Genomic DNA, 115,343 nt, shown 5'->3' with positions numbered 1-115,343 from the left:
AAAGTTATTCAAAAGTATCAGAAAATAGATGTATTGTGTAATCTAGCTGCAATCAGACCTATTGGAAATATATTGGAAACGGATCAAGATACTTGGGAGAATGTTTTTGATGTTAATGTCAAAGGTGTCTATTTGTTTTGCCGAGGAGTAATACCATATATGAAACAAAACAAGGGTGGAGCTATCATTAACTTTGGTTCCACATCCGGTTACGGTGGTACTGATCATATTGCCTACTGTGCAACAAAAGGAGCCATTATTAGCTTTACAAAAAGCTTAGCTTTAGATCATATCAGGGATCACATACGTGTAAATGGTATTATTCCAGGTTCTACCCGATCTGGTATGAATGAAGATCGTCCTGAAGAAATTACTAGAAAAATTGCAGAGGGAAATGTTGCAGGTAGAATTAATGAGCCAGAAGATATTGCAAATGCGGTAAGCTTTCTAGTCTCAGATGAAGCTGCTACAATTTCTGGTACTTTTTTAGATATCGGCTCAGTACAAGGTAAAATGGCAATTATTCAAAGATGGTAGTGATCGATCGCGGAAAACAATAGGAGGGATCTAAATGAATAGAATATCTGAGAACCCTGTTTTGGAGGAAATGAGCAGTAAGTTAAAAGAGGGTTTGGTTTCGAATATGATATATCATGATCAGGATATATTTGAATTGGAACAAGAAAAGATTTTTTCGAAAACCTGGGTTTTTGTAGCACATGATACTGAAATACCGAATAAAGGTGACTTTGTAGTGCGCTACGTCGTACAGGACAGTTTCATAGTTGTCAGAGGGAAAGATAATCAAATTGGTGTCTATTTTAATTATTGTACCCATCGTGGTATGCATGTGTGTAGAGCAGAAGATGGCAACACATCTTCCTTTCGCTGCCACTATCATGGCTGGAATTTCAATACAAGTGGTGAACTGATTGGTGTCCCTTTTGAAGAACCCATTTATGGAGAATCAATGGATCGGAAAGACTTTGGTCTTATTGCCCCTAGATTTGGAGTTTATAAGGGTATGATTTTTGTTTGCTTAGATGATAAAGCGCCTTCATTGGAAGAGTATTTAGGTGACTTTAAATGGTATTTAGATTTAGTTTTGAACTGGTCTCCGAATGGTATGGAGGTTACGGGTCCTCCACAACGCTGGATAGTTGAAACGAATTGGAAAATTCCATCAGAAAATATAGTCGGGGATTCCTACCATACCCCAATAAGTCATAAAAGTGCAATGGAAGTAGGGCTTGCAAACATTCAGAAAGCAAAAGATGCTTTGCCTGGTAGTCAAAAAGATGGTGCTGAAATATGTGCTGGCTCTGGAAATGTAGGTTTTCGAATGGTTCCATCAGGTAGTTTTTGGGGATATCCTAAAGAGTTAATTGATTCCTTGAAAATGAATGTAACACCCGAACAATTTAAATTAATAGAAGATGGATATTTTCCGTTCAGAGGTCATATTTTTCCTAATTTAAGTTTTTTGAATACGGCAACCTATGTTAGAGAAGATCAGGTCATTTCGAACTTTTTGACATTTAGAGTTTGGCAGCCGCTGGGGCCGGACAAAATTGAAATTATTTCATGGTCCTTTGTTCCTAAAGGTGCACCTAATGAATTCAAAGATTATTCAAAGAAGGCATATATAGCCACTTTTGGTACCTCAGGTATGTACGAGGTGGATGATGCTGAAAACTGGTTGAGCATTACAAGAAATACAAGAGGTAAAAATGTTAGAAACTTCTATCAAAATATTAAAATGGGGATGGATACAGATAAGATCCTTCCAGATTGGCCAGGGCCGGGCATACCTTATTCCTCCGTTTATACCGAAGCCGGCCAAAGATATTTCTTAAACAAGTGGTTGGGATATATGACTAGTAAATAACCTAATGATTTAAATTCTTATCTTTACAGTGAATATTGATTAGATTGTATCCAAATTATTAAGGTGAAGATATTGTAAGCGTTTACCTAGTTGGTTGTTTCTAGTTATAATGTCTTATGCATATCTGTATGTAGCATATTAAAAAGAAGATCCAATTGCCAACTAACTTAGATATATAGTTTAATCTATTAGCCAAAACAATAGGTTAATAATGTTAGAAGAGGTGGAATTTATATATGAATATTCTCGACTCAACTGCGAACGATTTAATGATGTTTTATGAGATATATAATTTTATAACTTATGAAGCTGAATTGCTAGACGATGCAAGATATCAAGAGTGGTTTCAACTTTTTACAGAAGATATTAAATATCAGATTCCTGTAAGAACAACAAGGTACAAAAAAGACGGTGACGGGATTTCAAATAAAATGTTTCATGTTGATGATGATTATCATATTTTGGATAAAAGAGTCAGAAGAATACAATCAAAGTCAGCATGGTCTGAAAATCCCCCATCAAGAACACGGCATGTTATTTCAAATATAAGATTTATTAGTAGCGAGAAGGATAATGAGTATCTTGTAAAGTCTAATTTTATTCTTTATAGAAACCGTGGGGATATTCCTGCATATGACATAATCTCTGGAGAAAGGCAGGATGTCTTAAGAAAGCTAGATGGTAATTTAAAAATAGCATACAGGAAGGTTTTAATCGACCAAAGCAACTTGTCCATGCATAACTTGGGAGTATTTCTATAGCAATTTGGTATCTATATTCATAATTATTAAGACTATTAAAGGGGGTATTCCATATGAGGAAAGTTTATATCTTATTACTATTAATATTTGCTATATTTGCTAGTGCCTGTTCTACCCAAGTATCAGAAGACAACCAATCATCAAACAGTAACAATAGTAACAGCAATAATACTGAAAATTATCAGGTTGGTGTTGTGTTCCCTCTATCTGGAAATGCAGCAGAACATGGAATTGATATGTTAAATGGACTTGAATATGCAGTTGATGAAGTTAATAGCAGCGGAGGAATTAATGGTATACCAGTAGAATTGGTCGTAGAAGACGGAAAAGCTTCGCCAAAGGATACTGTTAATGCATCGCAAAAATTGATTACAGTGGATAAGGTTCCCGCTATATTTACAGGTTTTAGTAGCCCTGTATTAGCGACAGCTCCAATTGCTGACCAAAATAAAGTTGTTTTAATTAATTCTGCCGCAGCTACCCCTGCACTAGCGGAAGCAGGAGATTATCTAATAAATACTCTAGTTCTGCAGAGTGTTGAATTAGATTATATCGCTAAGTATGCAACTGAAGAACTCGGTCTTAAAACAATGGGAATTATCTATCAGAATAATGATTTAGGTCTAGGAACAAAAGATGCGCTTGAAATATACATGAAGAACTATGGTGGAGAGGTAGTTGCAGCAGAGAGTTTTGAAGTTGGAGCACTAGATTTCCGTACTCAGTTAAGTAAAATCCGTAGTGCAAAACCAGACGCTTTATATCTTGCAACAGCCGGGAAAGATTCTCCTTTAATTATAAAACAAGCACGAGAATTAGGAATTACTTCTCAATTTTTCGGGTATCACGCCCTAGAAATGCCACCGGAATATATGGAGATCGCTGGTGACTTTGCAAATGGAACCATTTATACAAGCTCTGCAACTGAATATGATGTGGAATTTGCAAAAAAATGGGCAGAAGATCATGATGGCAAAGAAATAGTTTTTACAAACGCGATGTATTATGATGCTGCAAAAATGCTTTTTAAAGGGATGGAACATGTAATTAATAATGGGGATGACTTATCAGGCGAAACTCTTCGCAGTGCTATTTTTGAAATAAACACATTTGATGGAATAGCAGGAAATATGAGAATTCCGGATAATGGAAATGCAATTAAAGAAGTAAGTATTAAGCAAATAAAAGACGGGGAATTTACAACTCTTAAAGTAATAGAACCATAATTTAGGGATGTGTCAGTGCAAGGTTACTCAACCTACCTTGTATTGACACAGACTATTGAAGGGGAGGCGAGAATACAAATGGAATTATTCATGCAGTTGCTGCTTAATGGAGTATTTATCGGGAGTATTTATCTCCTGTTAGCAGTTGGATTTACAATGCTGTGGGGTACCACAAAGATATTTGATGTTGGGTATGGTGCGTATTTCGTTGTTTCTGGATATTTAATGTACTTATTCTATCATCAATTGTCGATTCCGCTATTTGTATCTATTATTCTAGTTTGTATTTCCATTGTTTTATTGGCTACATTTATTTATTTTACATTCTATTATCCAATGCAAAGAAAGGGAACTAGCGAATTTATTATTATAGCGATAAGCATAGGGATTTTGATGTTTTTGGAAAACCTTATTAGTCTTGCATTTGGCCATGAAGCGAAGTTTCTTTCAACAAGCCTAGGTACTATAGAGTGGCATGGAATTTACTTAACAATCTTAGATATCTTAACTACTGTTCTGGCTATTATTATTGTGTTGCTATTAACTTACTTCTTAAAGATTAATAAATTCGGTATTCTTATGCGTGCAGTAGCAAATAATGATGAGGTAGCTAAAATAACAGGAATCGAAACCAAGAAGATCAACGCTCTTGCTTATAATTTAGGGGCCTTATTTACAGTTGTTCCGGCAGTTTTAGTAGCTTTTAACCAAGGTGTTTATCCGCAAATGGGTATGGAATATCTAGTCATGATTGTTATCGCTGTGGTGATAGGGAGTGTGGGAAGTATTGGCGGAGCAGTTGCGGGCGCTTATTTATTGGCCATTGTACAGAGTTTTTCAGTTTGGCAAATTTCAAGCAACTGGCAATCTACTATTTCTTTTATAGTATTAATTATGTTTTTACTGTTTAAACCGAATGGGTTATTTGGTGCAAAAACTAGAAAAGGAGGTGTCTAGGTTGGAATATATACTACATTTGCTAATCATAGTTATGATCTATATCATCTTGACATTTTCATATAACTTAATTTTAGGATATGGCGGTATCTTATCTATTGCACATGCCGCATTTTATGGTGTGGGTGCGTATACGTCTGCATTGCTATCCGTAAAATTAGGTATGCCGGTAATACTGTCTATAGTTTCTGCTGGTTTGGTCGCTGCTATATTTAGTTTATTAATTGCTGCCCCTTCTTTGAGAATAAAAGGTCATTATTTAATAATCACCTCTTTTGGTTTCCAGCTCATCGTATCAAATATTCTTAATAACTGGACATCAATAACCCGCGGTCCTTCTGGTTTAAGTGGAATACCTCCTTTGAGTATATTTGGTTTTGAACTTGTAAATAAATGGACCGCTTTTATATTTGTAATGTGTATTACTGTAATCTGTCTGTTAGTATTGACCAAAGTTGTACACTCGCCTTTTGGAAGAATAATAGTGGCGATGAGAGAAGACGAGATTGGGAGTCAGTCTCTTGGTAAATCTATTCTAAAAATTAAAATTTCGATTTTTATGCTTGGAAGTGGGTTTGCAGGTGTAGCAGGGGCTTTATTTGCTCATTACACATCATTCATCAGCCCTGACTCTTTTACCTTAACTGAATCCTTTTTCATCATGACTATAGTACTGATAGGCGGAGCAGGGACGATATCAGGACCAATTATGGGTGCATGGATTATGATATTGCTTCCTGAGATATTACGATTTGTGGGTCTTACTTCTACTACTGGAGCTACTATGAAACAAATTGCTATTGCAGTAATCTTATTGTTAATTTTACGTTTTAATTCAGAAGGTGTTGCAGGTTGGATAAAAAAGATACGTCATGTTTCATAGTGCGGATATTCTGATAAATGGGTGGTGTGTGAATGAATATATTAAAGATTTCAAATGTAACAAAAAGTTTTGGAGGTAACAAAGTAATAAACAATCTTAACATGGCATTAAAGAAAGGAGTAATTACAACATTTATAGGACCTAATGGAGCAGGTAAGACGACTGCATTTAATTTAATAACTGGATATATTTCACCAGATAAAGGAGAAATATTTTATAATGAAGAAAAAATTTCCCACTTGCCACCATATAAAATTGCAAAGTCAGGCATTATGCGTTCTTTTCAAAATTTAAGATTATTTAACGGTCTTACAGTGTTAGAAAATGTATTATTAGCAGAGCAAAATCACCCTGGGGAAAAGCTTAGTAATTTATTTTTTTTTCCAAATAGGTCAAAAAAGGGTGAGTTAAGAACAATAGAAAAAGCTTATAACGTCTTAGAACAAGTTGATTTAATAAATAAAAAAGATATTCCAGTGAAAAATCTGTCTTATGGCGAAATGAAACTGTTGGCTCTAGCAAGAATTATTATGGCTGAATCAGAAGTTATCCTTTTAGATGAGGTACTGGCAGGATTAGATCGGCAGTCAATTGAAGATATAATAAATGTTATTTTTAAGTTGAAAGAAATGCAAAAAACAATTTGCATAATCGAACACAATGTTGAAGTGCTAAAAGAAGTATCTGATCATGTAATATTCCTTCATCAAGGTTCAGTAATAGCGGAAGGGAAAATTGATCAACTTTTGCAAAATAAAGAACTTACTGAATTATATTTTGGTAATCCCGTGAGTGAAAGAGGTGTATCGGCCAATGCTACTTAAGGTAGATAACATTCAAATCAACTATGATAATCATCTAGCCATAAAAGGGTGCTCAATTCAAATAAATGAAGGTGAGATTGTAGGATTGTTCGGCCATAATGGTGCTGGAAAAAGTTCGATATTAAAGAGTATTTTAGGTTACACACCAGTTAATGAAGGACAAATCTATTATAAAGGCAAGCCGATAACAGGACGTAATATTTCGGAAAACACGTCTGAAGGAATTACATTAATACCCCAAGGTTTTGGCGTTTTTAGTGATCTGACTGTTGAAGAAAATTTAAAGTTGGCCGTTCACAATAGCTGTCTTCCAAAGGCTAAGATAAATAGTCAATTAAATATTGTATATGATCTTTTTCCGATTCTTTATGAAAAAAGAAAGCAAAAAGCGAACTTTTTAAGTGGTGGACAGCAGCAGATGGTAAAAATGGGGATGGGTTTAATGAAAAATCCTACCTTGATGCTACTAGATGAACCTTCTTTAGGGCTGTCACCTGCACTAGCTGAAATGGTGCTAGAAAAAGTAGCTGAATTTAACAAAATGTTTAATATGGCCGTTCTCATAGTTGAACAAAACGTAAGCCAAACATTATTTTTAGTGGACCGCGTCTACTTTTTACGTATGGGCCAAATCATACATCAAGTTGAAAATGTAGAAGAAATAAAGAGTAGAGATAACTTCTGGGAATTTTTTTAGTTGTTATTTGAAGGAGTGATAATGTGAAAATTGCAAATGTTGAGGCTATACCGTTTACAATACCATATACACATGGTGCGATTACGTACGCGGCGGGTTCAGTATTAGCTGCTGAACATGTACTTATAATAATCACAACAAATGAAGGTGTAACTGGTTATGCTGAGGCTCCGGCAAGACCTTTTATATACGGTGAATCTCAAGAATCAATAGTTAAGGCTGTTAATGAATGGTTTAAACCCCAGCTATTAAATATGAATATATTTGAAACGGAAAACATTCGGAAAAAGCTAGATTTCGTAGCTGCAAATAACACTGCTAAAGCAGCTATTGATAATGCTGTGCATGACATAATCGGAAAATATTTAAACATTCCTTGCTATAAATTGTTAGGAAATGCTAGGACTGATGTAGATGTATCTTGGATGTTGGGTATAAGTGATAATGCTGTGAATGAGGCAGTTGAAATGATTGACACATACGGGTTTGGGTGCTTAATGGTAAAGGGCGGAGTTAATCCTATAGAGGACATTCAAAGGATAAAGGAAATACGTTCAGCAGTTGGGGATGACATAACTTTATATATTGATATTAATCAGGGTTATGATATACCTACCTCAATAAGAGTTTTAAAAGAAATGGAAAAATATAATGTGGCATGGGTTGAAGAGCCTTGTCCAATTTACGATAAAAGAGGTAGAAGAGATGTAGCCTTATCCACATCAATACCATTACTAGGTGATGATAGTTGCATGACACCGTATGAGGTTGCACAAGAGTTGCTCCATGGAGCACTTAGAGTAGTTGGGATTAAAGTAGCACGTACAGGAATTGTATGGTCTAAGAAAATTGCGGCGATATGCGAGGGTTATAACGTTCCAAATCTATTAGGTACTCAAGGTGATGGAGCAATTGGAACAATGTCAAATTTACATTTTGCAGCGGCAACTTCAAATGTTAGTTTACCTAGTGCTATCTCATATTATATGCATCTGGAAGATGATATTGTTGAATATATCCCAGAAATAAAAAATGGGAAAATAAAGCTAGGAAGCTTACCAGGAATGGGTATTGTAATTGATGAGAAAAAATTGAATAGATATCGTGTAGACAAAGCGGTTTGAAAATTCAATAAAGATAGACAGTATAAAAGAGATACTCAAAACATTATCAGTACGTATTAGGAACATATTCTTACTTTTGGTAAATTAAAGGAGATGAGAAAGTGATAAAAAAAATTTTTAGTATTATAGCCTTAGTAACAGCGTTGACGGTTGTTTTAGCTGGCTGCAGTGGATCTGGTGCTAAAAATAATTCAAGTGAAAAGAATAATGTAACTGAAATTACTTCTTTAACTTTTCCTGAAGGATCGATGGGGCAAGTATTATTTATTGGCATTAGTGATATTGTTAATAAAAATCATGAATCCATCCGGATCATACCTCAGGCAACCATTGGAGCAGAATCTCTAATCGAGTTTGATCAAAATCCAGAAAGAAGATCTAGTATTATGATAAGCGGCAGTCATTTGACACCTTATCAGGCCTTAAGTGGTTTTGAACCATTTTCAGGAAAAATTGAAAATCCTCCTCTTGGGCTTTTCACATACGGTCCTGGATCCTCAGTTGCACTCGCAACAACGGATCCAAATATTAAAAGTATAAAAGATTTGGCTGGAAAAAAGGTGAGCATTGGGCCACCGGGAAGTAATAGTTATGAGGTACTTTATCCATTGCTTGAAGCTGCAGATATTGTTGATGAAGTAAATTTAACCCCAGCTGAAAGTCTTGGAGCTGGCATTAATGCTTTACGTGATGGCACTATAGATGTCGCTTGGAACAGTATAGTTTTAACCGCTGGGGCAAGTGGTCCATTTAAGGAACTTCTTTTGCAGGAGGATGAAGTATATTGGGTAAGTTTTGAAAAAGAACTATTCGATAAGGTCAAAGAATATACTCCGTTACCTATTTTGCCTGTTTCTATAAATAAAGGACATTTTACAGAATTATTTGAAACAGACTATGAGTTTCCTCAAGAAGATACGATAACAAGTATGTATACACCTGGATATTTCGCTTCAGCTGATATACCAGAAGATATAATCTATGAAATAGTAAAAACAGTAATTGAACACAAAGAAGAATTGAAAAATTATCATAGTTCAGGTGCAACTATGGCTGATCATATGGGGGAATTTGTGCCAAAAGATATGATGCACCCAGGTGCAGTTAGAGCATACGAAGAAGCAGGTATGCTAGGTGGATTACCAGAATAATAATTATTGGTAAATCAAGCTTGTCCAAGAGGGAATATCTCAAGAGAAATTCTTTCTTGGAATTTATTTTAATAATTGTGAGGAGGGGTTAGATGATTAAACGACTCAATTTCTTTTTAACCTCAACCATGCTTATAATGGTTATATATCAACTTTTTCAAGTATGGTGGGTGCCTGGACCAAGAGGTGGGGCTATTATTCATATATTTTTTGCGCTTACAGTTGCAATTTTATTAGATTTGCAAAAGAATGTACAAAATAGAATGTATGTTTATTTTTCCCTTTGCGCATTACTCATAAATCTAATTTGTTCATACTATTTTTATATAAATCAGACAGAAATATTAACACGTGTTGGTATGATTACGTACAGTGATATGATTACAGGCTTATTAATGATATGTCTAATATTATATTACGTTACAAAAGTATTTGGTATAACATTTACTATAATAGGGTTAGTATTCATCTCTTATGTCTTTTTAGGCCCGTTTCTTCCTGATTTAATTTCGGGTCCTAAAATATCTTTTAATAGGATTATATCGCATTTAACTATACGGATGTATGGGGATGTTGTAGGTATTAGTGCTTCGTTTATGTTTTTATTTATTATTTTTGGAACGTTTCTTCAAATTTCAGGTGGTAGCAAATTTATCTTTGGAATTGCACAATTTCTTTCAAGTATTTTAAAAGGTGGCGTAGGGCTGGTCACGGTCGGGGCCAGTGCATTGGTTGCAATGTTTACCGGTGCTGGTGGGGCAAATTCAGGTATAACTGGCCCAATAACAATACCACTCATGAGGAAAAGTGGTTATTCTGCAAACACTGCTGCTGCAATTGAAGCTGTGGCATCTGTAGGCGGAGCGATCACTCCACCTGTTTTAGGAACAGCAGCATTTTTAATGTCGGAGTTTTTAAATATATCTTATCTAACAATTGTTATTTCGACTATAATACCTGCGATTATTTTTTACTTTTCAGTTTTTCTATATATTTGGTTGTATGCTAATAAGCATGGGCTAACAGGCTTTGATAAAGATGAAGATGAACCGACTGAAAAAGGACTTCTCATAAAGGGTGCCATTCTATTTATTGTTCCAATGACTATATTAATTTGTTTAATGCTAGAAGGGTTTTCTTTGTCATTCTGTGCCTTTTTTACTATACTTTCTTCTTTAGCTTTGTCGCTAATCTTTAAAACAGAAAAAAGAATGCATGTTTGGATTGATGGAATAAGTTCGGGTGTCAAGATTGGAGTAGGTATTGCATTGGCTTCAGTTATTCTTGATATTGTTATAGCTATTCTTTCTATTACTCAGTTAGGATATCGTTTTGGGGGGATTATATCAACTGTAAGTGGAGATAATATTTTTGCATTAATAATATTATGCATGTTCGTTTCTTATGTTTTAGGAATGGGAATGCCTTCTATTGCAGTTTATATACTTACTGCTACCCTAGTAGCTCCAACACTAATAAAATTTGGGATTGAACCTTTAATTGCACATATGATGGTTTATGTCGGTGCGATACTAGGAAATATAACTCCACCGATTGCAAGTGGTGTCTTAGTTGCATCACAAATTGCTGGTTCTGATTATTTGAAATCAGGAGTTGAAGCGGTCAAAATAGCAAGTTCAACGTTTTTACTCCCACTTTTTTTCTTCATTACACCCGAATTAATTAAAGTTAATCTTTCATTATATACAATTGGATTAGCTCTTTTAACATTGTGTGCAGTTGCATACTCTACAATTGGTTTAATTGGGTATTTCGGAAGAAACTTATATAAATTCGAAAGGGTTATGTGTTTCGGTATTACTATTCTAATTATGATTAGCATGTATATTAGGGATATGCAATTAATGATAGGAGTTTTAATAACCGTTTTATTATCTATTTTATACTATTACCTACTAATCAGAAAGTCAGGTCAGGTTTATCAGGAGAAAAAACAAATTATTGGGAAGTAAAAATTTTTTAGAAATTGAAGTTAGTAAATGAGGACAAAAGCATTTAATACAACTAGAGAAAGAATTGTAGAAACAGGGGGACAGCTCTTCTGTTTCTTTTTTGTGTGCCAGGCATGTTCATCAACTAGACAGTGAAAGTCTGTTATGGGTGTCGAGATATGTGAACCATGAGCTGAAAGCAAGGGTGTCCATGGTGACATAGAATCTGTACCTTAGGTATATCCTCGGTCTGAGTACACGAATCACATTTGAGGTTTTCACATCAGGAAGAGTTTGTCCAAAATATCCCCTGATGATGTAGGGATAAATGTGGCTGATATTTGAGGAGAAAGCGGATGAACTTAGCTAGGAAGATCTCTTAATACCTTGAGAAAGAACCTACTTAGTGATAATTATCTGTTGCGCAAAGGGATTTTGCCACGGGGTGTGAACGAGGAGTGGCGGTCTTCGTTTGATGAGTCTGTGCTTGTGGGTGTGGTGAAGAATGCTGTGAATTTTGCGGCGCATCTGAAGGGTGGCTTTTATCATATTCCGGCAAAGCGACTGGTTCCGGGCTGGCAGGAGGCGAAGTATGTGGCGTTGTATTTGCCGAAGTGGGTGTCGCAGGAGGAAAATGGGATTGTTTATTATGGCAAAATCGAGCGGGTTGAGATTAAGAAACGGCGGGAGATTGGTGAGATTCCTAAGAGTGGCGATGAGGAGTATGTGTATTTTAGGGTTCGCTATTGGGAGCGGTTAGATGATGTGATTCGTCCGGTTCAGTATGGTGTGCGCGTGTATATGATGACGACGCTGAATACGTTAAAGCAAGCAAAAGAGCTGCCTGAAATTTTTATGAAAAGTGGCGAAGAGGTCACGCTGTGGCGGATGCTGCGGCGGATTTCTAGAAGTGTGAAGGTGGAGCTGGATGCACGGGATGTGGATCAAGCGAGTCGGGTAGAACGGTATCGGTTGAAGGATTTGGTGGTTGAAGTGGATCATGAGAGCGAGGAATTGAGGATTAAGCGGAATGGTGTGGTGAAGGAGATTGAGATGAGGGAATTGGCGGAGAGACCTTCTGGGGTTTTTAGGAAGATAGTGGGGGTGATGGGAGATGGTAAGAATAATTAAATTATTGGTCTTTTCCTGCGAGTTTTTCTTTGATAAGGGCAGCGAACCTGCCCCAGCAGCCTGTAAAAAGATATAATGAAAGTATACTTAATGAAGAATTGAGGGATGTATTGTGATATACGATGTTCTTCAGGAAAAACGTGAAAAGATTTTGAAAATCGCAAGCGAACATGGAATTCAAAGTGTACGAGTTTTTGGTTCTGTTGCAAAATACGAAGATGGACCTACTAGTGATCTTGATTTACTTGTAGATTTTGATGAAGGAAGAAGTGTTAAGTGGAGCTATTCAACTATGACAAAAGATAAACTCTATTTAACTTAGAGTGTATAACAAATATTGAGTCATATATTCCAAACGGAGAAGAGGATTTTTTTAGTTCGAAGTTAATTCAGGACGCGGTCATTCTGAATCTTGAGATCGTTGGAGAAGCCACGAAACGTATTTCAAAAGAATTTAGAGACAACCACCCACATGTACCTTGGCGTGAAATGGCAGGACTCAGGGACGTGTTGATTCAGAATTATATTGGTGTAGATAATGGTATCGTTTGGAACGTGGTTGAAAAAGAGTTTCCTGCATTGAAAGAGAGAAGATTGTAGATTTGTTAGATCATGTATAGGTTGAAAAATGCTTTGGTCGATTAAATAGCGTATAGTGTATTTAAGAAAAATATGAACAATTCTATTGGATATTATTATGATAATGGCGGTGATTATTATATTATCGCAACATGAGATTCTGAAGGAACTTTCTAGAAACTTAAAAATATGGAAAGAAAAATACGGTGTGATTCGTATTGCTTTGTTTGGCTCATACTCAGGGGAGAACAAAAGGATTCAAGTGATATTGACCTGTTAGTAGAATTTGAAGATAAAGCTATGACTTTCGATAATTATATGGATTTGAAGTTTACTCTTGAAGATCTTTTTGAAAAGTCAGTTGATTTAGTTATTATCGATGATATTAAACCGGCACTTAAATCGAGTATTATAAGGAGTTCTAAGTATGCTTTGTAATTGGATAATAGATTTAATACCATAAGAAAGCATCTTTTATTTTGAGGTGCTTTCTTTTATTATTTAATTAAATAGAAATTGAACAATTGCGAAATGAAAGTTAAACATTGATCATTGTTGGAAGTATGGTAGGAGGTTATGATGAACTAATGCCGAATTATAAAGATAAATCCAGAAAGGTGGTTTGATCTATGTGAGTACTACAGATTATGATCAGTTATGGAAAGATGTTATAACAGAGCAGTTTGAAGAATTTCTTTTGTTTTTTTCACCAGATTTGTATGAACAAGTTGATTTTTCTATTCCCCACAATTTCCTCAAACAAGAACTACATACTATTCTTCCAGAATCAGAAAGTAATAAGCGTGTTGCTGACAAATTGGTAAGACTACATCTAAAAACGGGCAAAGAACAGTGGGTGTTTGTTCATGTAGAAGTCCAAGGAGGATACAAAGCATTGTTTCCGAAACGGATGTTTCAATATTTTTATCCCACGATTCACTGGCTGTAAGACCCAGTTTTGAATACATAATTCAAAAGTAAATTTATGAATCTATTAACTAAAAAGTACAAAAAATAGAAGCTTCTTTTAATCTTAAGAAAGTAATGTCGGGATTGATAATAAAGAGAGTCTTATAATCTTTGAAACACTTGATAAAATAGATTTAGAATGATCTATTATTTTAATTTGCAATAATGGATGAAGAAAGGGAGGGGATATATTGGAAGTCTTCATCATTATAGGTTTATGGTTTGTCTTTGCCCTATTGGCTTTGTATACCTTCTTATCCTGGAAGAATCCAGATATTGTAAAGGAAAGAGATACTATTCGGAAAACCTGGTATTTAATTTTTGTTTTGGGTTGTTTAATCTATTTATCAAACGAACCAAACAGCTTATTTACTGATTTGAAGAACTATTTGATTGTATTGGTAAGCTTTATCTCTGTAGATTCACTAGTTTTTTTTAATCTTTATTTTTCAAAATTAGGTGGACATGAACTAAAAATGACAGAAAAACAGATAGATGCAACACAGCGTTATTTGGATTTGACCAATAATAAAATTGGCAACATGCAAATTGTATTGAATACATATGAGTATCCAAGTTATACTAGAAGTAAGGAAGAATATGTCAGGAATTAGATAATTTTTTCAATAAGTATGCTGAGTTGGAACTTCTTCGTGTAGATGTCTTACCATACAGAACAGAAGAAGAAAAAGAATTTGTTTTAGAAGGATCATCAAAAGCTAAAGTAGAAAGACTTCTCAATTTGCGTGAGACTTACTATTCTTCTAAAGACAATTTAATGTTGATGCCATTATGGGTCTTGAATGAGGATTATGTAGCAAAAGTTACAACAATGAGAGAAGATTTGGAAATAAACGATGTAGATGCAAATGTCATAAACATGTTATTGATAGTTTATACATTAGCAGTAGAGATAAATATTAATAATGAAGGTGGTGCTTATGATGGCAATTGAAATGCCTAAAACTAAAGAGAAGAATAAATCAAAAATGAAATCGAATTCTCAACCGCCAAGAAGAAGTCTAAACCTTCCTCTAGCTCATGCAGGGGAAAGTAATGGTATCCGTAGATTAAGAGAGGAAAATCGAAGAGTTTTAGGAAGAAGCAAATACGGTCTTTGATAGCTAGTGTCCATTATGGACACTTTTTTTCATACTTTGCACTTTTACTACATAACTTATAAATAGTTAGGTGGTGAAAGAAATGAATGAGTTAAAGAAAAGGAGCCCTAATTTACCATTAGCTAATCCAGGGTACTCTAACGGACATAGAAAGCTTAGAAGAAATAACGAATTATTGTTGAGAAGGCTAGATCAGATTCAATCTGGCCCATTTGGGATCTGGTCATGGTTTAACAGAAAATGTCTGAATGAAAAATAATAGCAACTCATGTTTATTGTTTGTATTTCTTCACAATTCATATAAATAGAAAAGCAAACAGGTACAAAACAACTTACCTGCTTTTAATATTCAAATTTTAGTCATCCTTTGTTAAAAGTGAGCATCGAGAAATTCAAAGCTGTTTAAAGGAACAAATTAATTCGGGATTGATCTTTCTATTTGGGTAGACTAATTTTTGATCTTAGTAATAGTAATCCAATGAACTACAGATATAGCTTCTGTAGGGTTTTAGCATGTAGATAATTTTTTGAAGGTAATGAAGAAGGATTCGATTACCAATTCTCCAAAAGTGATAGTGGGCGAGACCAGGGGTTTGTAGTAAATGCTTATTTTATAGATTTTTTTAAAGGATAAACTATGATATACTGTTTATTAATATTACATGGGAAGGTGATGCTTAGTCTGTATTAATATTCCTAAGAGGAGTGGTTATTTTGCCCATAAAGTTTATTGATGTACCAACTCTCTCTTTTTCTAGTGAAGTAATAGAACAATTTGAAACCTTGAATCTAACGCAGTCTATGAAAGAAAAATTGTTTTCTTTCTTTAAGGATCTGGATCGTAATGGAGTACATAAGTTTGAATTAATGGAAGATGAAGTGTTTTTAGATTTAAATACCTTTCATAGTGGATTCAAATATATTAAGGTAAAACAGAAAATGGATCATATGCTTGTAAGCATAAAAGTTGAAGATGAATCCATACAAATTGTTCAATTACAACATATTAAAGAGCGTGAGTTATCAGTCTAACAGATTACAAGAGACCCTAGGAGTAAAAGGAGCTTTTGATATAATAGCATGTCTTTGGTGCCTGACCGGGGAACCTTTTTGAAGAGAATTATTTGGATACCTCCTTTTCCTAAAGGACAATATAAATTTAGGAAGAAGCTAATTTTTTTCCTGGATTATATCCGTCGTTGTCCCCCTTAGATCTTTATAATCGCACCGGCCAACCTTCTTTTAATTATTTTATCTATTCTTCAAATCAAATCCGTATCCTCGAAAGGAAGATTCACTTGACAACAGAATATCTTGATTTAAAACTCGATTTTATGTTTAAACAATTGTGTGGACAGGCCAACCGCAAGCATATTACAATTGCATTTTTAAATGACTTACTAGGAAGAAATGAAGATTCAAAGATTACGGATTTAACGTTTGAAAATACTGAAATTGTTAAGGACACGGAAGATGGAAAATCTATACGCCTTGATTTTCTAGTTTTGACAGCCGCCGGTGAGAGAATTAATGTTGAGGTTCAGGTAGTGAATCACCATGATATGCCAGAACGTATTCTCTATTATTGGGCTAAAACTTACACATCTTCCATCCACTCCGGACAGCCCTACACAATGTTAAAGCCTACCATTATGATCACCATCCTAAATTATCCGCTATTTCCTTCTGAAACAGACTTATTTCATACTGTATTTCATATAAAAGAAGAAACCGATCATTTTCAATGGTCTGATTATCTCGAATTCCATGTATTTGATCCCGGTTTAACAGGCTGTACTATCCCCACCTCAAGGACATTAATAAATAAAGAGAAAGGATAGGTGGGGATAAACAGCCTATAAAACCCCGATTGGTTCAAGGGCCTTTAGGTCATCCTTTTAGGGACTATCCATCAGTGGGATGAAAAAACCCACTGATGGAAGTTTCACTTTACCTAAGTACTTTCATGGTACAATGGAGAAAATATCGACGGCAAATGAAAAATCGTCAAGAAAAAAGTAACGAGTTACCATGGTTGATGATGCTTTCAGCGTCTGATTATCGAAAGAAAAAGACAAATGCTGAGCTACTATCTGAATTGGAGGAATGGGCGATGGACAAAGAACAGGTAAGAGAAGCGCTCATTGAATGGGAAACATTGAGTGCTAACAAGGAAAATCGTGTGCTTTACGAAGCAAGGGCAAAAGAACTACGGGACCTTTTAAGTAATCTGGAAGGAGAGAGGAGAGTAGGAAAAAATGAAGGGAAACTTGAAGAAAAACGTGACATTGCACTTACCATGCTTTATGAAGGTTTTGATATAGCGATTATTTCCAAAATGACAAAACTTAGTGAAAGAGAAATTGAAAACTTAAGAAATAAAAGTTAAGTTTATTTACGGGTGCAAAATATACACCGGCTGCGCACTTTTTGATTCAAGGGGAAATGGAATGTATGATGAATTGGGCTCTACAGGCAGGATTCGCCTTCATCATGTTGAGTGAGGAGCAATATTACATCCCATTTTTTTCGGAAACTCCATATTAGATACTACTGAATCGTCTAGTATAATATGAAACGCTTTATATAACTCATACGACTGATGATTATCGAAACTTTATTAATTAGTTAAACATCAGTGGAGGATTCTTTAGATTTTATATTAAAAGGAATTGGTTATCTCAGCATCTCTATTTAGAGGTGCTTTTTATTTTAAAGATACGTGTTTTTTCAAGGGATTAATAAGGGCTGTAGAACAATGTATTGCTAAACTTTCGGTCTTTCATTGTTTCGAATATTATGGTAGCAATTTCCCTATCTGGTAAGGGAAGAGCTTATTTAGAATTCCGGTTCTTGCCCCCAGTAGAGTATAGAATTGGCGCACTAAGAACCTATAACCTGAATGAATATAATTATAATTTGCTTAACACTAGGCTCACTTATCAATATGACACGTATCGAATTGCCTCTCAATCCGAATCGGATCTACTTCAATCAAACAATCCCTTTGCTTTGGCCGTATTAGCTGGTTTATATCTCATAAAAAGTAAAAAAGATGAAAATAGTGCGTTCCAATATAAGTTAAAATTGATGAGAATCCTCTTAGAAGGTAAAATAACAAATAAAAAGATGCAACGTGAATATATTCAAAGACTGTTAATATTTATAGATCAAATCCTGAAGTTACCGGAAGATAAAAATGTGGCATTGGTTCAACAGTTGAAACCCTTAATCGAAAAGGAGAATTTTAACCATGGGACTTTCATTAGATGATACATCGTTTGCAAAGTATTACAAAAAGTTAGGGCAAGAAGAAGGAAGAGCTGAAGGAAAAGCCGAGGGAAAAGCAGAAGGAGAAAAACAAAGAACTATAGAGATTGTTAGGAATTTATTGGAGTTAAATATTAGCATTGAGGCTATTTGTAAGGCAACGAACTTAACTGAAACTGAAGTAAATGCAATTAAAAAATCAATGTAGGACCTGGGTTTTTAGACCAGGTCAACGGACCTGTCCCTCTGGTCCACTTATTTCAGCGTGCCCAAAATCATGTTTTTTGATAGTTGAAATGATAAGGAGAACGTAAAAAAGACCGCTAATTAAACGGTCTTATCGTTATCTGTTCTCTCTTCGTATTGGATGTGATGTTTTGTATCCTGTATTGGTGCATCTTGATTTACATCATTTTTATTACTCATTGTTATTTCATCGAATGGTGTATATCTATTAGAAGGTATTGATTTTCTTTTAAACATTCTGTAACAAATATATCCGATTACAGCAATTATGAGTAAGGTAGAAACATAAGCCATTACACAAATCACTCCTTTGAATAGACTACTTAACATACTATTCTATCTGATGTCAATATATTCCTTTCTTCAAAAGCAACACTCTTTTAGAAAACAGCCTTTAATTATTTGTACACACATATTGCCATACTATCGCCCTGATACTGAAACCATAGTGCGGATGTTTCCGCAGCGGTTAAAGTGTTTGTTGTTTTTGTTTTCCTAAAAATCCCCAAAGGAAAATACCTCCGATTTTGTTATTTTTAGATTCTTTTTAGGTATTGGTGAAGTATATATAGAGAAGGTACTTTTGAATGCACTTTCGTTAAGGTTTTGAAACAAGAAAACAATCCTTCCTTTTGTTTTATGCTTTCCAAAACCCAAATAAGATATGTGAAATAGGCGGCAATGGCCGGATTGGACATAGCAAAAAAAGATTGTGAAAGATATTCTTAAAGGGAGAGTTAGTGGAAGAACAATTGAACGATTATCATCTGAGACCATATCTTAGTTATTTGTATGGCAACGAGCTTAACAGAAGACGAAGTAAATGCAATAAACAAAAGGAATGTAGGACTTGGCTTTTTAGACCAGGTCAACGGACCTGTCCCTATGGTCCACAGGATTATATTTTTTAAGTTGAGGGGGGAAAATGAAACAGAACTAGCAAACTTGCATTAATTTGTAGCTCTGAAATAATTTTAAAGAAATAGTATTTGCTATTATGAGTTTTATTTGTTATGATAAGAAAGAATTATTTTTGTTCGAGTCTGTAAGGAAAGAGTAAGTATTTAAACTTTTCGCCTTTGATATCTAATTGAGCAACTATAGTAATAAAATGTGGAATATATCCACCCAGGAGGAAACAAGCATGCAACAAGGTACAGTAAAATGGTTTAACGCAGAAAAAGGTTTCGGATTTATTGAAATTGAAGGTGGAGAAGATGTATTCGTACATTTCTCAGCTATCCAAGGCGAAGGATTTAAATCATTAGACGAAGGCCAAAAAGTTACTTTTGACACTGAACAAGGTCAACGTGGACTTCAAGCTACAAACGTAAATAAAGCATAAGTATTAAAAGGACTCTAGATTAGAGTCCTTTTTTTTGCACTTAAGAAAGTTTAACTTTGTTAAGGGATTAAAGTATAAGAAAATGTGTAAGTTTCCGGGTTGGATCCTTGTATTTAATAAACTAATTTTTTATCAACGATGATAGGAGGTTATGATTAACTAATGTCGAATTATAAAGATAAATGATAATGAAAAATCTAGAAAGGTGGTTTGATCTATGTGAGTACTGCAGATTATGATCAATTATGGAAAGATGTTATAACAGAGCTGTTTGAAGAATTTTTTTTGTTTTTTTCACCAGATTTGTATGAACAAGTTGATTTTTCTATTCCGCCACAATTCCTCGAGCAAGAACTACATACTATTCTTCCAGAATCAGAAAGTAATAAGCGTGTTGCTGACAAATTGGTAAAATTACATCTAAAAACGGGTAAAGAACAGTGGGTGTTTGTTCATGTAGAAGTCCAGGGAGGATACAAAGCATTATTTCCCAAACGGATGTTTCAATATTTTTATCGAATCATGGATATGTATGATCAGAAGATATATGCCCTTGCCTTGTTTACCGACAAGGATTCAAGCTATAATCTGAATGAATATAATTATAATTTTTTTAACACTAGGCTCACTTATCAATATGACACGTATCGAATTGCCTCTCAATCCGAATCGGATCTACTTCAATCAAACAATCCCTTTGCTTTGGCAGTATTAGCTGGTTTATATCTCATAAAATCCAAGAAAAATGAAAATATAGTATTTCAATATAAGCTAAAATTGATGAGAATCCTCTTAGAAGGTAAAATAACTGATAAGAAGAAAGAACGTTTATCTCTCCAGAAATTATTGATATTTATTGATCATATTATGAAATTACCAGAGGATAAAGATTTAGCCATAGTTCAACAACTGAAACCTTTAATTGAAAAGGAGGACTTAGCTGTGGGTTTATCATTTGATGATACGTCGTTTGCAAAGTATTACAAAAAGTTAGGGCAAGAAGAAGGAAGAGCCGAAGGAAAAGCTGAAGGAAAAGCAGAAGGAAAAGCCGAGGGAAAGGCTGAAGGAAAAGCAGAAGGAGAAAAACAAAGAACTATAGAGATTGTTAGGAATTTATTGAACTTAAATATTAGCATTGAAGCTATTTGTAAGGCAACGAACTTAACTGAAACTGAAGTAAATGCTATTAGAAAATCAATGTAGGACCTGGCTTTTTAGACCAGGTCAACGGACCTGTCCCTCTGGTCCTATGGTCGGGACTTTAGCTCAATTAAGTAAAGGGGATTACCTTCAGGATCACTAAAGTATGCGATTCTGGTAGCTTCTTCTTCCATGATAGGCTGGAATTCAACACTACGGGATTTGAGCAATTCGATTGCTTGCTCTATTTCTTGTACTTCCAATCCAATATGAACGTTTCCTGATTTTGCCGGATGAGATTCTTGTCCTTCACGAGGACGTACCAGCCCAATAGTCAGCCCCGGTGCTGCAATCTGAACCAAATGCCCTTCTACTTGAAATTGAACCTTTAATCCCAGAGTTTCCACGTAAAATTGTTCTTCCTTTTTTAAGTCATCTACTACAATTGTCACACTACCACTTTTAAACATGGTATAATCCTCCATTTTTTAAGTTTTTTTTAATTATATCACTTCAACAAAGCAGCATGGTAATGCAAAAGCTTACTAATTCTTAACATCTCATCAGCCAACCTTCTAACATTTATCTCATCTAATTTTCAAATTAATACCATATCCTCGAAAGGAAGATCTCCATTGACAAGAGAATATCTTGATTTAAAGCTTGATTTTATGTTTAAACAATTGTTTGGACAACCCAACCGGAAGCATATTACCATTGCATTTTTAAATGACTTACTAGGAAGAAACGATGATTCAAAGATTACGGATTTAACATTTGAAAATACTGGAATTGTTAAGGACACGGAAGATGGAAAATCTGTCCGACTTGATTTTTTAGTTTTAACTGCAGCGGGTGAAAGAATTAATGTTGAGGTTCAGGTTGTGAATCAGCATGACATGCCAGAACGTATTCTATATTACTGGGCTAAAACCTACTCTTCCTCTATCCACTCTGGACAGCCCTACACGATGTTAAAGCCTACCATCATGATCGCCATCCTAAATTATCCGCTTTTTCCTTCCGAAACAGACTTATTCCATACTACTTTTCATATAAAAGAAGATACAGACCACTTTCTATGGTCTGATTATCTTGAATTCCATGTATTTGATTTAAGTACATTCATGGTACAATGGAGAAAATATCGACGGCAAATCAAGAAACTAGAAGAAAAAAATAATGAATTACCATGGTTGATGATGCTATTAGCGTCTGACTATCGTAAGAAAAAGATAAATGAAGAGTTATTATCTGAATTGGAGGAATGGGCGATGGATAAGGAACAGGTACGAGAAGCGCTCATTGAATGGGAAACACTAAGTGCAAACAAGGAAAACCGTATACTTTACGAAACAAAGGCAAAAGAACTGCGGGATCTTTTGAGTAATCTTGAAGGTGAGAGAAGAGAAGGGAAAAAGGAAGGAATCAAAGAAGGATTGAAAGAAGGACAACGAAAAATAGCCCTTAAAATGCTTGAGGAAAGTTTAGATATTTCATTTATTGTGAAAATTACAGAGTTAAGTGAGGAAGAGATACGACAATTGCGAAGTTAAAGTTACTAATGGCTATCATCATGTGCTGGATGACAGGTACATTGATGATCTATAAATATTAACAGTCTCTGAATATATTCACGTTGCATCTTCTTATTTGTTATCTAAAAGAACTCTCATCAATTTTACCCTTATATTGGTGTGATACCAGTATACTAACAACGTACTACACGGAGAGAGGTTCGTTAGTCCGACAAACAGTAATATCCTGAAGTTACCGGAAGATAAAAATGTGGCATTGGTTCAACAGTTGAAACCTTTAATCGAAAAGGAGAATTTAACCATGGGACTTTCATTAGACGATACATCGTTTGCAAGGTATTACAAAAAGTTAGGGCAAGAAGAAGGAAGAGTTGAGGGAAAAGCGGAAGGAAAAGCAGAAGGTGAAAAACAAAGAACTATAGAGTTTGTTAAAAATCTATTGGAGTTAAATGCTAGTATCGAGATTATTTCTAAGGCAACGAACTTAACAGAAGACGAAATAAATACTATTAAAAAATCAATGTAGACCTGGCTTTTTAGACCAGGTCAACGGACCTGTCCCTATGGACCACTAATATACTCGATCTCCGTTAAAGATTGAATTTTTAACGATGACATAATCGACGTGACGGATTGCATCTAATTTGTTTCCGCCTGCATAAGAAATGGAGGATTGAAGATCTTGCTCCATTTCAATTAAAGTATCATTTAAGGAACCTTTGTGCTCCACTAACATTCTCTTGCCTTCTACATTTTTCTTTTCACCTTTTTGAAATTCTGAGGCTGATCCAAAATATTCTTTATAGCGTTTACCATCTTTCTCGCAAGTTTCTCCAGGAGATTCTTCATGTCCTGCAAATAGAGAACCTATCATTACCATCGTTGCACCAAATCGAATGGATTTTGCAATATCACCGTGAGTACGAATGCCTCCATCAGCAATAATCGGCTTACTTGCTGCTTTGGCACACCAACGTAATGCGGCTAATTGCCAGCCTCCAGTTCCAAATCCGGTCTTTATCTTCGTAATACATACTTTGCCGGGACCAATGCCTACTTTCGTTGCATCAGCACCAGCATTCTCGAGTTCTCTTACAGCTTCTGGAGTTCCAACATTTCCTGCAATCACAAAACTCTGCGGTATGTATTTCTTAATATGCTGAATCATCTCTATAACAGCATTTGAATGACCATGTGCGATATCAATCGTAATGTATTCTGGCGCAATCTGTTCATATGATAATTGTTGAATAAACTTATACTCTTCTTCTTTTACTCCTACACTAATGGATGCGTATAACCCACGTGATTGCATATCTTTAATAAAGTCTAGTCTTTTCTCAGGTTCAAAACGATGCATAATATAGAAATAACCATTTTCTGCTAAGAAAATGGCAATTTTCTCGTCTATAATGGTCTGCATATTTGCGGGTACCACAGGCAACTTAAAGGAATGGTTCCCAAAGGTGACAGTCGTATCACATTCAGATCGGCTTTTAACCACACTTTTAGCCGGAATCAATTGAATATCTTCATAATCAAATACATTTTCCATCATTACCTTCCTCCATAAACACCATAGTTAGTTGAATAAAAATAAAAACGATGCAAACATAGGTTTTTCGGTTTCTATAGCTCTTATACATGGATTGTAGTAATTGAGGTAGAGGTGAATCATTAGAGCATTGAGAGACATAGGGGAGAGTTGATTCCATTGGACAATGAATTACGTACCGTTTGTTATGTATAGCGCACGGATTCCAGAAGAATCCGCTTAAATTAGATTTGTTGAGCGTTTGATGGACTTGCCCCTTCGTTGAAGTCACTGAAGTCAGGGTCAACATATCTGTTAATTTGTTGATTAAACACAGGTGAAAAGTCTCCAATCGAGAATGCAATCCCTATATTTTTTTGGTCAATTCCATTACCGCTAAGATTAGCTTCACCAGAGTTAATAGACGCATTTCCCGATATATTGTTGATTTTTACACCTTGTGTATTAAAAAAGAAAGCGCCAGCCACGTTCCAACCTCCTTAATATGGCCTATCTGTGTTAGTATTTTTAGAACTCGGATTATCCTTATCAAATCCTAAAAATTTATTTTGAATAGAGGAAGTAGTTGGAGAGGAATCACCAATAGTTAAGTGGGAGCCTTGATCATTAGAATTAAATAAAAATCTTTCGTTACTAATTTGGCCAAAGTTAATCGAAGCATTTCCAGTGATGTAATTGATTTTAAAATTGTAAATATAAAAATTAGGGTTTCCAGTTTTCAAGTGATTCACCCTTTCATTACCAATACAGGATATTATATGTGAGGATTGATGTTTTGTTACTTTTGTATGCCGCGGGGACAGGTCCTGAGGCCCGTTAACAATGTGCCAGTGGACCTATCCACAATACAACCTCCTCACGTTTCTTAGGTTAAATCATACTCCTCTTACATCAACTCTAAGATAGCCGCATTCAATGTTAAAATACATAATCTGTGCCAGTGAACCTGTCCCTGTGGCACTTTATCATTTATAATGATTTATTGAGGGTAGGTGTATATATTGAGCAACACAGCAAATAAAGAATTAGAAAAAAGTTTGAAACGCGCTTTAGAAGGTTTAAAAGATTTTTCAAGAGAGCAAGAGGAAAAACGGAATAAAAAGTACTGGAGTGAAATAAAAGTTCCTTTTACGCTGCATGAAGGACTAAGTAAATTTACGAAATATGAACTGGATGAAATAAGAAAAAGTTTAAATATAAAAAATGCAAGTAGTTTGAAAAAAGCTGAGCTAATTGCATTGTTGCAAGAAAGAATACCAATGTACCTTGAGCAAATTTATCTTCTCTGGGATCAGGAACGTTTTACACTGCTAACCAATATAGCCGATAATGGCGGGATATTCGCTGCATCCAATGTTGAACCTGAGCAAATCGAATATTTTCGTGCTACTGGTTTAATTTATACAGGGACATATGAAGGAAAACAAATATTAGCTGTACCTGTAGAACTGATTGAGCCAATTATAGCTATGGAAAATAATGGAATAGAAAGGGCGACAGTAAAAAGAAATACAGAGTGGATCAAACTTACATGCGGCCTATTGTATTATTATGGAACACTAAGTGGATCGCAATTAGTTAATATGTTAGAAAAATATACAAAAGAAAAGATAGATTTCATAGAATGCGTTAATGTCATACAAGATGCCAATACTTATCGTAAGGAAATTTACATAGATGAAGATGGTTTCTCTAATAGAAGGGTATTTGATCCGAAAAGAGTGAAACAGGAACATAAAGTGAGAGGAAATGTACCATTCTATCCTTTTACAAAACAACAGCTTCTCACAGCGGGTGAACCAGGATTCGTTGAAAGGAATCAAAGCTATACACAATTAGTCAATTTCCTAACAAACCATTTTGAAATTAATATTATGGAAGCGGATAGTATTGTTGAAGAGTGCGTCTATGCTACTAGAATTGGTGAGAGTCCTAATCATGTTTTTCAGTTTTTAAGTAATAGATTTGAGTTTGAAAGTATGGAAACTGTCCAAGCTTTAATGGATAAAGCTATTCATCTAATGAATAACACTAGGGAATGGTTTCTCAAAGGTCATACATCAACAGAGTTAAGTGCACAGGGGAGAGAACATTTACTACCGTTGCCATCTAAGCTTAACAGTAATGAAACCCAAAAGGTTGTAAAGGTAGGAAGAAATGAGCCATGCCCTTGTGGAAGTGGGAAGAAGTATAAAAAATGTTGTGGGAGATAAGGGAACAGTTAAGTTAGTACCTTAAGAAAATAAGAACAACCCCAAAACTAAAGATTAATTGTATGAGACCCTCACAAGAGAAAAATTGTGAGGGTAAATTGTTTTTCGATAGTTCTTTTTTCGTTATTCAAGTGTTTTTCAGAAAAATATTTAAATAGCATTGATTTTCTAAAGGATAACAACTGTTTTTGTCGAAATATAAGGTTGTTAGGAAAAGATGATTAACTATTTTCCAGCATCATAAAAACTCATTACAGCTACACCTATCAATCTTCTTTAATAAATTCCTTCTATTTTTACTCTTCAAATCATTAATTAATTCCTCGAAAGGAAGATTCCCATGACAAAAGAGTATCTTGATTTAAAACTTGATTTTATGTTTAAGCAATTATTTGGTCAGCCAAGTCGGAAACATATTACAATTGCATTTTTAAATGATTTATTAGGAAGAACTAATGGATCCAAGATTACTGATTTAACTTTTGAGAATAATGAAATCATAAAAGATATGGTAGATGGTAAATCAGCACGCCTTGATTTTTTAGTTCTAACCGCAGTAGGTGAAAGAATTAATGTTGAGATTCAAGTTGTAAATCAACATGATATGCCAGAGCGTATTCTATATTATTGGGCTAAAACATACTCCTCTTCCATCCACTCGGGACAGCCCTATACAATGTTAAAACCCACAATCATGATCTCTATCCTAAATTATCCGCTTTTCCCATCAGAAACAGATCTATTCCACACAATATTTCATATTAAAGAAGATACAGACCATTTTCTGTGGTCGGAATATCTCGAATTCCATGTGTTTGATTTAAGCACTTTCATGGTACAATGGAAGAAATATCGTCGGCAAATGAAAAATCAGGAAAAAAATACTGAATTACCGTGGTTAATTATGCTTACAGCATCTGACTATCGAAAGAAAAAAACAAATAGTGATTTATTATTAGAACTGGAGGAATGGGCGATGGACAAGGAGCGGGTTAGGGAAGCGCTCATTGAATGGGAAACTTTAAGTGCAAATAAAGAAAATCGTACACTGTATGACGCGAAAGCAAAAGAGTTACGTGATCTATTGAGTAATCTTGAGGGTGAGAGAAGAAAAGGAAAAGAAGAAGGAATAATAGAGGGAATAAAAGAAGGCAAACAAAAGGGAAAACTTGAAGAAAAACAAGAAATTGCCTTAAAAATGCTTGAGGAAGGTTTGAATATAGCCTTAATTGCAAAAATTACCAAGCTTAGTGAAGTTGAAATCGAAAAATTACGATTTGATAGATGACGTTTGGGTAGTGTTTGACGTTCAACCATTATTCATTAACTTAACAGGGAAAATAGTGATTATTATTGGCTAAGTTGCCTGACCCCCGGTCAAGTAAAGCATTAATATTCTGTTGGCCAGGCAAATTTTTTCAACTAGATTACACCAAAGGAGTTGCTAAAAGATGCCTACTAGTAAGAGTTTACAAGATGCATTTAAAAAGGAAGAATTTAAAGGTCTGGTTATAGATACATATATATCTAATAAATATGAAGTGGCTAGACACTATGCTGACAAAGTATTCACAATAGGGTATAAAAAAATTAGAAATGATGGAAGTAATACAAATAAATTTGCTACATTGGCTGTGATTCGTGGAGTAGCGATGTTAATCTTGCACTTAGGAAAGAGGGAAGAAAAACTCGGGATCGAAATGCAAATAGATGTAGACCATATCTAGGGTGAAAAATATAGTAGAAATGAAAATCAAATGACAGAGAAAGTTCATGAGGTATTTATTCGATTAGATTGGGTAGATGATCTTGAAAAAATTACTTGTTTTATAGATAAAGCATATGAACTAAGAGACTAAGGGCTTCATAGGGATTATGCACATTGTCCTGTTGTTTTTTGCTACAATTGACCTATCCCTCTATCCTCTGTCCTCTGTCCCATGTGGTGCCTGTCACTTGTCGAATTCGACAAGTGACAGGCACCTAAATGCTACGTTTGTGAGGTGTTGGACATTCAACCATTATTCATTAACTTTTCAGGGAAAACAGTGATAATTGCTGGTGGTGGCAAGATTGCAGCAAGGAAGGCTAGGGCACTTGCTCAGGAACAAGCCCAAATCACCTTTATCGCACCAGAGTTCTGTGAAGAGGTCGAGGAGCTTTCACGAAATCTAGGGTTTCGTTTGATTGAACGCAAGGCGGAATGTGACGATTTTTTAGATGCTTTTTTGGTGATTTTAGCGACCAATGACCGGTCAACGAATCAAAGTTTAGCGGAAAATGTTCTTCCCAATCAACTTCTATGTGTGGTTGATGAACAAGAAGAAGGAAATGTTCTTTTTCCAGCAACACTTCGTCGTGGCCATCTTCAAGTTGCCATCTCAACAAATGGTGCTAGTCCCAAACTGACGAAAAAAATAAAAAAACAAATGGAATTACAATTTGATGAATCCTGGGAGGTATATACGGAGTTTTTAACGCGCTGCCGGAAAATAATTAAAAATCTTCCCATTCCAACTGATGAAAAACAAGAACGACTAGAAAATCTTTTAGATAATCGATTCAGACTAGATCCTCAAGCTCAAAACAATGAATTAGCAAATTTGAAAAAAATGTTGAATCTATCTAAATGACTATTCCCCTCCATTTTTAACGGGTTTACTTGTGAGGTGTAAAACGGTAAATCGCAGACTGAATCAAATAGCTAATCACATAAACTTCACAGTAAAAAGGCTTAGAGATGCAATATCTCTAAGCCCTTTTTAATTTTCATTTTTTCCCGAAACAACCCGTAAGTTGTCCAATTTCATTAGATGCCAAAGCGAGTTTGATATATAAGCGGAGAAATTTCGCTTAATTAGGAAATAGCACTGAAAATAGCTTAAATAGACGGAAAGATTCCGCCTATTTACTCGAAAAACGTAAAAATGGGTACCTTTGCTTTGCTTAATCGGAAAATCTCCGCTTATATACCCCAAACCAAGCTCTATCCTGCTGTTTAACCGAAAAATCTCCGCTTATTATTAATAACTCTGGTTACTCAATTATAATCTACATACTAAATCTCAAAATCAAGCACCCTCCAATATTTATTTCATACCCTGTGATTTACTATGTGAATTAGGAGACGATAAGTTATTAAAATTCGCCAACATGTTTATAAATCAATAAAAAACGCACTGTGAATTATAAAGTGAATTCAAGTGCGCTTTCCTATGTGTTTTACAATGTTTGCACCTCTGAAGTAAACCTGTTAGACGGTAGTCGGGGTTTTTTTATTTCTTCTTAAAATATTTTTCTTCTCATCTTCACATACTAACGGTGATATTCCTCAAAAGGAGTGTGCTTATGGCAAGGAGAAATAACAAAACGAAAAAGGTTCAAGGAAAAGACATGACAAATCTTGAGTTAGGAAATGAATTAGGTGGCGGTACGCATCAGGCAGCTACACAGATAAATCAACTAAAAAAAGCTAAAAAGACAAAGTAGGAGGGATAGCCATGGCTAGAACTAAAACATCGGCAGGTCATCATGAGGCACAACAAAAACAAGCTAGACATCTTAAAACCCCTGAAACTGAGATAGCCGAAGAATTTGTAACTGATGTTAAAGAAGAAGATCAAGTTGTTAAAAAGCAAAAAAAGCATGGGAGAAAGCGTAGCTCTGAACCTAAAAATGCTAAAAGTCATTTTGTCAAAGGACCACGTTAAGGGTTTAAGGGTGAAAGCGTCAAAATAGTGCAGACTCTGTCTGCACTATTTTCGCTTGTACAATGACCTCTTAAATGCAAATAAACCCTACTCTATTGAATAGGGTATTATTTTAATGTTCTTTATAAGTTAATGTTTATTGGAGCTCATCTATTTCATCTAAAAGCTGCCGAGTTCGTTTTGCATTACCTTCTGCAAAATTCCGCAAACGAAGCTTTAGTTCTTCATTTTCATGAATCCGTTCCGCTGCAATTAAATACGTACGCATTAACTCGTTTTCTATTTCATACGAACTTTCTAGCAGATCGAGAAGCTCATCAGTTCCGTCTACCTCACGTCTATCGTAATCTTTTTCGTGCCCCATAACAATTCACCCCTCAACAATGGATTCACTCTAAATTATGTACATTATCGATTAAAGTATGTATGACTTATATTGTAAAAAGCTAGTTTAGTCTTTCATTATTTTCACGAAATATGATCGAGATCTCGGACCATCGAACTCACAAAAATAGACACCTTGCCACGTTCCGAGAATTAAGTTGCCATTTTCGATCACGATTACTTGAGAAGAACCTATGGTAGATGCCTTCAGATGTGAGGCGGAGTTTCCTTCTGCGTGGAGATACTTTTTATGATTCCATGGATATACTTCATCTAAAACCATTAACATATCATGAACAACATCAGGGTCTGCATTTTCATTAATTGTAATGCCTGCGGTAGTATGAGGACAGTAAATATATACCACCCCATTCTTTACAGACTGACTATTTACTATATTCTTTATTTCATCTGTAATTTCTATCATATCATCTCTTTCGGTTGTCATTATGTTTCTTTTAAAGAGCATAATAGTTCCTCCTATGATAATCCATTGTTTTGGCTAAAAATATTTTCCAATACATGTAACTCCTTAATTTTCCCTACATATCCTATATTACATTTTAAGGTATATAACCTTTATTAGGAGGGAAGATGATGATTATTGAGTTAACAGCTCTTCATTGGATATACGTTGCCTTTATTTTATTAATAATCGGTTTTATGGTCATGCGCAGAGATACTACTCTTATTTGTATAGTCGGCATTTTTGTTTTAGGATTTACAGCAACCCAATCATTAAGCGCTTCCATAAGTAGTATATTCAACAGTTTCATTTTCGCAATAACAGAACTACTGGGCACCATTCTGGTCATTTCAATTATAGTGTCCATGAGTAAGGCACTAACAAGAACGGGTATAAATGATGTTATGATTTCACCGTTTACAAAATTAATTCGAACTCCAGCATTAGCTTATTGGACCATCGGAATTTTAATGATGGTAATTTCCTGGTTTTTCTGGCCGTCTCCAGCGGTCGCTTTATTAGGTGCAGTTCTACTGCCAGTTGCTATTCGTGTTGGCTTACCTGCTTTAGGCGTTGCCATGGCTATGAACTTATTCGGCCACGGTATTGCTCTATCTGGTGACTTTATTATCCAAGGGGCCCCAAAACTAACTGCTGACGCAGCAGGTATCCCTGTAGGAGAAGTTATTGAGGCTAGTATACCGCTCGTCATCATAATGGGTGTTGTTACAACCGTTATGGCCTTTATTTTCTTAAAAAGGGATATGAAAAAAGGCTTGCTCAAAGCTGAAGATACAGCACTAGGTGAAAGTACGCTAGACCAACATATATCTAAAAAAGAAAAAGAACAGTTAAAAGCATTATTATCCCCAGGAATTAAAAAACTTCTATCTTTCCTAATCCCAATATTATTCTTACTCGACGTTGCAGCAATGTCGATATTAAATCTACAAGGTGGAGATGCTACCGCACTCGTGGGTGGTACTGCAATTTTCATTTTAATTCTTATCAGTATACTTGCACACAAAAACAAAGGCTTCGAAGAAACAACCTCATATTTAATTGAAGGATTTCAATTCGGATTTAAAGTGTTTGGTCCTGTTATTCCAATTGCAGCATTTTTCTATTTAGGCGATTCTGGTTTTGGCAAAATAATTGGCGACTTTCTACCTTCCCAATCACAAGGTATTGTTAATGATTTAGGTATTGCTTTAGCAAATGTGGTACCACTAAATGAACAAATTGCAGCCATTACACTAACAACAGTAGGTGCGATTACCGGGTTAGATGGTTCTGGTTTTTCAGGAATTTCATTAGCTGGTTCATTAGCTCAGTTGTTTGCTACCGCAATAGGGGCAGGCGCAGCAACTTTAACAGCACTAGGTCAAATTGCAGCTATCTGGGTGGGTGGTGGTACACTTGTACCATGGGCACTAATTCCGGCTGCCGCCATCTGTGGGGTTGATCCATTTGAACTGGCAAGAAGGAACCTACTGCCTGTTATAATTGGTTTAGTTGTCACAACTATTTTCGCCATGTTCCTTATATAAGTAACAACAGACTTTGTTCTGTTGTTTTTTTATATGTACATTTCTATAGCTAAAATATTTCCACCTTATACCATCATAGATTATTTTGTTTTGGTGATGATAGTAATTGACCTCTTAAGGTCCAATTATTATCAATTGGAGGTAAAGAAATATGTCCAAGAAACAACATACAAGTAATCCTAGTGCTAAAAAAAGTTCGGTCCCTAAAAATATACTTGCGGAAGAGTTTGGCAATGAATTTGCTGAAGTTACAACCAGTAAGCAGTTTAATGCTTCAGAACATACAGCTCGTCAACGTTATGATAAATAATTATAATAATACTAAGGCTCCCGCTATCTTAACGGGAGCCTTAGTACTTATAACTTTACCAAAAGTGTTGATTAACTACAATTTGATCTAACATTGATTCAATATTATTTAATCGTCCAGCATGTTCTTCTGTAAAGTCACCGCTTCCTTGTAAATCTAAAAGCGTTGCTCTTTCTGTTTCTAACTCAGACTTCCACGCTAGTACTTTTTCATGCATGTTAATCAACTCCTTTTTCGATAGTTTGCACTTTTTTATTAAGTTTCATACTAATATTGTTTTTAATGGACAAACTCCCCAAATAAGTAAATAATATACTTACTTTTGGTTATTCAAAGTAATTATTGATAAACAAATGGTGCACTCATTAACTGGGTATAATATACCTAAGCATAAAAAAATGACCAAATGACTTAAAGGAGCGAATAAAATAATGCAGCAAGAAACCAGAACAACCATTATTCTTTTTGGAGCGACGGGAGACTTAGCAAATAGAAAATTATATCCTTCAATATATAATTTATTTAAAAAAGGGAAACTAAAAAATAATTTTGCTGTGGTAGGAACAGCTAGACGTGATTATACGCATGAGGAGTATAGAGCGAAAGTAAAAGAATCGATTGAGACCTCTGTTAAATCAGCCGTGAGCGGTGAGCTTGAAAAATTTCTAAGCCATTTTTATTATCATGCTGTCGATATAAACGACCGAGCAAAATATAAAGAACTAAAAACCGTAGTGGATGAAGTGGAAACAACTTATAATACTGGAGGTAATCGTCTTTTTTATTTAGCAATTGCCCCGGACTTATTTGGTACAGTCTCTTCCTCCATTAAAGCAGAAGGTTTAAAAGAAACTGCAGGATGGAAACGGCTTGTCATCGAGAAACCTTTTGGTCATAACTTATCTTCTGCAGAAGAGCTCAATAATCAAATCCGTCACTCTTTTCATGAACATGAAATTTATAGGATAGATCATTATTTAGGTAAAGAAATGGTACAAAATATTGAAGTGATTCGATTTGCAAACCGTATTTTTGAGCCGTTGTGGAATAATCAATATATATCTAATATTCAAATTACCTCTAGTGAAACTGTCGGAGTTGAAGACCGTGCTGGATATTATGAAAAATCAGGCGCACTTAAAGACATGGTACAAAATCATATATTACAAATGGTAGCATTAATTGCTATGGAACCACCTATTCGATTGACACCAGACGAAATTAGAAGTGAAAAAATTAGAGCGCTACGATCCATACGTCCTATTTCCGAGGATGAGGTTAATCACTATTTTGTAAGAGCACAATATTGTGAAGGAGAAGTTGGTGCGCAACCTGTTATTGGCTATAAACAAGAGGAAAACGTTAGTCTAAATTCCACGACGGAAACGTTTGTCGCTGGTAAAATAATGATAGATAACTTTCGGTGGGCTGGCGTTCCTTTTTACATACGCACTGGTAAAAGAATGAGAAAAAAAGCTACCAGAATAATTGTTGAATTTAAAGATTTACCAGTAAATCTTTACGCCAATTCAACTACTAATGACCTCCCAAACATTTTAACGATCCATATTCAACCAGATGAAGGAATGACACTTCAATTAAATGCAAAACAACCTGGTGAAGAAGATGATAAAGTTGCACCGATAGCTTTAGATTACTGCCAAAATTGTATTAGTGGTATCAATACACCTGAAGCATATGAACGTTTGTTATATGATTGTATTCAAGGTGATGCAACGAATTTTACTCATTGGGATGAAGTTGCCTTATCTTGGGCGTTTGTTGATCCAATATCAAAAGTTTGGAATAAAGACGATCATAATTTATATTCTTACCGTGCAGGATCAATAGGACCTGAAGAATCTGATAGTCTTCTTAACAGGGATGGCAATAAATGGTGGCCATTAATACATGAGTTAAATTATAATAATTAATACTAGGAAAATCGTTGAAAGGTTGTGTTTATTTGAAAGTCCATGATATTACTGCACCCATTTATGAAGGAATGCCTGTTTATAAAAATAAACCAGAAAAACAGCCTGAAATAAATACAGTTACAAACGGTCATGTAACTGAATCACGGCTATGCCTTGATTTACATACAGGTACTCATGTAGATGCCCCTCTTCATATGCTTAATAATGGGGCCACCATTGAAACACTTTCACTTACAGATCTTGTAAGACCATGTAAAGTTTTGGACTTAACACATGTTTCGGAAAAGGTTACAAAAGAAGATCTTGAAGTATTTGATATCAAGCAAGATGATTTCGTCCTTCTAAAAACAAAAAATTCATATGATAATCAATTTAATTTTGAATTTATTTACGTGGAGGAAACAGGAGCGAAATACCTTGCAGATAAACAAATTCGCGGTGTTGGCATTGATTCATTAGGCATTGAACGTGCACAGCCTGGCCACCCGACACATCAAACATTGTTTCAAAATCAGATTATCGTTATTGAGGGACTACAATTAAAGGAAATAGCTGCAGGAGACTACTTTATGGTAGCAGCACCTATAAAGGTAACCGGTGTTGATGCTGCTCCAGCAAGAGTATTACTATTTGAAGGATTAAACTGAACAATAAATACAAATCTTACTAAAAAGAAAGAAGAAAGCGGTTTGCTTTTCTTCTTTCTTTTTTCTGCTTATCGATCATGATGATGCAATTTTGATTTACTACCTTTTTTTGACCGGTATTCAGTCCCTTTGTTATTGTCCCCACTAACCATACCTGCTCCATGCAATACATCTGAATTACCCATTTCAGGCGATCCTTGGTTTTTACTTTCAAATTTAGGATTACGATTCGTCACGATTCACTCCCCCCTTTCTATGCCTTTATAGTTTGAGTTTCTAACCATCATTTCATCCATACAATCCTTTCTTTAAAGGTACAGAAAAAGCCAAGACCCAAAACTTGGAGACTTGGCTTAAATTTAGAAGAATTAAATTATTTCATTAGGTTACGCTAACGTTAGAAAACAGAAGGGGTGTATGATCATGGAAAAAACTCTTGCATATCTTCGAGAAATATTATCTAACCATTTATCCGAAAGTGAAACATGTCATATTATATATGAGAAAATATCGAACAAGGATTATAAAGATGAAAATGCCTTCATAGACGATTTAGACGAAAACGAAATGATGTATTTAAATAATGTTTTACCCGATGAGATTCAGTATGCACAAAACGAACAAGATGATCAGAGGACTTATGAACTTACTAATATCTATGATCGGCTAATATAAAATTTAATGGGCTTTCGTCATTTTTAGTTGAAAGCCCTTATCATAAAACAACATTACTATATGTTTGCATCATTTTGACCTTTTTCAATATTTACCTTCGTCAATAAATAGATTCCTGCTAAAAAGAAAAACACTAAGGAGACAATTCCAAACCGACTAGATCCAGTTAATTGCCCGACCAAAGCAAATATTAAAGGACCTATAATCGCTGAAAACTTTGCAGATACACCATATAATCCGAAGAATTCTGCACGACGGTTCTCCGGAACCATTGATCCAAATATAGAACGGCTCAAGGCTTGAGCTCCTCCCTGGACTATCCCCACGGTAATGGCTAATAAATAAAAATGCAGTGCACTTTGCATAAAAAACCCTAATAAAACAATACCTACATAAGTCCATAGGGATATATATAATGCTTTCTTGGGTTTAATTTTATTTGCCAACCACCCAAATAGAAATGTAAATGGAACGCCCACAAATTGTGTGATTAATAAGGCTTTAATTAAATCCGTACTATCAATACCAATATCCCTGCCATAAATAGTGGCCATTTTTATAATTGTCGAAATTCCATCATTATATAGCCAAAATGCTATTAAAAAAATAAATAATTGCTTATAACAATGTATTTCTTTTATTGTTTGAATCAATCGCCTAACACCAATCTTAATATAAGTTCGATTCTTCTGTTGCTCTTTCATTCCGTTATCTTTAATGTTACGAAAGATAGGAATTGAAAATATAAACCACCAAATCCCAACCATAATAAAAGAAATTTGAATGGCCATCAGGGGATTAGGGATATTAAATAGTTGGGGTTTCATTATCATCAGTAAATTAATAGCTAATAAAAGCCCTCCACCGATATATCCATAAGCAAAGCCCTTGGCAGAAATAAAATCCATTTCTTTTTTTGATGCAATCTCAGGTAGCAATGCATCATAAAAGACATTGCCACCAGCATATCCAATAGTGCCTAGAATCATTAAAATTGATGCTAACTGATAATCTCCTTCGTCCACAAAACATAAGAAAATACTAGCAATAATCCCTAAATAAGCAAAGAAACGTAAAAATTTACTTTTATTCCCAGAATAATCGGCTATCGCACCTAGTATAGGAGATAATAAAGCTACAAATAAAACGGCGATTGCTTGCGAATACCCCCATAAAGAACTTGCAATTGATTCCGATCCCTTTGCTGCAACATCATAATAAAATACTGGAAGAATGGCAGCCATTATTACCGTAGCAAAAGCCGAATTTGCCCAGTCGTACATTAACCAGCTGCGAATCACTTTTTTATTCATATGCTTCTTCTCCTAATTATAAAAATTTCAAGAAATTAAAAATTTAAATGATTTAACTTTCAAACTGCACTCATATGATAATATAGATCATTTTCTACACAAGGAGGCAGCTGTATGTTTACGAATCCCTACCAGTATCAACAAAACCAGCACGGAAATACTCCTTTTCACTTTTCTACTCCTACCCCTAGTCAAAATATATTTTTAGAATACCAACAAAATGATAACGTTAAAAGATTATTTAATGAAATAATTCAGAAAGAATCTAATTGGACTAAAGAATTGAAAAACGCAGGCATGAATCAACAATTAATTGACTATTTATTAATCTTAGTTATCGGATTTACGATTAAGCATGCGAATGGAGCAGATGGATCTTTAAATGAGCAAACTAAGTATATTTTTAAAGCTATGCAAACAAACATCCCCCAAATACCATTATTACTTCGCTCATACCGGTTATCTGACCAACAAATAAAGCGGTTTCTAAGCACGATTATCCGCTCAACAATTAAAAAATTTAAAGGAAATGATTCACCCACTTTCAATAATTGGAGCAAGTGGCATAGTCTTGGTGGGTTTCTGACATCTGCACCTAGCGCAGCCTCCTGGGGAAAAAATCGTATTGATATTTTTGCTAGAGGTAGAAATGATCAATTAATCCATAAATGGTGGAACGGTCAAATGTGGTCAAGTTGGGAAAACCTTGGTGGAAATTTGACCTCTTCCCCATCTGCTGTTTCTTGGTCTGCTAATCGTATTGATATTTTTGCGAGGGGAGAAAATAACCACCTCGTTCATAAATGGTGGAGTGGATCGAATTGGAGTAATTGGGAAAATCTTGGCGGCGAGTTAACTTCTGCACCTGGAGCGGCGTCATGGGGGCCTAACCGATTGGACGTCTTTGTAAGAGGGCAAAATAACGAGCTTAATCACAAATATTGGAATGGTTCTTCATGGAGCAAATGGGGGGATTTAGGTGGACAGCTAACCTCTGCACCGGCTGCAGTCTCTTGGGGACATAATCGGATCGATGTATTCGCACGAGGATTAAATAAACAATTGATTCACAAATGGTGGAATGGATCTCAATGGAGCAATTGGGGGGATTTAGGTGGAATACTCGCTTCCGGACCAACCGTTTCCTCAGATCAAGCAAACCAACTTCAGGTTTTTGCACGTGGACGTGATCGTAATTTATATAAAATACAATGGAATGGTTCTGCTTGGTCAAATTGGGAAAAACATGAGGGGAAACTTTATTCGAAACCAAGCGCTATCTCTTGGGGCCCAAATCGACTTGATGTGTTTGCAAGAGGTCAAAATTATGATTTAATTCATAAATACAAAAAAGCTTAAAACACGTCTATTTAATTTTTAATCGAAAGGTCAACCCATATCCTGAGTTGACCTATTTTTTATTTTACTTTCTCGAGTAAATCCTCAAATGGTGTCAAATCTATACCTTTTGCGTTCAATAACTTTATCGCTCTTGCTTGCATACTACCCGGTGAAGCAATTATGTATCCTTTTACAACATCATCCTTTGTAACAGTTTCTCCGTTAACACCATCTACAATAAATGACTCTATCTTCTTTTTAGCCATGGGACGTGCAAAAATAGGAATTGGCTTTACAAGCTCCTCTAACAGTTCTTTTGCATCTTCACTCCAATTCATGCATTACCTTCCTTTCTTAATTTCTATTATCAAATGCTAGTATACACTTATATTCATCTACTCACCATAGGAATAGTGTTTTCTACAATAATAAGATTTATATGGTAACAATTTTCATTGTGCTATTTACAGTGACCATAAATTAACATAATTTTAGTGAATGAAATAGGATGAAAAAATCAAATATTAAAGATGTAGAATAGAACTGAAGGAGTTGATTACCCATGGGTAGAGGAAAAAGTTTTAATCATAAAAAGAAAGGCCATGAAAGTCAGAAACCAAAATATGCTACAAAGGATCCTGAATTTTCAGTAGAACCATTAGCATCAAAACCATCGAATAAGTAAGAGGTGTAAAAATTGCCTAATCCCAAATTTCAAAGACATCGATTGAAACATGCAACAAATAAAGCTGTCATTCATAATGAACTCGAATTCTCTGAAGAATTATCTGAGTTTTCCTTAAACTATAATGATATGAAACCTGTACCACAACCAAAGGATTATGAAGAGATCGAATACTAACAGCAAAACATATTAATCAAAATGAGGGGCTGTCCGATAAGTACTAATACGTAGGAAGTGGTGACTTTTTGGACAGCCCATACTTTATTATTTATAACGTAAAAATACTTGCTACTCTTCTAAAGAAACGTGGTCTCTCTGAAGGAGTTTTTACAATCTCTATATTTTCAAGCTGCTGATTCTGTTCTTTTGATAGTATCTCAATCTTTCGCTCAAGTTCCATTAATTTACTTTCTGCCTGATCTAATTCACGTCTGTGTTGTAATAGTTGTATTGATACAATATCGTCGGCCTTTTTAGATAATTGATACTCCATGTCTTCCAATTTCACTAATAATTCATCCAAACGATTTTCGAACTTTTTCTGAACTAGATTATCCATCTTTACATTTCCATTCACATAAATCCCTCCCGAATGAAATAATCAATTATGACTTCCCAGTTAATATTCAGATTTTATACTACATACATTCGAGATTTTTTTATATCTCCCTTCAGACCTGACAAAACTAGTTTTGATTCGGCAAAGAAAGTGGATTTCTTCAAAATGCATAACTTTTCGACGACATATTCTCTTGAACTGTTGAATCAAAAACAGAAACTAGCTCACAATAACTAATGAATTATGCTATAATGATCGAATTTTAATCATTATTTGCATAAGTAAAACAAGGATGAGAGGTGTCGTAAATATGGCAAAAGGTAGGAAAAAGGAAAAGAAGAATGGTGTTCTAGCCGTACCAGAGGAAAGTAAAGTAGGCTACGGTGATAAAAAATTAGAAGGACCCAATCGTCCAGCCGAATGACTCGGTAAGTCAAATTGGTTAAAGGAAGGTTATGATTATATCTAACCTATTTTAACTTATACCAAAAGAGACGGTATCAACCGTCTCTTTTGGTACAACAACAGTTGAAACACATTAACTCTTTATTCTTGGCAGCACTTCCTTCTCGAAAATAATAGCCGCGTGAAGGTGATTTAGCTTTTGTTTGTACCAATTCGTAATATGATATTTTCTAGGCTTTTTAATTTCGTTAAACCACTTACGTGAGAGCCGCCTTTTTTGGAACCAATCTGTAAAATCATCGCGGTGATGCTGGACAATTGGAAATACCATACGTAAGAAAGGAGTATCTCTGATTTTTTTTTCAGCAAAATATCGCTCATAATCAAATCTAGATCCAGTATGCTCAGTCCATTCAGAAAAGCGCCGAAATTTTTTATGGTATTCAGGGTGAAATAACAGCCATGCTAATCTTTTTCCCAACTGTATACGCTCACCAACGTTTGAGAAATTATGAACAGAAAACCCATATAATTCACCCTCAACCGTTGGGAAAATTACGCAACTAAAATGCAGCCAATCTTGAAAAAGGTAGGGCAATGAATGAAAAACTTGTTTTTTGTATATTGGATGCTTTATTACTGAATCTTGAATAACATTTTGTTCATTTATGATAAGAGCTAAAACAAGGCGTTTTATATCATTCTTCTCCCAAAATAACCCCCATTCTCTCTGCATAAATAACGAAACATTAAATAGTTTGAGTAAATGAAAAAGTGGCTTTTTTTCTTTTTTTGAGAGTTCATAGATCATTAATTGTGGGAAAGCATCTTGAAAAATTGTCCAATTTGCCCGTTCATATGTAAAAAAAATCTGATTCCTAATTTTTTGAGATAAGATTTGCGGAAACCAAAGCCCTTGTAAATCAGTCATGTTCCAACCAGCATTTCTTGAAACCATACTAGCTAAAAAGGACCATTCTATTTCTAAATTTCTTTTATAAAATTGATTATAGAACTTTGTTCTAGAAATATTATCTATATTTCCTTGTGCTGTCACATCTTTAATGTGGGATACCATATCTTGTTCATATTGTAGCAACCGCAATTTGATCACCTTTCCCCTTAACTTTTAAATGCCTAACAAAACTTAAGCACACATATGGACACTCTTAGTTTGAAACGAACTTCTGTCTTATAATTTCCTTTATTATGGTGTCTTAAGCATTTTTTAATGTTAAAGTAAAAGGAAGTATGCTATATTTATTATTTTAGAGAACAAAAAGGAGTCTTCAAAATGACAATTCGGTATCCAAACGGACGAGCATTTATTCCAAAAGCTACAAATCAAAAAAGAGGTAACAAACAGCTCTCCTACAGTAACCGCGGAATGACATTAGAAGAAGATATTAATGAAACAAATGAATATTATTTAATTCATGGAAAGGCCGTTATCCATAAAAAACCTACACCAGTACAAATTGTAAATGTAGATTATCCAAAAAGAAGTGCTGCCGTTATTAAAGAGGCATATTTCAAATTACAATCAACAACCGATTATAATGGTGTGTATAAGGGGAGATATATTGATTTTGAGGCAAAAGAAACCCGAAACAAGACGTCTTTTCCGTTACAAAATTTCCATGAGCATCAGATTAATCATATGAGAGCTGTACTTATACAAAATGGCATTTGTTTCGTAATTTTGAGGTTTTCATTAACAGATGAGGTTTACTTATTACAGGCAGACCAATTATTTCCTTATTGGGATGAGCAAGATAAAGGAGGTCGTAAATCAATACCGAAAACAGCAATCGAACAATTAGGGCATTCGATACCGATTAACTTACACCCCAGAATTGACTATCTTCAAATAATCGATAAAATATATTTTAATTAATTTATGTAAGTTTGAAAGGCAGGTCATTACGATGTCTGAAAACTATCGTACTAGACAAGAAAGACGTACCGTTAAAACAACAAAAAAAACAAAAAGTAAAAGAAAACCGGGCAACATTTTTAAACGATTAATTATAGTCGTTGTGTTTTTAGGAATAATCACCGCAATTGTAGGATCAATTACTGCACTAGCTTTTATTAAGGACGCTCCTGCACTGGATGCAGCTGCTTTAGAGGATCCGCTATCTGCAAAAGTATACGACCGTAACTTAAATTTAATAGCTGATCTTGGAACAGAAAAACGGACTAAAATTACATATCAAGATATCCCAAAAATACTTGAAGATGCTGTATTAGCAACAGAAGATGTTAGATTTTATGATCACTTTGGAATAGATCTAAAGCGAATTGGTGGTGCTGTTCTTGCAAACGTTACTGAGGGGTTTGGTGCCGAGGGTGCAAGTACTATTACGCAACAGGTTGTGAAACATGCATTTTTATCACCCGAAAAAACACTTAAAAGGAAAATTCAAGAACAATGGATTGCTATTCAATTAGAACGACAATTTTCAAAAGAACAAATTTTAACTATGTATTTAAATAAAATATTTTATGGCAATCGAGCCTATGGTGTAGCAAAAGCTGCTGAAATTTATTTTGGTAAAGAACTGAGCGAACTTGAGTTACATGAAGCTGCACTATTAGCAGGTTTGCCACAAAGACCAAGCGGCTACGATCCTTTTAAATATCCAGAAGCTGCTGAGAAAAGACGTAATATTGTATTATCCTTAATGGAGAAACATGGAAAAATCACTAGCGAACAAGCCGAAGCAGCAAAAGCAATTCCTGTTACGGATTATGTAATTAAAAAAGAAGAAAAATCGACAGACCCTTACGATGCTTTTATTGATCAAGTGATTGAAGAAATCGAGCAAGTTGGCGACATTGACATTTTTTCAAGTGGTGTAAGTATTTACACAACCCTTGACCCTGATGCACAAGCATATGTGCAAAAGCTGTTAGATTCCGATGAATTTGTAAACTATCCTAATGAGCGATTCCAAGCAGGACTTGTCGTTGTTGAGACAAAGACTGGGGAAGTTCTTGCAATTGGTGGGGGGCGGAATCAAGATACGTCCTATTTTGCAACAGACATTAAACGACAACCAGGTTCAACTATTAAACCAATTATTGATTATGGACCAGCGGTTGAGCATTTAAAATGGTCAACTTATCATCAGATTGTAGATGAACCGCATAGCTATACAAATGGTCCAGCTATTAAAAACTATGACAATCGCTATAAAGGACAGATGTCAATTCGTGATGCTCTCGCAGATTCAAGAAATATTCCTGCATTAAAAACATTACAAGAAGTTGGGCTTTCGAAAGCACGTGATTTTGCAGCCAACCTTGGTATTAGTGTTGAAGAGACTATTAATGAGGCATACGCTCTTGGTGGATTTAATGGGACATCACCGTTAGAGTTAGCTGGTGCTTATAGTGCTTTTGGTAATAACGGAGTTTATAATAAGCCGCATACAGTTACTAAAATAACCTTTGATGACGGCAGAGAAATTAACCTTAAGCCTGAATCTACGGTTGCAATGGAGGATTACACAGCTTTTATTTTAACAGATATGATGAAATCTGTTGTTCAATACGGTACTGGGCGTGCTGCTAATGTTTCTGGTGTTCACATAGCTGGTAAGACTGGTACAACGAACTTTGATGATGAAACGAGAAAAAAATATGGTATTCCTAATGGCGCTGTACCCGATATTTGGTTTACTGGTTATTCTCCTGAGTACACCGTATCCGTTTGGACCGGTTATAGCGAGCATGGAAAAGATAACTACTTATCTGGTAATCAAACTGCAATTGCAAAACAATTATTTAAATTAACGATGAGTGAAATTACAAAAGGTGAAAAGCAAGAGGACTTCAAAGTCCCTAATAGCATAGTTAAATCACCTGTGGAAAAGGGCAGCAACCCGCCAAAACTCCCTAGTGAATTTACACCAGATAATCAAATCGTCTATGAGTATTTTGTGAGAGGTACGGAACCTGTTGAAATTTCAAGTAATTTTAATCAGCTCTCTGCTGTTCAGAATGCAGAAGTAAGTTATTTAAGTGACGAAAATAAAATTGTAATTACGTGGGAATATGATGAAGAGTTATTGGAAGATGTAAGCTTTACTGTTAATCAGGTAACAAATTCAGGTCCATTTGTACATTTGTATACGGGTAAAAATCTTTCAACAGAGATCGTAATTGAGCCCCCTAGTGTAGATTCACTTTTTGGATTTGAAATTATTGCTTCTAGTGATAGTAATCCTGAAAATCAAAGTGAAGGTGTCATTGTCGATATTGAAATCCCACAAATGATAGGTGATTTCTTTCCTGGGCCAGGCAATGGTAACGGCAATGAAGAGAACAACAACCAAGGTAATGACAACAATGAAGATAACAATGGTAATAATGATGATGAGAATGATGATGATCCTAATAATGACGACCAAAATGAAGACGAACAGGATGAAGAACCCAACAAACCTCAAGCTGGACCTAAGCTAGATATTAATCTATAGAAACTTAGAAAGTGTAAAAACTTGAACTAAACATCGGCGTTGCAACAGTCTGTGCAACGCCGATGCTAGCACGACTGCGAGTCTTTGACCCGTGGGGAATAGGGCTGGAGCTGGACAAGTACAAAATCATAAGTTTTCTAAAGAAATAAAACACCTGCAACAATTCTAATAACGTTGCAGGTGTTTTATTTTGTGCGCATTTTTAACAACACTTTCTCGTATTGTTTCCTTATTTCAACATACAGCTCAGAAAGCTGAATAAATGCATGATAATGAACTGGGTTGTCAAGTAAAAATTCTATTCTTTCTTGACAATTGATAGGTTTAATTGAAAGCTCTTGAAGTTCAACTGTAATATTGTCTAGACTTGTGATAGGCCTACCATTTATCCAATATATAATGTCAATCATGTTCGCGATATGTTGAATCATCGGTTGAGACGCATTTGCTTTATCTCTATTCCTAAAAAAAGCAGCGATTAAGTCTTTTTCACTTAGCCACTTTTGAAAAATGATAGGCGCATAATAATCTATCTTTCCCCACGGGTTATGTTGATGAGCTGTAGCTTCTAAACTGTAAAGTATATCATAAAAAAATGGATAACAACTAATGTCATCCTCAATTGAATTACCTTTTTGAAGCTGGATTACACAGTTTGGCTCGTAAAACGGCTTATATAGAAATGCATCAGGTATAATTAGTTCAGTTTCCTGTGGCATTAGCATCCTCCCTTTTCTTCGTCCGTTTTTGTCCTTCACGACAAAGATCTAAAAGGGGACAGTGACCACATTGTGGATTCTGAGCTTTACAGTGATAACGTCCAAAAAAGATTAAACGGTGGTGTGTTACCCCCCACTCTTCCTTAGGAATTTTATTCATTAATGTCTTTTCTACTTCTAGAACTGAATCTTTCCACTTGCATATCCCTAATCGCTTTGAAACTCGTTCAACATGTGTATCAACCGCTATTGCAGGTACATCAAAAGCAACTGAAACAACAACATTTGCAGTTTTTCGACCTACACCTGGTAATTTTACCAATTCATCTCTTTCCTTTGGTACTTGTCCATCATACTGTTCTAACAAAATTTGGCATGTTTTTTGAATATTCTTTGCTTTATTACGGTATAATCCAATTGAACGAATATCATTTTGAAGCTCCTCTAATGGTACAGCTAAATAATCCTCTGGTTTTTTATATTTTTTAAAAAGATTGGCTGTTACTTTATTAACAAGTGCGTCAGTACATTGAGCAGATAATGCTACCGCTATTACAAGTTCAAATGGATTTGAATGGACTAGTTCGCAATGCGCATCAGGAAACATCTCGCCCATTGTATCTAAGACATGACGAATTTGCTTTTTATTTAGCATCGTTTTAAATCCTTTCGTTAAATTTAGTGTCCCCTAAGATTCTAACCAATTATAAAAAGGCACAGAGGGAGAAGACTGTTGTTGTATTGGTTGTTGTTTTGATCGTTGATGGTTTCTGAATTTTAAACCTTGTTCCCGAGCTTGTTCAATTGTTAAAATCCCTTTCTTTTTCCATTCAAACAAAATACGATCTATATAACGGAAATTCAATTTCCCACTCATTACAGCTTCTCGTAATGCAGCTTTAATTAATAGAATTTCATGGTTATCTTGATCAATCCACATTGTCAAAGTTTCACACTCAATTGGTGACAATGGCCGACCAAATTCCTGCTCAAATAGGCTATATAAATTTAATTCCTCTTTTTCCTTAACCTGTTGAGTTTCTTTTGAATCTTGTTTAACTAAAAACTGTATAAGTTTTTCCCATAATGGTCTGATTGAATAACTTTCAGAAATTAAATCTAGCCCTGCTTTTTCCTCAATCATTATGAAGTCACGTTGTATTAAGTATTGTAAGATTTCTGTACATCTAATTTCAGAACATGTCATAAGCTCGGATAGTTCATGTGGAGTCGGGAAGGTATTCCCAGAGTCGATCGCAGAATATATATGAAGTAAAAGCATAAATTCTTCTTCATTGAGACCTAAGTCTTTATAATGTCGAATTAGTAACCTTGGTATGGCAATACTACCTTCTGATAAAATGTTTAACACTCTTTCTTGTTTCATTCATGTAACACCTCTCGATCATTATAACATGATCATCTTGTTAATTGTTGAAATAAGAAATAAATATAAATTTCTGATCATTAGAAAAGCGTTAGCACCTTAATCCCCGAGAGACTTATTAAGGCGCTGAAAATGTTTTTGAAAAAAATAAAATCCCGCTATTGCGAGATTTTATGGATATAATCGATTTAATAAGCGTGGGAAAGGAATCGTTTCTCGAACATGTTCGGCCCCTGAAATCCAGGCGACTGTTCTTTCTAATCCTAACCCAAAGCCAGAATGTGGTACAGAGCCATATTTACGTAGATCTAGATACCACTCGTATGAGTCGTCTGTTAAGTTATGTTGTTCATATCTTTGTTTCATTAGTTCTAGATCATCAATTCGTTGTGACCCACCAATAATTTCACCATATCCTTCAGGAGCAATTAAATCTGCGCATAATACGACTTCTGGTCGATTTGGATCAGGTTTCATATAAAAGGCTTTAATATCTGCAGGGTAATGGGTAATAAATATCGGTTTATCATAATCCTGTGCAATAGCAGTTTCGTGGGGAGCTCCAAAATCTTCACCCCATTCAATATCAGTAAAGCCTTTTTTCTTTAGTAAATCAATTGCATCGTCATATGTAATCCGAGGAAAAGGGGCTTTAATTTTTTCTAACTTTTCAATATCTCTACCTAATGTATTTAACTCTAAGCTACAATTCTTAAGAACAGAGTTGACAATAAAACTTACATAGTTTTCTTGAATCTCCAGACTTTGTTCATGATCAACAAACGCCATTTCTGGTTCAATCATCCAAAATTCAATCAAATGTCTCTTCGTCTTTGATTTTTCAGCCCGGAAGGTAGGACCAAATGAAAATACCTTTCCTAAAGCCATAGCCGCAGCCTCCATATATAGTTGACCACTTTGGGATAGGTAGGCATCCTCGTCGAAATATTTAGTATGAAACAGTTCGCTACCGCCTTCTGCAGATGTACCTGTTAAAATAGGCGGATCTACTTTGACAAAACCATTATCATTAAAAAATTCATATGTTGAACGGATGATTTCATTTCTTACTTTCATAATAGCATGTTGACGTTTTGAGCGTAACCATAAATGACGGTTATCCATAAGAAATTCAACACCGTGTTCCTTAGGTGTAATTGGATAATCGACCGACTCTTGGATAACATCTATTTTGTTGACTGTTAGTTCGTATCCAAAGGGCGAGCGTTCGTCCTCACGGACAACACCAGTAATCCAAAGCGAAGATTCTTGTGTGATTGATTTTGCTTTTGCAAAAACATCTTCTTCCACCTCATTTTTTACAACAACACCCTGTATAAAGCCAGTACCATCTCTTAATTGTAAAAATGCAATTTTGCCACTAGATCGTTTATTGGCCAGCCATGCCCCAATAGTCACTTGTTGATCCACATACTTACTAACCTGAGAAATAGTTGTTTTCACTCGTTGTTTCCTCCTACTACGATTGAAATTATACTTATCCCTGCAAAAATTTGCTTACAATAAGTGGGACTACTTTCAAACTCGTTAGTCCCACTTTCTAGATTTTATTAGTTTACTTTGTTTTGTTACTCATAAAACGATTGATACGATCTACTGCTTTTTCAAGCAATTCTAACGAGGTTGCATAAGAGAGACGCACATTTTCAGGTGCTCCAAATCCTGAACCAGGTACTAATGCTACCTTTTCTTCTTCTAAGATTGCCTTCACCCATGCATCTACATCAGTGTAACCTGTCATTTCAGCAGCTTGCTGAGCATTAGGGAATAAATAAAATGCTCCTTGTGGCTTTACACACGAAATACCAGGGATTTGGATAAGTTGTTCATAGATCTTATTTAAGCGATCTTCAAATGCTTTTCTCATTTCTTCAACAGGCTCTTGAGTTCCTTTATAGGCTGCAATTGCACCATATTGAGCCATTGATGTTGGATTAGAAGTACTGTGACTGGCTAAGTTTGTCATAGCCTTAATGATTTCATTATTACCAGCTGCATAACCAATTCTCCAACCTGTCATTGAATGTGACTTTGATACACCATTAATGATAATAGTTTGTTCCTTTAATTCAGGTGATAATTGTGCAATCGATACATGTTCATTATTGCCATAAACTAATTTTTCATATATTTCATCTGAAACAATTAGGATATTATTCTCGATACATACATCACCTAGCGCTTTAAGTTCCTCTGCTGTGTAAACCATGCCAGTAGGATTACTTGGAGAATTAAGTATTACTGCCTTCGTTTTCTCAGTAATAGCACTTTTTAATTGCTCTGGTGTAATTTTAAAATGATTTTCTTCTTTTCCTTCAATATAAACGGGTACACCCTCAGCCAGTTTAACTTGCTCAGGATAACTTACCCAATAAGGCGTAGGTATTATTACTTCATCATCTTTATCTATAATTACTTGGAATAGCGTATACAATACATGCTTGGCACCAACGCCAACAATAATTTCATTTTGAGCATATGTAATACCTTGATCATTACTAAATTTTTCTATAATTGCTTCTTTTAACTCAACGAGACCACCTGCAGGCGTGTATTTTGTATGCCCCTCGTTCATGGCTTTGGTTGCAGCATCGATAATATGCTGTGGCGTATTAAAATCTGGCTCACCTGCTCCAAGACCAATAACATCATGGCCTTCAGCCTTTAATGCTTTTGCCTTTGCAGTAATTTCCAAAGTTGTTGATGGTGTTAACGCTGAAACTCGACTTGCTAATTTCATTTTACATTCTCCTTTTTTTAGTTACTTTTGTTTCAAACTGTAACGTTTAACAAAGCTCCCGTCAATAAATTTTAAAAAATAATATGTATATCTATTTTGTTGATCAATATATGTTACTTCCCAAATAGGAGTAATCTTAATTTCTTCAGTACGATTGTCTTTCATTGCTTCTGCACCTAGACGTATATCAATGATTTTTTTTGGAGTTTGTTGGTTTTCAACATGCTGCCGTACTTTTTCTTTAGTCCATCCCTCTGATGCATTTTTTATTAATATATTTCCATCTTTATTTTCAGGAACCCAAATTATTATATCTTTATTTGTTTCTGTTTGACCATACACAACATGAAATGCTAAGCTGCCATGATAATATTCCACATCAGTTATAACATCAATATTTGAATTTTTTTTGGCAAATTCAATCGCTTTTTGTTCAGCATTCTCTTGGTATTTTGTAGTATTTAAATATATGGTAGTAGCCTGCCATATAGCCACTATCAAAAGAACTGAAACAATCAATACCCATTTTTTCATATTGCTCCCCTACGTACGATAAATCGTAAAAACAGCTTTTTCTTGATCTTCTACATCAAGCGCTAGTCCAAACATTAAGTCTCGTTCCTTTAGCGTTCGATTTAATATGTCAACTATTTTATATAATTCCTGTGAGTTTTCTATTCGAACCTTCGCAAGAACTTCAATTTTACTTTCCATTATTCCCCTCCCATATCACAAATATTGTAACACATATAGTGTTCAGTATTTGTTAATTATAATAATAAGTAATACATTAAGTACTACTACGGACACATGGAAGTATAATTACACTTTTTATTATATCAATTGTTTATGCAAGGATTAAATTAAATTTCTCTATCCCACACTATTTTGGACCTAAATTTTATAAAATTTAGGTCCCTTTTTCATCATTATAACCAATCCGATATTTCATTAATTAAACTATCGGTAGATTCGACCATTGTTTCAACAGGCGGTAAAGCTGTAATAAATTTTTTCCCATAACTTTTTGCCAGTATCCTTTGGTCAAGCACAACCACCACGCCACGGTCATTTTGGGAACGAACAAGACGACCAAAGCCTTGTTTAAATCTAATAATTGCTTGAGGAAGGTATAACTGCATAAATGAGTTTTTACCTTCTTGTTTTAGCCAATCAGATTTTGCAGCCATTATAGGATGTGTTGGAGGTGAGAATGGTAACCTCGCGATCACGATACAGCTTAAATCTTCGCCAGGAATATCAATTCCTTCCCAAAAGCTACTTGTTCCAAAGAGAATCGCATTATCATATTGCTTAAAGTTTTTTGTTAATTTTGCACGGCTACCACTTGAAATTCCTTGAGCAATTAGTGCATACATCTCCTTATCATTTTCTGCTTTGACATAATTATAAGTTTTTTCTAACATGTCATAGGATGTAAAAAGAATCAGCATTCTTCCTTTGGTAACTTTTGCAATTTGGATTATCCTTCTAGATATTTCTTCGATAAATTCCTCTTGATTTATATCTTTTATTTGTGGAATATCATTTGGAATCATAAGTTTTACTTGGTCTTTATATGAAAATGGTGATGGTATAATCTTTGTTAAAACCTCAAATTCATCTAAGCCCAAAGTTAATTGAATGTACTCAAATGAATTTTTAATAGCCAAAGTAGCAGAAGTTAAAATCACACTTTGCTTGCTTGCAAAAAATTTATCAGCAAGAATACTACTGCAATCTATAGGCTGGCTATATAAAAAAGTTGCATTCAACGCACCTTTTGGCTCAGTTTCAATCCATGTCACTTTGTTTGTATTACTTTCAAACAATAAGTTACATAATTGGTCTCCGATATTGTTGAGTGCTAGAATGAGTGATTGAAAATCCGAAAAAATCCCTTTTTCGTTATATGTCATCTGATCCTTAACTTTTCCTAAACAATCAACTAATCCTGCTACTGCGCTTGCCAAGTCTTCAAGTTTATTTATAGCCACAAACGCGTTATTTTTAATATCCTTCCACAAAGCTCCGGTTTCTTTCATCGTGTCATATCGATAACTCATTCTGCCAATTTCATTTTTTTGAATATCGTTTTTTGTTAACAGATATGCACGAATATTGCGAAATAGATCATCCACTGTAATTTTGACTTCACTAAATAATTCATCACATTCTTTAAGGTGGTCATATTCGTTAAGGCCAATTTGATCTATAATTGTTTTAGCCTTGCTAGCTAGTTCTGTACCATCCGATCCACCCAGCCGATTTAGGATTGTGACGATATTAAAGTAGTCAAGTTGGGTTCCAAACTGTTCACTAATTGAATCTTCGATATGATGTGCCTCATCAATAATAACTTCTGAGTGTGGTGGTAATACAGAAAAATCATTCTTAATATCAGAAAAAAGGAGTGCATGGTTAGAAATGATAATATCAGACTTCTCTGTTTCTTGCTTTTTTCGTTGATAAAAACATCTTGTATACCATGGACATTTATGATTAAAACACGTATTAGCATCACTGCTAACCTTTTTCCAAAATATACTTCCACCAGAGGATAAATTTAATTCGTCTACATCGCCCTCTGTTGTTTCGGTTAGCCAAACTAAAATTTGTGACTTGGTCAAGGAGGTGTCATAATTATCAGATGTCTCGTCTCCAAAATACTGTTCAAATTTTCTTAGGCATAGATAGTGATAGCGCCCTTTTATGATTGTTGCTCGAAATGTAAATGGTAAAGCTTTCTTCAAATAATGTACTTCCTGAGACAGTATCTGCTCCTGCAATTGCGTTGTATATGTACTAATAACCACCGGACGCCTTGTTTTTTTTGCAGAAAACAAGGCAGGTATTAAATAACCTAAGGTTTTTCCTGTACCCGTACCTGCCTCAATTAAACCATGGTAGTGATTATGAAAGGCTTTTTCTACCGAATTTATCATTTCAATTTGTCCTGTGCGATTTTCAAATTGAGGTAAAGTATTCTTTAAAAACTGTAAAGAATCAAGAGGTTGCAGATGTAAGAATGACTCAAATGAATCCCCGCTTATAGTTGTCGGGATATTTCTTTTCAACGCTATATCTCGATATACCTCAATAGAGTTTTCCTCTTCTTCAATTACTCCTAGTTTCTTTTCAAGAATATCTTCTAGTAAGGGTTTAAAATCACTCTGAAGCTTACCCATCGAGGATTCTAATTTATGCAATGTACTAACAGGTAATTTTTGTAGTTTATTTAATAAAAGTAATAATAACTCTGCTGTTACTTCAGCATCACTATCCGCACGATGAGGCTGATCATGTTCAATCTTATATTCCCTAGCTAAATGATTTAATTTATAACTACTTGAAGTTGGCAAAAGAATACGAGAAAGCTCAACTGTATCTATCTTTAAGGATCGTCTTGGTTTGAATCCATTTGCCAGTAACTCTTCTTCTAAAAATGTAATATCAAACGGAACATTATGAGCGACAAAATAGGAGCCTTGCATCATTTCTAATAGCAATGGTGCAACAAGTGAGAATGGCGGTGCTTTTTCTAGAATTTGATCGTTAATACCTGTTAATTGTTTAATAAATGGAGACAACTTTTGATTAGGATTAACAAAGCTAGAGAGACGCTCGATAATCTCACCGTTTTCGATGAGGATAGCGCCTATCTGGATAATCTTATCCTTTCCAACCTTATTTCCAGTTGTTTCAAGATCAACTACAATAAATCGATTATTCATTCTTACACCTCTAGCATTACCATACAATATATGGATAAGACTTTAAGAAAACCTCATAAAAAAGTTAATTATTCTATTATTTCAAGTATACTATAGATTTGAAGACAAAAAAAATGCTTCCGCCAAAAATTAGTAAATGGTTACGTTGCAGTACATCCATTTATTAATTTCATACCTAAAAGTAGCGGAAGCAGCTGAAGACATTTAAGGTTATAGAACAGTTGATGCAGGCTCAGCAGCAATTAATTGTTTAATTGAATTATCTTGTTCATTCATGATGGCAATTTTAGGTCGATGATCTTTAATTCGATCTTCTGGAATCATCGTATAAGAGATAATAATAACGATATCATCCTTTTGAACCAAACGTGCTGCCGCACCATTTAAACAGATAACCCCACTGCCACGAGGACCAGGTATAACATACGTTTCTAACCTAGCACCATTATTATTGTTAACTATGGCAACCTTTTCATTTGCTACGATACCGACTGTATCTAAAATATCCTCGTCAATCGTTACACTACCCACATAATTCAAGTTCGCTTCTGTTACTCTAGCACGATGTATTTTGGCATTCATTAACGTTCTAAACAATGTTTTCTCCCCCTATATGGTAAACGTCAAATTATCTATAAGACGAGCTTTAGTAAACTTTACAGCTAATGCAATGATAATTTTGCCTTTAAGTTTAGTCATTGGCGTAAGATCTGGATATGAATAAATTTCAACATAATCAACTTCCCCACTTGTCGTTTGCTTAATATGTTCTTTTATACTATTCACTATTCTTTCAGAACTAGTTTCACCTTGTTTTATTTGTTGATAGGCATCTCGTAAACTTGCATAAAGCTGTGATGCCTCTAGCCGTTCTTGATCACTTAAATAAACATTTCGGGAGCTTTTCGCTAATCCATCTACTTCACGAACCGTTTCAACTGGAATTAGATCAATTGGAAAATTAAATTCCTGGATTATGTTATCAACAACAGCAACCTGTTGGGCATCTTTCATTCCAAAATAAGCCTTATCCGGAGATATAATATTAAATAATTTCATTAAAACTGTTGCTACACCATTAAAATGTCCTTCTCTAGACTTCCCACAGAGAACATCTACACGATCAGTTACATTAACACCGATAGACATACTTTTGGGATACATTTCCTCTACATCAGGATAAAATATTACGTCTACTCCTGCATTATTTGCCAAGCGTTCATCCCTCTCAAAATCACGAGGATATCTGTCAAAATCCTCATTAGGTCCAAATTGTAAAGGATTCACAAAAATACTCATAGCCACAATATCATTTGCAGCCCTTGCCTCACGTACTAATTTCAAATGACCTTCATGTAGGTATCCCATGGTTGGAACGTAGCCTATACTTTTTCCACTTGTACGATATTCTTTTGATAATTGTTGCATCTCTTTAATGGATCTAATAATTTTCATATTACTTTCCTCCGTACAGAGACACTAGCAGCTCTTCATTCATAGTGAAAGAATGCTTATCTTCTGGGAATTGGCGACTTTTCACATCAGCCGTATACTGTGATATTGCAAGCTTTATTTCCTGATTAATATTTGTATATTGTTTAACAAACTTTGGAACATGTCCAAAGCCATTTTGAATAATATCATGATAGACTAAAACTTGGCCATCCGTTTGCACCCCGGCACCTATACCGATAGTTGGAATAGTTAGTTCCTTTGAAATTAACTCGGCAATTTGTTTAGGCACACATTCTAAAACAATAGCGATTGCACCTGCTTTCTCTGCTGCTTTAGCATCATCCATTAGTTTTTGAGCTGTTTTAGCATCTTTTCCTTGAACTTTATATCCACCAAGAACACCAACAGACTGTGGTGTTAAGCCAAGGTGTCCAACAACAGGCACCCCTGCACTGGTTAAACGCTCAATCGTATTGATAACTTCACCTGCTCCTTCAACTTTCAAAGCATGGGCTCCACCATCTTGAATTAGTCTCTTAGCATTTTTCATTGTATCTTCTACTGATAAATGGTAGCTCATAAAAGGCATGTCAGTTACAATGAATGTATCCTTAGCCCCACGACAAACAGCCTTTGTATGATGTAGCATATCATCAACTGTTACAGGGACCGTGGATTCATAACCGAGAACAACCATACCAAGTGAGTCGCCTACAAGTATCATGTCCACTCCTGCTTGTTCAACCAGACATGCTGATGGGTAATCATATGCCGTGACCATCACAATCGGTTCATTGTTAGCTTTCATTTGTAAAAAATCATTTTTAGTTTTCATCTTTTCCCTCCTCATTTTAAGAGGGAATGATAACCGAATTTAATTAAAATCGTAGTAGTAATTTCTACATTTTTCTGCTTAATAACAAAAAAATTCTTTCCGTACGGAAAGAAGGATTGTAAAAATTTTTCGGTTTATTCATCCCCTGTCCTAGTCCGAAATGGATCAAGGCAGTATTAAATTAAGTATGTTAGACAAAATATAATTCATTGGTGTAGTTCCTTACGGATACTGCCCATCTTAACAATGATAGTATAACAAAACTTTTTTTATGTAAAGAGAAACTCTTCAATTTATTTCAATATCTGCAGAGTAAATATGATGAATCATCCCGTTGTTATCCTCGAGCAACAGCACTCCATCATCTGTTATCCCTAATGCTTTTCCATGCAATGTCTTAGATAATGTTCTGGCCGTAATTTGTTTACCAATACTTATAGCATGACTTTCCCATAGAAGCTTTACAACATGAAAACCATTTTCTAAATAATCGATATACAAGTTTTCTAGTTCTCTAAGTATCGATTGTAAAATTTCCGAGCGATTTAATTTTTTACCTTTTTCTAACGAAAGTGATGTTGCAAATGATTGTAATGATTCTGGAAAATGTTCAATTTGCTGATTTACATTAATACCCATTCCAATAATTACTGCATTTATTCGGTCGGTTTCTGCTTGTAACTCGGTTAAAATTCCTACAGCCTTTTTCCCATTTATTAATATATCATTGGGCCATTTAATATCGCATTGAATTCCGGTTGCTGCATGAATCCCTCTTACGACACTTACAGCAGCTAACAATGTTAACTGTGGGGCTTGTTGTGGCGGTATATTTGGTTTTAAAATAATACTAACCCATATACCAGTATATTTTGGTGAAAACCACGTACGGTCAAGTCGACCTCTACCGTTTATTTGTTCTTCAGCAACAATAATTGTACCATCCGGAACACCTTCAGTTGCAAGCTTATGAGCAATTTTCTGAGTTGACATGACCGACTCTTCATAATGAACATGTCGGCCAATAAACTCTGTCGTTAAGCCAAGATGTATTTCATTTCCACTCACTTTATCAGGCTTTCTTACAATCCGATAGCCTTTTCGTTGTACAGCTTCTAATTCATATCCATCTTTACGCAATTCCTCAATATGTTTCCAAACAGCAGTTCTTGAGCATCCTAATGAATCACTTAGCATCTGCCCTGACACAAACTCCCCTTCATGATCCGAAAAAATTTTTAGTAACTGCTTCCTTATAGTAGATTGCATGAATCGAGCCACTCCTTTATTTCAGCTTTACTATTTTTTACTTCTTTATTCACCACTGCTTTTTCGATGGTGTCAATTAATTTAGACAGCCATGGCCCTCCTTGTTTACTGAACCATTTCAAAAGATCTCTACCAGTTACTGCAAGCTGTTTTCTTGATTGGATAGGTAAGGCTCGATAAATGTTTTCCGATTTTAATAGGAGCTCAGTATGATCACATCCAGTTAAAACTGCATCTAGCTTAATTGCTGATTGGATAATATCCTGTCCATGAAAATATATTGTATATGGTAACAGTCCTTTTTGTTTAAAATCCTGATACGCTTGTATGTGTGCTTTTGTTATTTTTATACGTTGCTTTGAGCATTTCCACTCCTTGAAAAACTGCTCGATATCTACAATATTTAATGTCAAAATAAGCAGTGACCATTTCTCGTCAAGTTTTAGGTTAGTAGGTAAGTATTTTATAAAGTACAGTAATTCCTTTTTTTTCTGGGCAAACATTGGTAGAAATAAATATAGATTTAACTTCACAATATATGCTAAGGCTTGATGAACACCCACACCCTCGAGCAGTTTTTCGAATTCTGCTAACACTCTTTCAACGGATATGTTTTTTAATAACTCCGCATTCTTAAGGATAGATTGTTCCGTTTCCTTACATAAATCAAAATCTAATTGACTTATAAATCTTACGGCTCTCATCATCCTTAAAGGATCCTCAGAAAAGCGCTCATTCGGATTCCCAACAGTTTGGATATATCTATTTTGGATATCCCTTTCCCCATTATATGGATCGACGATTTTACCCAGTTTGTCCATCGCAATAGCATTTATTGTGAAGTCACGGCGACCTAAATCTTTTTCAAGGGAGCCCACAAATTCCACTTCACTAGGACGTCGATAATCCTCATATTTTCCATCAATGCGATAGGTAGTAACCTCATATTGATCATTATCCCATAGTACAACCACTGTCCCATGTTCAATTCCAACGGGTATTGTTTTACTGAACAGTGCTTGTACATGTTGTGGCAACGCTGATGTTGCAATATCAATATCTCTAATCGGTCGGTTTAGAAGAACATCCCGCACAGACCCACCTACAAAAAAAGCCTCATAACCCGCTGCGTTTAAAGTCTCTATGATTGGTAGTGCCTTCTTAAAAGACTCCTCCATACAAGACGCCTCACTTTTCTGATATGGTCCGATAATATATCTGCTCATATTGTTTCACAATTTCTTTTGAATTAAATGATGATTCCGTACGGATGATCCCCATATCACTCATTTGTTTATGTAACTTATCATCGGTTAGCAATTTAATTGATTTGTTAGCAATATCCTCAATATCACCGAGTTCACAGATATAGCCAGTGATTCCATCTTCAATAACCTCTGGTATGCCGCCAACATTTGTAGCGACGCTTGGCACCCCACACGCCATCGCTTCTAATATTACAAGGCCAAAACTTTCTTTTTCAGAAAGTAAAAGTTTTAAATCGCTAAATGAAAATATTTCTTCAATATTTTCTTGTTTTCCTAAAAATCTCACACGATGAGCGAGTCCCTTTTCTTTTACCATTTTACAAACAACTGTAAATTCAGGACCATCGCCAATCAACAATAATTTTGCATTTACTTCTTTTTGAATGCGTTCAAAAGCTAGAATAACATCGGGTACCCGCTTAACTTGACGAAAGTTAGATACGTGTATGATCACCTTTTCATCATCACAAATTCCATATTGTCTTTTTAATGGATGTGCCTCACGCTTATAATACACGCGTTCATCGACAAAATTATAAACAGTTTCAATTGGCTTGGTTGTTTCTAGTAATGTCTGTGTCTCTTCTTTAAGATGATTTGAAACAGCTGTTACTGTATCTGATTTTTCAATTCCAAAACGGATAAGTTCACTTAATGACGGATCATGACCTAATACGGTAATATCCGTGCCATGTAAGGTGGTTACAATTTTAAGGTGTTCTCCTACCATTTGTTTGGCAAGAAAAGCACAGATTGCATGTGGGATTGCATAGTGAACATGAAGTAAATCTAACTCTTCTCGCTTTGCAACCTCAGCCATTTTGCTTGCTAATGATAAGTCATAGGGTGGATATTTGAACACCGAATACTGATTTACATCTACTTCATGGAAATATAAATTCGAGTACCATTTATTCAAACGAAATGGCACGCTTGACGCAATAAAATGGACCTCGTGTCCTCGTTCTGCTAACAATTTTCCTAACTCGGTTGCTATTACACCCGAACCCCCGACAGTTGGATAACATGTAATGCCAATTTTCATCTTCATACTGAACCTCTTTCAAAGAAATCACAACTTAACAGCAACGGTTTTTCCGAAATAAAGCCTTCTGCAAAGGTGACACCCACTTCTTTTCCAAAGAGACGATCTCGTGCCTCAACAGTCTCAATGTAGCCATGTGTTAAGGGGGTATCTACACTGCCCGTTAGAACTTCAAACTGGCTGTGATAAGCTTTAAGTGCCGTTATCTTTGTATCCATTTCAGCAGTAATATCTATTACAAAATCTGGATGGTGAAAACCATTGATCATATAAGAATAGTGATTACTCACGCGATGTGCGGAAAGTCCTAAATCATCTTCATACTTCCTAATTCCAGCTGAAAAAATTGCTTCTCTCACCAAATGTCCGCATTGGCCATGATCTGGATGGCGGTCTTTATGATAAGGTGAAAAAATAACCCTTGGTTTTAATTGTCTAATAAGCGTAACAATCCTATTAATATATTTTTCGGCAACCAATAACCCCCTATCAGGCAAGCCAAGATTAACTCGCTTATGTACATTTAAAATTGTTGCAGCCTGTTGCGCCTCTTGTTTTCTTAAAATAACATTTCCATTTGATGAAAGTTCGGCTTCTGTTAAATCACAGATTGCTATTTTATACTCTTTTTTACTATATTTAAAAATAGTTCCTGCCATTCCGATTTCAACATCATCAGCATGTGCACCAAATGCCAATATGTCAACACCATTTATATCCATTTTTATTCCCCTACTTGTCCTGTATTGTCCTCCAATTAAAATCACCGCGTTCTAAGCCGTGAATTAATATTTCCGCTGTCCCCATATTAGACGCAAGCGGTATATTATAAACGTCACAAAGACGCAGCAACGCACTAACATCTGGTTCATGCGGCTGAGCTGTTAATGGATCCCTAAAAAAGATGACCATGTCCATTTCATTTTTTGCAATCAATGATCCTATTTCCTGATCTCCACCTAATGGTCCGGATTGAAAGCGATAGACATTCAATCCTGTCGCTTCAATAATTTTTAAACCTGTAGTGCCGGTTGCAAATAATGAATGCTCTTCCAATATAGGTTTATAAGCAGAAACGAACTGAATTAACGATTCTTTTTTATTGTCATGGGCAATTAATGCGATGTTCATCCGTATTCTCCCCTATTCCATTATGTTTTCTAAACCGTAAACTAAAACATCAATTTTCATAATCGTTTCAACAGCAAGTTTAACACCGGACATAAATGAAGAACGATGGAGAGAATCATGACGAATTGTTAGTAGTTGTCCATTACCGCCGAAAAGCACTTCTTGGTGAGCAACTAGGCCAGGAAGTCGTACACTATGAATTCGCATTCCATCTAGGTCTGCTCCCCTTGCACCTTGCAATGTTTCCTTTTCATTTGGATGGCCTTGTGCTTTCTGAGCCCGTTCCATCTTTATTAACTCTGCTGTTTTAATAGCAGTTCCAGACGGTGCATCAAGCTTTTGATCATGATGTTGTTCAATTATTTCCACATCAGGAAAATATTTTGCAGCCATTTGGGCAAATTTCATCATTAGAATCGCACCTATTGCAAAGTTTGGCGCAATAATCACACCAATTTTTTTCTCTTCTGCTGTTTTTGCTAAATCCTTTAATTCTGTTTCGTTAAAGCCTGTAGTTCCAACTACTGGACGAATTCCATAACGCAATGCGGCTTCTGTATGTTTACGGCCAATTTCAGGTGTTGTTAAATCAACTAAAACATCCGCTTTTATTTCTTGGAAACATTTTTCAACATCATCATAGATTGGCGCATCAATTGCTGGAAGTCCTTCAATACTTGAAATGAGTTGTCCTCCGAATTTTCTATCAATAGCCGCAACTAGTTCGAAGTGTTCGGTAGCTTGGATTAGTTTTAAAGCTTCCTGCCCCATTTTCCCCCTAGGTCCTGCAACAATAATTCGTATGTTCTTTTCCATCATTAATTCCTCCTACTCTTTTCTTGTCCAACGGTTTTTATCTCTTGTATTGAACTTTTTCATTACTAAATCAAATGATTCATCTAGACTGATATTTAGTGAATTTGCAAAACATATAAGAACAAAAAGTATATCTCCCATTTCCTGCTCAATTGTTTTTTCTTCTTCATCTACTTTTTTTGGCTTTTCCCCATAATAATGGTTAATCTCTCTTGCTAGTTCTCCAAGCTCCTCAGTCATTCGTGCTAACATCGCTAGCGGACTAAAGTACCCTTCTTTAAATTGACTTATGTATTGATCTACTTCGTCTTGCATATCTTTCATTGTTTTTTGTTCCAAATTATCCACTCCATGAGACTTAGTTTCTATTATCTCATGTTAGCTAAAATTAGTCATTTTGACAAATATTTAGTTAATTCACCAATTTAAATATATCTTGTGTATTTATTTGTAATTTTTCCATACTAACAATATCAATAATGTTGATCACCAATAGTAACAGGAGGGTTCAGTTTTATGAAGGTGGACATTAAGTTAATAAATATTTTGTTTATTTTACTCGGTTCAGCCATTTTTTCTTTTGGGATTGTACATTTTAATATGGAGAATAGTCTTGCTGAAGGTGGATTTACTGGCATTACATTATTATTTTATTTTCTATTTAATATAGATCCTTCTATTACTAACCTCGTCTTAAATATACCAATATTTTTTATTGGCTGGAAATTACTTGGACGAAATGCCTTTATATACACAGTTATAGGAACATTCAGTGTATCGATTTATTTATGGATATTTCAGCGTTATAGTCCTTTATCAATGCCATTGCATGATGATCTGGCTTTAGCTGCTTTATTTGCCGGGGTGTTTCTTGGAGTAGGTCTTGGCATTATTTTCCGTTATGGCGGAACAACTGGTGGAGTCGATATTATCGCAAGATTAGTTTATAAATATGTCGGTTGGAGCATGGGTAAAACAATGTTTTTATTTGATGCAGTAGTAATTCTTACCTCGCTCGTTTATTTATCATACCGTGAAGCTATGTATACATTGGTAGCAGTATTTGTTGGAGCAAAAGTTATTGATTTTATGCAAGAGGGCGCTTATGCAGCAAAAGGAGCTACAATAATTTCAGATCAAAATGATAAGATAGCTACTGAAATAATGGATACAATGGACCGTGGAGTTACAGTCCTTAAGGGAGTTGGCCGCTTTACAGGTATCGAAAGGAATGTTTTATATTGCATTGTAGGTCGAAATGAAATAGTTAGATTAAAGGATATAATTATTTCGATCGATCCTAACGCTTTTGTAGCCGTAACAGATGTTCATGATGTTCTTGGTGAAGGGTTTACCTTAGATGAAAACAAAAAACCAATTGAAAAATAGAAAAGTAAAATAACCCAATAGTTCCAAATCCTAAAAAAACACATGGTGATAATCAAAGAGAAAATCACCATGTGTTCATTCTATGTTTAGAAAAGTCTGCTAATTAATCGTTTTTGTACAATGAGAAACTAGTCGTCATTTCCTACCATACCAGTATACATTAGAAGGAGACGAACTAATTCTAGGACAGCAACAAGAGCTGCTGCTACGTAGGTAAGAGCTGCTGCATTCAAAACCTTACGAGTCTCGCGCTCTTCATCGTTACGGATAATTCCGGCGGATACAATTTCATTCATAGCACGGCTTGACGCATTAAATTCAACTGGCAACGTAACCAATTGAAACAACACTGCCGCAGCCATAAAAATAATACCTAAAAGTAGCAACCCACTCAACCCAGCAAAAATACCAATCATTATTAAAATCCAAGAAAGATTTGAGCCAAGATTTGCTACTGGTACTAAAGCATGTCTAAAACGTAACGGAACATAGTCTTGTTGATCTTGGATAGCATGGCCGACTTCATGAGCTGCGACAGCAGCACCAGCTATTGAGTTGCCATAAAAATTGTTTGTTGATAAGCGCACTGTTTTGGATCTAGGGTCGTAATGATCTGATAACGTTCCAGGAGTCTCCTCTACTTTAACACTATACAAACCATTATCATCTAATATTTTCCGAGCTACTTGCGCACCCGTCATACCAGACGATGCAGGTATTTGAGAATATTTACGATAAGCACTCTTCACCCTAAATTGAGCCCATAGCGGTATTATAATAATTAGCGCAAAATAAACTAAAAATCCTCCCATGCTTTACATCACTCCATTTATTATAGTTAATTTGATTTTAGTTGAAAGTATATTAGTACGTCAATTCAGAACTCTCAAGATATATTATATTGAAAATAACTATAATAATTAATGACGCCCGCGGAATTTAATTGTACTTATTTGCTCACTCTTATATTTTCTCCAACCTACATAAAGTAATGTAGAGAAAATAATGCTACCTGTCGTAACCATCACCCAAATAAATGAGGGATCCACTTCATTTTCTTCCATACTGCCAAAAATAATTAACAAGTCTTTTTCCATTAGCTCAAGGTGTTCTTTTTTATTTTTCCCACTAACACTATCATACTTCTCTAAAAAGCGAATATGGGAATCCAGCTTAGCAATTTGGTCAGGGTCTAGATCAATAACTAAACTTGGATAAATTATAGATAAATGCTCTGAAAACTCATTAAATTGCTGCTTAAAATTTTCATTTTCGTTATTAAGAGCTGCTGACTTCAGAGCATTAAAACTTTTTAGTATTGTGTTTTCCATCTCTTTCCAAAGAGGCTGATGTTCAGAATGAAGGGCATCAATGGCTAAACGTAACTGTGTTACTTTTTTCACACTATCTTGACGTTCTTGGTTAACAGCTGTTAAAGCTTTTAGTGCTTCATCAGTTGTGATAGTAATTACCCTTAAATCATTCATCGTAATGTTTTCATCTTTTGGATATGTTTTCATAAATTGCTCAGAAAAATGTGTAAGCATTTTTTTAGCTTCTTCGTATTTTTCCTGTTTTGTTAATAGAAGGGCTTGATCAACAATATCATCTAAGTAAGACCACGCCTCATCGTTTTGCGCATTTATAGAATGAGGTAACGAAAAAAACATTAGAAATAACAAAATAAATACGATTTTCCTCATACTTGTCCCTCCTTAAGCTTAGTAAATCTTATGTGCGAAAGGACAAGAGTAGAACATTAAATAAGGGTCGTTTTATAGTGATTCTTTCTAACACATAACCAATAGGCAAAAGTGATAGATAATATGCTGAGCCAGAAGGTAAAATAACCAATTTGTGGCGTGAATTCATTTAACATTTGATAGCGCGGCAGCATAAAAAAGACATAATCAATCACATCATTATGTAGAGTCCAAACAGCAGCTATAATTAAATGCCATATTTTTATACGATAATATGGTGCAAATAATAACCCTTCGATTGCCATTGCTAAATGTGAAACGATTAACATATAGCCTTGCAATGGCAAGCCTCCTGAAGCCTGTAATACAAGTAAATTCATAACGACAGCCCATATTCCATATTTAAATAAAGTTACAATCGCTAAAGCTTCAATTAATGGCCAATTTTGTCGCATTAAAAAGGCAATTAATACAAAAACAAAAAATAAACTAGCCGTTGGACTATCTGGGACAAATATTAAAAAATGTGCTGGTGTTTCAGCTAGCTGCCACCCATACCATATATAACCATATATAGTCCCAAAAATATTTATAATTAACAACCACCATAACACCCATCGCTGACCTAACAGCTGGATAATAAATTTCATAATTTCCACTCCGAACTTTAATATGTAGTAATAGCAATATCTAAATAAGTTAAACCAATACTTATAAGATAACAAGCTCAACTTCAGCTGGCAAGCTTAAGACCGTCTTGGAGACAGAAAAAAACTGACCTTCTTTTGAAAGTCAGTTTTTTATGAATGATTATTTAGTTCCAAGTGCTGAAATAAATTCTGCAAGCTGTTGAAGTTCTTCATCTGATCCTTTGAACATTCCTGGTGGCATAGTACCTTGTCCATTAACAGCAATGTTTGCAATTTCATCAGGAGTTAAACCAGTACCTACTAATGATGGAGCAGCTGGTCCACCCGTTAATTCAGTACCATGACATGATAAACAGCCGCTTGTTTCCATTGCTGCATACCCAGGATCTGCTTTATCAAACTCTACAGTTTCAACGATCTTCGCTGATTCTGCTTTCGCTTCCCAATCAACATGAACAGCAGATTCCCACGTTAAATAAGTTGTAGCTGCTATTGCTACAAGCATTAAACCAACCGCAACCGGACGCTGAGATGGTCGACGCCCTGGACCACGATCTAACCATGGCGCTAACAATAACGAACCAAATGCTAAGCCCGGAATAATTAATGCACCAATAACTGTATATGGACCTGAAGCAAATTCATATTTTAATAACTGATACAAGAACAAGAAATACCAGTCTGGTAATGGTAAATAACTTGTATCGGTTGGATCAGCTACGCGTTCAAGCGGTGATGGATGGGCAATAGTTAATGAGAGATATCCCATTAAGAATACAGCCCCCACCATCCATTCTTTTAATAGGAAATTGGGCCAAAACGCCTCCGTTTTTCCTGGATATTCGGAATAGTCTTTCGGAATATTCGGTTTTCTCTCAGCTGGTACACGAGAGTCCCCAACGAATTTCATACCTTTTCCGCGATGCATCGTCTTCCCTCCCTTTAGTTAAAGTATTATTCTACAATGGTCCTGAAATACCTTGTTTTCTAATCATCATAAAGTGGGCTCCCATTAGCCCAAATAATGCTGCAGGTAAGAAGAATACATGAATCGCAAAGAAACGTGTTAATGTTTGAGCACCAACAATCTCAGGATGTCCAGCAAGCAATGTCTTGATTGCTGTACCGATCACCGGTGTCGCTTCTGCAATTTGTAAACCTACCTTTGTTGCAAATAACGCCTTCATATCCCAAGGTAATAGGTAGCCTGTAAATCCTAACCCTAACATTACGAAGAAGATTAACACACCTACAACCCAGTTTAATTCACGTGGCTTTTTATAAGCCCCTTGGAAAAATACACGCAATGTATGTAAAAACATCATTACAATAACAAGACTTGCTCCCCAGTGATGCATTCCGCGCACAATAACACCAAATGCCACTTCGTTTTGCAAATAATAAACTGATTCCCAAGCATTTTTAATATCTGGAACATAATACATTGTTAGAAACATTCCTGATAATACTTGAATGACAGTTACGAAGAACGTAAGTCCGCCAAAACAGTATACAAAAGCAGAGAAGTGGTGAGCTGGGTTAACATGCTCAGGTACTTCATGGTCAGCAATATCACGCCATAAAGGCGTAATGTCTAAACGCTCATCTACCCAATCATAAATTTTATTAAGCATTGATTACGCCCCTCCTACGCTCGTGGTCTAGCTTTACCAAGATATAAAGTTCCACCTTCAACTTTTTGATCATAAATATCTAAGCCAGCTGTTGGTGGTGTACCAGGTACGTTTGTACCATCTTTTTCATACAATCCATCATGACATGGGCAATAGAACATGTCAGTATGCTTAGGATCATTCCATGTTACTGTACAGCCTAAATGCTTACATACAGGTGACATTGCGACAATTTTACCAGCATCATCCTTGTAAACCCATGCAGACATCGTAATATCTGATTCATACCATGCATCAACTTGACGTACAGTAAAGTCAAAACGTTGTGGATCAGTTGTAATTTTAGACTCTTCAGCAACTGCCACAAATTCACCTTCAGAGGCAGGCTTTAATACCGGGTCAATTGCAAAACGAACCATTGGAGCCAACATCCCCGCTGCCATAAATCCACCTACTCCTGTAAGAGTATAGCTCAGAAATTGACGTCTAGAAACTCGATTATCCTTACTCATTTTCTTCCCCCCTCTATTAAAGGATAGTCCACCCGGACAATTCTTATAAACACACATATAACTAGGACATACTCATGATAGCGCAAACTTGTCATCAGGTCAATAAAATCCTGTGCGAAAAACAGCGAAAAACAACGAATTAAACATCTTGTTCTTCTTTTTCCCACATATTCATAATAATTGATAAGACCTGCTTCATTTGTGCACTAATCATCTTTTCAATCGTTTTTCGATCGATGTTTTCTAGTGAGATATTAGGTAACCATAATAACGAAGAATCTAACTGCTTCTCTTGAAGTTTCCAATCTGAATCAGCGGTAATATAGATAATATGTTTAGCCCCACCTTCTTTCAGAACTTGATGCCAAATGTTTAGGCGCTCGACAAGACCTGATTCTTGTTCTTCTTTTAAATATGTAAAAGCTGGCAGCATTACTAGTCTGCCTTTAAACTGTCGTTCTAATTCTATCGAAATCATAGAAATATAATCTCCCATTTCAACGGTGGATTTTACTTCTCCTATTAATGTAATCGGTACTAATGGTACCACGACTGTATCCACATACTCTTTGGCTTGTAAAAACATGTCCATATCTGTAGTTGTCCATTTCATAAATATCGCTCCTTCTAGACTTTGCTAAATACTAATTTATTGCTGTTGTATTCTCACTATATTAAAGCATGTTTTAGATCAAAAAAAAACCTTCCTCTAATTAGAGGAAGGTTTTGGGTCTTGCAGTATTTCGTTCAGTTTTTTTGTAAGGTTCATAAACTCTTGATGATTTTGTTCATCGAGCGCGGCATCAATAAGCTTCAATAATTTCTCTTTTTGAAAGGTAATAATAGATTGTTCAAGGAATTTCTCTGCCAACAGCTGGTCTTTTTCATTTATTTGAAGATGTTTTGGCATAAACTTATTATCTTCTAGAACCGCCACATATTGAGCACATGAAAAAGAGGATCGGAAGTTTAATTGAATATAAATATCTTGGTCTCGGTTTAGACGGATATCATGAAATGATTTTTCTGCGTCTGTTGTCATAACATTCTCTTTATAGAATCTAAACGGAACATCATCTACACAATGTGTAGACATAATTAATCCTCTGGGACAATATTGTGCTTGTTCTACAAAATGAACATTCCTCATTAATTGGTCATGACTCATTAAATAATTTAATATCCATACGCATTCCCGTCTTTTCAACTGATAATGATTTAAAAACCAGCGGACAAATTCTTTTTTTTCGTTGACAGATACAGGGGTAGCCATAATTATCCCTCCTCTGTGGTCTCTACTCTCCTACTTTTTAAATTCTTTCCATGGCAACAATCTCCTGCATAAACAAAAATACAAATTCCTACAAAACCTACCACTGTTCCAACCTCATTAACTCCTCTTCGATTTCAATATTTGCAGGGTCTATTTCGAGGATTTTTCTAAACATTGCTTTTGCCTTTTCACGATCTCCTTCTTCTAGCAAGAAATAACCATATTCCTCTAGAAACTCTTTGCTGTCTTTAAAAGAAGTATATGCGTTTTCATAGTGGTTTAATGCTTCTTTATACAGGTCTAATTGTTTTTTTGCATTTGCAAGATCCCACTCAAATTGTGGATCATATTCACCATCAGCAATTGCTTTTTCTAACAATAAAATTATCTCTTCATATTGCTCATTGTATAAATAAAAACTCGACAACAGCGATAGCGCATCAATATATCCTGGATCAATTTCAATTGCTTTAGACAAGTATCGCTCGACTTCATCGTGTTTTTTTAATTTCATTGCCATCTTTCCACCATAAACAAGAAGTTCCTTGTTATCTGGATCAATTTGTAGGCCTTGCTTAATAATATTATAACTTTCCTCAACCACACCCTCGTGTTCATATGCTTTTGCTAAATATAAATAAATCGGTATATATTCTGGGTCGAGTTCTTTTAATTCATTCCACTTACCAATAGCATATTCATAGCGTTCAAGTTGAAATGCAGTGAAGGCCAAATTAAATAATGCATTTAATTCGATGTTATCCTTTAAACCTTCCTCATAATGAACAAATGCATCCTCGAATTTACCAATATGAACATAGGCATCAGCTAAAAGTAAATGAGCATTTGAATCCACTTCTTCCTTTCGTTCAATCACCTTATTCAAAAAAGGAATAGCCTTCTTATACTCACCAATATCTGCATAAAATTGACCCAGACCTAAATCTATTAATATTTCGTCAGGGGCAAGCACTTTTGCCTTCAATAATTTTTGTTCTGCCGCTTCATCCAATCCTTGCATTTGGAATAAATCCGCCATTATCACTAACGACTGAAGATACGCAGGATCACTTTCTTTTATTTCATCTAAATAATCAAGTGCTTCTACTTCATTTTCTTGCTCGATTTCAATTTCAGCCGCATAAATATATAACTGACCTTCGTCAGGGTATAGTTCCAATAGCTCTATAACGATTTCTTTGGCTTCATCCAAAAATCCCCACTTTAAGTACAAATCAGCGATCATTATTTTTTCCTCATGGTTTGCAATTTGCTTTAAGCTATGTAAATAATTAATGCCTTCTGATATATCCCCATTTTCAACTAGTTTTATCGCTTTTTCTAGTTTTTCAAACATTGCCCAAACTCCCTTATAAATAATTTAATTAAAGATGGTACACGTTAAATGTCCCAAAAAGCATAGGTGTAATTTTCTTTGATTTTTAATAAGTTTAAACGTTTGTAAGTAAAATAATAACCATCATTAATGATGGTTGTTTTCTATTGGATCGTTGCAAAAAGACCTGGTATATTAACTTTTAATTTTTCCCCATAACCTGGAAAATAATTCACTGTATCCATAACTTTCATGATTCTCCCTTTATGGACGGTAATGATTGGTTCTTGTTTATCATAATCAAGTTTATCTTTTTCTTCAACTTTCGAGTCTATAGACGGGAAAGAATATAAATTGTAATCAAGGTCATTTCCAATTAGCAGTTCCCCTTTTTTTGGATAAAGACCAATCTGTTTTAAAATGGTTTTTGGTATTGGAGATAAGTCTGTAGGAAAATTCAAATGCGTTGGAATTTTATTAATTGTACAAATTTCTTCCCATAATTGTTTTTGCTCTTTATATATTTTCTTATTTTCAGTTTTCCAGAGTGGATAGATGGGCACATTGTATAAGTACATCGCCTCTCTTATCCAACCCCACGGGACATAATAAAGATTTGTGTGATCGCTAATATCAACTAAAATAAATGGAATTTTATGTTTTTTACATAGTCGAATCATAGTGGGTGTCAATTTTTCTACGGGTAGCTGTAACCCAATTTCATAATCAAGAGTACTATTAATCATACAGTGATTAGCATAATCAAGCTTTTGCTTAAAGCCTTCTTCGTAAGCCATATAAAAAGAAGTAAGAATTGTTGTGCATCCCTTTTGTATCAGCTTTTTAATTCGATTTCGATACTCAAAAGAATTTGCTATCGTTAATAAGTCAAGGTCATTTATTATTTGACCCGATGTCATAAAATATGAAGATGCATCCATTCGCATTCCTTTATACTGTTTTAAGCTTGTACTATAATAGCCAATCTTCTTATCCTCAACCAGAAAAGACCTTACGATTATTCCTTTATCTAATACTACATTGGCATGTTCAATAATATAGCGCAAAATAAAATGTCCCCCTATCAGCTTGTACATGCTTTCTTTCATACAAGTTATGATAGAGAAGGACATATTAGAACTACACTTTATATTTGGACAAGCTCATTTAAGTGTTCAAAGAAATTAGGGTAAGAAACCGAAATGGCCTCAGCATTCAATAGATTGGATTCAGAAGATGATAACAACGCTGCAATTGCCAACATCATACCGATCCGATGATCACCAAAACTATCCACTGTTGCACCGTGTAACGCTGTTTTACCTTCAATAATCATTCCGTCTTCAGTTGGCTTTATGCTTGCCCCCATTTTTTCAAGTTGCGATACCACTGTATCGATCCGATTAGTTTCTTTTACCTTCAACTCAGCAGCATCTTTAATGGTTGTTATCCCCTCTGCTTGAGTAGCTAATAATGCAATAATCGGAATTTCGTCAATAAGGGTAGGTATAATTTCGCCACCAATTTCAATACCTTTTAAGTTTGATGTTGTAATAGCTAAATCAGCTATTGGTTCACCATTTACTATTCTTTCATTTTGTACGGTCAAGTTAGCACCCATATCTGTTAACACATCAATTATCCCTCTACGACTAGAATTCATCCCAACATTTTTAAGATAAATAGAACTGTTTGGAACAATTGCGCCTGCTACAAGAAAAAACGCTGCAGATGAAATATCACCAGGAACTTCAATATGTGTTGCGGTCAGTGCTTGGCCACCTTCAATTGAAACCTTCAACCCTTCGCGTTTTACTTTAACACCAAACGCTTCAAGCATTCTTTCTGTATGATCCCTCGATAAAGCAGGTTCGGTAACAGATGTTATTCCTTCAGACCCAAGCCCCGCTAATAATATGGAAGATTTCACCTGTGCACTAGCAACCGGTGATATGTAATCAATCCCTTTTGTCTGACCGCCACGAATGGAAATTGGTGTATATTGTCCATTTTCACGTCCATCGATTTTGGCGCCCATTGTTGCTAATGGTTTTGTTACCCGGCTCATTGGTCGCTTACCTATCGATTCATCGCCAATAAGTATAGAATGAAAAGGACATGTTGCTAAAATTCCAAGCAATAATCTTGTTGTAGTTCCAGAATTCCCAACGTCTAGTAATTCTTTAGGTTCTACTAACCCGTTTATTCCGTTAGATTCTACTTCTACGTAATCTTCTTGTTGAGTGATCTTGACACCCATTTTTTGAAAACAACTAATTGTACTTAAGCAATCTTCACCAGGAAGAAATCCTTTAATTGTTGTTTTACCTTTAGCAATCGACCCTAACATTACAGCTCGATGTGAAATGGATTTATCACCCGGAACTGTAATAGTCCCTGTGAGTTTAGAAATATTAAATAATAAACGTTTCGAAGACAAGTAGGCACCCCCATTACAATAATTAAGTTGCTAGGTATGTTTCATAATTATATCGTTCCAAGCAGGATTGTGCACTTTTTCGATCTTCATCATTTCGAAAGCTTAATCGTAAAACTCCCATGATATCCTCACGTGCTTCTATAATCCTTATATTTGTTATACTGATCTCTTCCTTAGCAAGAATCCCTGTGACTTCTGAGATTATACCAGGATAGTCAGGAACATCTACATATAGGTCATAAAATGAAGGTATGGCTCCTTTTTCTTTCACTGGCAGGCCATCTCGGAATTGTTTGGCTTGCTGAAAGTAATTATAAATTTCCTCGCTATTTAGAGTAGCGATCATTTTTTTTATATTATCCATTTCTATCTGCCAATTATCAAAAAGCTGCAATAGTGAATCTTTATTATGCAACAAAATATCACGCCACATAACAGGACTACTTGAAGCAATTCTAGTAATATCTCTAAATCCGCCAGCAGCCATTCTTGAAACAGTTGAATTCTTCTCATCAAATATAGCAACTTGGTGTACTAAGCTAGCTGCAATTATATGCGGAAAATGACTTATTGCTCCAACAATTTCATCATGTTCCGATGGTGATAATACAATAAAATTAGCTTTTGTACCTTCTAACCATGCTTGCAATTCCTCAAGCTTTTCGGATGGTACTTGATCGGTTGGAGTTAGTATATAAAAAGCATTTTCAAAAAGATGCGGTCGAGCTGCACTAACACCGCTTTTATGAGAGCCAGCCATTGGATGACCACCGATAAAAGTAATATTGTTATCAAGCAATATCCTAGCTTTTTCAACTATTTGTTTTTTAGTACTTCCAACGTCTGTAATAATAACTGATGGTTTTAACTTAGTATTTGCCAGTTCTTCCACTATTAACTCTGTTTGTTGAACTGGTGCTGAAATAAGGATTAAATCGGCATTTTCAGCACCAGCTTTTAAATCTGTAGTGTACTCATCTATAACCTGCAATGTTTTAGCTAGGCGAAGACGTTCCTCGTTCACATCGTAGCCTAGCACCTCAACATCCTGGGTTCTTTTAATTGCTAATGCAATCGAACCACCGATAAGACCAAGTCCAACTACAAAAACTTTTTTTTTCAAGCCGTGCTCCTCCTAACGAGATTGTTCGAGCATTTCAGTAAGGACCTCGATAATTTCTTGATTTTGTTCGTAGCTTCCAACAGTAATCCGAACTGAGGTTGGATAACCAAGTGCCGTTCCAGAACGAACGATAAATCCTTTACTCAATAAATAGTCGAATACTTCCTGACCTGAGCGCTTGAAGTCAATTAATATAAAGTTTGCTTGTGATGGAAAATATGATAAACCTTTTTCTTCACAAAATGCATAGAACTGCTCAAGACCTTTACGATTAGCTTTAACACATGTTTCAATAAAATCAGCATCATCCAGTGCTGCTGCTGCTGCTGCTTGACCTGCTCTTGATGTATTAAAAGGGCCTCTTGCTGGCTCAATTGCTTGAATAAAATCAGGGTGACCTATTCCAAACCCGACTCGTAAGGAAGCCAGTCCATAAGCTTTTGAGAAAGTTCTTAAGATTACCAAGTTAGGATATTGATCAAGCAATGCAACCGTATTTGGATAATCTTCCGCAACCACATACTCATAATAAGCTTCGTCCACTACAACTAGTACATCATTAGGCACTTGTTTAATAAAGTTAACAAGTTTCTCTTCGCCAATATATGTGCCAGTAGGATTATTAGGAGTACAAACCCATACTACCTTTGTTTGAGTATCAATTGCATTTAACATTCCATCGAGATCATGTTCACCATTTATATTTTCGATTTCACGTATTTCGGCTCCCTCAATCACTGCATTATGCTTGTACTGAGAAAAAGATGGATTAGCCATTACAGTATTCGTATTTGGAGATAACAAAGAACGACAAATAATCTGAATGACTTCATCTGAACCACTGCCGAAAATAATTTGATTCTCAGCTACACCTATGTGGCTTGCTACTTTTTCACGCAAGGTCTTGGAATAGCCATCTGGATAAATAGCTACGTTATTCAATTCGTTTTTAGCCGCTTCTATTGCCTTTTGAGAGCTACCGAATGGGTTTTCGTTAGAGGCAAGCTTTGTGATTTTATTTAAGCCAAGCTCTCTTTTAACGTCTTCAATTGGTTTACCTGGTTGATACGGTGTTAAACCTAATAGCTGTTCTTTTACCTTAATGTTCATAAAAGTCCCACCATTCCTATGTTCATGTTCATTTCATTATACTCTAGCTGTTGAAGTCGAGAAAAGCGATCGAATAAACTGTCTAAATTCAAGGATTGCTTGAGCCCTTACTATCTCAGTTTCAGAGGTTAATTGCTCATTTAATTGTTCAATTTTTGTAATAATAGCACTGCCAACTATAATTCCATCACAATGGTCCTTTAATATTTCAATTTGTTCAGAATTAGAAATACCAAAACCAACTGCAACTGGCACGTTGCTATATTCCTTTACCTTCTCTAAAAATGGCGTTACGTTTGAACTAAGTGTTGAGCGGACCCCCGTCACTCCAAGAGAAGAAACACAATAAAGGAACCCACGAGCACTTGTAGCAATCTTTCGAATACGATCATTTGAATTAGGTGCAACTAATGAGATGTATTCAATTCCTTCTTGTAGGCAACGATTTCTAAGCTGTTCACTTTCTTCAAAAGGAAGATCTGGAATTAACAATCCATCAATGTCATTTTCTCGCGCTAAAGCAAAAAAGGATTCTTCCCCTAATTGTAACACAGGATTGTAATAGGTAAATACTACAACCGGAATTTTTAATCCTTTTTCTCTCATTTTAGGAACGATATTCATTGCCTTCCTTAATGTTATTTGTGTCTTTAACGCTCTTGCGGCTGACCTTTGAATCACCGGCCCATCAGCTAATGGATCGGAATATGGGATCCCTAGTTCTAAGATATGAGCACCTTCTTCTTGTAAGGCTAATGCTAGTTCAATCGTTGCTTGTTCGCTTGGATCTCCTGCCATTATGAATGGAATAAACAAAAGATCGGCCTGCTGCAGCCGCTGTTGAAAATTCGTGCGCATTTTATTCCTCTCCTTCAAAGTATTGCATTAATGAATGAACATCCTTGTCGCCTCTACCAGACAAACAGACTAGGATTGTTTCATCCTTTTTCATTTGTGGCGCCAGCTGAAATGCTTTTGCTAATGCATGTGCAGTCTCAATTGCTGGAATAATTCCCTCTTCTTTCGATAACAAGGACAACGCAGAAAGTGCCTCATCGTCGGTAACACTTTCATAACGCACCCTTTCTAAGCTAGCAAGGTAAGCATGCTCCGGACCTATTCCTGGATAATCAAGACCAGCTGAAATGGAGTATGGCTCTTGAATTTGACCTGATTCGTCCTGAAGTAAGTAGGTTAAGGAGCCATGAATGACACCTTTTGTTCCTTTAGCTATTGTAGCAGCATGCAAGTCCGTCTCCACACCTTTACCAGCAGCCTCAACCCCTACTAAATTAACTTCATCATTTAAAAACGGGTAAAACATTCCGATCGCATTACTTCCTCCTCCCACACAAGCTATAATTGTTGTCGGCAATGAATATTCAGCCTTCAAAAATTGTTTCTTGGATTCATCACCAATAATTCTCTGGAAATCTCGAACCATCTTGGGATATGGGTGGGGGCCAACTACAGAGCCAATCACATAAAAATGGTCTTCACAATGCTGTACCCAATAGCGAATTGCCTCATTTGTCGCATCTTTCAACGTACCATTACCGCTCGTCACCGGTATAACCTCAGCTCCTAAAAGTTTCATCCTAAAAACATTTAAGGCTTGACGCTTAATATCTTCTTCTCCCATGAACACTTTACATTCTAGGCCAAACTTTGCTGCTACGGTAGCAGAAGCTACGCCATGCTGACCAGCGCCTGTTTCAGCAATAATTTTGGTCTTCCCCATTCTTTTCGCAAGCAATGCCTGGCCAATTGCGTTATTTAATTTATGTGCACCCGTATGATTTAAATCTTCACGTTTCAAATAGATTTTTGCTCCACCTAATTTTTTTGTAAGATTATCAGCAAATGTAAGTGCTGTAGGGCGCCCGGAGTATTCCTTTAAGTAATTGCTATACTCAACTAAAAACTGTTGGTCTTTCATTGCTTCGTTTAATGCTGATTCTAGTTCATCAAGAGGACCCATTAGTGTTTCTGGTACAAATTTCCCTCCAAATTCACCAAAGCGCCCTGTTTGGTCTGGATAAGTTGTTATCGTCATTTTGAGTTCAACCTCTCTACTAGTAGCTCAATTTTTTGTAAATCTTTTTCACCGTTTGTTTCTGTACCACTGGAAATATCAATCCCTAAAGGTTCAAAAGCCAGTAGTTGATCTACATTATTAGGAGTAATACCACCAGCAATTAAACAAGGAACACCTTGAACTTCTGCTTCCTTTCGATAACTAGGGGTCGCTTTCCAATCGAAAGTCTTTCCCGTACCACCCCATGCACCTTTGACCTTTGAATCGACTACATAACCATCTGCAACACCTTTAAACTTTCGCATTTGGTCAAGTCCGTCTTGATCGTGATGGATGACCTTCCAAGCAGTTTTATTTGTTAATAATTTAAACTCAACAATCTCTTCTGCTGTTTCTGTTCCATGAAATTGAACAATATCGAGAGGGACATGTTCAAGAACCGTTAAAATCTCTTCCAAGGTTGGATTCACAAACACTCCAACAAGCTTTTGATGTTTTAATTTTTTAGTTTTCTCTAACCACTGTTTACACTCGATTGGGTTCACCTGACGTTTACTATCAGCAAAAATAATCCCAATATAATTAGCACCACTTTGAGTAGAGCGTTGTAAATCCTGCAAAGAGTGATTTCCACAAAGCTTTAAATCTATCATTCTATTTCTTATCCTCCAAACAAGCATTCAATTCCTTTAGCTGGTGTATCGGCTCTCATTAATGATTCACCGACTAATACTGCATCCGCTCCCGCATTTGCAACCCTGTTAATATCCTCAAAAGTAAAAATACCGCTTTCGCTTACAAATATACTTCCCTTTGGAATCATGGCAGCGATAAGTTCTGTTTGTCCTAGTGTCGTTTCAAAGGTATTTAAGTTCCGGTTATTAACGCCAATAATCTTTGGGGTAAACACATTTAATATACCCGCTAGCGCTTGTTCTGAATGCACTTCAACTAAACAATCTAAACCCAATTCAGTTGCTTGCTTATATAATTCAAATAGCTTGCGGGGTTCTAATGCTTCAGCAATTAGTAATATCGCATCAGCTCCAATTCGTTTACTTTGCTCTACTTGAATAAAATCGATAATAAATTCTTTTCTCATAACTGGTATATTAACCGCATTTTTGATTGCTGTTAAATACGCGATATCTCCGTGAAAGTATTGCCTGTCAGTTAAAACCGAAATCGCGTTTGCGCCTCCATCTTCATAACCTAATGCAATTTCAACTGGATCAAAATCCGCTCTAATGATTCCTTTTGATGGTGAAGCCTTCTTTACTTCTGCAATTAACGCTACTTCCCTTGTTTTATTACGTAAAGCGTTATAGAAAGAAATCCCCCTTACATCTACTTGATCCGGTAGTGTAATAGCTCTAATCTCTTCTTGTTTAGTTTGCAAAATTTTATTAAGCATAGTTATGTTTCTCCTTACTAGTAACACTATTATTTCGTAATTTATTTAATTGATTTAGTGCAGTACCAGACTCAATTGCTTCTTTTGCTAATTCAATCCCCTTGCTGATTGATTCAACCTTATTAACAGCATATAATCCTGCAGCCGCATTTAATAAAACGATATCTATTGCACTTTGATTAGCCTTGTTTGTAAAGATTTTCTCACAAAGCTCTGCACTTTCTCTAACAGATGAAACTCGAATATCTTCAAGTTTCCCTCTTGCTAACCCAAAATCTTCAGGAGCAATTACTTGTGTTGAAATTTTACCATCCTTAAGTTCTACGATATCTGTTTCTGCCGTTATTGAACATTCATCTAAACCGTCACGTCCCGTTACTAAAAGAGCCTTCTTTGTACCCAAACGATGAAGAGCCTCGGCCATTATTTTTGCGAATTTTGTATCATAAACACCAATTAATTGAAACTTACAATTTGCAGGATTAGAAATAGGTCCCAATATATTAAAAATTGTTCGGAATCCAATTTCTTTTCTTGGGGCTGCCGCATGCCGCATTGCTGCGTGATATATCGGAGCAAATAGAAAGCTCATTCCATTTTCCTGCATAGACTGTTTTGCTTGTTCTGGTGTAGCTTGAATATCTATGCCTAAATATTCAAGTACATCAGCACTGCCACTTTTAGACGAAACAGCACGGTTACCATGTTTCGCAACTTTCACACCTAGTGACGATAAGACTATAGCGGATGTAGTTGAAATATTAAAAGTAGAGGCACCATCCCCACCAGTACCACATGTATCAATTACAGAATCATCATCAAAATTTACCTGCATCATATGGTCACGCATTGCATTTGCAAAACCAACAAGTTCGTCTGCTGTTTCTCCGCGGAATCTTAAAATTGATATAAGACTAGCAATCTGACTTTGTGTTGCATTGCCAATCATAATTTCATCCATCATATTTTTAGCTTCTTGCTCTGTTAAGGTTTCACCACATACACATTTATTTAAAATTTCTTTAAACATGCTCCTTCACTCCTTTAGCAAACATTTTCTCAGCTTGTTTAATTGTTTTGATTAGTGCACTAGCTTTATTTATTGTTTCTTTATATTCCAATTCAGGGATAGAATCAGCTACAATTCCGGCACCCGCCTGAACATACGCTTTACTATCCTTGATCAAAATAGTTCTAATTGCGATACATGAATCTATATTGCCATCAAACCCAAGATATGCGACCGTTCCGGCATAGATATTTCGCGCATTTGGCTCTAACTCTTGTAAAATTTGCATCGCCCGAATTTTAGGTGCCCCTGATACCGTGCCCGCTGGAAAAGATGATAGAAGCGCATCAATTGGATTGACCTCTTCTCTCAGCTTTCCAGTTACTTTTGAAATAATATGCATAACATGTGAAAAACGACCAAGTTCCATTAATACTGGTGTTTCAACTGATCCATATTTAGCAACACGTCCAATATCATTTCTAGCTAAATCAACAAGCATATAATGTTCGGCGCGTTCCTTTTCATCTGCTAATAGCTCTTTGGCTAACGCATCATCCTCTGCTTGTGATCGACCTCTTCTTCTTGTACCAGCTATCGGATGTATTTCAAGATGACCATTTTCAATTTGAACTAAACGTTCTGGAGAACTGCCAACAAGCTCATAATCATCCAGTTTTAAATAAAATAAATATGGCGACGGATTTACCATTCTAAGAACTCGATATAAATCAAAGCCTTTAACATTTATCGGGATTTCAAATCGCTGCGAAAGGACTGCTTGGAAAATATCACCAGCTTTTATATATTCTTGGATCTTTAGCACATCCTTCATGAAGTCATCTTTTGCATAATTAGAACGTACACCTGTGAAATCAGCTGAATTGTCTGAATCTAGTGCTTGGAGCATCTCATTATTTAGTTGTGAATTGAAAATACGTTCAAATACGGAATCAATTTTTGCATAACTTTCATTGTACTTTGACTTCAGCTCTGTTTCTGATTCCTCACCTGCTAATCGAACTAACTCAATAATAGATAATTCCTTTTGATCGTGATCAAATGCAATCATTGTTTCACAAAACATAAAAGAATACCTTTTAAGATTTAGGTCATTATTTGAATGCTCAGGTACTTTTTCAAAGGTAGACACAGAATCATAGCCCATTACGCCAACGGCACCTCCCCAAAACGGGAGAGAAAGATCAGGTGTTTTAACCTTCAATAAATTCATACAATGACTAAAAGCATCACGGAAACTTGAAGTAGTTTCTACAATATCTTTTTCCTTGTTTTTGATGAAAAAGGTTTTCCCATCTTCTTCTACATATAAAAATGGATTAAGTCCAATGAACGAATAACGAGACCATGGTGATCCCTCATCCTTACTTTCTAACAAAAAGCAAGCATCATCTTGAACGTTTTGATAAATTTGTATTGGTGTAATGGTATCAACAAAAAAGCGTTTGACGACGGGTATTGTTAAATACTTTTTTGCATCCTCCAAAAAGGCTAATAATGCGGATTGTTTCATGTGAAGTCACCTCTCCATTCATTTAATAATGGAGAATGAGGAGAAAATGAAGAAAAATATAAAACCCTAAGAAGATGCCACTTTTAATAAAATGGACATGACGTCTCCTTAGGGTAGGTTTCATATATAATTAACTCTTTACTCATCTCTACTCTTCTCGCTCATTCTACCCTACGACTAATGGTATATTTACCACGTCAACTAATCTCTACTCTACTCTTCAAATTCAAAAAATGAATTACGAATTACTTACTTGTTATCTTAAACATTTCTGATTTTTTTGTCAATATTAAAAAATTAAAGATTACTTATTGGATATTAAATCAGGTCTTAATACCGTAGCCCCTTCTAGATAAATATGCTCAATCTTTTCTTGGGCAATATCCGTATTGATCGTCATCATTACTCGAATACATTTCTGTAATGCACCTTGAACAGTAATTTCTTTCATACACATAACAGGAACATATGTCCAGCCCTCTAATAGGCGCATTGCCCTCGCAGGAAATACCGCATCTAAGTCATCCGTAACAGAAATTAGCACTTGGGCAACGTCCTCAGGTTTAATTTGATTTTTATCTATCATCTGGTCTAACAATCTCTTTGTATTATCAACCATTTCATCTGCATCATTTTTTGTTACAGTTATAGCTCCTCTTACCCCGCGAATCACTTTGTCCATACCTCCTCTAATTCATCTTTGAGAATTTCAAAAATAAATTCATCTGTTAACTTAATTGTCTCAACTTTTCCAATCTCTTTCATTAAAACCATTCGAATCGTTCCTGATTCAGTCTTTTTATCTTTCTTCATAAGTTGAAGAAGCTTGTTCGCATCTAATTTTGATGGTATATGCGGAAAGTTTAATTGACTGAACCACTTTCGATATTCGTTTAAATATAAATCAGTTTGATAATATTGTTCACTAACTCTGATTGCAAATAACATCCCCATCGCTACAGCATCACCATGGCTAACCTTTCCATAGCCCATACTTGCCTCGATCGCATGTCCAAGTGTATGGCCGAAATTCAAATGAGCTCTAATGCCATTTTCTTTTTCATCTTCTCCAACAACTCTTGCTTTTACAGATATTCCTTTTGCAAGTGCATATTGTAGTTTTTGATCACGAAGGTCAGCTAAAGAATCTATTTCCGTTCTAAGCCATCCATAAAAATCCCGATCACCAATAAGAGCATGTTTAATGACCTCAGCAAAACCTGAACGCCATTCTGTTTCCGGTAATGTCCCTAGGGTATCAATATCATAAATCACCGCTTCAGGTTGATAAAATGCACCAATCATATTTTTTCCCAGTGGATGATTTACAGCTACCTTCCCACCTACACTACTATCATGAGCAAGCAAAGTGGTTGGCATCTGAATAAAAGGAATGCCGCGCATAAAGGTAGCTGCAACAAATCCAGCTAAATCGCCAACCACTCCGCCACCTAAGGCTATGATTAACGATTTACGATCTAAATCTTTTTCAAGTGCATATGTTAAGATATCGTAGTAATGCTGAAACGATTTTGCCTCTTCACCACCAGGTACGGTATAGGAGTACACCATATTAGATCCGACAGTTAAAGACTCTGTAATATCATCTAAGAATAATGGAGCTACATTCGCATCCGTTATGATAAGTACTGACGAAATCGATCGATTTAGATTATCGATTATTGATTGAATTTCATATCGAATTTTGCTGCCAATATACAAAGGATACGTTTTAGAACCAGTGGAAATTGTTAATGTTTCCATTTTAATACGTCCTCGCTCTTTCATTCCACTGTTGAATATTCTCGCGAATTAGATCAATACGATCTTTGCCAAACTGATCAACTACCGCCTTCGCTACTTCCCAAGCCACTACTGCTTCCGCAACAACGCTTGCTGCAGGTACAGCACAGCTATCTGATCGTTCAATACTCGCTTCAAACGGTTCTTTCGAATCGATATCTACACTTTGTAATGGTTTGTATAATGTTGGTATTGGTTTCATTACACCGCGAACTACAATAGGCATTCCTGTTGTCATGCCGCCTTCAAAACCACCTAAATTATTTGTTTTTCGTGTATAGCCACTATCTTTATTCCAGATAATTTCATCGTGAACTTGACTGCCTGGACGGCTGGCCGCTTCAAAACCAATTCCGAATTCTACACCTTTGAAGGCGTTAATACTAACCATTGCCGCAGCTATTTTAGCATCTAATTTATGGTCATAATGAACGTAGCTTCCGATACCTGCAGGTAATCCTTCAATAATAACTTCTACAATCCCACCAATAGAGTCTCCCTCTTCTTTCGCTTGATCAATCGCAGCCATCATTTTCTTTTCAGCCACTTCATCCAAGCATCGAACAGGAGAATTTTCGGTACGTTCTTTTAATTCTTGTAAATTCTTATATTCAATGTTTTCTGCCTTTACGCCCCCTATTTCAAGGACATGACCTGCAACTGTTATCCCTAACTCCGCTAATAATTTTTTCGCAACAGCCCCAGCAGCAACACGTACAGTTGTTTCCCTTGCGGATGAGCGCTCTAATACATTTCTCATATCGCGATGGCCATACTTTATTGCGCCTACTAAATCAGCATGTCCTGGGCGAGGGCGTGTTAATTTACGTTTTACCTCTTCCTCTTCATTTTCAGATATAGGTTCACTGCCCATAATCTTTGTCCAATGTGTCCAGTCATTATTTTCAACAACTAATGTTATCGGTGAACCTAATGTTTTACCGTGTCTAACACCGCTTAATATCTGAACTGTATCTTTCTCAATTTGCATCCGTCGTCCCCGACCATGTCCCTTTTGTCGACGAGCTAATTCAAAGTTTATATCTTCTGCTACTAATGGCATTTGAGCTGGAATTCCTTCTAATATTGTTGTTAGCTGTGGTCCATGTGATTCTCCTGCTGTTATGTACCTCATGCTTTCTTCACTCCTTTAAAGCTTTTATGTATTAAATAATATACCATAATATAAGACATTTGTCGTCAGTATATTTTGACTTCTCATTATATAATTAAGCTGTAGCATCATGTAGATAAAAAAACATTATTATTTTTTACGATAAAAAAAGGTGTCTTCGGTTTCTAACCCATAAATAGAAGGACTAAAAATTTGTTCTGTACTCCCAACGAAAAATATTCCATCCTTTGATAGAGCATCGCTAAATTTCTTATAGAGAGTCTCCTTTGCCTCTTCCGTAAAATAAATAAGCACATTACGACATACTATCAAATTGAAGTTACCTTCAAACTTATCAGCCAGTAGATTTTGTTTTTTAAATGTGACAGTATTTTTTATTTCGTCCTTGACCTGATAAAACTGCCCATCTTTTGTAAAATACTTAACTTTAATATCCGATGGGACCTCAATTAATGACCTTTCCGAATAAATACCAATTTTAGCTCGGTTCATCACTGTCACATCAATATCTGTCGCAAGTACTTGAATTTGTGACAGCGGGAGAAATTTAGATAAAATCATAGCAATTGTATATGGTTCCTCACCAGTTGAACATGCTGCACTCCACACTTTTAGGCGTTTATTCTTTTCTAGTAACTTTGGTATTATCTTGTTTTCCAGAACTTCCCATCTTTTACCATTACGATAAAACTCAGAAACATTGATTGTCATCCGGTCTAAGAATTCATCGAATAGCTCACTTTCGGTTGACATTGCACTAAAAAATTCCCGAAAGGTTCTATATCCTTTTTTTTCATATAAAGACGTAAGGCGCCGTTTCATTTGGGCTTCTTTATAACAAGCTAAATCGATTCCTGTCTTTTTATAGACGTTTGATATGAAATCTTGATAGTCGTTTATCATGCTTGGACTCCTCTTTCTTCAACTCCCTTTCTTTCATTAATAATATCAGACTGTTCATCATAGTTCTATTATTATTGTTGAAATAGATTTCAAAAAAAGCGAGATCCAGTACGTATCCCAATATTAAACCTTGTATAATTTAAACGATGCACATTATAGAAAAAAACAACCAGTGTTAGAACTATACTGGTTGTTTCTTCCGATATAATATAAGTGATACTTTTGACAAAAAGATCAGCTAAGTGGTTATTTTAGTAAACCCACTCATCAACTGGCTTCTTGTATTCACTTAGCTCTTCTTTCTTGAACCATAGGTTAATCTCACGCTCAGCACTTTCCGGTGAATCAGATCCATGGATAACGTTTTTACCTACTGTTAATCCAAAGTCACCTCGAATAGTACCTGGTAACGCATCAGCAGGGTTGGTTTTACCCATCATTTGACGAGCTGTTGCAATTACATTTTCGCCTTCCCAAACCATAGCAAATACTGGACTTGAAGTAATAAAATCAACCAATTCTCCAAAGAAAGGACGTTCTTTATGTTCTCCATAATGCTCTTCAGCTAATTCTTTAGGTACTGTCATTAATTTTGCACCAACTAGTTGAAATCCTTTCTTTTCAAAACGAGCAACAATTTCCCCTACTAGATTACGTTGTACACCGTCAGGTTTTACCATAATAAATGATTTTTCCATGATTATCTCTCCACTTCATATGTATAATTAATATTTTGTCGCTTAACGTTAATAAAATCTATCTATATGACAATAGTTATCATATAACAAAATGGTAACGTTAAAGCAATACTTTACAACTTTCATTAAGAATATTATTTGAAAGCCATTTCACATTTTATCAAAAAATGTATTTAATGGCAATTTTTCTACGATTTACGCTTACCAATATATTTAGCAATATTATGCAAAGCTGTTTTCTCTATACAATTAGGCAATTCCTTAATGATATCATATGCTTTCTGTAAGTAATGATCACTTACTTCCTGTGAATACTGGATTCCTCCAGATGTCTTCACTAATGCAATGACATGGTTAATACTTTTCTCATTTTCTAAATCAAATGTATTAATAATTTCCTCGCGGAGATTCGGATTACGTAACGCATATAAAACTGGTAAGGTAATATTACCTTGCATTAAATCGCTGCCTGCAGGTTTCCCCAATTCTTTTTCAGTACCTGTAAAGTCAAGAATGTCGTCCGTTATTTGAAAAGACATCCCAACATAATAACCGTATTGATACAGTATCCTTTGAATATATGCAGGTGCATCTGCAGCGATTGCACCTAGTTGACAGCTAGTGGCAATTAAAAGAGCTGTTTTTCGTTTGATTCTCCTAAAATATGTACGAATATTTTGATCCCAATTATATTTATCCTTGATTTGTTCAATTTCACCAATACATAATTCAACCATTGTTTTAGAAAGAACTTGATGCGCTTTAATCTTTTCAACTCTTGTCATTAATTCCAATGACCGTGCAAAGATATAATCGCCTGTATACATAGCAATACGATTGTCCCATTCTGCTTTAATAGTCCGTTTACCTCTACGCAGCTCCGCGTTATCAATAACATCATCATGTACCAGTGAGGCTGTATGGATTAATTCAAGGGCAACTGCCGCATTTTTAACAATATCTATATCATAATTTCCAAACTTCGCGGATAACAACACAAAGACTGGTCGGATTCTTTTTCCACCAGCCTGTAATAAATGCATCGATGCTTCCTTCAATACTGGATGTTCAGACTGAATTGTCTCTTCCAATGCTTTTTCAATAATATCAAGGTCTGTATTTAAAAATGTGTAAAGCTTTTTTAATTTCATTTATTTCACCTTAATCAAGAGGTTATTTATCATCCGGTTTAAATCCCAAATGCATCGCTGCAACACCGCCGGTGTATGGTTTCACTTTAATGTTAATAAGTCCTGCTTGTTTAAACATTTGCGCTAGTTCTTTTTGGCCCGGAAAGTCTTTTGCAGATTCCTGTAACCAAGAATATTCCTCGAAACTTTTTGCAAAAAGTTTCCCTAACATCGGCATTATAAATTGAAAGTAAAGGTAATAAAGTTGTCTAAATCCGAACATTGTTGGTTGGGATGTTTCTAAGCAAACAACTTTTCCGCCCGGTTTAACAACCCTATACATTTCCCTCAGCACCTGCAGGTAATCTGGAACATTCCGTAAACCAAATCCGATCGTAACATAGTCAAAAGTATTATCATTAAATGGTAATTCCATAGCATTACCATGAACTAATGTAATATTGTCAAGGTGTAAATTCTGTACCTTTTGTTCGCCGATTTTCAACATATTTTGACTAAAGTCTAATCCTGTCACTTTCCCTGTTGGACCGACTGCATTTGCTAAAGCAATTGTCCAATCAGCAGTTCCACAACATACATCAAGGGCAGCTGAACCCGGTTGAACGTTCATTCTTCTCATGGTGTCTTTCCGCCATGCAATATGACGTTTAAAACTAATTACAGAATTCATTACATCATATTTTTCATATATTTTTTCAAACACACTATGAACGCGTTCTTCCTTTGAAAAACCCATTTTCACCCTTCTTTCACAGCTTTCCTTTTAACTAATCCCATTGTTTCGCAACACTCCGTTAGTTTATCCTCAAGGAGTTCTTTTAACTTAGGATCTTTAATAAGGATTCGCTCAATATTTTCAAACGAATTCCTTACTTGAGAATTAATAACCGTTAATATTTGAGTTGAATCGGTTTGGAAAGGTTTTTTTTGTTTTGCTATTATTGAACTTATACCATCTATGACAACTGAGTATTTGTTTTCTTTGTATTTCTGTTTCTCTTCATCAAGTTTAAATATTAATAATAATTCCTTAGTAACTTCTTTCAGATCAGGTCTTTTTGTAAATTCTGCTACTTTTTGTATTAGCAGTGAATTTACTGTGGCAACGCTATCCATTAACTCCGCCAATTCGTTTGCGTCCTTCTGATAAACAGATATCTTCTCCTCGTTGATTACTTTAACTGCATTGGAGAGTAATTTTATCATCGGGATATCATCGATTGTAGCTAATAAATAATAATATAAACCACTAAAATAGTCGCCAGCAAGAACCGTTAACTGCTGACTTTTCGTATTTGGATTATCTTCGTCCAACCCATCGTTATTAACAAATTCATGTGTATCTAACGCAATTTGGATGAGCATTGTTGGAAGAATATAATCCCTTATTTGCGATCGTGACATATTAGATTGTTTAAGTATAATATACAATAAAAACAATTTTTGTTCATCTATAATCGGGACATTAATAAACTTCATTAAATAAGGATGCTTGATTCGTTGATCTATGTCCATTTTTATATGCCAGATATCCTCATAGATGTCGTTCACGCTCATCACCCTTGTCTTTCCTAGAAAACCAAGCTTCATCGATAAAAATGGCAAAAGCTTATGATTTTCTTACTTTAGTCCATCATTCTTCATTAGCCTATTGATATGTGTATTAACTTTTTTATTTTTAATATTACTATCTCCATACACACTTACAAACAATCATAACGAAACTCAATTTTCTATTTCCTATTCTTGCTTATTCGTCTGTACTCATCTCACCATGTGCCGTTTGAACAATCGCTTTACCTCTTATTTTTATTGCGGAGGTATGTTCCGTAAATTGGGCAATCATAATTTCGCCTTTATCCAGTTTTTCAGAATGATGAAAGCGTGTATCAACACCTCTTGTAAGCCCGATCACATTTACACCATCCTCTTTTGCCTTAATCACGATAAATTCATTACTTGTAGAAGGTTGATTCTTCATTACATATCCTCCCTCAAATCGACTCCGTTACTCATAATAATATCTCATTCGACAACGCAAATTGTCAATGTAAAATGAAATGAAACTACAGAATATAAAAACTTTATGATAACTATTCTTTAATTAAAGATAAAACCTCTGCCCGAGCAGCTGAGTCTTTTTCAAAAATACCTCTTACAGCTGAAGTAACTGTTTTTGAACCTGGCTTTTTAACACCTCTCATTGTCATACACATATGTTCAGCTTCAACAACAACCATCACACCGTATGGACTGAGTTTCTCAACAATAGCATCAGCAACTGTGGTAGTAATTCTTTCTTGTAGTTGAGGGCGCATTGCTACAGTTTCTACAGCTCTAGCTAATTTACTTAAACCTACCACTTTTCCACCTTTTGGAATGTATCCAACATGTGCCTTTCCAAAGAAGGGAACCAAATGGTGTTCACACATTGAATAAAAAGGAATGTCCTTTACTAATACAAGTTCTTCATGTTGTTCACTAAAAATAGTGTCAAAATACTCTTTGGGATCCTTACCAATTCCAGAAAACACCTCAGCATACATTTTAGCTACACGTTTTGGCGTATCTAGTAAACCTTCTCGATTCGGATCCTCACCGACCGCTTCTAAAATTAAACGAACGGCATATTCTATTTGTTCATGATTAACATCCACGATTTATTAGTCCTCCTAATATTTTTTACATTTATATTAAAACAATGCTCAATGTACAAAGATTATATATTTAAGTTGACCCATATAGAAAAAATATTTCTTTAAGCTTTAATCAACTTGATAATACTAAAAATTCTAGCATATGAAGAATATAATGGCAATTAACATAGTAGTTTCAAACTATACAGTTGACCCTAAACGCAAAACAAGGGTCACACGAATGTGCGACCCTTGTAGCCCATATGTATTGGATTACTTAACAGCGTCTTTAAGGGCTTTACCAGGTTTAAATGCTGGTACCTTACTTGCTGGAATCTCAATTTCGTCACCAGTTTGCGGATTGCGTCCTTTACGAGCTGCACGCTCACGTACTTCAAAGTTACCAAAACCAATCAATTGAACTTTGTCACCTTGCTGAAGCGAATCCATAATAGCATCGAAAACAGCATCAACAGCTTTTGTAGCATCCTTTTTCGATAATTCAGTGCTTTCAGCAACTGCATTAATTAAATCTGTTTTATTCATGCCATTCACCTCCTCCCAATCCAAGTCTAGGTAATGATTTCTTAGAAGTTTCATTACCTGTGATCTCAATTACCATTTCAAAAACTATCATCACATTTTTAGTTTCAGATAGTATAAAATAGCTGTTACTACATGTGTTTACAGTTTTATCTGTTTATATACCTTTTACAGCTATTTATTAACAGACCTAATATTAACCGACAATTGAAGATAATTCAATATCTTTCAATAGTTTTTCGGATAATTATGCTACTTTTGGTAAAAGTAGCTTAGATGTTGAGAAAAGATTATCACAATCAGTAGCAGTTCGCAAGACAGAAAAGCTATAAAGACTAATATTTTCTGTAATTTTAAGATATTTTACTCATTTTTTTAATAAAATTAGCTAAAAAATTACAATTTCCCATCTGTGTGCAAAACATGGGAATACCAGGGACTGCATATACAAAAGTAGTAAACTGCGTAAGCCACTCACTTTCCGAGACTGATTCATATCATGAGTTATATAACATTAACTAATCCATAATTAATTATAAACAACAAAAAAGACCCCCTTTATAAAAGAGGAGCCTTCGAATAAAACATTTAATAAATTCTTTATAAGATGATGGCAATTAATCCACCGGATCCTTCATTAATGATTCTTTCTAAAGTTTCTTTTAATTTATAGCGCGCATTCTCAGGCATTAATGATAACTTTGCTTGGATTCCTTCTCGAACGATCGAACTTAACGAACGGCCAAAAATGTCAGAATTCCAAATAGATAGTGGATCATCTTCGAAATCTTGCATTAAGTAGCGAACAAGTTCTTCACTTTGTTTTTCAGTCCCGATGATAGGTGCAAATTCTGACTCAACGTCTACCTTAACCATATGAATAGACGGAGCCACAGCTTTTAATCGAACCCCAAATCTTGAGCCTTGACGGATAATTTCCGGCTCATCCAGACTCATATCTTGCAGGGCCGGTGCAGCAATACCATAGCCGGTTTGTTTTACCATTTTTAATGCATCTGAAACTTGATCATATTCTGACTTTGCATGAGCAAATTCTTGCATTAACTGTAATAAGTGATCTTTCCCTCTTATCTCAACACCAACAACTTCCTTCAAGATTTGATCATATAAATCATCTGGTGCATATAAATCAATTTCTGCAATTCCTTGCCCCATTTCAATACCGGCAAGACTTGCCTGCTCAATAAAATCATACTCACCAAAATGACCCACTACCCTATCTACATCTCTCAAACGTTTAATATCCTTTACAGTGTCTTTTACAGCTTCTTGGTAACTTTGACGTAACCAATGTTCCTCTCTTAAAACCATTACCCAGCTAGGCAGATTCACATTCACTTCGAGTACAGGGAATTCATATAATGTTTCCCGAAGTACATTAATTACATCTTGCTCACGCATACTTTCTACACTCATTGCTAATACAGGAATATCATACTTTTCATTTAACTCATGTCTTAAGCGTTCTGTATCAGGATGATGTGGATGAACAGTGTTCACAATCATAATAAAGGGTTTGCCAACATCCTTTAACTCTTGGATTACACGTTCTTCGGCTTCGAGATAATCTGCACGTGGAATTTCTCCTATTGAACCATCTGTAGTAATGACCACTCCTAATGTGGAATGTTCCTGGATGACCTTTCTCGTTCCAATTTCAGCAGCTTCATGAAAAGGAATAGGCTCTTCATACCATGGTGTATTAATCATTCTAGGCCCGTTCTCATCTTCATAGCCTTTAGCTCCAGGAACTGTATAACCCACACAATCTACTAATCTTATATTGACTTCCAGCCCCTCGTTAACATTCACGGCAACCGCCTGATTTGGGACGAATTTAGGTTCTGTTGTCATGATCGTTCGACCTGCTGCACTCTGTGGTAGTTCGTCTTGAGCACGGGCTTTATCCGCTTCATTTGCGATACTTGGTAAAACGACTAACTCCATAAATTTCTTGATAAAGGTAGATTTACCTGTTCTAACAGCACCTACCACACCTAGATAGATATCGCCGCCAGTGCGTTCTGCAATATCTTTAAAAATATCTACTTTTTCCATTTGAACCCCTCCCGCTCTTTGGTTCTGGGTAACATACTAACGTTAGACAGTATAAGTGTATGATGTTGTCCCAATTAAATATGACCAAAAAATATATATTTTATGGTATTTTTTCAAACTCCCTAGATCACAGAATAAACCCTGCTCTATAAAAAAGTATTACTTTAGAGCAGGGTTCATGACAAAAAATATTTATTCTGTTTAGAAAAATTCGAAATTTAGTTTTTGTTATGCTGTAATCTTCACTTATGCCTAATGTTATTACTGTAGAAAAATAGGCTCATTATCTTTAATCGTATACGGTACAGAGTATGCAGGTACAAAGTCATATTCACTAACAAGGATTCCCCTTATATCATCACCCGGTTGATAATTAGTTTTATTTTTTTGTAATTCTGCATACAAATCAGCAGCATAATCTATATAAATCTCCCCTTGTGTATCAATAAATAAAGGAAGGTTTTTTTGCGAATATGGGCTTTTTACATAAGGGGGACTATCCCCATAACCTAATTCTTCATAATCAACAGTAAAATAATTCTCTGCTATTTTTTCTTTATATGGCGGATAACTATGCTTCTCACGATAAAAATTAATACGTAATTTTAGTTCCCGTATTACTTCAACACTGGTTAGATCTATTAACTTTACCTTTGGATCCGATTCTACGTCCACGAGTACATATTGAAATATACCACCACTTTCAAATGCACTTCCAGGCGGCTCTGAAATATAGCGCGGACTTAGCTTATTAAAATCGATTAAATATTTTTGGTATATGGGTGTATCACTGTCTTTCGTTTTTATCGGTAAGATTCCACCTTCATTCTCTTGAAACTGATTTACTGCATTTTGCACCATTTGAATCTGATCTTTATATGGCACTTGGTTTTGGCTTAGTCTATCCTGTGGATATAAGCAACCAGACAGGGTAATTAACAACATAACCAAACCTGCCAATAAATTTATCTTTCTCAATTTAGAAACCCTCCATCTTCAACATAAGCATCATTCAGGAACAGGACCACTCATTACCACCCAGAAAATAATCAATCCGGCTACAATCATCAGTATGTATGCAATAATTGCTGTTATTGCTTTAAAAAAACCTTTTAGTTTATAACGACTTAAATAGATAATAATTACGGAAAGGAACATACTTCCTATTCCAATAAACGAGATCCACATCTTTAATAACCCTGGTGACATATTACCAACTCCTTTTCAAATCGGGCTTATTATATCATAACTTGTCCCCTAAAGACACGAAATAAAAGAAACTCATAATGAAGGCCTATAACACCGGTAGCAGTCCAAATCCAATAAAGTTAATTCCTAGAGAATAAAAAAGACCAAAGCATGGGGCAATGCTTCAGCCTTTAGCGACTAAATATCCCTTTCAACCACAGTTCAACAAATTTGTTACACTTTATACTATGCGAAAAATTGACTGGCCGACTCATTAAAGCGCCTATGGTTCCATTAATTTTTACTACATATTTCCGTCAATTTCCCTAAAATCTAAAGGTCGTTTTTGATTAATAATCGCATCTACTATCGAATCCTCTTTATCCTGTGAAACAGGAACATTTGCAAGTGATGAAAGTTGTTTTACAAGAAGGCGTACTGTTTCCTCATCCTGTAAATTAGCATCTTTTATTGAATCAGCAACATTAATAATATCCTCAGATTTAATATTTGTTTTTGTTTCAATTTTGTCGAATAAACTCTTAGGTATGAATTCTCTCACAATAAATCCTCCTTGTTATTTCTAATGTTACTATATGCAAGGAGGAAAAATGGGTGAATGTCATTGTAACAATATCAAATAAGAATTTATAAACTAAACACGCTTTCTGCCATAAAATATTTTGATTTGATTTTTTGTTGAAATAAAAAAGGAGCCTTTGTAAGACCCCTGCTCTATCCTGATTCTATAACCCTTGTTTCAATACATTTTTACTTGATCGGTAAATCTTCCATTTCGTGCGTTGGTACGCGACCCATTAATCCTTCAACTGCTTTTCTAGGGTCAGAATTATTGAATAATATATCAAAAATCGCCTTTGTAATTGGCATTTCTACATTTTCTTTTTTTGATAATTGATAAGCAGCTTTTGTTGTCCGGACACCTTCTACTACCATTCCCATATTCTCTAAGACCTCGTCTAGTTGATGGCCTTTACCCAATAAATTACCAGCACGCCAATTTCGGCTATGTACACTTGTACACGTAACGATAAGATCACCAATTCCAGCCAAACCGGCGAAAGTTAATGGATTGGCCCCCATCTTAACACCAAGCCGTGAAATTTCAGCTAATCCTCTAGTTATTAAAGCAGCTTTGGCATTGTCTCCATAGCCTAGACCATCGGATATCCCTGCTCCAAGTGCAATAATATTTTTTAAAGCACCGCCAATTTCCACACCAATAATATCTGGGTTTGTATAGACTCTAAAGTTATGATTACTAAATAAATCCTGAATTTTTTCCGCTGCTTTTAAATCAACTGAGGAAACCGTAACAGTTGTTGGTTGTCTTTTACTTACTTCTTCAGCATGTGAAGGTCCAGACAGCACAACAACTTCTTCCCGTAGATGTGCGGGCACTTCTTCTTTTACGAGCTCAGAAATCCTTTTCAATGAATCAGGCTCTAGCCCTTTACTAACGTGACAAATCAATAACTTTTCATTAATAAAAGAGACCATTTTCTTTAAAACATCTCTTACAGCCTTAGTCGGAACAGCTAAAATTATGACTTCAACTTGATCTAAAACTGCTTCTAATGATGAATATCCGACAATACTTTCTGATAATCTAATATCGGGTAAATATTTACTATTTGTATGATTCTTATTAATTTCATAAATTTGCTCTTCTCGATGTCCCCATAACCTAACTTCATGGCCATTATCAGCGAGAACCATTGCCAGTGCAGTTCCCCAGCTTCCTGCTCCAATGACAGCACACTTTACCAAAAAAACACACTCCATTCATAAGCTTTTTTCTCAAGATTACCCCTAGATGTTACTAGATTCAAAATTGATAACATTTCGTTACTATTTTCGTGCTCTAGCTATGATCTTTATAGGTGAGCCAATAAATTCGAATGCTTCACGTATCCTGTTTTCTAAGAACCGCGCATATGAGAAGTGCAGCAGTTCAGGATCATTTACAAATATCACAAATGTTGGCGGTTTAACAGCAACTTGTGTAGCATAATAAATTTTCAATCGAGTTCCTCTATCAGTTGGTGTTGGATTCATGGCTACGGCATCCATTATAACATCGTTTAATATATTCGTTTGTACTCGCATATTGTGACTGTCAGAAGCCGTATTAATCATCGGTAACAATGTATGTATACGTTTTTTTGTTTTGGCTGATAGGAATACTATAGGTGCATAATCTAAAAATTGAAAGTGATCTCTAATTGTTTGTTCGAACTCTTTCATAGTTTTTTCATCTTTTTCAACTGCATCCCATTTATTAACTACAATCACCACTGCTCGTCCTGCATCATGTGCATAGCCTGCAATTTTTTTATCCTGTTCTATTATACCTCGTTCACCGTCTAAGACTACTAGTACTACATCTGAGCGTTCAATCGCTTTTAACGCCCGGAGTACACTATATTTTTCAAGGTTTTCATAAACCTTTCCTCTTTTTCTCATTCCTGCTGTATCAACAATTACATAATCCTGTCCTTCACGTGTTAGTTTCGTATCTATAGCATCTCTTGTTGTACCCTCAATATCACTTACAATGACTCTTTCCTCACCTAATATTGCATTAACTAAAGAAGATTTGCCTACATTAGGTCGACCAATTAAACAAAATTGAATGGTGGACTCATCATATTCTTCTTCATCTTTTGTAGGAAACTTTTCGATCACTGCGTCTAATAAATCGCCTAACCCAAGGCCATGTGATCCTGAAATTGGAAAAGGATCTCCAAAACCAAGAGAATAAAATTCATAGATTTGTTCTTTCATTTCTTGGTTATCAATTTTATTAACGGCTAGCACAATTGGTTTTTTAGAGCGGAATAATAACTTCGCCACTTCTTCATCAGCTGCGGTTACTCCCTCTCGGCCATTAACCATAAAAATAATTACATCTGCCTCATCGATCGCTATTTCTGCCTGCTGTCTCATTTGTACAAGCAACGGCTCATCACCAATTTCTATACCGCCTGTATCAATTAGATTGAAGGTTTTATTCAACCATTCAGCTGAACTGTATATGCGATCTCTTGTTACACCTGGTACATCTTCCACTATTGAAATACGTTCTCCGACGACCCGATTAAAAATTGTTGACTTTCCTACATTCGGGCGACCGACTATTGCTACGACTGGTTTTGCCATTTTAATCTTCCTTTCCACATTTTGCAACCCATTTGTTAAGTAATTGTAGTTGCTCCATAATTAAAAACTATTTATTTACCAAGAATTTCTTACAAAAGTATATCATCACAGTATGAAAAAACCCTTCTCAATTTAAGAAGGGACTAGATCTTTTAGTAACTAAATTATCTTACCAAATAACAACAATACAAACAACATTTTCATGTTAATGTTTTACGATGACATATAAGTCATCTGTTAGCCGGTGGGCAATTCCATCTAGAATTGCTTCTAAATTTGCTGCATAAAATTCCATCTCTTCTGTAGAGTCGCATTGAAAGATAGCTGTTGCTCCGGCTGCTTTGTTTGGATTGGTCGTGACGATAGCTAATATGTACTTTTCAATATTCATTCTAACTTACGCCCCTTTTCATTTGCTTTTGACTCAGTAGGCATTCTAATAGCATTTTCAAGAACCGGAACCTGACCTATAACAGCTATAGCTTTTTCTAAATCTTTTTCTTGGGGTAATACAAATACGCCAACACGACCATCATCCAGATCTCTTTTGGCTAGAGGAACTAACGCCGGTGTTCCAGAATCCCTAAATACCCCCAAAGCCACGGAAACATCATGTAAAATGGCCTGCCGTTGCCCTAAATTCGCAATAGTCGACCTAATATTAAAATTTTTTGGTTTTAAAATAAAACCCATTCCATATTTTAAAATCTCTTCTTGACGCGCAGGTAAGCCAATATTCATAATATAAATATTATCAATATATAAACCTGCCCCTTCAAAGTGAAGTTCATGATGCTCAATATCTACAATATCCTTTAATCTGCCGCCAGACATCCACTTTTTTGATAATAATAAACATATAAAACCTGCGATTATGCCAGCCCACCAATCAATTGTAAGATATGCAAGTGTTGTTACAAAAGAGGTGAATATCACCAAATAATTTCGTCCTTCAAACGCTACAGCAATACCCTCGATATATGTGCTGCCTCGGGGAACCAACTCATATGAATCAAGTTCGGTTAACGTATTGCGCTCCATATTGCGAACATCCCTAAATTGCGAAGCCGCTAGGGTCAAAAAGGTGATGGCCGTAAAATCTTCCTCCATAATTGAAGGTACAGCAACTGTACCTAATCCAGCCGCAATAAAACCTAACGCAAGATGAATTATTTTCCCATGCAAATACGTTGGATATTGACGGTAATCTGTTCTTAACATATATAGTCTTGTTAATGTACCAACTACAACCCCCATTAAAATTGGATATGTATATTCATTCACACTGTCAACCTGCCTTTCCTTTCGTCCTTGCCTGGAAATGTGTTTCCCATATCATGGTAACTTTTTCTAGTATGCTCCAAAACATAACTAATAATGTCATAATTGCCATAACATCTAAAAATTGAAATGAACCAATTTCGTGTGGAAATGAAAATCTACTTAGAATATAGGTGTAAAGAAGTTCGCCATTACAAACCCCAATAATCATAACCATCATACGATGCGAACTGTCTTTTAGTAGCATTAAAGTCAAATAAACCATTGCAACAGAAAGCATGAGATTTCGATCAAATAATAACCATACAGGATCAAATAATTCAAACAAGTGAAAGCCTACATAACCCATTGTTATAATTAAAGAGCTAATTAAGAAATAAATTAAAGTCCAACCTCTTACGTTTATTGATACTACACTCAATGTAAAAAGAATTAATAATAAGAAGGTTAAATTTATAGAAATACTTGATATCCGCACTATATGATTACTGCCAATAATAAAAAGCAAAATTGCAGCACTTAATATTAGTCTTTTTTTCCCTTTTTTCATAAAGAAAGTTGAAAAGACCCAGGCAATCCAAGAAAACCAATAAAAAACAATCCCTTCCATCGATATCACCACCAATATCCATTATGTCTTAATTTTTACGGTTTCATTCTTGCCCCGTATAATGTTAATAAAAAAGAAAATACTAAAGTGAAACTCTAAGAAATGAAAACGACTGGAGGGATGAATTATGGGAAGAGATCGTCAAGAAAAAAAGCTTAGACAATCAGGGCGAGTTGAGTCAGATCGCGATCAAAAACTCTCTGAAAAGGGTGCAACAGCTCTCGAGAGTCCTGAGGGAGCTAGGGAAAGAAATCAATAAAAATAAGGATCTCTTATTAAGAGATCCTCAGGCTGTCGAGAAACCCTCGACAGTCTATTTTTTTCACATTAACTTTAACAATTCACCGCGTTAATTTGGTATAATATAAGTAATATAGATAGGATGGTGATTAGTATGTTTAACACTAGAAAAAATACTCAAAACGAAGTTGAATTTGTATCTATTGAAGACCTTGTCCCTGAAGATCATCTATTAAGAAAAATCGATAAGTACATAGACTTTTCATTTATTCCAGAAAGAGTTCGACCGTACTATTGCGAAGATAATGGACGTCCTTCGTTGGATCCACTTATTTTATTTAAGATGATGTTTATTGGTTATATTTACGGTATCCGTTCAGAAAGACAACTTGAACGTGAAATACAAATGAACATTGCTTACCGCTGGTTTCTTGGTCTTAAATTAACTGATCCAGTGCCACACCACTCCACTATAAGTTGGAACCGTCGAATGCGTTTTAAAGATACTGACATTTTTCAAGAGATCTTTGATGAAAGTGTTATGCAAGCCATTAATCACAAAATGGTTGGTGGGAGAGTCTTGTTTACTGATTCAACTCATGTAAAGGCAAATGCAAATAAGCATAAATTCATAAAAGAAGAAGTTGAAGTGGAGACACGTGAATATGTAGAGGAATTAAATAAAGCCATTGAGGAAGATCGAGTAAAACATGGAAAAAAGCCTCTAAAGGAAAAAGAGGAGGTGAATGAAACGAAAGAAATCCGGAAGAGTACAACTGATCCGGATTGTGGATTTATGTCACGTGATAATAAGCAAGAAATGTTCTGTTATCTAGACCACCGTACAACCGATATTAAATACAATATTATAACAGATGCCTTTGTAACTCCCGGTAATGTCCATGATTCAGTTCCTTATCTCAAGCGATTAGATCGTCAAATCTCACGATTTGATTTTAACGTAGAAGCGGTGGCACTAGATTCTGGATACTTAACAAATCCAATATGTAAGGGATTATTTGATCGTGAGATCTTTGGTGTAATTGCCCACAGAAGATATCAACCGACAAGAGGACTTTTTCAAAAGTGGAAATTTACATATGATGCGGATACAGATGTATATGTCTGTCCCAATGGTGAACAATTAAATTATCGTACCACAACAAGGGAAGGATATCGTGAATATAAATCCGACTCTAAAAAATGTACAAATTGCCCTCTCCTACAACAATGTACACGGTCAAAAAATAAGCAAAAAGTGGTCACACGACATGTTTGGGAAGAACATAAAGAGAAGGTGAGACTTAACCGATTATCTTCAGGAGGAAAAATTCTTTATAAATATAGAAAAGAAACCGTAGAGCGAAGCTTTGCAGATTCAAAAGAACTGCATGGGCTTCGCTACTGCCGGTTACGAGGAATTAAAAATGCAAGTGAGCAAGTGCTACTTACAGCAGCTTGCCAGAATATGAAAAAGATTGCCAACCATCTAGCGAAACTTGGCTAGGTGGTTGGGAGTGATATTTTCTTATTCTATCTCATATTTATATTAAGTTAATTTTCATTAAACAAAAAAGAGTGTAGAGAAAAAATACCCCTTTCTCTACACTCTGAGGATCTCTTATTAAGAGATCCTTATTTTTATAATTTCCTACAACTATAGAGTTTTGTATCTATGCCTCGTTCATTTAACCAATGGTGAGTAGGTCCGCTGATGATCAGAGGAGCTTTTTGTAACGTTTCTATATTGGGTGTCCCTAAAGCAGTCATTAGAATTGTCAAATCCTCTTTAAGGCTTTGGATTGTTGCTATTAAAGATTCTTCACCTTGATCCATCAATATTTTCAGGAAATATCCTGCAAATGCTACAGCAGAAGCTCCAAGCGCAATTGATTTAGCTACATCAAGCACACTATAAATACCACCAGATGAAATAATCGATATACTAGGTGATCGGTAACTAACCTCTGCTACTGAAATTGCCGTAGGAATACCCCAATCATTAAAAAAGTCCAAGACATCTGATCGACGCTTATTTTCAATTTTTGCAAAGTTAGTTCCGCCATATCCACCTACATCAATAATCTGAACACCTATATTGGTAAGTTGAATCGCCGTTTCTTGACTAATTCCAAAGCCTACCTCTTTAACGATGACGGGAACCTCTATTTCTTTTACCATTTGTTCCAGGTTAAATAATACCTCACTAAAATCACGATCACCTTCTGGCATTGTTAGCTCTTGGATTACATTTAAATGGATTTGAATTGCATCGGCCGCAAGCATATTGATAGCTTGCTTTGCTTGGTCAACTGTTGCCTCACTACCTAGATTAGCAAAAACGATGCCGTTAGGGTTTTCTTCACGTACAACCCGAAATGTACTTGTTTCATTTATATCTTTTATTGCAGCCATTTGCGAACCAACTGCAATCGGAATATTACACTGGTTTGCAATCCGTGCAAGTCTTCGATTTATATCAGCCGTTTTTTCTCCGCCCCCACCTGTCATCGCATTGATTAAAATAGGCGAACTTAAGTTAAGTTCGCCTATTTTTGTCTCTAATAAGATATCATCAGTTGATAAATTCGGTAGGCCTTGATGTACAAATTGAATGTCCTCTAACCTATTTGTTGCAGACATTTCTATGTTTAATGCATGCTGAATATGTTGTAATTTACGTTCAGCTCTGCCCATTTATATCACTTCTTTATCTTAATTTTTTAAGTTGATCACCAATCATATCGCCCAAAGAAAAACCGGATGGTTCACTTGTAGCTTGATATTCTTTGTAATCTTCTTCAGCATGTTCTTCTTCGATTAGTTCACGAATACTTAAAGAAATTCGTTGATCAGCTTTATTTACATCTAATACCTTTACCTTAACTTTCTCGCCCTCTTTTAATACTTCCTGTGGTGTGCCAATATGTCGGTTAGATATTTGAGAAATATGAACTAATCCCTCAACTCCAGCAGCTATTTCAACGAATGCTCCAAAATTAACAAGACGTCTAACAGTACCTTCGATTACATCACCTTGTTTCACTTCAATTGTATCCCATGGCCCTGGTAATGTTTCTTTAATGGATAATGAAATCCGTTCATTCTCAGTATCTATACCTAAAACCTTAACGGTTACTTTTTGCCCTTCTTCAACAACATCAGAAGGCTTATTAATATGGTTATGAGCTAATTGCGAAATATGTACTAACCCATCAATACCACCAATATCAACGAAAGCTCCAAAATCAGTAAGTCGTTGAACAGTCCCATCGATTACTTGCCCAACTTTTAATGATTCAAATGTTTGCTGCTTTTTCGAAGCAATTTCATCATCTAAAACTGCTCGATGAGAAAGAATAACACGATTTTTTTCACGATCTAATTCAACAACTTTCAAGCGTAATGTCCGACCTTTATAATCTGAAAAATCTTCAACAAATTGACGTTCTACAAGCGAAGCCGGTATAAACCCACGAACACCTAAATCAACTACAAGTCCACCCTTAACTACATCTTTAATCTCTGCATCGAAAATTTCACCAGATTCAAATTTTCTTTCAAGCTCATCCCATGCTTTCTCCGCATCGACTGCTCTTTTTGAAAGAATTATTTCCTCTTCTTCTACTTTAATTACTTTAAGTGTAAGTTCTTGATTTTCTGATACAGCATCTCCTGCTTTTTCAATATGCAAGCTAGATAATTCACTAATAGGTACAATTCCTTCAACCTTATAGCCAATATCAACTAATACATGCTTGTCTTCCACCTTTGTAACCGTACCGGTTACAACATCACCCTTAGCATAAGTTTTTACCTCTAATTCTTGATTCATTTCTTCCGTCATCTAAAAAACCTCCTCAATCCACAAACACCTGTCTGCTTTTCTTAATTTTTTTTAGAACATAAATAATTACTCTTCATTCTAACTTCTAACAAACCCTTGATTTTGTCAAGTAAATTGCTTTTAGTTTACTAGTTTTTTTCCTTCAATTCACGTATGCTGTTCATAATTATATCTGTAGCTTCTTGAGCAGAAACTTTACTCTCACGGTATTTTGTAAAATCTATCGGTTTACCATAAATAATTTTTATAGGATTAAATTTTTTATAAGGTCCAATAATTACACATGGAACAATTAGAGCATCGGAGCGAAGCGCAAAGAAACCTGCTCCCGCTAGTCCTTCGCCAATTTCACCTGTTTTACTTCTGGTACCTTCGGGAAATAGACCTAAGACTCTACCTTCTTTTAATAAAGATAGTCCCATTTTTAATGCGCCTCTATCACTCATCCCCCTCTTTACAGGAAATGCCTTAATTCCATACATAATCGATTTAATAATAGGCTTCTGAAATAATTCTTCCTTTGCCATAAAACTAATATCACGTGGACAAGTAACTCCAACGAATGGCGGATCATTATTTGAGATATGATTACTACATAGCAAAACCCCTCCCTCTTTCGGGACATTTTCTTCACCAATTACAACGACCTTGTACATCGACTTATAATAAATACTACATAATAATTTCCCCAGTGGATAAAGATTCATCTTTTAAACCCTTTCTTGAATTAACTGAATAATTTTCTCAACTACTTCCTCAATTGACATTTTGGTAGTATTAATTTCTATTGCATCCTCGGCCTTCCTTAAAGGAGCTACTGTTCTTTCTGAATCCAGCTTATCACGTAAAGCGATTTCCTCTTTTAATTTCTCCAAATTTGCCTGAAATCCTTTTTGAATGTTTTCTTCATATCTTCTTTTTGCTCGTTCCTCTACCGAAGCAACCATAAATATTTTTAATTCCGCACTAGGTAGTACATGCGTTCCAATGTCTCTACCATCCATAACTATTCCGCCACCTACAGCCATTTCCTGTTGTTTTTTAACCATATGCTCACGGATACCTTGATATCTAGCAATAATCGATACTTTGTTTGTCACTTCGTTTGAACGAATGTTCTCAGTCACATCAATTCCATCGATATAAACGCGTTGACCTTCATCAACAGACTTCAACTCAATATGTGTATGTAAAACCATGTTTACCAGGGTTGTTTCATCATTTATATCTATGTTTTCGGTAAGGGCTTTATACGTGATTGCCCTATACATTGCACCAGTATCTATATATATGTATGACATTTTTTCTGCTACTTTTTTCGCAACTGTACTCTTTCCAGCTGCAGCGGGACCATCAATTGCAACAGATATTTTCTTCAATTCAAATCACCTCTTAAATTTCATCGGTTTTTTACACAGAAGAAAAAGCAGGAATTCCTGCTTTTTCTTTGTAATACCATGATATCATTTATTTATCACTATCGGTTCATTGTTTCAACAATTTCTGAAAATTGATCTTTCATTACGCCTTCATAATAAGTTAGTTTACTTAAATAAGGAGTTAATGATTCATAGGATAATAACCATTGGCCGATCAGTAACAACATAAAGTGTAAAATAACAAATTTATAAATATATCTTTCTAATGTTTTCAAGGGAAACACCAACCAATTTTTTTTGATTAGTATTCCAAGTTATCAATAGATTATGCACATAGTTAAATTCCTTTTTTTCGCTCACTTAATTGTCGATCAAAACAAAAGCGAATAATTTGTTGTTTAACGGATTCCTTAAGATTTACAAATTGAATCGGTGCTTTATCCCTACTCCCATCAGTACCATTAATGATACGAATTACTTTGGCACTAGTCTTTATGTAATAATATTCACCGCTTGAAAGCGGCAACACTAAATAGCACATTACATCAAACTGTGGTTTTATATTATGATTAGGAGGAAGAATAATCGCCGCTCCTCCAGCGCTTATATCAACCGTAACCGTTACGAAGGGTTTGAATTCTCCATTTACAGGATGAATGGCTATATCTGTAGTTGCATCAATTCGAACATATTCCCGCCTTTGGATCCGGACAAGTTTATCCTGTCCTGGGTAGCTGATGATAATCATCGGAATATTTGCCTTCACTCTTCCTAGTATCTCTGTATCAAAAGTATAAACAGCACTATCCTTACCGTAGAAGGAAATCCTTAATTCAGTACCATCTAGGAAAAAAGCTGTCTTACCCGTTGTTTCATTAATCGGATAATCAATATATATATAATTTCCCTTTTTCTCAACAACTTTACATTTATATCGTTCTTTTGCATCTGAATATTTTAACTCTATAAAAATCGTATCCCCAATATTCAGCATGTTGGCCCTCCCGTCTCCACTACTTCTCATCTATTATTATCTCACGGAACAAACAAAAGGCGCAAGCATCCACATTTCCCTATGTGCTGCCGATATTGTCTTGTGGGCAAAGGGATCCTGGCTCTTCCCAGACAGGCAAGCATCGGCTAAAACAGCCATATCCTGTCCCAACGTTGATACTAGCACATAACTGTCTGTACGTCTTTGACCCCGAGGATCTGAGCGCTAATTCTAGATTAACAAAAAAAAGGAAAAGCATATGTAACTTTTCCTTTTTTTGTTTAATTGGGTTTTGGATTGTGCTTAATTAAATTTCTTCATATAACGGTTCTGCATTATTTAATTTTTCGATCTTTTCTTCTGATCCGTCTTCAGCATTAATATAAATACGATACGTATTATCATTTATGGTTCCAACAATTTCATAACAAAGTACTTCCTCTTCATGCTTGCCATTAATTATTGCTAATCTATCTTCCATAACTTTTACTTGTGGATTTACTTTTTTCTTAGCCTCTTCGATTGTGATTGCCGGTTTAGCAATCGTGCGTTCATGATGTGCCATTAAGTAATCTAAAGCTGAAAAACCAATGACATTCCCTTCATCTAAAGAAACCTTCATCCTTATTGCTTCCGGATATATACGGATGTCATTTTGCTTAGATACAAATGTAAACACACCAACAGAGTCATACTGGGCACTTTCGATAAGCTCTAACCCTTCAAAGTTATGATCCTTCAAATAGGTTTTAGCTTTTTCTGTTGCATCATTCAGACTAATTTTTTGCTCTTTTATTTCACGATGGTTCAATACCCAAATTGGATAGCCGCCCTTTTTGGTTACATCCATGTAGATTTCAGATTCCTGTTTAGGCGTATCGATAGCTAGACTATAAAAGCCATAATCCGAGCCTTCTCCGCTCTCTGTTACATCTACATTAACCTTCTCATCAATATCTAGAAATTTTCTAGCTACACTTATCGCCTCTTGCTCAGTTATCTCTTTTCCTTCTAAGTACTTAAAGTTACCCTTTTTTCCATTTGTTGACATCTGAGTGAATTCTGGTCCAAAACTTGACTCTGAGTACTCCTCAACATTTTTCTCAACTGTTTTAAGACCATCAATGATTGTGTTATCAGCAGTTTGTTCTGATGATGCAAGTGCCATTTCTACATCCATCCATCTAAGATTGTTTTCAAGCACTTGATGCTGCACCTTTCTTAATTCTTGTTGAATCTCAGATGCATTCGAGTACAACTGCTGTAAGGTTTTATATTCTTCATCCGTTAATGGTTCTTTTTCAAGATCACGTATCGCTGTTTCATAAGAGAAATCACCGATGTTTGATAAGAACTCCTCCGTTTTATTAAATGGCAATAATGTAAGCGGCAGCTGACCTACATCTGAATGGGCCTCTGACGTTATTCTCCAGACTTCAGCTAATGCAGGTGAAATCTGACTTCTAGAATTCATTGCCAAAGTTGAGCCAATCTTATCTTGAAGTAAATCAATTTGATAGGTTAATTCATGAAATGCTCGTTGATAGTTATTTTCTGCATGTATCAAGATAGCATTTTTTTCCTGGTGCTCTTGATATCCCCAATATCCCGTTCCAATAACGATAACTGCAAAAAAAATGATCAAAATTGTTCTAAGCAAGTATAACCCTCCTTTCTATTTACAGAAAATATGCTTTCCAATTTTTTTAATTTGGGGCCTACCCCATATCCAACTAGATGTGGCAGTAGCTGGATTAAAATAATACAAGGCCTCACCTGTTGGATCCCATCCGTTGATAGCATCCATTACTGCTTTCTTAGCCGTTTCGTTTGGAGTTAGCCATATTTGACCATCTGCTACCGCTGTAAAAGCTAAAGGTTCAAAAATAACCCCTGCAACAGTATTAGGGAATGTTGGGCTATTGACACGGTTTAAAATGACGGAAGCTACAGCAACCTGTCCAACGTATGGCTCTCCTCTCGCTTCCCCATATACAGCATTTGCCATGAGTTGTATATCATTTTGTGAAAATCCATTTGGCATATTCACAGCTGTTGGTTGAGATGGTTTTTCGCCACCTGTATTTGCTGTACCTGCACCTTTACCTGTTCCTTGTGTCTGATTATTTTTTTGATTGTTATTGGTTTGTTTTACCTGACTTTCTTTTGAAACTCCACCATAATACGTGAAATCACGTCCTTGATTTACTTGTTTTTGAACATGTGCTTTATCATATTTAGTCGCTTTTACTAGTTTAGCTTTCGTTGTTTCTCCTGCTAATCCATCAATGGGTAGTCCAAATTCACTTTGGAAATTTCGAAGGGCCCAATAAGTTCCCCATCCAAAAACACCATCTATTTTACCTTTATAGAAACCTATGTACTGTAGCCGGGCCTGTAATTCAATGACATCCTCACCAACCGCTCCTCTTTGAATAACTTGGGGAGAAAATGCATTGACTTCGTTTGTTTCGAAATTTGAGGCAGCTACTGTTATTAATAAGGCCATTACTACAAAATAGCGAACCACGTAATTTAAGTGCATTTTGTTTTAACCTCCTTCTAGGAATGGTAACTAAAAGTATTTTCTGTAGAAAATGTTATTTTATTCATAAATAATTCTCAATTTCCATGTAAAACATAAAAGTCACTGTTTTTAACAGTGACTCAGAGTGTAGAGAAAGGGGTATTTTTTCTCTACACTCTTTTTTGTTTAATGAAAATTAACTTAATATAAATATGAGATAGAATAAGAAAATATCACTCCCAACCACCTAGCCAAGTTTCGCTAGATGGTTGGCAATCTTTTTCATATTCTGGCAAGCTGCTGTAAGTAGCACTTGCTCACTTGCATTTTTAATTCCTCGTAACCGGCAGTAGCGAAGCCCATGCAGTTCTTTTGAATCTGCAAAGCTTCGCTCTACGGTTTCTTTTCTATATTTATAAAGAATTTTTCCTCCTGAAGATAATCGGTTAAGTCTCACCTTCTCTTTATGTTCTTCCCAAACATGTCGTGTGACCACTTTTTGCTTATTTTTTGACCGTGTACATTGTTGTAGGAGAGGGCAATTTGTACATTTTTTAGAGTCGGATTTATATTCACGATATCCTTCCCTTGTTGTGGTACGATAATTTAATTGTTCACCATTGGGACAGACATATACATCTGTATCCGCATCATATGTAAATTTCCACTTTTGAAAAAGTCCTCTTGTCGGTTGATATCTTCTGTGGGCAATTACACCAAAGATCTCACGATCAAATAATCCCTTACATATTGGATTTGTTAAGTATCCAGAATCTAGTGCCACCGCTTCTACGTTAAAATCAAATCGTGAGATTTGACGATCTAATCGCTTGAGATAAGGAACTGAATCATGGACATTACCGGGAGTTACAAAGGCATCTGTTATAATATTGTATTTAATATCGGTTGTACGGTGGTCTAGATAACAGAACATTTCTTGCTTATTATCACGTGACATAAATCCACAATCCGGATCAGTTGTACTCTTCCGGATTTCTTTCGTTTCATTCACCTCCTCTTTTTCCTTTAGAGGCTTTTTTCCATGTTTTACTCGATCTTCCTCAATGGCTTTATTTAATTCCTCTACATATTCACGTGTCTCCACTTCAACTTCTTCTTTTATGAATTTATGCTTATTTGCATTTGCCTTTAAATGAGTTGAATCAGTAAACAAGACTCTCCCACCAACCATTTTGTGATTAATGGCTTGCATAACACTTTCATCAAAGATCTCTTGAAAAATGTCAGTATCTTTAAAACGCATTCGACGGTTCCAACTTATAGTGGAGTGGTGTGGCACTGGATCAGTTAATTTAAGACCAAGAAACCAGCGGTAAGCAATGTTCATTTGTATTTCACGTTCAAGTTGTCTTTCTGAACGGATACCGTAAATATAACCAATAAACATCATCTTAAATAAAATAAGTGGATCCAACGAAGGACGTCCATTATCTTCGCAATAGTACGGTCGAACTCTTTCTGGAATAAATGAAAAGTCTATGTACTTATCGATTTTTCTTAATAGATGATCTTCAGGGACAAGGTCTTCAATAGATACAAATTCAACTTCGTTTTGAGTATTTTTTCTAGTGTTAAACATACTAATCACCATCCTATCTATATTACTTATATTATACCAAATTAACGCGGTGAATTGTTAAAGTTAATGTGAAAAAAATAGACTGTCGAGGGTTTCTCGACAGCCTGAGTCACTGTTTTTAACAGTGACTTTTTATGATGATATTTTATTATGATTGTGTTTAGTTATCGAAATGATATTCGGTTGATCTAATCTATTGGCTTCTTTGACTTTCTTTAAGGCATTAATCCATAAGAAAATCATAAAAGGAACAATTAAATAAACCCAGTTTCGTTCAATTGACAACAATATAAAATCATATGTTCCATGAAAAATAATTGGCAAAATCAACGAAAGAACTATCCACAGTTTTTTATGATTTGTTGTTGTAAATTTTCCTTTACCTAAATAAAAACCCATAACTACACCAAATAGAGCATGGCTCGATACAGGTAATAAGGCACGTCCTAACGCAAATTCAATTCCATTTGCAAATAAATATAAAATATTTTCAATTGTAGCAAATCCTAAAGAAATGGCGACACCATAAACAATGCCATCATAACGCTCATTAAAGACAGTATGTTGGTAAACTGTGTTGTATAATATAAACCATTTAACAAATTCTTCCAATAGCCCTGATAATATATAAGCATTACTCCAATTTGGGACTAATAATCCCTCTGCCGTAAAAGCATATTGAATAAACATAATCGGAAATACTAATAATGCACCGAACATAAATGTACGAAATACCACACTAATAGGCTCGGTTTCATATTTATCACGCAAGTAAAAATAACATAGAAGCGCGACACCAGGTGCAAGACCACTTGATAAGATCGCTATCATAGTTAAAATTTAATCCTTTCTAAAAGCACATTTTTCTTCAATTATTATCGTAACATGTTATAAAAAAAAGCGAAAGAAGTTATATCGTAATGAGGTGAAGAACCTATTGAAAATACATCTAATTTACTAGGCGCTATTGAAATAAAGAGGAATAAAAAAGAGCCTAGAAATAATTCCCCAGCTCTATATAGCTATTTCTGTTTTATATGATATAAAACCTAATATAAAAACTCTTGTTCTATATCTTCAATTTCACATGCTAGTAACACAGCAAGTTTCATTCTAGCCTTTTTGCTATCATAATCTCTGCCAAGTATTACGCCGTTCTCTTTTAGATCATAGGTACTACCTTTATAATCATATACAGTATGAACCTCACCTTCCTCGGCACTTGTTGTTACAACAATTTTTATACCTTTTTGGATTGCATTTTTAACTGAATCCATCATTTTCGGTGCAACCTGGCCTCTTCCAACACCTTCTAATACAATCCCTTTTACATCTGTTCCAATACAACAATCAATGAATTTACCATCTGCATTTAGATAAGCTTTGATGATTTCTACTGTTGGAAGAGGTTTGACTACATTGTAAAAATCACGTTCCAACGGTTTTTGATATATATACACTCTCTCCCCGTCTATAATACCTAGGTATCCAAATCCAAATGAGTTGAATCCCTGTAAATTCGAAGCATGTACTTTCTTAACGTACTTTGCAGAAAGTATTCTTTCATTAAAAACTACAACCGTTCCAAATCCTTTTAATTTTTCATCACAGGCTGCATAAATAGCATGTCGTATGTTTATATATACATCACTTCCAAGTTGGTCAATAGAACGTTGTGAGCCGGTAATAACCACTGGTCTATTATCTGATAGCGTTAAATCTAAAAAATAAGCAGTTTCTTCCAATGTATCCGTACCATGAGTCACTACGACCCCGTCGATACCTTTATTATTAAATATGTCATTTATTTTATTTCTAAGAATTAGTAGATGTTCAAAAGTGACATGCATACTTGCTAATTGAAATAGTGAATGTATTTCAACTTCGATGTTTTCTGGCAAACCGCAAAGAGAAACAATTTCTTCACCTGTTAGCTCGCCAGACACATACATCCCTTTTTCATTTTTCCTGCTTGCTATAGTTCCACCTGTAGTAATTATTGCAATTTTCTTCATGTCATCACCATTCTTTTTAATGTACAATTAAAATATATATAGAATGCTTACTTATCTAATTTTTCTGTGCAATTGTATTTGCAATTAGCTCCCCATGAAATCTTCCATTTTCTATAAAAATTTCATTTGCATTGTTTCCAGCAGCGATTACTCCAGCAATGAATACATTCTTAACATTTGTTTCCATTGTCTGTGGATCATATAATGGGCGGCCTGTTATTTCATCGACTCCAATTCCCATCGTTTGTAAGAAGTCATGATCCGGCTTATAACCGGTCATAGCAAAAACAAAATCATTTGGTATAATTTTTTCAATATGATGATCGTCTATATAGATGACCTCATTTTCTTTTATTTCTTTAATAGTTGCCTTGAACTCCATCGTAATTTTACTATGACGTACAAGTGACTCAAATTCAGGCAAGATCCAAGGCTTAATCTTTTCAGAGTAATTTTCACCCCTATACAAGACTGTGATACTACTTGCCCCAGCTTTATGTAACTCAAGTGCTGCATCTACTGCGGAGTTTTTCCCCCCAACAATAACAACATTACAATCGAAGTAAGGATGTGCTTCTTTAAAATAATGGAATACCTTTGGCAAGTTTTCTCCCGGTACGCCTATATAATTAGGATTATCATAATAACCGGTTGCAATTACAATATGTTCACATTCATATGTTTGTTTAGTTGTTGTGACTAGGAATTGTGTTACATTCATTTTTTTAATTTTAATTACTTTTTCATATGTATTTAGGGACAAGTTTTTTCGTCTGACGACCTCCCGATAATAAGCTAAAGCTTGATTCCGAGAGGGCTTACGCTGTTCAATTATAAATGGTACATTTCCAATTTCTAACTTTTCACTAGAACTAAAAAAAGTTTGGTGTGTAGGATAGTTATAAACAGCATTAACAACATTCCCTTTCTCTATAATAAGAGGTTGAAAGCCCTTGTCCTGAAGAGCAATTGCAGCTGATAAACCGCAGGGACCACCGCCGACAATAATTACATCTCGTTTCTCCATTTATTATCCTCCTTGTTAATTTATATATCTTTAGTATAACGGTTATTTGATAGTTAATGGAAAATAGAAAATTCTAAAGATAGGTCAGTTTCCTTTTGGGTAGCCCATCACCATCTGGGATTCAATTACTTTATCAGCTTTCAGTTGCAACTCAAAATGACGTTTCTCACAATAAAGAAAAGAAGAGTGTTGAATAATCAACACTCATAGAGCATCCCATTGCACAAAAAGTCCTCGTTCTTTTAACGAGGACATGTTTTTAAATCCAGCCACGAAAACGCGAGGCTTCAGCCATTTTACGGACACCTACCATATACGCAGCTAAGCGCATATCTACCTTACGTGTTTGAGCAGTATTATATACATTATTAAATGCCTTAACCATTACTTTTTGTAACTTTTCTTCAACTTCTTCTTCGGTCCAATAATAACCTTGGTTATTTTGCACCCATTCAAAATAAGAAACTGTTACGCCACCAGCACTCGCTAATACATCTGGAACTAGTAATATACCACGCTCTGTAATTATTTTCGTACCTTCCAAGGTAGTTGGACCATTAGCGGCTTCTACAACTATTTTTGCCTTAACATTTCTAGCGTTTTCTTCAGTTATTTGATTTTCGATTGCAGCCGGAACTAATATGTCACAGTCTAACTCTAACAATTCTTTGTTTGTTATTGTATTTTTAAATAAATTTGTCACCGTCCCAAAGCTATCACGACGATCTAATAAATAATCAATATCTAATCCATTCGGGTCATATAATGCACCATATGCATCAGAAATTCCGATTACTTTTGCACCAGCATCATGCATAAATTTGGAAAGAAAACTTCCAGCATTACCGAATCCTTGAACTACAACCTTAGCCCCTTTGATATCTATTTCTTTTTTCTTTAAAGCTTCATGAATGCAAATTGTTACACCTTTAGCTGTTGCTGATTCGCGGCCATGTGATCCACCAAGAACAAGCGGTTTTCCCGTAATAAATCCGGGACTATTAAACTCATCAATACGGCTATATTCATCCATCATCCATGCCATTATTTGGGAATTAGTAAAAACATCGGGTGCAGGAATATCTTTTGTTGGTCCAACAATTTGGCTTATTGCCCGAACATAGCCACGGCTAAGTGCTTCTAACTCTCTAAAAGACATATTTCGAGGATCACAGATTATTCCACCTTTTCCTCCACCATATGGCAAATCGACGATGCCACACTTCAAACTCATCCAAATTGAAAGTGCTTTTACCTCTTTTTCAGTTACAGCCGGGTGAAAACGAACCCCACCTTTGGTTGGTCCCACAGCGTCGTTATGCTGGGCCCGATAACCAGTAAAAAGTTTTGTGGATCCATCATCCATGCGTACAGGTATTCGGACTGTCATCATCCGTAAAGGTTCTCTTAGTAGTTCAAACACTTCTTCTGGGTACCCAAGTTTGTCAAGAGCATTTTTTATTACGATTTGGGTTGACTTTAGAACATCTAATTTATCCTCATTTTCATTCGTTGCTTTATCGGCTACCATGACTATTCCTCCTAGCCTTATCATCCAATTTATCTTACTATATCTTATCCGTTTACTTTAATAAAATTTCCCTTTTTTGGAAAACCAAAACACATCAAAAGCTAGTTTTAGTATAAATGCTGATTTATTATTCGTTTATTGTTAAATTAATTAATTCTTCGATCATATCTTCATAAGATAATCCAATTTCACGAGCTGCATCTGGAAATAAACTTGTTGGCGTCATCCCTGGTAACGTATTAACCTCTAAAAATACTGGAGTGCTGCCATCATAAGGAACTATAAAGTCTGTTCTCGAATACGTTTTACAACCTAATGATTGATGAGCTAAAACAGCATTATTTTGCAAGTACTCTGTAACTTCGCTACTAACTCGAGCAGGGATAATGTGATCACTCATTCCTGGTGCGTATTTAGACTCATAATCATAATATTTATTCTTCGGTACAATTTCAATAACTGGTAATGCCTTTTCTTGACCAACTGTACCTTTTACAGCTACTGTAACCTCTTTTCCACTAATAAATTCTTCAATTAATATATCTTCGTCAAATTTAAATGCATCTTCAATACCTTTTGTTAGCTCTTCTCTATTGTGGGCAACTGTTAATCCAATTGTAGATCCTTCTCTCATCGGCTTAACGACAACTGGGAATGTCAATTCGAAAGTGAATTCTTCTTGTATAAATGTTCTTTTAGATAGTGTTTGATCTCTTGCAACTCTAATTCCTTCTTTTTCAACAATTCTTTTTGATTTCGCTTTATCCATAGCGAGCGCTGAACCTAATACGCCTGAGCCAACATATGGAATGTTAAGCATATCTAATAGTCCTTGAATGCGACCGTCTTCTCCAAAACGACCATGTAAGCCTATGAACACGATATCAACATCTAATGTTAAAAGCTCACTTATCCTACTCGGGTTGAAATCTATACCTATAACTTCATGACCCTTTTTTTTCAGAGCATTAATAATCCCTTTTCCAGATGACAACGATACTTCGCGCTCTGCCGAAGTTCCCCCATATAATACTGCAATTTTCATATACGTTTTTCCTCTCCTTGGGCATGATAAATTTACTATTATCGTATTCTTACGTTTTAGAGAAGTGCCTATCTATAGCAATATGTATGTAACTTATCATAGCATTCGAAAACTTCTGTGCCAAAGATTAAGTAAATCCAAGCATTCTCAATCCTACCTTTATTAGAATAGTACAAAAGGAGTTTTGAATTCAATGAAATAAATCATTTTCTTATGTAATTTATGGTAACAACTATTTAAAATAGGCTGTGCTACTATTGGTTGTTGATTTTCGCTACAGGATGCTCGCAGTCTACAGCGACGCGGGCGGTGAGTCTCCTCGGCACTCAGCACCTGCGGGGTCTCACGGTATATCCCGCTAGAGTCTCATACCTTCCGCTCCAATCAACATAGCAGAATGTAAAAAGAGGTAAATACGAGAAACTACAGTCCCTCTACATTTACCTCTAGAATATAGTTATATTTTTTTCTTCGTTATAAAGAAATGATGTATTTGCTCAATGGAACTTTCACTCATTAGCATTTTTCCATATTCAATGACTCGATGGATTGTTATAGTTGCAGGTGTTCCGAATTCAGATAGTATAGAAATAATATTTTCTATTTGATGCCCATTCAACTCAAATTCTTGAAACTCTAAATAAAATCGATCTTGATAGGAGAATAAACGTCCTGAGTGAATTCCTAATGGAAATAATCTTGTACTCAATGAAATAACATCTTCAAAACTGTCAAATTCATAAAATATATCATCACTTTCATCGACAGTTACTTGCATTTCAATATATTCATCCGAGAAACCTTCATCATCACTGTCATCTGCAATCGAGTCTTTTGTAACAATTATAACCATCCCTTGTGCTTGTAGAGAGTAAACCTCAATTGCAATCGGTCCATCCGCTTCAAAACCAAGTTCATCATTTGCTTCGTTCATCATATCTCGAAAAAGTTGATGAACCTTTTGACTATCATGCCATAAATCTTCCTTAGTTAAGCCACGTTCAGTTAAGTCGTCAAAAGTGAGAAAGATCTTTATTTTATTGTAATTTAATCGTTCTAGCCTCATGAGCCACTACCCTCCCTTACCGACCACTCCCATTATCTCATTATTAATATATGAGATTTCTTGTAAGATGGTTCTTGAATACTTACAATTAGTTTCATTTTATATTACACGGATGAGAGGGTATAGACAAGCATTTTGTCTTAACTATGGCTTACAAATTTTTCTGTATTTTCGTAATAAGTAATAAAAATATAAAGGTAAGTATACATCTATTGTTTAAACGCTCGATTGAATTTCT

Annotated in this window: 129 protein-coding genes and 2 pseudogenes (2 of these 131 running past the window's edge); 46 read left to right on the top strand and 85 right to left on the bottom strand. The window is 35.4% G+C overall.

The features are described 5' to 3' along the window. From C1724_RS06310 to C1724_RS06200, 23 genes and pseudogenes are all read left to right on the top strand, one after another. Positions 1-537, top strand: partial view of an SDR family NAD(P)-dependent oxidoreductase gene (locus C1724_RS06310; protein ID WP_102345857.1) — the 3' portion only. It extends 216 nt beyond the left edge of the window; 537 of the gene's 753 nt are visible here — the last part of the coding sequence; its start codon lies off the left edge, out of view; it ends in the stop codon at positions 535-537. A gap of 34 nt (positions 538-571) precedes the next feature. Next, positions 572-1,888, top strand: coding sequence for an aromatic ring-hydroxylating oxygenase subunit alpha (locus tag C1724_RS06305; protein ID WP_102345856.1), 1,317 nt, complete (start codon positions 572-574; stop codon positions 1,886-1,888). 236 nt (positions 1,889-2,124) lie between these two features. Continuing rightward, positions 2,125-2,649 carry an aromatic-ring-hydroxylating dioxygenase subunit beta gene (locus C1724_RS06300; protein WP_102345855.1) on the top strand — a complete coding sequence of 175 codons (525 nt, stop codon included), beginning with the start codon at positions 2,125-2,127 and terminating at the stop codon, positions 2,647-2,649. 53 nt (positions 2,650-2,702) lie between these two features. Continuing rightward, the gene (locus C1724_RS06295) at positions 2,703-3,875 is read left to right on the top strand and encodes an ABC transporter substrate-binding protein (protein WP_102345854.1); all 1,173 of its coding nucleotides are present in this window, start codon (positions 2,703-2,705) and stop codon (positions 3,873-3,875) included. A 78-nt stretch (positions 3,876-3,953) separates the two neighbouring features. Continuing rightward, on the top strand, positions 3,954-4,832 hold the full coding sequence (locus C1724_RS06290) for a branched-chain amino acid ABC transporter permease (RefSeq protein ID WP_102345853.1): 879 nt from the start codon (positions 3,954-3,956) through the stop codon (positions 4,830-4,832). 1 nt (position 4,833) lies between these two features. Further along, positions 4,834-5,715 (top strand): branched-chain amino acid ABC transporter permease, encoded by an 882-nt coding sequence (locus C1724_RS06285; RefSeq protein WP_180994145.1) that lies wholly within the window; start codon positions 4,834-4,836, stop codon positions 5,713-5,715. A gap of 32 nt (positions 5,716-5,747) precedes the next feature. Further along, the gene (locus C1724_RS06280) at positions 5,748-6,539 is read left to right on the top strand and encodes an ABC transporter ATP-binding protein (RefSeq protein WP_102345851.1); all 792 of its coding nucleotides are present in this window, start codon (positions 5,748-5,750) and stop codon (positions 6,537-6,539) included. Next, entirely contained in the window at positions 6,529-7,236 is a 708-nt protein-coding gene (locus C1724_RS06275) for an ABC transporter ATP-binding protein (protein WP_102345850.1), read from the top strand. Before C1724_RS06280 ends, C1724_RS06275 begins: the two co-directional genes overlap by 11 nt. 23 nt (positions 7,237-7,259) lie before the next feature. Beyond that, complete coding sequence (locus tag C1724_RS06270) at positions 7,260-8,360, top strand: mandelate racemase/muconate lactonizing enzyme family protein (RefSeq protein WP_102345849.1); 1,101 nt, start codon at positions 7,260-7,262, stop codon at positions 8,358-8,360. 101 nt (positions 8,361-8,461) lie between these two features. Further along, positions 8,462-9,511, top strand: a complete 1,050-nt coding sequence (locus C1724_RS06265; RefSeq protein WP_180994144.1) for a TAXI family TRAP transporter solute-binding subunit — start codon at positions 8,462-8,464, stop codon at positions 9,509-9,511. Positions 9,512-9,603: 92 nt separating this feature from the next. Continuing rightward, positions 9,604-11,484 carry a TRAP transporter permease gene (locus tag C1724_RS06260; protein WP_102345847.1) on the top strand — a complete coding sequence of 627 codons (1,881 nt, stop codon included), beginning with the start codon at positions 9,604-9,606 and terminating at the stop codon, positions 11,482-11,484. Positions 11,485-11,850: 366 nt separating this feature from the next. After that, positions 11,851-12,594, top strand: a complete 744-nt coding sequence (locus tag C1724_RS06255; RefSeq protein ID WP_102345846.1) for a hypothetical protein — start codon at positions 11,851-11,853, stop codon at positions 12,592-12,594. A 112-nt stretch (positions 12,595-12,706) separates the two neighbouring features. Then, the gene (locus C1724_RS06250) at positions 12,707-12,916 is read left to right on the top strand and encodes a nucleotidyltransferase family protein (RefSeq protein ID WP_180994143.1); all 210 of its coding nucleotides are present in this window, start codon (positions 12,707-12,709) and stop codon (positions 12,914-12,916) included. A 5-nt stretch (positions 12,917-12,921) separates the two neighbouring features. Beyond that, the gene (locus C1724_RS26325) at positions 12,922-13,194 is read left to right on the top strand and encodes a HepT-like ribonuclease domain-containing protein (RefSeq protein ID WP_102345844.1); all 273 of its coding nucleotides are present in this window, start codon (positions 12,922-12,924) and stop codon (positions 13,192-13,194) included. Between the two features lie 246 nt (positions 13,195-13,440). Continuing rightward, positions 13,441-13,611: a nucleotidyltransferase family protein gene (locus C1724_RS26500; RefSeq protein WP_441296781.1), complete on the top strand. Its 171-nt coding sequence runs from the start codon at positions 13,441-13,443 to the stop codon at positions 13,609-13,611. Between the two features lie 193 nt (positions 13,612-13,804). Then, complete coding sequence (locus C1724_RS06235) at positions 13,805-14,122, top strand: hypothetical protein (RefSeq protein ID WP_102345843.1); 318 nt, start codon at positions 13,805-13,807, stop codon at positions 14,120-14,122. A gap of 211 nt (positions 14,123-14,333) precedes the next feature. Further along, positions 14,334-15,097: pseudogene (locus C1724_RS26320) on the top strand (type II toxin-antitoxin system SpoIISA family toxin). Further along, positions 15,087-15,263: a hypothetical protein gene (locus C1724_RS25485; RefSeq protein ID WP_180994141.1), complete on the top strand. Its 177-nt coding sequence runs from the start codon at positions 15,087-15,089 to the stop codon at positions 15,261-15,263. Before C1724_RS26320 ends, C1724_RS25485 begins: the two are co-directional and overlap by 11 nt. Before the next feature lie 82 nt (positions 15,264-15,345). After that, the gene (locus C1724_RS25480) at positions 15,346-15,522 is read left to right on the top strand and encodes a hypothetical protein (RefSeq protein WP_180994140.1); all 177 of its coding nucleotides are present in this window, start codon (positions 15,346-15,348) and stop codon (positions 15,520-15,522) included. 455 nt (positions 15,523-15,977) lie between these two features. After that, complete coding sequence (locus C1724_RS06220) at positions 15,978-16,295, top strand: hypothetical protein (protein ID WP_102345840.1); 318 nt, start codon at positions 15,978-15,980, stop codon at positions 16,293-16,295. A 266-nt stretch (positions 16,296-16,561) separates the two neighbouring features. After that, positions 16,562-17,041: pseudogene (locus tag C1724_RS06215) on the top strand (Rpn family recombination-promoting nuclease/putative transposase); the annotation flags it as partial. 218 nt (positions 17,042-17,259) lie between these two features. Beyond that, positions 17,260-17,652 carry a hypothetical protein gene (locus tag C1724_RS06210; RefSeq protein ID WP_102345838.1) on the top strand — a complete coding sequence of 131 codons (393 nt, stop codon included), beginning with the start codon at positions 17,260-17,262 and terminating at the stop codon, positions 17,650-17,652. Positions 17,653-18,516: 864 nt separating this feature from the next. Then, a complete protein-coding gene (locus C1724_RS06200; RefSeq protein WP_102345836.1) occupies positions 18,517-18,741 on the top strand; it encodes a hypothetical protein in 225 nt (74 codons plus the stop codon). Positions 18,742-18,860: 119 nt separating this feature from the next. Here C1724_RS06200 and C1724_RS06195 read toward each other — a convergent pair whose 3' ends face one another. After that, the gene (locus C1724_RS06195; protein WP_180994139.1) at positions 18,861-19,073 is read right to left on the bottom strand and encodes a DUF3951 domain-containing protein; all 213 of its coding nucleotides are present in this window, start codon (positions 19,071-19,073) and stop codon (positions 18,861-18,863) included. A gap of 850 nt (positions 19,074-19,923) precedes the next feature. Between C1724_RS06195 and C1724_RS06190 the strand changes: the two genes are divergently transcribed. Next, positions 19,924-20,124, top strand: a complete 201-nt coding sequence (locus C1724_RS06190) for a cold-shock protein (protein WP_064094055.1) — start codon at positions 19,924-19,926, stop codon at positions 20,122-20,124. Between the two features lie 219 nt (positions 20,125-20,343). After that, positions 20,344-21,327, top strand: coding sequence for a hypothetical protein (locus tag C1724_RS25475; protein WP_180994138.1), 984 nt, complete (start codon positions 20,344-20,346; stop codon positions 21,325-21,327). A gap of 44 nt (positions 21,328-21,371) precedes the next feature. Here the strand turns inward: C1724_RS25475 and C1724_RS06180 are convergent, their stop codons facing one another. Continuing rightward, a complete protein-coding gene (locus C1724_RS06180) occupies positions 21,372-21,734 on the bottom strand; it encodes a VOC family protein (protein WP_102345834.1) in 363 nt (120 codons plus the stop codon). 165 nt (positions 21,735-21,899) lie between these two features. On the opposite strand from C1724_RS06180, the gene C1724_RS06175 reads away from it, so the two are divergent. Together C1724_RS06175 and C1724_RS06170 are read left to right on the top strand one after the other, a co-directional pair. Continuing rightward, positions 21,900-22,820: an Rpn family recombination-promoting nuclease/putative transposase gene (locus C1724_RS06175; RefSeq protein ID WP_102345833.1), complete on the top strand. Its 921-nt coding sequence runs from the start codon at positions 21,900-21,902 to the stop codon at positions 22,818-22,820. A 232-nt stretch (positions 22,821-23,052) separates the two neighbouring features. Beyond that, positions 23,053-23,328: a hypothetical protein gene (locus tag C1724_RS06170; protein ID WP_180994137.1), complete on the top strand. Its 276-nt coding sequence runs from the start codon at positions 23,053-23,055 to the stop codon at positions 23,326-23,328. Between the two features lie 45 nt (positions 23,329-23,373). Here the strand turns inward: C1724_RS06170 and guaC are convergent, their stop codons facing one another. Then, entirely contained in the window at positions 23,374-24,357 is a 984-nt protein-coding gene (gene guaC, locus C1724_RS06165) for a GMP reductase (protein ID WP_102345831.1), read from the bottom strand. A gap of 224 nt (positions 24,358-24,581) precedes the next feature. Beyond that, a complete protein-coding gene (locus C1724_RS06160; protein ID WP_102345830.1) occupies positions 24,582-24,824 on the bottom strand; it encodes a spore germination protein in 243 nt (80 codons plus the stop codon). A gap of 534 nt (positions 24,825-25,358) precedes the next feature. Between C1724_RS06160 and C1724_RS06150 the strand changes: the two genes are divergently transcribed. The 6 genes from C1724_RS06150 (at position 25,359) to C1724_RS06130 (ending at position 30,280) form a co-directional block, all read left to right on the top strand. Continuing rightward, complete coding sequence (locus C1724_RS06150) at positions 25,359-26,570, top strand: SEC-C metal-binding domain-containing protein (protein ID WP_102345828.1); 1,212 nt, start codon at positions 25,359-25,361, stop codon at positions 26,568-26,570. A 340-nt stretch (positions 26,571-26,910) separates the two neighbouring features. Next, entirely contained in the window at positions 26,911-27,858 is a 948-nt protein-coding gene (locus tag C1724_RS06145; protein WP_102345827.1) for an Rpn family recombination-promoting nuclease/putative transposase, read from the top strand. A 163-nt stretch (positions 27,859-28,021) separates the two neighbouring features. Next, positions 28,022-28,297: a hypothetical protein gene (locus C1724_RS06140; protein ID WP_102345826.1), complete on the top strand. Its 276-nt coding sequence runs from the start codon at positions 28,022-28,024 to the stop codon at positions 28,295-28,297. Positions 28,298-28,576: 279 nt separating this feature from the next. Continuing rightward, positions 28,577-29,203 (top strand): precorrin-2 dehydrogenase/sirohydrochlorin ferrochelatase family protein, encoded by a 627-nt coding sequence (locus tag C1724_RS06135; protein WP_258000286.1) that lies wholly within the window; start codon positions 28,577-28,579, stop codon positions 29,201-29,203. Between the two features lie 715 nt (positions 29,204-29,918). Then, positions 29,919-30,059: a hypothetical protein gene (locus tag C1724_RS25470; protein WP_180994136.1), complete on the top strand. Its 141-nt coding sequence runs from the start codon at positions 29,919-29,921 to the stop codon at positions 30,057-30,059. A gap of 11 nt (positions 30,060-30,070) precedes the next feature. After that, on the top strand, positions 30,071-30,280 hold the full coding sequence (locus C1724_RS06130; protein ID WP_102345825.1) for a hypothetical protein: 210 nt from the start codon (positions 30,071-30,073) through the stop codon (positions 30,278-30,280). Positions 30,281-30,416: 136 nt separating this feature from the next. Here C1724_RS06130 and C1724_RS06125 read toward each other — a convergent pair whose 3' ends face one another. Further along, positions 30,417-30,644 (bottom strand): hypothetical protein, encoded by a 228-nt coding sequence (locus tag C1724_RS06125; protein ID WP_102345824.1) that lies wholly within the window; start codon positions 30,642-30,644, stop codon positions 30,417-30,419. An 87-nt stretch (positions 30,645-30,731) separates the two neighbouring features. Then, on the bottom strand, positions 30,732-31,133 hold the full coding sequence (locus C1724_RS06120; protein ID WP_102345823.1) for a secondary thiamine-phosphate synthase enzyme YjbQ: 402 nt from the start codon (positions 31,131-31,133) through the stop codon (positions 30,732-30,734). A gap of 128 nt (positions 31,134-31,261) precedes the next feature. On the opposite strand from C1724_RS06120, the gene C1724_RS06115 reads away from it, so the two are divergent. Beyond that, the gene (locus C1724_RS06115) at positions 31,262-32,680 is read left to right on the top strand and encodes a hypothetical protein (RefSeq protein ID WP_102345822.1); all 1,419 of its coding nucleotides are present in this window, start codon (positions 31,262-31,264) and stop codon (positions 32,678-32,680) included. Positions 32,681-32,831: 151 nt separating this feature from the next. Then, positions 32,832-32,990: a hypothetical protein gene (locus C1724_RS25465; RefSeq protein WP_180994135.1), complete on the top strand. Its 159-nt coding sequence runs from the start codon at positions 32,832-32,834 to the stop codon at positions 32,988-32,990. Positions 32,991-33,045: 55 nt separating this feature from the next. On the opposite strand, the gene C1724_RS25460 is transcribed toward C1724_RS25465, so the two are convergent. Continuing rightward, positions 33,046-33,207, bottom strand: a complete 162-nt coding sequence (locus C1724_RS25460) for a hypothetical protein (protein ID WP_180994134.1) — start codon at positions 33,205-33,207, stop codon at positions 33,046-33,048. Between the two features lie 214 nt (positions 33,208-33,421). Here C1724_RS25460 and zwf point away from each other — a divergent pair, with 214 nt between their 5' ends. Both zwf and C1724_RS06105 read left to right on the top strand, forming a co-directional pair. Further along, on the top strand, positions 33,422-34,924 hold the full coding sequence (gene zwf, locus C1724_RS06110; protein ID WP_102345821.1) for a glucose-6-phosphate dehydrogenase: 1,503 nt from the start codon (positions 33,422-33,424) through the stop codon (positions 34,922-34,924). A gap of 32 nt (positions 34,925-34,956) precedes the next feature. Beyond that, positions 34,957-35,574 carry a cyclase family protein gene (locus C1724_RS06105; protein ID WP_102345820.1) on the top strand — a complete coding sequence of 206 codons (618 nt, stop codon included), beginning with the start codon at positions 34,957-34,959 and terminating at the stop codon, positions 35,572-35,574. A gap of 68 nt (positions 35,575-35,642) precedes the next feature. On the opposite strand, the gene C1724_RS06100 is transcribed toward C1724_RS06105, so the two are convergent. Continuing rightward, positions 35,643-35,810, bottom strand: coding sequence for an imidazoleglycerol-phosphate dehydratase (locus C1724_RS06100; RefSeq protein WP_102345819.1), 168 nt, complete (start codon positions 35,808-35,810; stop codon positions 35,643-35,645). A 187-nt stretch (positions 35,811-35,997) separates the two neighbouring features. Between C1724_RS06100 and C1724_RS06095 the strand changes: the two genes are divergently transcribed. Next, the gene (locus tag C1724_RS06095; RefSeq protein ID WP_102345818.1) at positions 35,998-36,249 is read left to right on the top strand and encodes a sporulation protein; all 252 of its coding nucleotides are present in this window, start codon (positions 35,998-36,000) and stop codon (positions 36,247-36,249) included. 56 nt (positions 36,250-36,305) lie between these two features. Here C1724_RS06095 and C1724_RS06090 read toward each other — a convergent pair whose 3' ends face one another. Then, positions 36,306-37,562 (bottom strand): MFS transporter, encoded by a 1,257-nt coding sequence (locus C1724_RS06090; protein WP_102345817.1) that lies wholly within the window; start codon positions 37,560-37,562, stop codon positions 36,306-36,308. Between the two features lie 114 nt (positions 37,563-37,676). On the opposite strand from C1724_RS06090, the gene C1724_RS06085 reads away from it, so the two are divergent. After that, a complete protein-coding gene (locus tag C1724_RS06085; RefSeq protein WP_102345816.1) occupies positions 37,677-38,921 on the top strand; it encodes a DUF346 domain-containing protein in 1,245 nt (414 codons plus the stop codon). Between the two features lie 59 nt (positions 38,922-38,980). Here C1724_RS06085 and C1724_RS06080 read toward each other — a convergent pair whose 3' ends face one another. Continuing rightward, entirely contained in the window at positions 38,981-39,241 is a 261-nt protein-coding gene (locus C1724_RS06080) for a DUF2621 family protein (protein ID WP_102345815.1), read from the bottom strand. A gap of 224 nt (positions 39,242-39,465) precedes the next feature. Between C1724_RS06080 and C1724_RS25980 the strand changes: the two genes are divergently transcribed. Together C1724_RS25980 and C1724_RS25455 are read left to right on the top strand one after the other, a co-directional pair. Beyond that, positions 39,466-39,588: a hypothetical protein gene (locus C1724_RS25980; RefSeq protein ID WP_258000285.1), complete on the top strand. Its 123-nt coding sequence runs from the start codon at positions 39,466-39,468 to the stop codon at positions 39,586-39,588. A gap of 12 nt (positions 39,589-39,600) precedes the next feature. Then, positions 39,601-39,765 carry a hypothetical protein gene (locus C1724_RS25455; RefSeq protein ID WP_180994133.1) on the top strand — a complete coding sequence of 55 codons (165 nt, stop codon included), beginning with the start codon at positions 39,601-39,603 and terminating at the stop codon, positions 39,763-39,765. A gap of 91 nt (positions 39,766-39,856) precedes the next feature. Here C1724_RS25455 and C1724_RS06075 read toward each other — a convergent pair whose 3' ends face one another. Continuing rightward, positions 39,857-40,165: a chromosome segregation protein gene (locus C1724_RS06075; RefSeq protein WP_102345814.1), complete on the bottom strand. Its 309-nt coding sequence runs from the start codon at positions 40,163-40,165 to the stop codon at positions 39,857-39,859. A gap of 520 nt (positions 40,166-40,685) precedes the next feature. Continuing rightward, entirely contained in the window at positions 40,686-41,666 is a 981-nt protein-coding gene (locus tag C1724_RS06070; protein WP_258000284.1) for a DUF2515 domain-containing protein, read from the bottom strand. 180 nt (positions 41,667-41,846) lie between these two features. Between C1724_RS06070 and recU the strand changes: the two genes are divergently transcribed. Both recU and C1724_RS06060 read left to right on the top strand, forming a co-directional pair. Further along, complete coding sequence (gene recU / locus C1724_RS06065) at positions 41,847-42,449, top strand: Holliday junction resolvase RecU (RefSeq protein WP_102345813.1); 603 nt, start codon at positions 41,847-41,849, stop codon at positions 42,447-42,449. Between the two features lie 31 nt (positions 42,450-42,480). Continuing rightward, positions 42,481-45,039: a transglycosylase domain-containing protein gene (locus C1724_RS06060; RefSeq protein ID WP_102345812.1), complete on the top strand. Its 2,559-nt coding sequence runs from the start codon at positions 42,481-42,483 to the stop codon at positions 45,037-45,039. A gap of 185 nt (positions 45,040-45,224) precedes the next feature. On the opposite strand, the gene C1724_RS06055 is transcribed toward C1724_RS06060, so the two are convergent. The 18 genes from C1724_RS06055 to C1724_RS05970 all read right to left on the bottom strand — a co-directional run bounded on the left by C1724_RS06055 (position 45,225) and on the right by C1724_RS05970 (position 61,783). Beyond that, positions 45,225-45,758: a YpoC family protein gene (locus C1724_RS06055; RefSeq protein ID WP_102345811.1), complete on the bottom strand. Its 534-nt coding sequence runs from the start codon at positions 45,756-45,758 to the stop codon at positions 45,225-45,227. Then, complete coding sequence (nth, locus tag C1724_RS06050) at positions 45,742-46,413, bottom strand: endonuclease III (RefSeq protein ID WP_102345810.1); 672 nt, start codon at positions 46,411-46,413, stop codon at positions 45,742-45,744. The genes C1724_RS06055 and nth overlap by 17 nt, the downstream gene beginning before the upstream one ends. A 33-nt stretch (positions 46,414-46,446) precedes the next feature. Continuing rightward, positions 46,447-47,145, bottom strand: coding sequence for a DnaD domain-containing protein (locus C1724_RS06045; protein ID WP_102345809.1), 699 nt, complete (start codon positions 47,143-47,145; stop codon positions 46,447-46,449). Positions 47,146-47,316: 171 nt separating this feature from the next. Beyond that, positions 47,317-48,609 (bottom strand): asparagine--tRNA ligase, encoded by a 1,293-nt coding sequence (gene asnS / locus C1724_RS06040; protein WP_102345808.1) that lies wholly within the window; start codon positions 48,607-48,609, stop codon positions 47,317-47,319. 112 nt (positions 48,610-48,721) lie between these two features. Beyond that, positions 48,722-49,906, bottom strand: coding sequence for a pyridoxal phosphate-dependent aminotransferase (locus C1724_RS06035; RefSeq protein ID WP_102345807.1), 1,185 nt, complete (start codon positions 49,904-49,906; stop codon positions 48,722-48,724). Positions 49,907-49,927: 21 nt separating this feature from the next. Further along, a complete protein-coding gene (locus tag C1724_RS06030) occupies positions 49,928-50,440 on the bottom strand; it encodes a cell wall elongation regulator TseB-like domain-containing protein (RefSeq protein ID WP_102345806.1) in 513 nt (170 codons plus the stop codon). A 9-nt stretch (positions 50,441-50,449) separates the two neighbouring features. Then, on the bottom strand, positions 50,450-50,620 hold the full coding sequence (locus C1724_RS06025) for a YpmA family protein (protein WP_102345805.1): 171 nt from the start codon (positions 50,618-50,620) through the stop codon (positions 50,450-50,452). Between the two features lie 215 nt (positions 50,621-50,835). Beyond that, positions 50,836-53,640 (bottom strand): ATP-dependent DNA helicase DinG, encoded by a 2,805-nt coding sequence (gene dinG, locus C1724_RS06020; RefSeq protein ID WP_102345804.1) that lies wholly within the window; start codon positions 53,638-53,640, stop codon positions 50,836-50,838. 210 nt (positions 53,641-53,850) lie between these two features. Beyond that, the gene (gene panD / locus C1724_RS06015) at positions 53,851-54,237 is read right to left on the bottom strand and encodes an aspartate 1-decarboxylase (RefSeq protein WP_102345803.1); all 387 of its coding nucleotides are present in this window, start codon (positions 54,235-54,237) and stop codon (positions 53,851-53,853) included. 12 nt (positions 54,238-54,249) lie between these two features. Further along, a complete protein-coding gene (gene panC / locus C1724_RS06010) occupies positions 54,250-55,095 on the bottom strand; it encodes a pantoate--beta-alanine ligase (RefSeq protein WP_102345802.1) in 846 nt (281 codons plus the stop codon). Between the two features lies 1 nt (position 55,096). Continuing rightward, the gene (gene panB, locus C1724_RS06005) at positions 55,097-55,930 is read right to left on the bottom strand and encodes a 3-methyl-2-oxobutanoate hydroxymethyltransferase (RefSeq protein WP_102345801.1); all 834 of its coding nucleotides are present in this window, start codon (positions 55,928-55,930) and stop codon (positions 55,097-55,099) included. 288 nt (positions 55,931-56,218) lie between these two features. Continuing rightward, entirely contained in the window at positions 56,219-57,199 is a 981-nt protein-coding gene (locus C1724_RS06000) for a biotin--[acetyl-CoA-carboxylase] ligase (RefSeq protein ID WP_102345800.1), read from the bottom strand. Next, positions 57,184-58,377 (bottom strand): CCA tRNA nucleotidyltransferase, encoded by a 1,194-nt coding sequence (locus C1724_RS05995; RefSeq protein WP_102345799.1) that lies wholly within the window; start codon positions 58,375-58,377, stop codon positions 57,184-57,186. The genes C1724_RS06000 and C1724_RS05995 overlap by 16 nt, the downstream gene beginning before the upstream one ends. A 10-nt stretch (positions 58,378-58,387) precedes the next feature. Further along, a complete protein-coding gene (bshA, locus tag C1724_RS05990; RefSeq protein ID WP_102345798.1) occupies positions 58,388-59,518 on the bottom strand; it encodes an N-acetyl-alpha-D-glucosaminyl L-malate synthase BshA in 1,131 nt (376 codons plus the stop codon). Then, positions 59,515-60,234, bottom strand: a complete 720-nt coding sequence (gene bshB1, locus C1724_RS05985) for a bacillithiol biosynthesis deacetylase BshB1 (protein WP_102345797.1) — start codon at positions 60,232-60,234, stop codon at positions 59,515-59,517. The genes bshA and bshB1 overlap by 4 nt, the downstream gene beginning before the upstream one ends. A 10-nt stretch (positions 60,235-60,244) precedes the next feature. Then, complete coding sequence (gene mgsA, locus C1724_RS05980) at positions 60,245-60,643, bottom strand: methylglyoxal synthase (protein WP_102345796.1); 399 nt, start codon at positions 60,641-60,643, stop codon at positions 60,245-60,247. Positions 60,644-60,655: 12 nt separating this feature from the next. Beyond that, positions 60,656-61,459, bottom strand: coding sequence for a 4-hydroxy-tetrahydrodipicolinate reductase (dapB, locus tag C1724_RS05975; protein ID WP_102345795.1), 804 nt, complete (start codon positions 61,457-61,459; stop codon positions 60,656-60,658). A gap of 12 nt (positions 61,460-61,471) precedes the next feature. Beyond that, positions 61,472-61,783, bottom strand: coding sequence for a nucleotide pyrophosphohydrolase (locus tag C1724_RS05970; RefSeq protein WP_102346753.1), 312 nt, complete (start codon positions 61,781-61,783; stop codon positions 61,472-61,474). Positions 61,784-61,975: 192 nt separating this feature from the next. Between C1724_RS05970 and C1724_RS05965 the strand changes: the two genes are divergently transcribed. Next, a complete protein-coding gene (locus C1724_RS05965) occupies positions 61,976-62,848 on the top strand; it encodes a YitT family protein (RefSeq protein WP_102345794.1) in 873 nt (290 codons plus the stop codon). 128 nt (positions 62,849-62,976) lie between these two features. Here the strand turns inward: C1724_RS05965 and C1724_RS05960 are convergent, their stop codons facing one another. The 39 genes from C1724_RS05960 to C1724_RS05770 all read right to left on the bottom strand — a co-directional run bounded on the left by C1724_RS05960 (position 62,977) and on the right by C1724_RS05770 (position 97,834). Further along, positions 62,977-63,660: a zinc metallopeptidase gene (locus C1724_RS05960; protein ID WP_102345793.1), complete on the bottom strand. Its 684-nt coding sequence runs from the start codon at positions 63,658-63,660 to the stop codon at positions 62,977-62,979. A 108-nt stretch (positions 63,661-63,768) separates the two neighbouring features. Further along, positions 63,769-64,551: a sporulation protein YpjB gene (ypjB, locus tag C1724_RS05955; RefSeq protein ID WP_102345792.1), complete on the bottom strand. Its 783-nt coding sequence runs from the start codon at positions 64,549-64,551 to the stop codon at positions 63,769-63,771. 56 nt (positions 64,552-64,607) lie between these two features. Then, positions 64,608-65,201 carry a DUF1405 domain-containing protein gene (locus C1724_RS05950; RefSeq protein ID WP_102345791.1) on the bottom strand — a complete coding sequence of 198 codons (594 nt, stop codon included), beginning with the start codon at positions 65,199-65,201 and terminating at the stop codon, positions 64,608-64,610. A 160-nt stretch (positions 65,202-65,361) separates the two neighbouring features. Next, entirely contained in the window at positions 65,362-66,129 is a 768-nt protein-coding gene (locus tag C1724_RS05945) for a menaquinol-cytochrome c reductase cytochrome b/c subunit (protein WP_102345790.1), read from the bottom strand. Between the two features lie 31 nt (positions 66,130-66,160). Further along, complete coding sequence (qcrB, locus tag C1724_RS05940) at positions 66,161-66,835, bottom strand: menaquinol-cytochrome c reductase cytochrome b subunit (RefSeq protein ID WP_102345789.1); 675 nt, start codon at positions 66,833-66,835, stop codon at positions 66,161-66,163. A 14-nt stretch (positions 66,836-66,849) separates the two neighbouring features. Further along, the gene (locus C1724_RS05935) at positions 66,850-67,347 is read right to left on the bottom strand and encodes a ubiquinol-cytochrome c reductase iron-sulfur subunit (RefSeq protein WP_102345788.1); all 498 of its coding nucleotides are present in this window, start codon (positions 67,345-67,347) and stop codon (positions 66,850-66,852) included. Between the two features lie 139 nt (positions 67,348-67,486). Beyond that, positions 67,487-67,960 (bottom strand): YpiF family protein, encoded by a 474-nt coding sequence (locus tag C1724_RS05930; RefSeq protein ID WP_102345787.1) that lies wholly within the window; start codon positions 67,958-67,960, stop codon positions 67,487-67,489. Positions 67,961-68,056: 96 nt separating this feature from the next. Continuing rightward, positions 68,057-68,620, bottom strand: a complete 564-nt coding sequence (locus C1724_RS05925) for a ReoY family proteolytic degradation factor (protein WP_102345786.1) — start codon at positions 68,618-68,620, stop codon at positions 68,057-68,059. 97 nt (positions 68,621-68,717) lie between these two features. Beyond that, positions 68,718-69,977: a tetratricopeptide repeat protein gene (locus C1724_RS05920; RefSeq protein WP_102345785.1), complete on the bottom strand. Its 1,260-nt coding sequence runs from the start codon at positions 69,975-69,977 to the stop codon at positions 68,718-68,720. Positions 69,978-70,120: 143 nt separating this feature from the next. After that, entirely contained in the window at positions 70,121-71,023 is a 903-nt protein-coding gene (locus tag C1724_RS05915; protein WP_102345784.1) for a hypothetical protein, read from the bottom strand. Between the two features lie 80 nt (positions 71,024-71,103). Continuing rightward, a complete protein-coding gene (aroA, locus tag C1724_RS05910) occupies positions 71,104-72,396 on the bottom strand; it encodes a 3-phosphoshikimate 1-carboxyvinyltransferase (RefSeq protein ID WP_102345783.1) in 1,293 nt (430 codons plus the stop codon). Positions 72,397-72,418: 22 nt separating this feature from the next. Then, on the bottom strand, positions 72,419-73,519 hold the full coding sequence (locus tag C1724_RS05905) for a prephenate dehydrogenase (RefSeq protein WP_102345782.1): 1,101 nt from the start codon (positions 73,517-73,519) through the stop codon (positions 72,419-72,421). A gap of 12 nt (positions 73,520-73,531) precedes the next feature. Further along, positions 73,532-74,623 (bottom strand): histidinol-phosphate transaminase, encoded by a 1,092-nt coding sequence (hisC, locus tag C1724_RS05900; RefSeq protein ID WP_102346752.1) that lies wholly within the window; start codon positions 74,621-74,623, stop codon positions 73,532-73,534. 42 nt (positions 74,624-74,665) lie between these two features. After that, a complete protein-coding gene (gene trpA / locus C1724_RS05895) occupies positions 74,666-75,487 on the bottom strand; it encodes a tryptophan synthase subunit alpha (RefSeq protein ID WP_102345781.1) in 822 nt (273 codons plus the stop codon). A 1-nt stretch (position 75,488) separates the two neighbouring features. Continuing rightward, the gene (gene trpB, locus C1724_RS05890) at positions 75,489-76,685 is read right to left on the bottom strand and encodes a tryptophan synthase subunit beta (RefSeq protein WP_374703424.1); all 1,197 of its coding nucleotides are present in this window, start codon (positions 76,683-76,685) and stop codon (positions 75,489-75,491) included. Beyond that, on the bottom strand, positions 76,682-77,320 hold the full coding sequence (locus C1724_RS05885; protein ID WP_102345780.1) for a phosphoribosylanthranilate isomerase: 639 nt from the start codon (positions 77,318-77,320) through the stop codon (positions 76,682-76,684). Before C1724_RS05885 ends, trpB begins: the two co-directional genes overlap by 4 nt. A gap of 8 nt (positions 77,321-77,328) precedes the next feature. Next, the gene (trpC, locus tag C1724_RS05880) at positions 77,329-78,081 is read right to left on the bottom strand and encodes an indole-3-glycerol phosphate synthase TrpC (protein ID WP_102345779.1); all 753 of its coding nucleotides are present in this window, start codon (positions 78,079-78,081) and stop codon (positions 77,329-77,331) included. Next, entirely contained in the window at positions 78,074-79,111 is a 1,038-nt protein-coding gene (trpD, locus tag C1724_RS05875) for an anthranilate phosphoribosyltransferase (protein WP_102345778.1), read from the bottom strand. The genes trpC and trpD overlap by 8 nt, the downstream gene beginning before the upstream one ends. Further along, complete coding sequence (trpE, locus tag C1724_RS05870; RefSeq protein ID WP_102345777.1) at positions 79,104-80,624, bottom strand: anthranilate synthase component I; 1,521 nt, start codon at positions 80,622-80,624, stop codon at positions 79,104-79,106. Before trpE ends, trpD begins: the two co-directional genes overlap by 8 nt. A 304-nt stretch (positions 80,625-80,928) precedes the next feature. Further along, a complete protein-coding gene (gene aroH, locus C1724_RS05865) occupies positions 80,929-81,297 on the bottom strand; it encodes a chorismate mutase (RefSeq protein ID WP_102345776.1) in 369 nt (122 codons plus the stop codon). Continuing rightward, positions 81,294-82,388 (bottom strand): 3-dehydroquinate synthase, encoded by a 1,095-nt coding sequence (aroB, locus tag C1724_RS05860; protein WP_102345775.1) that lies wholly within the window; start codon positions 82,386-82,388, stop codon positions 81,294-81,296. Before aroB ends, aroH begins: the two co-directional genes overlap by 4 nt. A gap of 1 nt (position 82,389) precedes the next feature. Then, the gene (aroC, locus tag C1724_RS05855; RefSeq protein ID WP_102345774.1) at positions 82,390-83,562 is read right to left on the bottom strand and encodes a chorismate synthase; all 1,173 of its coding nucleotides are present in this window, start codon (positions 83,560-83,562) and stop codon (positions 82,390-82,392) included. Positions 83,563-83,691: 129 nt separating this feature from the next. Further along, positions 83,692-84,462, bottom strand: coding sequence for a CheR family methyltransferase (locus tag C1724_RS05850; protein ID WP_102346750.1), 771 nt, complete (start codon positions 84,460-84,462; stop codon positions 83,692-83,694). A gap of 254 nt (positions 84,463-84,716) precedes the next feature. Further along, positions 84,717-85,163, bottom strand: coding sequence for a nucleoside-diphosphate kinase (ndk, locus tag C1724_RS05845; protein ID WP_102345773.1), 447 nt, complete (start codon positions 85,161-85,163; stop codon positions 84,717-84,719). 188 nt (positions 85,164-85,351) lie between these two features. Then, a complete protein-coding gene (gene hepT, locus C1724_RS05840; protein ID WP_102345772.1) occupies positions 85,352-86,314 on the bottom strand; it encodes a heptaprenyl diphosphate synthase component II in 963 nt (320 codons plus the stop codon). Positions 86,315-86,336: 22 nt separating this feature from the next. Beyond that, a complete protein-coding gene (locus C1724_RS05835; protein ID WP_102345771.1) occupies positions 86,337-87,050 on the bottom strand; it encodes a demethylmenaquinone methyltransferase in 714 nt (237 codons plus the stop codon). A 2-nt stretch (positions 87,051-87,052) separates the two neighbouring features. Continuing rightward, positions 87,053-87,871 (bottom strand): heptaprenyl diphosphate synthase component 1, encoded by an 819-nt coding sequence (locus tag C1724_RS05830; RefSeq protein ID WP_258000283.1) that lies wholly within the window; start codon positions 87,869-87,871, stop codon positions 87,053-87,055. Between the two features lie 193 nt (positions 87,872-88,064). After that, complete coding sequence (gene mtrB / locus C1724_RS05825; protein WP_102345769.1) at positions 88,065-88,295, bottom strand: trp RNA-binding attenuation protein MtrB; 231 nt, start codon at positions 88,293-88,295, stop codon at positions 88,065-88,067. A gap of 112 nt (positions 88,296-88,407) precedes the next feature. Then, the gene (folE, locus tag C1724_RS05820; protein WP_102345768.1) at positions 88,408-88,974 is read right to left on the bottom strand and encodes a GTP cyclohydrolase I FolE; all 567 of its coding nucleotides are present in this window, start codon (positions 88,972-88,974) and stop codon (positions 88,408-88,410) included. Positions 88,975-89,223: 249 nt separating this feature from the next. Beyond that, positions 89,224-89,496, bottom strand: a complete 273-nt coding sequence (locus C1724_RS05815; protein WP_180994131.1) for an HU family DNA-binding protein — start codon at positions 89,494-89,496, stop codon at positions 89,224-89,226. A gap of 597 nt (positions 89,497-90,093) precedes the next feature. After that, positions 90,094-91,572 carry a stage IV sporulation protein A gene (gene spoIVA, locus C1724_RS05810; protein ID WP_102345766.1) on the bottom strand — a complete coding sequence of 493 codons (1,479 nt, stop codon included), beginning with the start codon at positions 91,570-91,572 and terminating at the stop codon, positions 90,094-90,096. 261 nt (positions 91,573-91,833) lie between these two features. After that, a complete protein-coding gene (locus tag C1724_RS05805) occupies positions 91,834-92,550 on the bottom strand; it encodes a hypothetical protein (protein WP_374703423.1) in 717 nt (238 codons plus the stop codon). A gap of 30 nt (positions 92,551-92,580) precedes the next feature. Further along, positions 92,581-92,781 (bottom strand): DUF2768 domain-containing protein, encoded by a 201-nt coding sequence (locus tag C1724_RS05800; protein ID WP_102345765.1) that lies wholly within the window; start codon positions 92,779-92,781, stop codon positions 92,581-92,583. A 283-nt stretch (positions 92,782-93,064) separates the two neighbouring features. After that, complete coding sequence (locus C1724_RS05795) at positions 93,065-93,322, bottom strand: stage VI sporulation protein F (protein ID WP_102345764.1); 258 nt, start codon at positions 93,320-93,322, stop codon at positions 93,065-93,067. 209 nt (positions 93,323-93,531) lie between these two features. Then, positions 93,532-94,551: an NAD(P)H-dependent glycerol-3-phosphate dehydrogenase gene (locus C1724_RS05790; protein WP_180994130.1), complete on the bottom strand. Its 1,020-nt coding sequence runs from the start codon at positions 94,549-94,551 to the stop codon at positions 93,532-93,534. Positions 94,552-94,632: 81 nt separating this feature from the next. Continuing rightward, complete coding sequence (gene der / locus C1724_RS05785) at positions 94,633-95,943, bottom strand: ribosome biogenesis GTPase Der (protein WP_102345762.1); 1,311 nt, start codon at positions 95,941-95,943, stop codon at positions 94,633-94,635. A gap of 205 nt (positions 95,944-96,148) precedes the next feature. Further along, complete coding sequence (locus C1724_RS05780) at positions 96,149-96,334, bottom strand: capping complex subunit for YIEGIA (protein WP_102345761.1); 186 nt, start codon at positions 96,332-96,334, stop codon at positions 96,149-96,151. Further along, entirely contained in the window at positions 96,331-97,227 is an 897-nt protein-coding gene (locus C1724_RS05775) for a YIEGIA family protein (protein WP_102345760.1), read from the bottom strand. The genes C1724_RS05780 and C1724_RS05775 overlap by 4 nt, the downstream gene beginning before the upstream one ends. Positions 97,228-97,231: 4 nt before the next feature. Next, entirely contained in the window at positions 97,232-97,834 is a 603-nt protein-coding gene (locus C1724_RS05770) for a YphA family membrane protein (protein WP_102345759.1), read from the bottom strand. Between the two features lie 127 nt (positions 97,835-97,961). Between C1724_RS05770 and C1724_RS05765 the strand changes: the two genes are divergently transcribed. Then, entirely contained in the window at positions 97,962-98,093 is a 132-nt protein-coding gene (locus tag C1724_RS05765) for a YpzI family protein (RefSeq protein ID WP_102345758.1), read from the top strand. Positions 98,094-98,228: 135 nt separating this feature from the next. Next, complete coding sequence (locus tag C1724_RS05760; protein ID WP_180994129.1) at positions 98,229-99,581, top strand: IS1182 family transposase; 1,353 nt, start codon at positions 98,229-98,231, stop codon at positions 99,579-99,581. A gap of 134 nt (positions 99,582-99,715) precedes the next feature. Here the strand turns inward: C1724_RS05760 and fni are convergent, their stop codons facing one another. From fni to C1724_RS05685, 16 genes are all read right to left on the bottom strand, one after another. After that, positions 99,716-100,771, bottom strand: coding sequence for a type 2 isopentenyl-diphosphate Delta-isomerase (fni, locus tag C1724_RS05755; protein WP_102345757.1), 1,056 nt, complete (start codon positions 100,769-100,771; stop codon positions 99,716-99,718). 13 nt (positions 100,772-100,784) lie between these two features. Next, the gene (gene rpsA, locus C1724_RS05750; RefSeq protein WP_102345756.1) at positions 100,785-101,921 is read right to left on the bottom strand and encodes a 30S ribosomal protein S1; all 1,137 of its coding nucleotides are present in this window, start codon (positions 101,919-101,921) and stop codon (positions 100,785-100,787) included. Positions 101,922-102,049: 128 nt separating this feature from the next. Continuing rightward, on the bottom strand, positions 102,050-102,628 hold the full coding sequence (locus C1724_RS05745; RefSeq protein WP_102345755.1) for a lysophospholipid acyltransferase family protein: 579 nt from the start codon (positions 102,626-102,628) through the stop codon (positions 102,050-102,052). Positions 102,629-102,631: 3 nt separating this feature from the next. After that, positions 102,632-103,300: a (d)CMP kinase gene (gene cmk / locus C1724_RS05740; protein ID WP_102345754.1), complete on the bottom strand. Its 669-nt coding sequence runs from the start codon at positions 103,298-103,300 to the stop codon at positions 102,632-102,634. A 98-nt stretch (positions 103,301-103,398) separates the two neighbouring features. Further along, positions 103,399-103,584 carry a YpfB family protein gene (locus C1724_RS25450; RefSeq protein ID WP_258000282.1) on the bottom strand — a complete coding sequence of 62 codons (186 nt, stop codon included), beginning with the start codon at positions 103,582-103,584 and terminating at the stop codon, positions 103,399-103,401. Positions 103,585-103,637: 53 nt separating this feature from the next. Then, complete coding sequence (locus C1724_RS05735) at positions 103,638-104,294, bottom strand: flagellar brake protein (RefSeq protein WP_102345753.1); 657 nt, start codon at positions 104,292-104,294, stop codon at positions 103,638-103,640. A 307-nt stretch (positions 104,295-104,601) separates the two neighbouring features. Beyond that, positions 104,602-105,954 (bottom strand): germination protein YpeB, encoded by a 1,353-nt coding sequence (gene ypeB / locus C1724_RS05730; RefSeq protein WP_102345752.1) that lies wholly within the window; start codon positions 105,952-105,954, stop codon positions 104,602-104,604. A gap of 15 nt (positions 105,955-105,969) precedes the next feature. Beyond that, entirely contained in the window at positions 105,970-106,803 is an 834-nt protein-coding gene (gene sleB / locus C1724_RS05725; protein WP_374703442.1) for a spore cortex-lytic enzyme, read from the bottom strand. Positions 106,804-107,068: 265 nt separating this feature from the next. Beyond that, positions 107,069-108,421 (bottom strand): IS1182 family transposase, encoded by a 1,353-nt coding sequence (locus C1724_RS05720; protein ID WP_180994127.1) that lies wholly within the window; start codon positions 108,419-108,421, stop codon positions 107,069-107,071. A gap of 132 nt (positions 108,422-108,553) precedes the next feature. Next, a complete protein-coding gene (prsW, locus tag C1724_RS05715; RefSeq protein ID WP_102345750.1) occupies positions 108,554-109,252 on the bottom strand; it encodes a glutamic-type intramembrane protease PrsW in 699 nt (232 codons plus the stop codon). Positions 109,253-109,470: 218 nt separating this feature from the next. Next, positions 109,471-110,436, bottom strand: coding sequence for an asparaginase (locus C1724_RS05710; RefSeq protein ID WP_102345749.1), 966 nt, complete (start codon positions 110,434-110,436; stop codon positions 109,471-109,473). Positions 110,437-110,491: 55 nt separating this feature from the next. Continuing rightward, positions 110,492-111,463 (bottom strand): YpdA family putative bacillithiol disulfide reductase, encoded by a 972-nt coding sequence (locus tag C1724_RS05705; protein WP_102345748.1) that lies wholly within the window; start codon positions 111,461-111,463, stop codon positions 110,492-110,494. A gap of 259 nt (positions 111,464-111,722) precedes the next feature. Then, positions 111,723-112,994, bottom strand: a complete 1,272-nt coding sequence (locus C1724_RS05700; RefSeq protein ID WP_102345747.1) for a Glu/Leu/Phe/Val family dehydrogenase — start codon at positions 112,992-112,994, stop codon at positions 111,723-111,725. A 127-nt stretch (positions 112,995-113,121) separates the two neighbouring features. After that, positions 113,122-114,039 carry a D-alanine--D-alanine ligase family protein gene (locus C1724_RS05695; RefSeq protein WP_102345746.1) on the bottom strand — a complete coding sequence of 306 codons (918 nt, stop codon included), beginning with the start codon at positions 114,037-114,039 and terminating at the stop codon, positions 113,122-113,124. Between the two features lie 457 nt (positions 114,040-114,496). Continuing rightward, positions 114,497-115,105 carry a genetic competence negative regulator gene (locus C1724_RS05690; protein ID WP_102345745.1) on the bottom strand — a complete coding sequence of 203 codons (609 nt, stop codon included), beginning with the start codon at positions 115,103-115,105 and terminating at the stop codon, positions 114,497-114,499. A gap of 209 nt (positions 115,106-115,314) precedes the next feature. Beyond that, positions 115,315-115,343: the end of a MerR family transcriptional regulator gene (locus C1724_RS05685; protein WP_102345744.1), read on the bottom strand. Its footprint extends 904 nt past the window's final position; the window shows 29 of its 933 coding nt (coding positions 905-933); its start codon lies off the right edge, out of view — the gene reads right to left on this strand; the stop codon is at positions 115,315-115,317.

The sequence above is a fragment of the Bacillus sp. Marseille-P3661 genome (assembly GCF_900240995.1).
GTDB lineage: Bacteria > Bacillota > Bacilli > Bacillales > Bacillaceae_J > OESV01.
Note: the sequence above shows the minus strand (reverse complement) of the source record. Positions and strands in the feature narration are given on the sequence as shown.

Excerpts from the sequence above, each read along its gene's own strand:
- C1724_RS06295 (WP_102345854.1), top strand. The coding sequence starts at position 2,703 with ATGAGGAAAGTTTATATCTTATTACTATTAATATTTGCTATATTTGCT.
- C1724_RS05885 (WP_102345780.1), bottom strand. The coding sequence starts at position 77,320 with ATGATAGATTTAAAGCTTTGTGGAAATCACTCTTTGCAGGATTTACAA.
- C1724_RS05950 (WP_102345791.1), bottom strand. The coding sequence starts at position 65,201 with ATGAAATTTATTATCCAGCTGTTAGGTCAGCGATGGGTGTTATGGTGG.
- C1724_RS06000 (WP_102345800.1), bottom strand. The coding sequence starts at position 57,199 with ATGCAATCTACTATAAGGAAGCAGTTACTAAAAATTTTTTCGGATCAT.
- C1724_RS25980 (WP_258000285.1), top strand. The coding sequence starts at position 39,466 with ATGGGTAGAGGAAAAAGTTTTAATCATAAAAAGAAAGGCCATGAAAGT.
- C1724_RS06035 (WP_102345807.1), bottom strand. The coding sequence starts at position 49,906 with ATGAAATTAGCAAGTCGAGTTTCAGCGTTAACACCATCAACAACTTTG.
- C1724_RS05700 (WP_102345747.1), bottom strand. The coding sequence starts at position 112,994 with ATGGTAGCCGATAAAGCAACGAATGAAAATGAGGATAAATTAGATGTT.
- recU (WP_102345813.1), top strand. The coding sequence starts at position 41,847 with ATGACAATTCGGTATCCAAACGGACGAGCATTTATTCCAAAAGCTACA.
- C1724_RS05720 (WP_180994127.1), bottom strand. The coding sequence starts at position 108,421 with ATGTTTAACACTAGAAAAAATACTCAAAACGAAGTTGAATTTGTATCT.
- C1724_RS05970 (WP_102346753.1), bottom strand. The coding sequence starts at position 61,783 with ATGAAAGATATGCAAGACGAAGTAGATCAATACATAAGTCAATTTAAA.
- trpE (WP_102345777.1), bottom strand. The coding sequence starts at position 80,624 with ATGAAACAATCCGCATTATTAGCCTTTTTGGAGGATGCAAAAAAGTAT.
- C1724_RS05705 (WP_102345748.1), bottom strand. The coding sequence starts at position 111,463 with ATGGAGAAACGAGATGTAATTATTGTCGGCGGTGGTCCCTGCGGTTTA.
- C1724_RS06210 (WP_102345838.1), top strand. The coding sequence starts at position 17,260 with ATGAAAAATCGTCAAGAAAAAAGTAACGAGTTACCATGGTTGATGATG.
- spoIVA (WP_102345766.1), bottom strand. The coding sequence starts at position 91,572 with ATGGAAAAAGTAGATATTTTTAAAGATATTGCAGAACGCACTGGCGGC.
- C1724_RS05765 (WP_102345758.1), top strand. The coding sequence starts at position 97,962 with ATGGGAAGAGATCGTCAAGAAAAAAAGCTTAGACAATCAGGGCGAGTT.
- C1724_RS06095 (WP_102345818.1), top strand. The coding sequence starts at position 35,998 with ATGGAAAAAACTCTTGCATATCTTCGAGAAATATTATCTAACCATTTA.
- C1724_RS06260 (WP_102345847.1), top strand. The coding sequence starts at position 9,604 with ATGATTAAACGACTCAATTTCTTTTTAACCTCAACCATGCTTATAATG.
- C1724_RS25480 (WP_180994140.1), top strand. The coding sequence starts at position 15,346 with ATGAATGAGTTAAAGAAAAGGAGCCCTAATTTACCATTAGCTAATCCA.
- C1724_RS05930 (WP_102345787.1), bottom strand. The coding sequence starts at position 67,960 with ATGAAATGGACAACTACAGATATGGACATGTTTTTACAAGCCAAAGAG.
- C1724_RS05735 (WP_102345753.1), bottom strand. The coding sequence starts at position 104,294 with ATGCTGAATATTGGGGATACGATTTTTATAGAGTTAAAATATTCAGAT.
- C1724_RS05710 (WP_102345749.1), bottom strand. The coding sequence starts at position 110,436 with ATGAAGAAAATTGCAATAATTACTACAGGTGGAACTATAGCAAGCAGG.
- aroB (WP_102345775.1), bottom strand. The coding sequence starts at position 82,388 with ATGGAAACATTAACAATTTCCACTGGTTCTAAAACGTATCCTTTGTAT.
- C1724_RS05960 (WP_102345793.1), bottom strand. The coding sequence starts at position 63,660 with ATGGGAGGATTTTTAGTTTATTTTGCGCTAATTATTATAATACCGCTA.
- rpsA (WP_102345756.1), bottom strand. The coding sequence starts at position 101,921 with ATGACGGAAGAAATGAATCAAGAATTAGAGGTAAAAACTTATGCTAAG.
- C1724_RS05830 (WP_258000283.1), bottom strand. The coding sequence starts at position 87,871 with ATGAGCGTGAACGACATCTATGAGGATATCTGGCATATAAAAATGGAC.
- C1724_RS06195 (WP_180994139.1), bottom strand. The coding sequence starts at position 19,073 with ATGGCTTATGTTTCTACCTTACTCATAATTGCTGTAATCGGATATATT.
- der (WP_102345762.1), bottom strand. The coding sequence starts at position 95,943 with ATGGCAAAACCAGTCGTAGCAATAGTCGGTCGCCCGAATGTAGGAAAG.
- trpC (WP_102345779.1), bottom strand. The coding sequence starts at position 78,081 with ATGCTTAATAAAATTTTGCAAACTAAACAAGAAGAGATTAGAGCTATT.
- trpB (WP_374703424.1), bottom strand. The coding sequence starts at position 76,685 with ATGACGATAACAACTTATCCAGACCAAACAGGGCGCTTTGGTGAATTT.
- C1724_RS05690 (WP_102345745.1), bottom strand. The coding sequence starts at position 115,105 with ATGAGGCTAGAACGATTAAATTACAATAAAATAAAGATCTTTCTCACT.
- C1724_RS05815 (WP_180994131.1), bottom strand. The coding sequence starts at position 89,496 with ATGAATAAAACAGATTTAATTAATGCAGTTGCTGAAAGCACTGAATTA.
- C1724_RS06120 (WP_102345823.1), bottom strand. The coding sequence starts at position 31,133 with ATGCTCTTTAAAAGAAACATAATGACAACCGAAAGAGATGATATGATA.
- C1724_RS06060 (WP_102345812.1), top strand. The coding sequence starts at position 42,481 with ATGTCTGAAAACTATCGTACTAGACAAGAAAGACGTACCGTTAAAACA.
- ndk (WP_102345773.1), bottom strand. The coding sequence starts at position 85,163 with ATGGAAAAATCATTTATTATGGTAAAACCTGACGGTGTACAACGTAAT.
- mtrB (WP_102345769.1), bottom strand. The coding sequence starts at position 88,295 with ATGAAGAATCAACCTTCTACAAGTAATGAATTTATCGTGATTAAGGCA.
- C1724_RS06045 (WP_102345809.1), bottom strand. The coding sequence starts at position 47,145 with ATGAAACAAGAAAGAGTGTTAAACATTTTATCAGAAGGTAGTATTGCC.
- trpA (WP_102345781.1), bottom strand. The coding sequence starts at position 75,487 with ATGCGCACGAATTTTCAACAGCGGCTGCAGCAGGCCGATCTTTTGTTT.
- hepT (WP_102345772.1), bottom strand. The coding sequence starts at position 86,314 with ATGAAATTAAAAAAGCTTTACACATTTTTAAATACAGACCTTGATATT.
- C1724_RS06305 (WP_102345856.1), top strand. The coding sequence starts at position 572 with ATGAATAGAATATCTGAGAACCCTGTTTTGGAGGAAATGAGCAGTAAG.
- C1724_RS05760 (WP_180994129.1), top strand. The coding sequence starts at position 98,229 with ATGTTTAACACTAGAAAAAATACTCAAAACGAAGTTGAATTTGTATCT.
- C1724_RS06025 (WP_102345805.1), bottom strand. The coding sequence starts at position 50,620 with ATGGAAAGTAAAATTGAAGTTCTTGCGAAGGTTCGAATAGAAAACTCA.
- C1724_RS05835 (WP_102345771.1), bottom strand. The coding sequence starts at position 87,050 with ATGGGTTTTTCAAAGGAAGAACGCGTTCATAGTGTGTTTGAAAAAATA.
- dapB (WP_102345795.1), bottom strand. The coding sequence starts at position 61,459 with ATGGAAAAGAACATACGAATTATTGTTGCAGGACCTAGGGGGAAAATG.
- dinG (WP_102345804.1), bottom strand. The coding sequence starts at position 53,640 with ATGAATAATCGATTTATTGTAGTTGATCTTGAAACAACTGGAAATAAG.
- C1724_RS06300 (WP_102345855.1), top strand. The coding sequence starts at position 2,125 with ATGAATATTCTCGACTCAACTGCGAACGATTTAATGATGTTTTATGAG.
- bshB1 (WP_102345797.1), bottom strand. The coding sequence starts at position 60,234 with ATGGATATAAATGGTGTTGACATATTGGCATTTGGTGCACATGCTGAT.
- C1724_RS06190 (WP_064094055.1), top strand. The coding sequence starts at position 19,924 with ATGCAACAAGGTACAGTAAAATGGTTTAACGCAGAAAAAGGTTTCGGA.
- zwf (WP_102345821.1), top strand. The coding sequence starts at position 33,422 with ATGCAGCAAGAAACCAGAACAACCATTATTCTTTTTGGAGCGACGGGA.
- C1724_RS05695 (WP_102345746.1), bottom strand. The coding sequence starts at position 114,039 with ATGAAAATTGCAGTATTATATGGGGGAACTTCGGCAGAGCGCGAAGTA.
- C1724_RS05780 (WP_102345761.1), bottom strand. The coding sequence starts at position 96,334 with ATGAATATTGAAAAGTACATATTAGCTATCGTCACGACCAATCCAAAC.
- C1724_RS06180 (WP_102345834.1), bottom strand. The coding sequence starts at position 21,734 with ATGTTTAAAAGTGGTAGTGTGACAATTGTAGTAGATGACTTAAAAAAG.
- C1724_RS05770 (WP_102345759.1), bottom strand. The coding sequence starts at position 97,834 with ATGGAAGGGATTGTTTTTTATTGGTTTTCTTGGATTGCCTGGGTCTTT.
- C1724_RS05800 (WP_102345765.1), bottom strand. The coding sequence starts at position 92,781 with ATGTCACCAGGGTTATTAAAGATGTGGATCTCGTTTATTGGAATAGGA.
- C1724_RS05965 (WP_102345794.1), top strand. The coding sequence starts at position 61,976 with ATGAAGGTGGACATTAAGTTAATAAATATTTTGTTTATTTTACTCGGT.
- C1724_RS25465 (WP_180994135.1), top strand. The coding sequence starts at position 32,832 with ATGTCCAAGAAACAACATACAAGTAATCCTAGTGCTAAAAAAAGTTCG.
- C1724_RS05995 (WP_102345799.1), bottom strand. The coding sequence starts at position 58,377 with ATGGAGGAGTCTTTTAAGAAGGCACTACCAATCATAGAGACTTTAAAC.
- guaC (WP_102345831.1), bottom strand. The coding sequence starts at position 24,357 with ATGGAAAATGTATTTGATTATGAAGATATTCAATTGATTCCGGCTAAA.
- fni (WP_102345757.1), bottom strand. The coding sequence starts at position 100,771 with ATGGGCAGAGCTGAACGTAAATTACAACATATTCAGCATGCATTAAAC.
- panC (WP_102345802.1), bottom strand. The coding sequence starts at position 55,095 with ATGAAAATTATTAGATCCATTAAAGAGATGCAACAATTATCAAAAGAA.
- qcrB (WP_102345789.1), bottom strand. The coding sequence starts at position 66,835 with ATGCTTAATAAAATTTATGATTGGGTAGATGAGCGTTTAGACATTACG.
- prsW (WP_102345750.1), bottom strand. The coding sequence starts at position 109,252 with ATGATAGCGATCTTATCAAGTGGTCTTGCACCTGGTGTCGCGCTTCTA.
- C1724_RS05935 (WP_102345788.1), bottom strand. The coding sequence starts at position 67,347 with ATGAGTAAGGATAATCGAGTTTCTAGACGTCAATTTCTGAGCTATACT.
- C1724_RS06145 (WP_102345827.1), top strand. The coding sequence starts at position 26,911 with ATGACAAAAGAGTATCTTGATTTAAAACTTGATTTTATGTTTAAGCAA.
- C1724_RS06115 (WP_102345822.1), top strand. The coding sequence starts at position 31,262 with ATGATTATTGAGTTAACAGCTCTTCATTGGATATACGTTGCCTTTATT.
- C1724_RS06125 (WP_102345824.1), bottom strand. The coding sequence starts at position 30,644 with ATGGGGCACGAAAAAGATTACGATAGACGTGAGGTAGACGGAACTGAT.
- C1724_RS06275 (WP_102345850.1), top strand. The coding sequence starts at position 6,529 with ATGCTACTTAAGGTAGATAACATTCAAATCAACTATGATAATCATCTA.
- C1724_RS06030 (WP_102345806.1), bottom strand. The coding sequence starts at position 50,440 with ATGAAAAAATGGGTATTGATTGTTTCAGTTCTTTTGATAGTGGCTATA.
- C1724_RS25470 (WP_180994136.1), top strand. The coding sequence starts at position 29,919 with ATGGCAAGGAGAAATAACAAAACGAAAAAGGTTCAAGGAAAAGACATG.
- C1724_RS06055 (WP_102345811.1), bottom strand. The coding sequence starts at position 45,758 with ATGCCACAGGAAACTGAACTAATTATACCTGATGCATTTCTATATAAG.
- sleB (WP_374703442.1), bottom strand. The coding sequence starts at position 106,803 with ATGGCCTTATTAATAACAGTAGCTGCCTCAAATTTCGAAACAAACGAA.
- C1724_RS05920 (WP_102345785.1), bottom strand. The coding sequence starts at position 69,977 with ATGTTTGAAAAACTAGAAAAAGCGATAAAACTAGTTGAAAATGGGGAT.
- C1724_RS06130 (WP_102345825.1), top strand. The coding sequence starts at position 30,071 with ATGGCTAGAACTAAAACATCGGCAGGTCATCATGAGGCACAACAAAAA.
- panB (WP_102345801.1), bottom strand. The coding sequence starts at position 55,930 with ATGAAAACTAAAAATGATTTTTTACAAATGAAAGCTAACAATGAACCG.
- C1724_RS06090 (WP_102345817.1), bottom strand. The coding sequence starts at position 37,562 with ATGAATAAAAAAGTGATTCGCAGCTGGTTAATGTACGACTGGGCAAAT.
- C1724_RS05925 (WP_102345786.1), bottom strand. The coding sequence starts at position 68,620 with ATGGCTACCCCTGTATCTGTCAACGAAAAAAAAGAATTTGTCCGCTGG.
- ypjB (WP_102345792.1), bottom strand. The coding sequence starts at position 64,551 with ATGAGGAAAATCGTATTTATTTTGTTATTTCTAATGTTTTTTTCGTTA.
- C1724_RS06085 (WP_102345816.1), top strand. The coding sequence starts at position 37,677 with ATGTTTACGAATCCCTACCAGTATCAACAAAACCAGCACGGAAATACT.
- C1724_RS06280 (WP_102345851.1), top strand. The coding sequence starts at position 5,748 with ATGAATATATTAAAGATTTCAAATGTAACAAAAAGTTTTGGAGGTAAC.
- aroC (WP_102345774.1), bottom strand. The coding sequence starts at position 83,562 with ATGAGGTACATAACAGCAGGAGAATCACATGGACCACAGCTAACAACA.
- C1724_RS25485 (WP_180994141.1), top strand. The coding sequence starts at position 15,087 with ATGGCAATTGAAATGCCTAAAACTAAAGAGAAGAATAAATCAAAAATG.
- C1724_RS25460 (WP_180994134.1), bottom strand. The coding sequence starts at position 33,207 with ATGCATGAAAAAGTACTAGCGTGGAAGTCTGAGTTAGAAACAGAAAGA.
- mgsA (WP_102345796.1), bottom strand. The coding sequence starts at position 60,643 with ATGAACATCGCATTAATTGCCCATGACAATAAAAAAGAATCGTTAATT.
- C1724_RS06200 (WP_102345836.1), top strand. The coding sequence starts at position 18,517 with ATGGGACTTTCATTAGATGATACATCGTTTGCAAAGTATTACAAAAAG.
- C1724_RS06140 (WP_102345826.1), top strand. The coding sequence starts at position 28,022 with ATGCCTACTAGTAAGAGTTTACAAGATGCATTTAAAAAGGAAGAATTT.
- C1724_RS06290 (WP_102345853.1), top strand. The coding sequence starts at position 3,954 with ATGGAATTATTCATGCAGTTGCTGCTTAATGGAGTATTTATCGGGAGT.
- trpD (WP_102345778.1), bottom strand. The coding sequence starts at position 79,111 with ATGTTTAAAGAAATTTTAAATAAATGTGTATGTGGTGAAACCTTAACA.
- C1724_RS05745 (WP_102345755.1), bottom strand. The coding sequence starts at position 102,628 with ATGAATCTTTATCCACTGGGGAAATTATTATGTAGTATTTATTATAAG.
- nth (WP_102345810.1), bottom strand. The coding sequence starts at position 46,413 with ATGCTAAATAAAAAGCAAATTCGTCATGTCTTAGATACAATGGGCGAG.
- C1724_RS05945 (WP_102345790.1), bottom strand. The coding sequence starts at position 66,129 with ATGCATCGCGGAAAAGGTATGAAATTCGTTGGGGACTCTCGTGTACCA.
- bshA (WP_102345798.1), bottom strand. The coding sequence starts at position 59,518 with ATGAAGATGAAAATTGGCATTACATGTTATCCAACTGTCGGGGGTTCG.
- C1724_RS06080 (WP_102345815.1), bottom strand. The coding sequence starts at position 39,241 with ATGAATTGGAGTGAAGATGCAAAAGAACTGTTAGAGGAGCTTGTAAAG.